The sequence below is a fragment of the Streptomyces sp. KL109B genome (assembly GCF_030766935.1).
In the GTDB taxonomy this organism is placed as follows: Bacteria; Actinomycetota; Actinomycetes; order Streptomycetales; family Streptomycetaceae; genus Streptomyces.
In genome coordinates this window covers 55,597-168,346 of sequence record NZ_JASERL010000013.1, presented here as the reverse complement: position 1 = coordinate 168,346, position 112,750 = coordinate 55,597, and the positions used below count along the sequence as shown (strand labels likewise).

Sequence of the window (112,750 nt, the reverse complement as noted above, 5' to 3'; positions counted from 1 at the left end):
AGGCTTGTTCATGGCCGACCACGCAACCCACGACGCCCAGGCACGGGCCAGCCTGCATCTCCTTGTGCGGGACATCGAGCGGGTCCGCCGTCAGGTGGACGCACTGCGCACCCTCACCGCGCAGTTGGGCAACGTCTACCGCCCGCGCCGCTCCGGTCCCTCCGCGGGCTTCGTCGTCTACGGGAGGGCGCCCGCCCCCACCGTCCGTCTCGCCCAGGAACTGCGCGACAGCGTCGAGACGTTGGTCACCGCAGCCGTGGACTTCGACCGTTCACTGGGGTTCTCGTGGGACGCGGTGGGCTCCGCGCTCGGCGTCACCAAGCAGGCGGTCCACCGCAGGTACGGGGCGCGCAGGGCCGCCACCCAGGCGGCGGCCGACGCCGAGCGCGGCACGGAGGCACCCGCGTCCGCCCTGCCGTCCCCCACGCAGGCCACGCGCCCCACGGTGCCGATGGGCGCGGGCCCGCTGTCCCCGTCGGTGCCGGCCGCCCGCGCGCTGCCGACCCAGCCGACCGCGGGCAGCTCCGGCTTGCGCGACGACACCCGCCCCGGCGTCTTCCCCGGCCCGCGCCACGGCTGAGCCACCCCGCCCCCCACTGCCTCCCCGTACATCAAGTCACGTACGGGGAGGCAGTGGTGTGTGGCGGTGTTGTGTGTAGCGGTGTGCGGCGGCGGGTGGCTTAGGCTGGGCGGCATGAGGCGATGGGCACGGCGTCGGGGCGCGACCGCGGTCGCTCCTGCGGTCGTGCTGCGCGGCGGCCTCGCCCTGCTGGTCGCCCTCGTCGGCGTCTTGTGCCTGTTCACGCGCGCGATGGAAGCGGCCGACCGGACGACGGCGGCCGAGCGGCCCGCGGTCACGGTCGCGGTCGCGGGCCCGCAGATGAGCGCGGCGTCCCACGCCTCCGCCGAGCCCACGGCTCCGTGCGGCAAGGAGAAGGCGGTGGCCGAGTCCGGCACGGTCCACACCCACAGCCAGGCCGACGCGCCCGCCCTCGCCGCCCCCGCCCAAACCCCGGACGTCGCACGGCAGTTCATCACGGACACCGTCCACTCCCGCACCTCCGGACCCGAGCCACCCCCACCCCCCGTCACCACCTCCGTCCTGCGGATCTAGGCCGACCCGTGTGGTCCCGCCTTCCCTCTCCCCGCAGTTGAACGGAGTCCTTCCTCATGCGCTCTTCCCGGCGCTCTGTCAGCCGGGCGGGCCGGTCGCTGCTCACGTGGCGGGCACGGCAGTGGTGGGTCGCGGGCGCCGGTGCGCTCGTCACCGCCGCCGTCGTCGGCATCCCCACGGATGTCGTGCCCAACCCGCTGTTCAGCCGTTCCGTCCCCGTCCAGTGGTGGAACTACCCCGCCCTCGCCCTGACCTCGGCCTTGGCAGGCCTCGTCCTGGGCACGTACGTCACGTCACCGCGCACTGAACGCGTGAGCCGCTTCGGCGCGGCCGGTGCGGTGCTGTCGTTCTTCGCGGTCGGCTGCCCGGTGTGCAACAAGCTCGTGCTGCTGCTGATCGGCACGTCCGGCGCGCTCAGCTACTGGGCGCCCTTGCAGCCCCTGCTCGCGGTGGCCTCGGTCGCCCTGCTCGCCGAGGCGGCACTGCGCCGCCTGAACAACGCGACGACCTGCACCCCCTGACATCTTCGTCACCTCTCCCCCTACGCGGAGTTCCCCCATGCCTGCAACACCTTCCTACCGCCTGCGCCTGTACCTCGCGGGTGGTGTACTCGTGGCCGCGGCGGCGACCGCCGTACTCGCCCTCACCGCGAACGGCGGCGACCACGACAGCACCGCGAACCGTGGCTCGGCCCGCGACAAGCCCTCGGCTGCCGCGTCCGTGTCCACCCCGTCCGCCGCCCCCGCCGACGAGGGGCTCCTCGCCCTCGCCCGGCGCAGCCCGTCCGACGCCATGGCCGTGGGCCGGGCCGACGCACCCGTCGTACTGATCGAGTACGCGGACTTCCAGTGCCCGTTCTGCGGCCAGTTCGCCCGCGAGACCGAGCCCGAACTCCTGCGCCGCTACGTCGACAAGGGCGTCCTGCGCATCGAGTGGCGCAACTTCCCCGTCTTCGGCAAGGAGTCCGACCAGGCCGCGCTGGCCGGCTGGGCCGCCGGAAAGCAGGACAAGTTCTGGGAGTTCTACGACACCGCCTTCGGCAAGCCGCGCGAACGCAACTCCGGCGAGTTCAGCGCCGAGAAGCTGGTGGCGATGGCACGCGAGGCGGGCGTGCCGGACCTCGACACGTTCCGTACGGACATGGCGAGCGCGGCGGCCCGCAAGGCGGTCGCACGCGACCAGGACGAGGGCTACCAACTGGGCGTGACGAGCACCCCCGCCTTCCTCGTCAACGACAAACCGATCCTGGGCGCACAGCCCCTGAAGACATTCGTATCGGCGATCGACGCGGCCACGAAGGAAACAGGTAAGGGGTCCGGAAAGGAAAACGAGAACGGGAACGAGAACAGGAACGGGAAGGGGTCCGGCGGACATGAATGACATCGGCCTCCTGGCGGCCTTCCTCGGCGGCCTCCTGGCCCTGCTCAGCCCCTGCAGCGCGCTCCTCCTCCCCGCGTTCTTCGCGTACTCCTTCACGAGCCGCACCCGCCTCCTCGCCCGCACCGCCGTGTTCTACGTGGGCCTGTGTCTGACGCTTGTGCCGCTCGGCGTGGCCGGCTCCTTCGCCAGCCGCCTCTTCTACGGGCAGCGCGACCTGCTGGTCACGGCGGGCGGCTGGCTGCTGATCGTGCTCGGCGTCGCGCAGATCGCCGGCTTCGGCTTCGGCTCGCGCCGCCTGGCGCGGGCCGCGGGACAACGACGTACGGGTACGGCCCTCTCCGTGTTCGCCCTGGGCGCGGTCTACGGCCTCGCGGGATTCTGCGCGGGCCCGATCCTCGGCGGCATCCTCACGGTCGCCGCGGTCGACGGGAGCCCGCTGCACGGCGGACTGCTGCTGGCGGTGTACGCCCTGGGCATGGCCGTCCCGATCTTCTTCCTCGCCCTGCTGTGGGACCGCTACGACCTGGGCCGCAAACGCTGGCTGCGCGGCCGGGAGGTGCGGGTGGGCGGCCGCATCCGCCTGCACACCACCTCAACGATCGGCGGCACCCTGTTCATCGCCCTCGGCATCCTCTTCCTCACCTTCGACGGCACGTCCGCGCTCCCGTCCCTGCTGAGCACGGACACCGAATTCGCCCTGGAGGAGAGGGTCTCCGACCTGGGCGCGACCGTCTCGGACACCACCCTGCTCCTGACGGCAGCCGCCATCGCCGCCCTCATCGCGACATACACCCTGATCCACACAATCCGCCAACTCCGCACCACCAAACACAAATAGCCCCACCCCGACCGAGGCGACACCACACCCCACCTCCCCACCCACGACGATCGGCGCCTCCCGCCTTGGGCAATCTGCCGCCAAGGGCGGCAGGGTGGGCAAGGCGGCCCCCGGTGCAGGCCGCACCCGCGGACGGCGTCAGCCACGGCACCAGGCAGAGGCGCACCCGCGGACGGCGTCGGCCACGGCACCGGTCAGGGGGGCGCACCCCACGCCCCCGCTCACCCAATATCCAGCGGATCCACCCGCACCCGCACCGGCTCCCCCACCCCCCTCGCCATCCTCGCCGCCTGCGCCTGCTTCAAGGCCCGCGCCAACACCGCCCCACTCCCCGGAGGGACCCGCACCAGCACCCGCTCCCACCGCTCCCCCACCGGCGCCCCGCCACCCCTCCGACCCGCCCCACCCGGTACCGCCTCCGGCACCGGAACCGGCCCCAACACCTCCGCGTCCCCCGGAAGTTCGACCGCCCCCATGAACCCGGCCACCGCCTCCGCCGTCCCCGTCACCGCCGCCATCCGCGACACCGGCGGAAACCCGAGCTCGGCCCGGTCCCCCAGCTCCCGCACCGCATGCCCCACGGGATCCCACCGCACAAGCGCCTGCACCGGCCGAAGCGTCGGCTCGGCCACCACGACCACCGCGCCCCCCGCCTCCTGCGACCGCACCAACGAAGCCGCCGCGACCCACCGCCTCAGCGCCTCCTCCCCGGCCCGCAGATCGGCCCGCCCCAACATCGCCCACCCGTCGAGCAGCAACGCCGCCGCGTACCCGCCCTCGGCCACCGGCTCCGCCCCCGGCGTGCTCACGACCAGCGCCGGCTCCCCGGACACCGTGTCCAACACCTGCTCCCGCCCCGACGTCCGCACCGGCACCGCGGCGAACGCCCGCCCCAACTCCTCAGCGGTACGCCGCGCCCCGACCACCTGCGCCCGCAACCGCGTCCCCCCGCACTCGGCACACTGCCAACGCTCCTCCTCACGCCCGCACCACCCGCACGCGAGCCCCCCGGTCGCCTCCCGCGCCTCCAACGGCCCGGCACACTGCCCGCACCGGGCGGGCTCGCGACACCGCTGACACGCGAGCCGCGGCACGTACCCCCGCCTGGGCACCTGCACAAGGACGGGCCCTTCACGCAGCGCGCCCCGCGCCACCTCCCACGCGAGACTCGGCAGCCGGGCGGCCCGCGCGGCCTCGTCCCGCGCCACTTCCCGGTCCCCCACGGTGCGTACGAGCGGAGCCACCCGCCGTACGACATCCCGCGACGCACTCACAGCAGCCGCCCACCCGCTACGTACAAGCTGGGCGGCCTCCACCGTGCAACTCCAACTCCCCAACAAGAAAGCGCACTTGTCGCGCGCGGCCCGCAGCTCCAACACCTCCCGCACATGCGGAAACGGCGCCCGGTCATCGCTGTGGTGCTGGTCCCCGTCCTCCCACACCACCACAAGCCCGAGGTCCCGCACCGGAGCGAACATGGCGGCCCTGGTCCCCACCACGGCCCGCACGGCGCCCCGCCGCACGGCAAGCCACTCGCTGTACCGCCGCTGCTGCCCGGCGTCGGCCGTCAGCAACGCGTGCTGCCCCTCCCCCAACTCCTCCCGCAGCGCCGCGTCGACCCGCGCCGCGAGCCGCACCGTCGGCACGACGACCAACGCCCCCCGCCCCGAGGCCAACGTGGCCCGCACGGCCCGCGCGATCTCCCCGGCCCACTCAGGACCGGGCAACGCCGTCCACACCGCCCGCGGCGACCCGCCCGCGGCCAGCGACCCGATCAGATCGGCCCCCCGCTCGTACCGCACCCACGACCCGGCCTCAGGAGCCGCGGGCGGCGCGGGCGGAGCGGGAAACTCCCGAGCCTCGGCCTTCCCGTGCCGCGGCGGAATCGCCAGCTGCAACACATCCGCGAGGCTCCCCGCGTACCGGTCGGCGACGGCCCTCGTCAGCCCCAGCAACTCCTCGTCCAGCACCCGCTCCGGCGACACCACCTGCGCCAACGCGGCAAGCGGCCCCTGATACTCAGCCTCGGCCACCCGCTCGATGAGAAACCCGTCGATCAACCCACCCCCCTCACGCCGCCCGCCTTGCACATTCCGGTTCCCCGCCCCGAACCGCACGCGCACCCGCACCCCGGGCTGCGCGACCTCGTCCAACTCCTTCGGCACCGCGTACTCGAAGTACCGGTCGAGATGCAGCACCCCCTTGTCCACGAGCACCCGCGCCACCGGCAACTCCTCGGCCAACGGCGCCCCCCGCCACGTCCGCGGCTTCGCCTTCGGCACCTTCGCCTTGCGCACACTCTCCCGAATCAACGCAAGCTGCTCCGGCCCGCCACCCCCGGCCTCTTCGCCCTTGTCGTTCTCGCTGCTCACACGTGCATTCCTACCAGAGGGCACCGACATCGGGCCGGGCCGCCGGATCGCCCGCCCCACCACGTGCCCGCTGTCCCCGCAACACCGCCCGTCCGGCCAAATCCGCCCGTGATCCGGACTGCGCACCGCACACGGGCGTCGCGTTCCGGCTCTGCCCGGTATCCCAACTGGAAACGGGAAACACCGGCCGTGGCCTTGCTCGTGTCGGCGCCGGAGGCCGACGCTGGCTGCCGACGACAGGCACCCCGGGCGAGTCACCGATGTCGGGCATGAGGGGGGAACATGCTGGAGCGGGCACCCGCGTTCGGCGCCGAACTGCGCCGCCTGCGCATGGCCGCGGAACTGACGCTGGCCGACCTGTCTTCCGCCGTGCATTACAGCAAGGGCCAGATCAGCAAGGTCGAGACGGGTCACAAGCGGGCGAGCGCCGAGTTCGCCCGGCTGTGCGACACGGCCCTCGGCGCCGGTGGCCGGCTGACCGCACTCGTACCGCCGGAACAACCACCTTCGCGGCGTGGAGTCATGACCGTGGGCGCGGCCTCCGTCCTGTCCCTGGCCTCGGCGCCGCGCGCGGCCGCCACGCCCTCCCACGACGAGCCGTCGGCCGCGGCATCGCTGCCGGAGATCACGCTGTCGCTCCTCGCGCACTACCGGCAGATGGGGCAGGTGACACCGCCCTCCGCCCTGCTGGCCCCGCTCACCGAGCAGACTCGGTCCGTCGCGGCGCTGGCCGCCGACGCGGGCGGCCGTACGAGCCGGGCGCTGTACCGGGCGGCCGCCCGTTTCGCCGAGTTCACCGGGTGGATGGCCCAGGAGGCGGGCGACGACGAGGCGGCGCTCCGCTGGACCGGCGACGCCGTGGAGCTCGCCGCGGCGGGGGAAGACCACGACCTCGCGTCCTACGCTCTCGTACGCCGCGCCCTCATCACGTACTACCGCGGTGCGGCCGGTGACACCGTCGCGCTCGTCGAGCCCGCGCGGGACGGCCGACTGCCGCCGCGGATCCGCGGCCTGGCCGCCCAACGCGCGGCGCAAGGCCACGCCTTGGCGGGCGACCACGACGCCTGCATGCGCGACCTCGACACCGCCCGCGCGCTGCTGACCGCCGACGTCCCGGCAGCGGCCGATCCCGCGCGTGCCACTCTCCTCGGCACCTCCCATCTCACCGACCCCGCGGCCATGGTCACCGGGTGGTGCCTCGTCGACCTGGGCCGCCCACAGGCCGCCGCCTCCGTTCTTGACCGCGAACTCGCGCGCGTCCCCGCCTCGGCGCTGCGCACGCTCGCCCGCTACGGCACCCGGCGCGCGCTGGCCCATGCCCTCAGCGGCGACATCGACACGGCGTGCGCGCACACGGCGGACCTGCTGCCCGCCCTCGGCACGGTCGCGTCGGCGACGGTGTCCCTGGACGTGCACCGCCTCACCCGGACCCTCGCCCGGTTCCACCGTCACCCCGCCTACCGGGCCATCGCGCCGCAGCTCGCCGCGGCGCAGCTCGTCGAGCCCACCTGAGCGGTCGCCGCACGAAGCCCGACCGGCTCCCATCCGCCCGACTCGCACCCGCCCGTCCCATCCGACCAGGAGGCGATTCCGCCATGCCCGACGTCTTCATCAACTACCGCACCGGCGACGGGGAACAGTTCTCCGCCACCCTCGAAAGCGCGCTGTCGGCCCGGTTCGGCGCCGACCGGGTGTTCCGCGCGAGCAAGGACATCCCGCCGGGGGCGCCCTTCGACCAAAGCCTGATCCACGGCGTCCGCCGCAGCGGCGCCCTTCTGGCGCTCATCGGTCCGGGCTGGGCGCAGCACCCCGGACTGCGGCGCCCCGAGGACTGGGTGCGCAAGGAAATCCTCGAGGCCTTCGCCAACGGGATCCGCGTCATCCCCATCCTGGTCGGCCGCCGGACGGAGCGCCCGAGCCGCGACCAACTTCCGGATCCCTTGGCCCACTTGGCGGACTGCCAGACGCTGCGTTACGACCACCAGTCCAACGCCCACGACCTCAAGCGCATCGGAGACGCCCTGGCCACACTGGTGCCCGAGCTCGCGGCCAGCGACAAGGACCGCGTGAAGCGGCGGCCCGATCCGGGGAGCACCACCAACACGTCGACAGGAGACAACCGCGGTTTCCTCGTCCAGTCGGACACGGTGGCAGGCGACATCAACAACAACAGCCCCCACCACAACGGCATCCACATCGGGCCAAGCCACCGGACGGTCAACCAGTCCGGCGACGGCGCAAGCTACGCCGAGGGCGACAACACCAACCACCACACCTTCGGCCGCAAGGACGATGAGCGTCGATGAGCGGCGACACGTACAACAACTACAACAACTACTTCAACGGCACCCAGCTCCTCGACCCGCCCACGGCCGCGCCTCGCCACGTGGCCGAAGACCAACTGGAGCGTCTGCAACGGCAGTTCGCACGCCCGGAGCGGATGAACGCCGCGTACGACACCTTGGAGTCGGAGCACACGGTGTTCCTGCACGGCGCCCAGGGCTGCGGCCGCAGCGCCGCCGCGCGTGTCCTGCTGTGCGAGCTTCCGTCGGATCGCGGGGCGTACCACGAACTCAATCCGGAGGTGCCGGACGGCGAAGGCTCCTGCCTGTCGGCCGACCTGATCGGCGCGGGGGACCGCATCCTGCTCGACCTGTCGACCGCGGACGTTCCTCTCTGGCAGGCCGTACGCCGGGAGCTGTCCGGTTTCCGCCATGAACTCCTGCGCAGGTCCGCGTTCCTGGCCGTCGTGCTCCCGCACCGCTTCGAGGACGATCTGCCCAGTGAGTTCGTCCGCACCTGGATCGGCCGCCCGGACACGAAGGAGGCCTTTGCCAGGCACCTGCGCAGTCACGGCATCGACGACGGCCTGTGGTCACCGCTGCCCGACGAGGCCCGCACCCACCTGGCCACGCGGCCCGCGATGGGAGAGCTGGCCCGGCTCGTCGGCCGGATCGCCGAGGCACGGGCCGCGGGACAGCCCACGGACACCTTCCACGACTGGCTGCGTACCGCGCTCGCGAGCCGGGCAGATCACAGCGCGACGCTCGACGCCCTGCTGCCGGACCTGCCGGAGGGCCGACAGCGGGCCCTCCTGCTGGCCTCGGCCCTGCTGGAGGACGCTCCCGCGGAAGCCGTCCACGCATCCGCGGCGCTACTGCTGCGCAGGGTGGGCTCCGCGGACGACGACCGTCCGATGCTGGAGCACCCGGGGCTGACCGAGCGCCTCGACCCGCTGAAGGCGCGCCTCACCGCCGACGGTCGCGTGCGGTTCGAGCGCCGTGGCTTCGCTGAGGCCACGCTGCGGTACTTCTGGGCCAACCTCCCGCACTTACGGGAGACGCTGCGCGAATGGTTCTGCGCCACCCTCAGGAAGACGCCAATGCCCGCCGAGCCGCGCGCCCGGATGGTCGGCCGCTTCACCGCGCTGTGCCTCTCCGTCGGCGAGACCACCCTGGTCACCCGCCTGATCGAGCAGTGGACCGCATCCCCGGCGCCCCGCGCGCCCGAGGTGACCGCGGCGGCCCAGGCCCTCAGACACGGCGTCCTCGACGAGGAACACGGCCGGGTCTTCCTGCGGCAGATGTACGACTGGAGCAGGTCCCCGGTGACGGACCCGCTGCGCGCCGTCCTCATCGAGGTCTGCGAGAAGGTCCTGTCGATCCACCGTCCCGACGCCGCGCTGGTCCGACTGCATCACCTCGCGAGGCGGGACCCGGAAACCCGCGGCGTCGCGGCGCTGGCCCTGCTGCGCTTCGCCGACCAGGACGCCAGGATCCTGCGCCGCCTGCTCTTCCGCCTCGCCACGACCCGGAACACCGATCACCACCGCGCCGACGCCCGCCTCTTCCTCCAACTCCCGGACCTGCCACCGGGGTTCCTGCTGCAACGCTCCCCGCGTGAGTGGGTGACCGCCTGCTGGGACCGGGCGTTCCTGCTGGAACCCGCCGAGTGGGGGCCCGCGGCACGCGCCTGGCTACTCCGGGCGGACGGCACCCAGGACGCCCGCCTCACCGACGCGGTGCTGCGGATCCTGACCGATGCGTCGCTCTCGAAGTACGCGATCGCCTCCCGCCTGTACGCGGACGCGCGGCGGACCACGTCACCGGCGCTCGCCGCGCGACTGCTGCACGCGATCAACCAGGCCCAGAGCACCGCATTCGCCGCTCGCGCCCACCGTCAGGAGGTGCCGGTCACATGAGTTCAGGCCAGAAGACCGTGTCCGTCTTCGTCAGCGTCATCGGCGCCCTACTCACGCTCATCCTCGGCCTCGGGCTGCACTGGCCGGTGTGGACATGGCTCGGCGCGATCGCGGTGCTGCTCGCGGCCGGTGCGACGGCGGTGACGCTCACCCGGCGTACCGCTCTGCGCGAGCGGTTCCCGGAGCACACGCTGCCGGAGCGGCCCGCGCCCCCGGTCGAGCGGCGCGAGGTGCGCGTCCACCGGGTGTCCCTCCCGAGCAACACCGAGGACTACGACTTCCGGTTCAGCGCCAATGTCCGGTGGTGCCCCACAGATCCCGGGGCGGGTTCGGTGGTCGTCGACCCGGGAGCCATCGCCGTGGAGTCGGTGCTCCAGCGGGCCTCCGCGGTCACCGCCACGATGGAGCCGGGCCGGGCGTCCCTGGTCCAGCACGAACTCAGCGGATTCCTCGCCTCGATGGAACCGGTCCGCGAGGGCCATGTGCTCGCCATGGCCCTCGACGTCGAACTCACGCTCTCCGAGGCCGACCGGACGCGCCTGGACCGGCTGGCAGCAATCCGCAAGGACGTGGCGCTCTGGGAACAGCAGCGCGCCTACGAGCAGAACAAGCGCGCCTACCTCGGTGACGACGTGCTGCAGAGCACGGGCAGCGCGGTCGTGTGGTGGCTCGCCAAGAACGACGACCACGTGGAGAAGACCGTCAAGGACCTCGGGCTGCTGGCGAAACTCGCCTCGGCGGCGAACGGCAAGGACGTCGACGAACACTTCCGCTATCTGGTGCCGGAGGCCTTCACACCGCTCTTCGCGCCCGACTCCGCAGCACCGCCCGAAGCCGGGCCCCAGCCACCGTCGCAGCCGCAGCCGCCTCCGCCCGCGCCTTCACCGGCGGACGTGTTCGGCGAACTCCTCCGCCGCATCGGCCTCGCCCCGGGCGACGATGCCGTGCCGCTGCTCGCCGAGCAGGTGTCCATGGCCGTGGCCCTCAAGGACGTGGTGGCCGCGGAGGAGATACGCCGCCGCTTCGCGGCCCCGTCCTTCGGAGCCCGCACGAACGGCGCCGCCCCGGCAGGAGAGCCCGAGAGCTTCTGAAAACGCGAAGGGCCCGGCCCTCCCAAAGGAGAGCCGGGCCCCACGAACCGTTCTTCGCAGCCCCAGGACCTACAGCCCCGCGGCCTTCCTCAGCGCATCCACCCGATCCGTCTTCTCCCACGTGAACTCGGGCAGCGCCCGCCCGAAGTGCCCGTACGCCGCCGTCAGCGAGTAGATCGGACGCAGCAGGTCGAGGTCGCGGATGATCGCGGCCGGGCGGAGGTCGAAGACCTCGGAGATGGCCGCCTCGATCTTGTCCGTGTCGACCGTGGCCGTACCGAAGGTCTCGACGAACAGACCGACCGGCTCGGCCTTGCCGATCGCGTACGCGACCTGGACCTCGCAGCGGGCCGCCAGGCCGGCCGCGACGACGTTCTTGGCGACCCAGCGCATCGCGTACGCGGCGGAGCGGTCGACCTTGGACGGGTCCTTGCCGGAGAAGGCGCCGCCACCGTGGCGGGCGTAGCCGCCGTACGTGTCGATGATGATCTTGCGCCCGGTGAGGCCGGCGTCGCCCATCGGGCCGCCGATCTCGAAGCGGCCGGTCGGGTTGACCAGGAGGCGGTAGTTCTCGGTCTCCAGCTTGATGCCGTCGTCGAGAAGCGCCTTCAGCTCGGGCTCGACCACGAACTCCCGGATGTCGGGCGCGAGCAGCGAATCGAGGTCGATGTCCGAGGCGTGCTGGGACGAGACGACAACCGTGTCGAGACGCACGGCCTTGTCACCGTCGTACTCGATGGTGACCTGGGTCTTACCGTCCGGGCGGAGGTAGGGGATCGTGCCGTTCTTGCGGACCTCGGACAGGCGGCGCGAGAGGCGGTGCGCGAGGTGGATCGGGAGCGGCATCAGCTCCGGCGTCTCGTCGCACGCGTAGCCGAACATCAGGCCCTGGTCGCCCGCGCCCTGCTTGTCGAGCTCGTCCTCGTCGCCCTCGACGCGCTTCTCGTACGCGGTGTCGACACCCTGCGCGATGTCGGGCGACTGCGAGCCGATGGAGACCGAGACGCCGCAGGACGCGCCGTCGAAGCCCTTCTTCGACGAGTCGTAGCCGATCTCGAGGATCTTCTCTCGCACGAGCGAGGCGATCGGCGCGTAGGCCTTCGTGGTCACCTCTCCGGCCACGTGCACGAGGCCGGTGGTGATCAGCGTCTCGACGGCGACGCGGGACGAGGGGTCCTCGCGCAGCAGCGCGTCGAGGATGGTGTCGCTGATCTGGTCAGCGATCTTGTCGGGGTGACCCTCGGTCACGGACTCCGAGGTGAACAGGCGACGGGACACAACGCTCCCTGTGGTTGCAGCGGCTGCTGGCTGATCATTTGGCGGACGGTACGGGGGCTGCGCCCGGCGCGTCCGGGAACAGTTTATCGGTCGTGCTCGGCCACCGGGCCACGTGTCTCGCCCACTGGGAGCTCTGTGACCTGCGACACCGCATTCTGCGATAGGACGATCGCTCTTTGGAAGACCGCGTCCCGCCCGAAATTGGCGTGTTTCCGGGGGTTCGATGCGACCGGAGCGGCGGAATGTGAAGTTAGTGCACCAGTGAGATTCCGCGCGTGTTCGGCAAGCGTTCAACCGGCCGACGACGGTGTGAGCCGACGGGCCACTTCGTCCCAGATGTGGTCGGCGAGCGTCTCCTTCGGGCCGTAAGGGACGGGCGTCTCGTCGCCGTCGGCGCCCAGGATCACGGCCTCGTTCTCCTCGGAGCCGAAGGTCTTGCGCTCCCCCACCTCGTTCACGACGAGCAGGTCGCAGCCCTTGCGGGCGAGCTTGGCGCGGCCGTTGGCGAGTACGTCGTCGGTCTCGGCGGCGAAGCCGACGACGACCTGTCCTGGGCGGGGCCGGTCGCCCGAGATCTCGGCGAGGATGTCCGGGTTGCGGACGAGCGCGACCGGCGCGGGCTCGGCGCCGTCCTTCTTCTTGATCTTTCCGGTGGCGTACGTCTCCGGGCGGAAGTCGGCGACGGCCGCCGCCATGACGACCGCGTCGGCGTCGGCTGCCGCCTTGAGCACCGCCTCGCGCAGCTGTACGGCCGTTCCTACGTGGACGACGTCGACGCCGGCCGGGTCGGGGAGCGCCGCGTTCGCGGAGAGCAGGGTGACCCTGGCGCCGCGCGCCGCCGCCGTGCGGGCCAGCGCGTAGCCCTGCTTGCCGGAGGAGCGGTTGCCGAGGAAGCGGACCGGGTCGAGGGGTTCGCGGGTACCGCCGGCCGATACGACGACGTGCCGGCCGATGAGGTCCTGCGGGGCGGCGCCGCGCGCGAGGACCCGGCGTACGTATTCGAAGATCTCGGCCGGGTCCGGGAAGCGGCCCTTGCCGGTGTCGACGCCAGTGAGGCGGCCGACGGCCGGTTCGATGACGAGGGCGCCGCGGCGGCGCAGCGTGGCGACGTTCTCCTGGGTGGCGGGGTGCTCCCACATCTCGGTGTGCATCGCGGGGGCGAAGACGACCGGACATCGGGCGGTGAGGAGCGTGTTCGTGAGGAGGTCGTCGGCGAGGCCGTGGGCCGCCTTGGCGAGCATGTCGGCGGTGGCCGGGGCGACGATCACGAGGTCCGCGTGCTGGCCGATGCGGACGTGCGGCACTTCGTGGACGGAGTCCCAGACCTCCGTGGAGACCGGGTTGCCGGAGAGCGCGGACCAGGTCGCGGCGCCGACGAAGTGCAGCGCGGAGTCGGTCGGCACGACGCGCACGTCATGCCCGGACTCGGTGAGGCGACGCAGCAGTTCGCACGCCTTGTAGGCGGCGATTCCGCCGCTGACCCCCAGAACGACCTTCGGCTTCGACGACACCGGTTCTCCCCTGACTCGATCACGTACGACTGGAAAACGAACGTACGACTCCATGACACACCACAGGCCCGACAGCTGCGCTGTCGGGCCTGAAGTACCGAAAAAACTACGAGGTGCTACTGAACCGGGCCCTCGATGGCCTCGGACGTCAGCAGCCCCGCGTTGATCTCACGAAGGGCGATCGAGAGCGGCTTCTCGTGGACGTGCGTGTCCACCAGCGGGCCGACGTACTCGAGCAGGCCCTCACCGAGCTGCGAGTAGTACGCGTTGATCTGACGCGCGCGCTTGGCGGCGTAGATGACCAGGCTGTACTTCGAGTCGGTGGCCTCGAGGAGCTCATCAATCGGCGGGTTGATGATGCCCTCGGGCGCGGTGATGGAAGAGGACACTCTCTGCCTTCCGATCGGGACGGGAAAAGACTGCTGGAGCTCAAAGAACAGCTCAAAGAACCTTCATCAAGGCTAGCAGCTCACCGGCCACGTCCTCGACGGAGGTATTGACAAGCGTGGTGTCGAACTCCTCCTCGGCGGCGAGCTCCACCTTGGCGGCCCCGAGGCGTCGCTCGATGACCTCCGGAGCCTCCGTACCGCGCCCGGTGAGCCGGCGGACCAGCTCCTCCCAGCTCGGCGGGGCCAGGAAGACCAGCTGCGCCTCGGGCATCGACTCCCGGACCAGGCGGGCGCCCTGGAGGTCGATCTCGAGCAGCACCGGTTCGCCCGCCTCCAGGCGGTCGAGCACGGCGCGACGCGGGGTGCCGTAGCGGTTCCCCGCGAACTCGGCCCACTCAAGGAGCTCGCCGTTGGCGATCAGCTTGTCCATCTCCTCGTCCGTGACGAAGAAGTACTGGACACCGTGCTGCTCGCCGGGGCGCGGCTTGCGGGTCGTCGCCGACACCGAGAGCCAGACCTCGGGGTGTTCCTTGCGCATATGGGCGACAACCGTGCTCTTGCCGACCCCCGAGGGGCCGGAGAGCACGGTCAGCCGCGGACGTTCACTCATGCAGCGATTATTCCAGTTGTTCCGGAGTGCCCCGGACCAGCCCCGGGGACTTCCCCGGGGCGGTCTCGGTCACTCAGGCGCCGGTGCTGCCGAACTCGCGCTCCAGGGAGGCGATCTGGTTGGAACCGAGACCGCGCACCCGGCGGGATTCGGAGATCCCCAGACGCTCCATGATCTGCTTGGCGCGGACCTTGCCCACGCCCGGCAGGGACTCGAGGAGGGCGGAGACCTTCATCTTGCCGATGACGTCGTTCTCCTGGCCCTGCTTGATGACCTCGTGCAGGGAGGCGCCGGAGTGCTTGAGTCGATTCTTGACCTCGGCCCGCTCCCGGCGAGCCGCGGCGGCCTTTTCGAGCGCGGCTGCGCGCTGTTCAGGGGTAAGGGGCGGAAGAGCCACGCCTACGTCACCTCGGATGTCGAACTGTCGGATACGGACCGGTGAGGAACCTAGTCGCCCCACACCTGGGGAGCAACGAACAACCCGCTGGCGTGCAGTTGACCGTTGACTCTCGACGGAGACTAGCGGCCATGGACGTCGGAGTCAGCGAGAACAGACGAAAAGTCCTGGTCAGCCTCTGTCGAGCCGTACATTTTGGACAAATCGACCAAGAATCTGGACAGGTTTCGGACGCAAAACCCGAGGTCGGCACGGAGTGCCACCCTTAAACCTCGCGCCGAACCGCCTCCGATCCCCCTCCTCAGGCCCCGGAAACCGCTTCCCGCACCTCGTCCGCGAACCGCACGGAGGCGTCCCGCAGGGCTGCGACCGAGGGCCCCGCCTTCAGGACTCCACGGCTCACGTTCGGTACGACATTGCGCACGGCGGAGCCGAACACCGACGGCAGATCGGCGGCCGTGGCACCCTGCGCCCCGATGCCGGGGGCGAGCAGCGGGCCGTTGATGTCGAGCTCGTACGAGGACAGGTCGCCCAGCGTCGCGCCGACCACGGCTCCGAAGGAGCCCATGGGCGTCTCACCCTTGTTCTCCTCTGCGAGGTGCCCGAGCATCGTCGCCCCTACGTTGCGCCCGTCGGCGCGCACCGCGTGCTGGACCTCGCCGCCCTCGGGGTTCGAGGTGAGCGCGAGGACGAAGAGGCCGGCGCCGGACTCGCGGGCGAGGTCGACGGCCGGCTTCAGGGAGCCGTAGCCGAGGTACGGCGAGACGGTCAGGGCGTCCGAGAACAGCGGGGAGTCCTTGCGCAGGTACGTCTCCGCGTACGCGGCCATGGTCGAGCCGATGTCGCCGCGCTTGGCGTCCATGACGACGAGGGTCCCGGCCTCCCGCAGGTCCGCGACCGCCCGCTCCAGGACGGCCACGCCGCGCGAGCCGAACCGCTCGAAGAACGCCATCTGCGGCTTCACCACGGCGACGGTGTCGGCCATCGCCTCGACGCACGCGCGCGTGAAGCTCTCCAGGCCCGCGATGTCGTCGTTGAGGCCCCAGGAGGAGAGCAGCGCGGCGTGCGGGTCGATGCCGACGCAGAGCGGGCCGCGCTCGTCCATGGCGCGGCGCAGGCGCGCGCCGAAGGGTTCGAGGACGGTCATGCGGCTTCAGCCTTCTTCCGGACATCGGCGCCGATCGCGTCGGCGAGCGTGGCGTGCGGGGAGTTGTGCAGGCGGGCGGCGAGGCCCTTGTGGATCGCGCGGGCGTAGCAGGGGCCTTCGTAGATGAAGGCCGAGTAGCCCTGGACGAGGGTGGCACCGGCGAGGATGCGCTGCCAGGCGTCCTCGGCGTTCTCGATGCCGCCGACGCCGACGAGGGTGATCCGGTCGCCCACGCGCGCGTAGAGGCGACGCAGGACCTCCAGGGAGCGCTCCTTGAGGGGGGCGCCCGACAGGCCGCCGGTCTCGTTCACGACGTCACCCGTCGTCTTCAAGCCCTCGCGGGTGATCGTCGTGTTGGTGGCGATGATGCCGTCGAGGCCGAGTTCGACCGCCAGGTCGGCGACCGCGTCGATGTCCTCGTCGGCGAGGTCGGGCGCGATCTTCACGAGGAGGGGGACGCGGCGCGAGGTGACGGTGCGGTCGGCGGCCTCGCGTACGGCGCTCAGGAGCGGCCGCAGCGACTCGGTGGCCTGGAGGTTGCGCAGGCCCGGGGTGTTCGGCGAGGAGACGTTCACGACGAGGTAGTCGGCGAACGCGGCGAGCCGCTCGGTCGACTTCACGTAATCGGCCGCGGCCTCGGCCTCCGGCACGACCTTGGTCTTGCCGATGTTCACGCCGACCGTGGTCTTGAAGACGGGGTTGCGGGAGGCCAGGCGGGCCGCCACGGCGAGCGAGCCCTCGTTGTTGAAGCCCATGCGGTTGATGAGCGCTCGGTCCGGCACGAGGCGGAAGAGGCGCTTCTTGGGGTTGCCGGGCTGCGCCTCCCCGGTCACGGTGCCGATCTCGACGTGGTCGAAGCCGAGCATCGACATGCCGTCGATCGCGACGGCGTTCTTGTCGAAGCCGGCGGCGAGGCCGAAGGGGCCGTGCATCCGGAGACCGAGGGCCTCGGTGCGCAACTCCTTGTAGCGCGGCGCGAGATACGCGGCTACGAAGGTGCGCAGAACGGGTGTGCGGGCCGCGAGGCGGATCCAGCGGAAGGCCAGGTAGTGGGCCTTCTCGGGGTCCATGCGCTTGAAGACGAGGTTGAAGAACAGCTTGTACATGCCTGAAGTCCTATAGGTCCTCACGAGGCGGTGGCCTCATGAAGAGGGGGACACCGTTTCGGTGTCCCCCTCTTGGGCTGCTAGTCGCGGGCCGCGGTCAGGTGTTCCGCGTGTTCCTGCAGTGAACGCACGCCCACGTCACCGTGGTTGAGCGCGTCGATGCCCTGCACGGCCGCCGCGAGCGCCTGGACCGTGGTCAGGCACGGCACGGAGCGGGAGACCGCCGCCGTACGGATGTCGTAGCCGTCGAGGCGGCCGCCGGTGCCGTACGGGGTGTTGACGATGAGGTCGACGTCGCCGGAGTGGATCAGCTGGACGATCGTCTTCTCGCCGTTCGGGCCCTCGCCCTCGGACTGCTTGCGCACGACGGTGGCGTTGATGCCGTTGCGCTTCAGGACCTCGGCCGTGCCCGAGGTGGCCAGCAGCTCGAAGCCGTGCTGGATCAGCTCGCGCGCCGGGAAGATCATCGAGCGCTTGTCGCGGTTGGCGACGGAGATGAACGCCCGGCCCTTCGTCGGCAGCGGACCGTACGCGCCCGCCTGCGACTTGGCGTACGCCGTGCCGAAGACGGAGTCGATGCCCATGACCTCGCCGGTGGAGCGCATCTCCGGGCCGAGAACCGTGTCGACGCCGCGGCCGTGGATGTCGCGGAAGCGCGACCACGGCATGACGGCCTCCTTGACGGAGATCGGCGCGTCCATGGGGAGCGTGCCGCCGTCGCCGGTCTTCGGGAGCAGGCCCTCGGCGCGCAGCTCGGCGATGGTGGCGCCCAGCGAGATGCGGGCGGCGGCCTTCGCGAGCGGCACGGCGGTCGCCTTGGAGGTGAAGGGCACCGTGCGCGAGGCGCGCGGGTTGGCCTCCAGGACGTAGAGGATGTCGCCCGCCATCGCGAACTGGATGTTGATCAGGCCGCGCACGCCGACGCCCTTGGCGATGCCCTCGGTCGAGATGCGCAGGCGCTTGATGTCGTAGCCGCCGAGCGTGATCGGGGGCAGGGCGCACGCCGAGTCGCCGGAGTGGATGCCGGCCTCCTCGATGTGCTCCATGACGCCGCCGAGGTAGAGCTCCTCGCCGTCGTAGAGCGCGTCGACGTCGATCTCGATGGCGTCGTCGAGGAAGCGGTCGACGAGGACCGGCCGCGAGGGGCTGATCTCGGTCGACTCCTCGATGTACGAGGACAGGCGCTCCTCGTCGTAGACGATCTCCATGCCGCGGCCGCCGAGCACGTACGACGGGCGGACGAGGACCGGGTAGCCGATCTCGTCGGCGATCGTCTTCGCCTCCGCGAACGTGGTGGCGGTGCCGTGCTTCGGGGCCGGGAGGCCGGCCTCGGCGAGCACGCGGCCGAACTCGCCGCGGTCCTCGGCGGCGTCGATCGCCTCCGGCGAGGTGCCGACGATCGGGACGCCGTTGTCCTTGAGCGCCTGCGCGAGGCCCAGCGGCGTCTGGCCGCCGAGCTGCACGACGACGCCCGCGACGGGGCCCGCCTGCTGCTCCGCGTGGACGATCTCCAGGACGTCCTCAAGGGTCAGCGGCTCGAAGTAGAGGCGGTCGGACGTGTCGTAGTCCGTGGAGACCGTCTCCGGGTTGCAGTTGACCATCACGGTCTCGTAGCCGGCCTCGCTGAGCGCGAAGGAGGCGTGGACGCAGGAGTAGTCGAACTCGATGCCCTGGCCGATGCGGTTCGGGCCCGAGCCGAGGATGATCACGGCGGGCTTCTCGCGCGGCGCGACCTCGCTCTCCTCGTCGTACGAGGAGTAGAAGTACGGCGTCTTGGCGGCGAACTCGGCGGCGCAGGTGTCGACCGTCTTGTAGACCGGGCGGACGCCGAGGGCGTGCCTGACCTCGCGGACGACGTCCTGGCGCAGGCCGCGGATCTCGGCGATCTGGCGGTCGGAGAAGCCGTGCCGCTTCGCTTCCGCGATCAGTTCGCGGGTCAGCTCGGGGGCCTCGGTGAGCTCGTCGGCGACCTCCTTGATGAGGAAGAGCTGGTCGACGAACCACGGGTCGATCTTCGTGTAGTCGAAGATCTCCTGGGGCGTGGCACCGGCGCGGATCGCGTCCATGACGGTGTTGATGCGCCCGTCGGTGGGCCGGACTGCCGCTTCGAGGAGCGCGGTCTTGTCGCCGATCTCGCCGACGAAGGAGAACTGCGAGCCCGCCTTCTCAAGCGAACGCAGCGCCTTCTGGAACGCCTCGGTGAAGTTCCGGCCGATGGCCATGGCCTCGCCGACCGACTTCATGGTCGTGGTCAGCGTGGAGTCGGCGCTGGGGAACTTCTCGAAGGCGAAGCGCGGGGCCTTCACGACCACGTAGTCGAGCGTCGGCTCGAAGGAGGCCGGCGTCTTCTCGGTGATGTCGTTCGGGATCTCGTCCAGCGTGTAGCCGACGGCCAGCTTGGCCGCGATCTTCGCGATCGGGAAGCCGGTGGCCTTGGAGGCGAGAGCCGAGGACCGGGAGACGCGCGGGTTCATCTCGATGACGATGATGCGGCCGTCTTCGGGGTTCACCGCGAACTGGATGTTGCAGCCACCGGTGTCGACACCGACCTCGCGGATGATCGCGATGCCGATGTCACGAAGGCGCTGGTACTCGCGGTCGGTGAGCGTCATCGAGGGCGCGACGGTGATCGAGTCGCCGGTGTGCACGCCCATCGGGTCGAAGTTCTCGATGGAGCAGACGACTACGACGTTGTCGTTCTTGTCGCGCATCAGCTCCAGCTCGTACTCCTTCCAGCCGAGGATGGACTCCTCAAGGAGCACCTCGGTGGTGGGAGACAGAGTCAGGCCCTGACCGGCGATGCGGCGCAGCTCCTCCTCGTCGTGCGCGAAGCCGGACCCTGCACCACCCATGGTGAAGGAGGGGCGGACGACGACGGGGTAGCCGCCGAGCTCCTCGACGCCCTTCATGACGTCGTCCATGGAGTGGCAGATGTACGAGCGGGCGGACTCGCCGTGGCCGATCTTCTTCTTGACCTCTTCCACGACCTCCTTGAACAGGTCGCGGTCCTCGCCCTTGTTGATCGCCTCGACGTTGGCGCCGATCAGCTCGACGCCGTACTTCTCGAGGACGCCCTGCTCGTGCATCGAGATGGCCGTGTTGAGGGCCGTCTGACCACCGAGGGTCGGCAGGAGCGCGTCGGGGCGCTCCTTGGCGATGATCTTCTCGACGAACTCGGGGGTGATCGGCTCGACGTACGTGGCGTCGGCGATCTCCGGGTCGGTCATGATCGTCGCCGGGTTGGAGTTGACGAGGATGACCCGCAGGCCCTCCTTCTTCAGCACCCGGCAGGCCTGGGTGCCGGAGTAGTCGAACTCCGCGGCCTGGCCGATGACGATCGGGCCCGAGCCGATGACGAGTACGGACTTGAGGTCGTTGCGCTTAGGCACGGGCGGACTCCATCAGGGACACGAAGCGGTCGAAGAGGTACGCGGCGTCGTGCGGTCCGGCCGCCGCTTCGGGGTGGTACTGGACGGAGAAGCCCGGCTGGTCGAGCAGCTGGAGCCCCTCCACGACGTTGTCGTTGAGGCACACGTGGGAGACCTCGGCGCGGCCGAACTTGGTGTCGCTCACCTTGTCCAGCGGCGCGTCCACGGCGAAGCCGTGGTTGTGGGCGGTGACCTCGACCTTGCCGGTGGTGCGGTCCTGCACCGGCTGGTTGATGCCGCGGTGGCCGTACTTCAGCTTGAAGGTGCCGAAGCCGAGGGCGCGGCCGAGGATCTGGTTGCCGAAGCAGATGCCGAACAACGGCGTCTTCTTCTCCAGGACGGCGGTCATCAGCGCGACCGGGCCCTCGGCGGTGGCCGGGTCGCCCGGACCGTTCGAGAAGAACACCCCGTCCGGATTTACGGCGTACACGTCCTCAGGGGACGCGGTGGCCGGCAGGACGTGCACCTCGATGCCGCGCTCGGCCATGCGGTGCGGGGTCATGCCCTTGATGCCGAGGTCGACGGCGGCGACGGTGAACTTCTTCTCGCCGATGGCCGGAACGACGTACGCGTCCTTTGTGGCGACCTCTTCGTAGAGGGAGGCGCCCTTCATGTAGGGCTGCGCCTGGACCTTCGCGACAAGCTCGGCCTCGGGGGCCAGCGTCTCGCCGGAGAAGATGCCGGACCGCATGGAGCCGCGCTCGCGCAGGTGGCGGGTGAGGGCGCGGGTGTCGATGCCGGAGATGCCGACGATGTTCTGCGCGACCAGCTCGTCGTCGAGGGAACGCTTGGCGCGCCAGTTGGAGGCCACGCGCGCGGGGTCGCGGACGACGTAGCCCGAGACCCAGATGCGCTTCGACTCGTCGTCCTCGTCGTTCCAGCCCGTGTTGCCGATCTGCGGGGCGGTCGCGACCACGATCTGGCGGTCGTACGACGGGTCGGTGAGGGTCTCCTGGTAGCCGGTCATGCCGGTGGAGAACACGGCCTCGCCGAAGGTCTCCCCCACGGCCCCGTAGGCGCGGCCGCGGAACACCCGGCCGTCCTCCAGGACGAGCACGGCGGGAGCGTGCGTGGCTCCCCTGGTGGAGGTGGTCATCGTGCGGTGCCTTCCGTCGTGACGTTCGAGACGTGCGTGGCGTTCGAGACGTGCGTGGTGTTCGAGACGTGCTTGGTGTTCGAGACGTGCTTGGTGTTCGTGTCGATCATGTTGTTGATGGCGGTGACCCAGTCGGCCTGCTCGGCGGCGTGGTCGGAGCGGAACCCGGAGTCGATCAGCTTCTCGCCGTGTGCCCACGTGACGATCAGCATCCCGCCCTCCGTGAGGACCTTGCCCGCGATGCCCTTGTCGAGCCTGGCCTCGCGCAGCGCGTCCGCCGGGACGAAGAAGTCGCTCGCTCCGGGGCGTACGACGTTCAGGCCCTCGTCGGTCAGGCTCAGCTCGACGCGGCTGCGGGTGCCGAGGCCGTGCGCCACGATGCGGTCGAGCCACTGCCCGGCGCTGGTGGAGCCGTGGTACCGGCCGCTCAGTTCCAGCTTGGCCGGGCCCTGCTCGGCGGGCATGTCGGCCAGCGGCGCCAGGTCTCCCTGGAGGGTGCCGCGCCACTTCCAGCCCTGACGCATCAGCCAGTAGACGAGCGCGATGAAGAGCAGCAGACCGACGATCCAGCCGATCCGGTTGGGCCAGTCCGTGACGTCCGCCGACTTCTGTTCGGCGGCCAGGACGTTGACGGCGAGTGGTTGCAGAGGAGTCACGCGAGCTTCCCGTCGGCGAGGGTGGCCTTGCCCCGCAGCCAGGTGTGGGTGACGCGCCCCGGCAGCTCACGGCCCTCGTAAGGGGTGTTGCGGCTGCGGGAGGCGAAGCCCGCGGGGTCCACGTCTCCACGGTAGTCGGCGTCGACGAGGACGAGGTTCGCGGGCTCACCAGCCGAGACGGGGCGTCCGTGGCCCTTGGCCTGCCCGATCTCGGCGGGCTTGACCGACATCCGGTCGGCGACGCCGGCCCAGTCGAGCAGGCCGGTCTCGACCATCGTCTGCTGGACGACGCTGAGCGCGGTTTCGAGCCCCACCATGCCCATGGCGGCGGCGGCCCACTCGCAGTCCTTGTCCTCGTGCGGGTGCGGGGCGTGGTCGGTGGCGACGATGTCGATCGTCCCGTCGGCGAGCGCCTCGCGCAGCGCCATGACGTCCTTCTCGGTACGCAGCGGCGGGTTGACCTTGTAGACCGGGTTGTACGAGCGCACCAGCTCGTCGGTGAGGAGCAGGTGGTGCGGGGTGACCTCGGCGGTGACGTCGATGCCGCGCGACTTGGCCCACCGCACGATCTCCACCGAGCCCGCCGTGGACAGGTGGCAGATGTGCACGCGGGAGCCGACGTGCTCGGCGAGCAGCACGTCACGCGCGATGATCGACTCCTCGGCGACGGCCGGCCAGCCGCCCAGGCCCAGCTCGGCGGAGACGGTGCCCTCGTTCATCTGGGCACCTTCGGTGAGGCGCGGCTCCTGCGCGTGCTGCGCGACGACGCCGCCGAAGGCCTTCACGTACTCCAGGGCGCGGCGCATGATCACGGCGTCGTGGACGCACTTGCCGTCGTCGGAGAAAACGGTGACGCCGGCGGCGGACTCGTGCATGGCGCCGAGCTCGGCGAGCTTGACGCCCTCCAGGCCGACGGTGACGGCGCCGATGGGCTGCACGTCGCAGTAGCCGTGCTCCTGGCCGAGCCGGTAGACCTGCTCGACGACGCCGGCGGTGTCGGCGACGGGGAACGTGTTGGCCATGGCGAACACGTTCGTGTAGCCACCGGAGGCGGCGGCGCGGGTGCCGGTGAGAACGGTCTCGGAGTCCTCGCGGCCGGGCTCGCGCAGGTGCGTGTGCAGGTCGACGAGACCGGGCAGCAGCACCTTCCCCTCGGCCTCGACGACACTCTCGACGCCGTCGCTCGAAATCCCGGTGCCGACCTCGGCGATCACGCCACCGTCGATGAGCACGTCCTGCGGCTCGCCGCCGAGCACCTTCGCACCACGGATAAGGGTCTTGCTCATGATTACTTCGTCTCCTCGGTACGAGAGTGGCTGACGGCGGGCTCGTTGCCGCCAAGAAGCAGGTACAGGACGGCCATGCGCGTGTGCACGCCGTTGGCGACCTGCTCGATGACCGTGCAGCGGTCGGAGTCGGCGACCTCGGCGGTGATCTCCATGCCACGGACCATCGGGCCGGGGTGCATCACGATGGAGTGCTCCGGCATCCGCGCCATGCGGTCGCCGTCGAGCCCGTAGCGGCGGCTGTACTCGCGCTCGGTCGGGAAGAACGCCGCGTTCATGCGCTCACGCTGCACGCGCAGCATCATCACGGCGTCGGACTTCGTGAGCGTCGAATCCAGGTCGTACGACACCTCACAGGGCCAGGTCTCGACGCCGACCGGCACCAGGGTGGGCGGCGCGACGACGGTGACCTCGGCGCCGAGCGTGTGCAGCAGGTCGACGTTCGAGCGGGCGACGCGGCTGTGCAGCACGTCGCCGACGATCGTGACGCGCTTGCCGTCGAGGCCCTGGCCGATCCCGGCGTCCGGGCCGACGAGGCGGCGGCGCATCGTGAAGGCGTCGAGCAGCGCCTGCGTGGGGTGCTGGTGGGTGCCGTCTCCGGCGTTGATCACCGGGGCGTCGATCCAGCCGGAGGTGGCGAGCCGGTACGGGGCGCCGGACGCGCCGTGCCGGATGACGACGGCGTCGACACCCATGGCTTCGAGCGTCTGGGCGGTGTCCTTCAGGGACTCCCCCTTCGAGACGCTCGACCCCTTGGCGGCGAAGTTGATGACGTCGGCGGAGAGCCTCTTCTCGGCGGCCTCGAACGAGATCCTCGTCCGGGTCGAGTCCTCGAAGAACAGATTGCAGATGGTCCGCCCGCGCAGCGCGGGCAGCTTCTTGATGGGCCGGTCGGCGACGCGGGCCATCTCCTCGGCGGTGTCGAGGATGAGCACGGCATCGTCGCGGGAGAGGTCGGCGGCCGAGATGAGGTGTCGCATCATCTGGGGTGCTCCGTAAGGCAGTTCAGGAGATTCGGGACATACGGGCGCGCGAGGGCACACCTTTCGAGCCGTACGCGCGCGTGCGCACGGCAGAAGGGGGTGCTACTGCTCGGCCGCCTGGGCGTCCGGCTTGGCGCCGAGCAGCACGGCGTCGCGGCCGTCCTCCTCGGCGAGCTGGACCTTGACCGTCTCCCGCAGCGACGTGGGGAGGTTCTTGCCGACGTAGTCGGCACGGATGGGGAGTTCGCGGTGGCCGCGGTCGACGAGGACCGCGAGCTGCACGGCACGCGGGCGCCCGATGTCGTTCAGCGCGTCGAGGGCGGCGCGGATGGTGCGGCCGGAGAAGAGCACGTCGTCGACGAGGACGACGAGGCGGCCGTCGATGCCGTCGCCGGGGATCTCGGTGCGGGCCAGCGCGCGCGGCGGGTGCATGCGCAGGTCGTCGCGGTACATCGTGATGTCGAGCGAGCCGACGGGGATGGCGCGGCCGGTGATCTCTTCGAGCTTCTCGGCGAGCCGGCGGGCGAGGAAGACACCTCGCGTGGGAATACCGAGAAGAACCACGTCCTCGGCGCCCTTGGCGCGCTCCACGATCTCGTGGGCGATACGGGTCAGTACCCGCGCGATGTCAGGGCCTTCGAGCACCGGCCGTGCATCGGAATGCTGCGTGTCCATACGAAACGGACCTCCTTCTCCGCCTCACGGGACGGACCTTAAAGGACGTCGGATTTGCGCCGTCAACACTACCAGCCCCGACAACGTCGCTGATCACCCGCCTGGAGGTGCGAGAACCCCGGATTCACGAGAAGGTCGGTACGGACCATTCGGCTTGACGCGGAAGAGTAACGCTGCGTAACCTCACAGTGAGTTACCAGCCACGCGGCGCAGCCGCTTAGTGATGCAGTGTCCGGGGAGCTATATGTCCAGCGAATACGCCAAACAGCTCGGGGCCAAGCTCCGCGCGATCCGTACCCAGCAGGGCCTTTCCCTCCACGGTGTCGAGGAGAAGTCCCAGGGACGCTGGAAGGCGGTCGTGGTGGGTTCGTACGAGCGCGGCGACCGTGCCGTGACCGTACAGCGCCTCGCCGAACTGGCGGACTTCTACGGCGTGCCGGTGCAGGAACTGCTGCCGGGCACCACCCCGGGTGGCGCCGCCGAGCCGCCGCCGAAGCTGCGCCTCGACCTGGAGCGCCTTGCCCACGTGCCGCCGGAGAAGGCGGGCCCGCTGCAGCGCTACGCCGCCACGATCCAGTCGCAGCGCGGTGACTACAACGGCAAGGTGCTGTCGATCCGCCAGGACGACCTGCGCACCCTCGCCGTCATCTACGACCAGTCGCCCTCGGTCCTGACCGAGCAGCTGATCAGCTGGGGCGTGCTGGACGCGGACGCGCGGCGTGCCGTGGCGCACGACGACGTCTGATACGGACGCGTACCGCAGAAACGTCACAGCCCTTGAGGGGCGGAGCCGCACGGCTCCGCCCCTCAAGGCGTTCCGGGCCCGGTGCTCGGATCGGGCCCGGCGCCGGGATCGGGCGATCGGTACCAGCACCCGGATCAGGCCCGGCGCTCAGATCCGGTACAGCCGCCCGATGACCTCGGGCAGCAGGCGTGCGCTCAGCTTCGGCGGCAGCGCCTGGAGCACCGCGAGCACGGGCGCCATCCGCTCCGGCAGCCGGCCGCCCTCTCCCACCCCGGCGAGCGCGAGCGCGATCTCGACCTCCTCCGAGGTCAGCGCGTCCGGGTCGAGGGTGGCCGCGGCCTCCACGACCTCCGGATCCACCCGAACGGGCCCCAGGTCACGAGCCCGTCCCACCGCCTTCTCCAGCTCGGCCAGCAGCAGCCGCACGGTCTCCTCGTCGGCCACGGCCGCGGTCACCGTCAGATGCAGCGTCGCCGGTGCGGCGCCGAAGGCCGGCTGCGGTTGCAGATACCAGCCGCTTCCCCCAAGCTCGTCCGCCACCACGAATACGTCGAGATCGCCGTCCGGGTCGTCGGATGCCACGGCGATCAGCGAGGCCTCGGGCCGCGCCGCGAGCCGCAGCCCGCCGATCCGTTCGATACCGTCCGCGAGCGCGACGGTGGTCCGGTGTACGCGCGTCGACAGCACCGCGTAACCCTCGGTCCCGACGCGCTCCGTCACGGCCCAGGCCGCCGCGAGGGGCCCGGCCGACTTGGTGCCCTGGAGCGTGGAGTTGACCACGGGGTAGCCGGGCCAGGCGGCGTGCGCGAACCAGCCGTGGCGGCGCAGGCCCGCGTCGCGGAAGAGGAGCAGCGAGGCACCCTTCGCCGTGTACGCGTACTTGTGGAGGTCGACGGAGAGGGAGGTCACGCCGGGCACGGTGAGGTCGAACTCCGGGACGTCCGGCGCGCCTTGGCCCTCTTTCGCGGCGAGGCGCAGGTGCCCGAGGTACCACCCGCCGATGCACGCGTCGACGTGGCACAGCACCCCGCGCCGCTCCGCCTCCTGCGCCACCTCGGCGACCGGGTCGACGACGCCGTGCGCGTACGAGGGTGCGGAGACGACGACCAGGGCGGTGCGCTCGGAGATCGCCGCGGCCACGTCGGCGGGGCGGACCTTGAAGGTGTCCGGGTCGACGGGGACGTTCACCACGCGCAGGCCGAAGAGTTCGGCGGCCTTGTGGAAGGCGGCGTGGGCGGTCTCGGGGAGGACGAGTTCGGGCTCGGTCACGCCGCGCTCCTTGCGGGCGTACTGACGCGCCGTCAGCACGGCGAGTAGGCAGCTCTCGGTGCCGCCGCTGGTGAACGTGCCCGCGCTGCCGCCGAGCAGCGCGGTGGCCCGCCGCACCAGGTCGTTCTCCAGCTCCACGACGCTCGGGAACGCCGTCATGTCGAGGCCGTTGACACCGGCGAAGGCCGCCTGCGCGGCGTTCGCGAGCTCATCGAGCCCTTCGAGCCCCGAGTCGTAGACGTACGCCATGGTGCGCCCGCCGTGTACCGGCAGGTCACCCGCGCGCAGGGCGGCCAGGCGCGCCAGGATCGGGTCGTCGGTCGTCATGCGGACTCCTCGTCTCGGTGGGTGGGCTGTTCGGACGCGTCCGGCACGACATCGTCGTCGAACTCGGCGCGCAGGCGGTTCAGTTCGGACTCGGTGAGGCGGTAGCGGGCCAGCAGCGGCAGGCTCAGCGCCAGCAGCAGGGCGGGCAGGGCGCCGAAGCCGACGACGATCGCGGTGAGCGCCGAGCCGGGCTGCGCGACGCGGTCGGCGGCATCGGACGAGACGAACCCGCCGAGCGCGAGCACGAGCCCGAACAGGCCGGGCCCCAGGGCGAGTCCGAGCGTCTCGCCCGCGGTCCACAGCCCGGTGAAGACCCCGGCCCTGCGCCGCCCGCTGACGTAGCCGTCGGCGACGATCGCGTCGCCCAGCATCGCGAGCGGCAGCATCTGCATGCCCGCGTACCCGACCCCGGCCAGGGCCACGGCTCCGTACACCAACCCCGGCGGCAGCTCCCGCCCCGCGGCGGCACCCACCGCCCCGACCAGGAAACACCAGGAGGCCCCAACCGCCGCGTTCCGCTTGCCGGTTCGGCGCCCGACGGCAAGCCACAGCGGCATCGCGAGCAGCGAAGGCACGATGAGGCAGGCGAACAGGAGCGTGGTGGCGCTCGGGCGGTCGAGGATGTACGTCGCGAAGTACTGGGTGCCCGCGAGCATCAGTCCGGTCGCGGCGGCCTGCACGACGTACGCGCCGAACAGCCACCAGAAGGGCGCGTTGCCGCGGGCGGCGCGCAGCTGCGCGAGGAGGGTCGACTCGGACGTTATACGTACGACGCTTTGCGTTGTACGTATAACGCCTGGTGGGGCAGGTGTGACGCCGCGCGTTGTACGTATAACGCCATCCGTTCCGCGCGCAACGCCATCCGTTGTACGTATGACTCCACGCCCTCCCGCCGTGGCGATCACCGCCGCCAGCATCCCCACGGCCAGCAGCCCGCCGACCGCCAGGCCCATCACCCGGTACCCGCCCGCGCTCCCCCGGTCGTCGCCGGTGGCGCCCGCGAGGATCGGGGCGAGGGAGCCGGAGAGCAGGATGGCCACGGCGAGGAAGGCGACGCGCCAGGCCATGACGCGGGCGCGCTCGTCCGGATCCCCGGTCAGTTCGGCGGGCAGCGCGACGTACGGAACCTGGAAGCAGGCGTACGCGGAGGCGCTGAGCAGGAACAGGGCCGCGACGTACGCGGCGGCGGGTGCGCCGTCGAGGCCTGCCGGGGCGGCGAACATGCCGGCGAAGCAGACCGGCAGGGTGAGCGCGCCGAGCAGCATCCAGGAGCGGCGCGGCCCGAACCGTGAGCGGATGCTGCGGTCGGAGCGGGCGCCGACCCACGGGTTGAACAGCACGTCCCACGCCTTGGGCAGGAAGACGAGCAGCCCGGCAAGGCCGGCCCCGACGCCGAGCACATCGGTGAGGTAGTACAGCAGCAACAGCCCGGGGACCGTGCCGAAGGTGCCGGTGGCGAAGGAGCCGAGGCCGTAGCCGACGCGTACCCGCGCCGGGAGCGCGCGCACCGGGCGAGGGTTCGGTCCTGTCGGTGACATGACCAGAACCTAATGAAGATCCCCTGGAACGCACCAGGCCCGGAGCAGAACATTGTTCATGTTCTGCTCCGGGCCCGCGGAACGGTGCCGCGCCGGGCGGTCGGGGCTCAGGCCTCGTCGCGGCGCAGGGTCGGCTTCAGGTCCTTGAAGCGACCGAGGAGCCCGTTGATAAACGCCGGGGACTCGTCGGTGGAGAACTCCTTGGCCAGTTGCACGGCCTCGTCGAGCACCACGGCGTCCGGGGTCCCGTCGACCCAGACCAGTTCGTAGGCGCCCAGCCGCACGATGTTGCGGTCGACCACCGGCATCCGGTCCAGGGTCCACCCGACGGCGTACTGCGAGATGAGCTCGTCGATCCGGGTCGCCTGCTCGGCGTACCCCTCGACCAGCTCCATCGTGTACTCGCTGACGGGCGGCTGCCGCGTGTCGCTGCGGGAGTGCCGGATCCAGTCCGCGAGGACCGTCAGGGTGTCGGCGCCGCGCTGGTCGGCCTCGAAGAGGATCTGAAAGGCGCGCTTGCGGGCCGTATTACGGGCAGCCACGGTTAGCTGTTCACCCGGCCGAGGTAGTCGCTGGAGCGGGTGTCGACCTTGATCTTCTCGCCCTGCGTGACGAAGAGCGGGACCTGGATCTGGTGGCCGGTCTCCAGGATGGCGGGCTTGGTGCCGCCGGTGGAGCGGTCGCCCTGGACGCCCGGCTCGGTCTCCTTGATGACCAGCTCGACGGCGGCCGGCAGCTCGACGAAGAGCACCTCGCCCTCGTACTGGGCGACCGTGGCCTCGAAGCCCTCGATCAGGAAGTTGGCGGCGTCGCCGACGGCCTTCTTGTCGACGTGCAGCTGGTCGTACGTCTCCATGTCCATGAAGACGAAGTACTCGCCGTCCATGTACGAGAACTGCATGTCGCGCTTGTCAATGGTGGCCGTGTCGACCTTGACGCCGGCGTTGAACGTCTTGTCGACGACCTTGCCGGAGAGCACGTTCTTGAGCTTGGTGCGCACGAAGGCAGGGCCCTTGCCGGGCTTGACGTGCTGGAACTCGACGACGGACCAGAGCTGGCCCCCGTCGAGCTTGAGCACCAGGCCGTTCTTGAGGTCGTTCGTGGAAGCCACGGTTGCGGAATCTCCTGGACTGACGTGGACGACCCAGGGGCACGCGAGCAGCCTTGCGGCTAGAGCGCGAGCAGCTCCTTGGTCGTGATGGTGAGTAGCTCGGGTCCGCCGTCCGCCTCGGGGCGGACGACGAGCGTGTCATCGATCCGGACGCCGCCCCGACCCGGGAGGTGGACCCCCGGCTCGACGGTGACCGGCACACAAGCGTCCAGTTTACCCATGGCAGCGGGGGCCAACTGCGGGTCCTCGTCGATTTCGAGTCCCACACCGTGTCCGGTGAGCGGCGCCAACCCGTCACCATACCCTGCCGCGTCCAGGACGTGCCGGGCGGCCCTGTCCACTTCCCGGCACTCGACGCCCGGCCGCAGGCTCTCGCGCCCGGCCCGCTGCGCGGCGAAGACGAGGTCGTACAGCTCGATCTGCCAGTCCGCTGGCGAGGTACCGATCACGAACGTACGCCCGATCTCGCAGCGGTATCCGCGGTACGTGGCGCCCAGGCACACGGAGAGGAAGTCGCCCTCCTCGACGCGGCGGTCGCTGGGTCGGTGGCCGGAGCGGCCGGAGTTCGGGCCGGTGCCCACGGAGGTGGGGAAGGCGGCGCCGTCGGCGCCGTGGTCGACGAGTCGACGTTCCAGTTCGAGGGCGAGATGCCGCTCGGTGCGTCCGACGAGGATCGATTCGAGCAGCTCACCGAGCGCCTGGTCGGCGATCTCGGCGGCGATCCGCAGACAGGAGATCTCCTCCTCGTTCTTGACGAGGCGGAGTTGTTCTACGCCGCTGTTGAGGTCGGCCAGGCGCAGTCGGGGCGCCACGGAGCCGAGTGCGCGGTGCCGGGCGACGGTGAGGTGGTGTTCCTCGACCGCGAGCGAGTCGGCGCCTCTGGACGCGGCCACGTCGGCGGCGGCCACGGCCGGGTCACCGGCGCGGGCCTCCAGTACCTGCACCCGCAGCGCCTCGTCGATGCGGCCGTCGGCGGGTTCCCCGCTGGGCGCTCGCGCGCAGAGCAGGAGGTCGTCGTCTCCGCCGGGGTCCCGGCCCAGCAGGAGGACGGCGCCGTGCGGTGCCGTTCCCGCCAGGTAGCGGACGTTGGCGGGCCGCGAGACGAGGGTGGCCGCGCTGCCGCCCGCCGTCGCGCGCTCTCTCAGCCGGTCCCGTCGGGCGGCGTACTCGTCTGACATGACGCGAGCGTACGAGCGGGAACGCGCCACGGCCGTCTCAGCGCGTCCCTCCGGGGGACGCCGGTCAAGCCCCTGCGGCGATGGAGCAGCGGGGTCCGGGGCAGAGCCCCGAGTCGTAGGAGGACGCTCCCGGAACCAACCACCCCGGTCTCACCACTGCGGCGGACTCGTGATCGCCCGCGCGAGCACCTCGTCGAGGACCTGCGCCGTACCCGGCACGTCCAGCTGGGAGTTGTCGATGATGGGGAGGCCGGAGCCGTACCAGCCCGCCATGCGCCCGTGGATACGGGCGACCTCCTCGTCGGTGAGGCGACGGTTCCCGCTGCGCCGGGAGTTGCGCTCCAGGACGATCTCCAGGCCGGGCAGCAGCACCACCGGGAGCAGCCCGGGCCCCACGTGCCGCTTCCAGCCACCGAGCCCCACCACCGGCCGGTCCGGGAACACGGCGTCGTCGAGGATGCAGGAGATTCCGTTCGCCAGGAAGTTCCGCGCGGCGAAACCGCAGGTGCGGCGGGCCAGGCGGTACTGCGCCTCGCTGTTGTCGTTCCACCCCGACTGCGGATCGGCGAAGCCGGAGCGGACCCATTCGCGTACGTCGTCGAGGCTGATGTGCGCCGTCGGTACGCGACGGGTCTCCGCCCAGTGCTTCGCGACGCTCGTCTTGCCCGCGCCCGCGGGGCCGATGAGCAGCACGGCGAGCGTCGTCGACGTCGGATCGGCGGGCGCCTGGGCAGGCGGCGGGCTCGGCACCGCGACCGGCCCGCCCGGCGGCAACTGCACGTGCCCCGTGGTCTCGCGGCGCGGCGGCTGCGACTGGGGCTGCGGGTGCGCCGCCTGCGGAGGCGGAGGCGGAGGCGGCGGAGGAGGAGGCGCGACGGGCGGCTGCGGCGCCTGGACGTGCGACGGCGGGGCGGCCGGAGGGTGCGGCGGCGCCCCGTTGAACCCGGGGACGCCTGGAGGCGGCGGCTGCTGCGCGTGGCTGGCCTGCGGCAAGGGGCCGACCTGTCCGTACGCCGCCCCGTGGGACGGCGGCAGCGGAGCTCCCCCTGCGTGCTGCATCCGGTGCCACTCCATCCCGTACGACGGTTACTTGGGCGCCGGCGAACGGGGCGCTACCGAACGGTACCGTCCCCGGCCGCCGTTGTGTGAACGGCCGGGGAGGTCCCGACGTGCCCGAACATGAACGGACCGGACTATTCCGCCACTTCGCCGTACGCGGCGAGCAGAACGGCCGGGTCCGGGCCCTCGAGAACGGTCGGCCGGCCGAGGCCGTCGAGGACGATGAAGCGCAGCAGGTCACCGCGCGACTTCTTGTCGACCTTCATCGTTTCGAGGAGCTTCGGCCACTGGTCGTAGCGGTAGCTCAGCGGCAGGCCGACCGACTCCAGGACCGTGCGGTGCCGGTCCGCCGTCGCGTCGTCCAAGCGGCCCGCCAGGCGGCCGAGTTCGGCGGCGAAGTGCATGCCGACGGAGACTGCCGCGCCGTGCCGCCACTTGTAGCGCTCGTTCTTCTCGATGGCGTGCGCGAGGGTGTGCCCGTAGTTGAGGATCTCGCGCAGGCCCGACTCCTTGAGGTCGGAGGAGACGACCTCGGCCTTGACCCGGATGGCGCGCTCGATCAGCTCGGAGGTGTGCTTCCCGGCCGGGGTGCGCGCCGCCTGAGGGTCCTCCTCGATGAGTTCGAGGATCTTCTCGTCGGCGATGAAGCCGGCCTTGATGACCTCGGCGAGCCCGGACACGAAGTCGTGCACCGGGAGCGAGTCAAGCGCCGCCAGGTCGCACAGGACCCCGGCCGGCGGGTGGAAGGCGCCCACCAGGTTCTTGCCCTCGGCGGTGTTGATGCCGGTCTTGCCGCCGACCGCCGCGTCCACCATGGCGAGCACGGTCGTCGGGACGGCGATCCAGCGCACGCCGCGCAGCCAGGTCGCGGCCACGAACCCGGCGAGGTCGGTGGTCGCGCCGCCGCCGACGCCGACGACGACGTCGGAGCGCGTGAAGTTGGACTGCCCGAGGGCCTTCCAGCAGTACGCGGCGACCTCGGCGGTCTTGGCCTCCTCGGCGTTCGGCACCTGGATGGCGACGGCCTCGTAGCCCTGGTCGGCGAGGTCGGCGCGCAGGGCCTCGCCGGTCTCGGCGAGCGCCTCGGGGTGGATCACGGCGACGCGCTTGGCCTGGTCGCCGATCAACGAGCCCAGCTCGCCCAGGAGTTGACGCCCCACCAGGACCTCGTACGGGTCCGTGCCGGCGGTGCCACCGACGTGGATCCGGGTGACCTGTTCCGGCTGCTCGCTCATGCCTGCTTCAACTCCAGTGCGTCGAGGACCGCTTCGGCGACCTCTTCGGGGGTGCGGCCGTCGGTGGCCACGACCACCCGGGCGACCTCGGTGTACAGATGCCGGCGCGCCTCCATCAACTCCCGCCACTGCTTACGGGGGTTGACGGCGAGCAGCGGCCGGGCCGCGTTCAGACCGGTGCGCTTGGCGGCCTCCTCGACGTCCATCGAGAGATAGACGACCGCGTGCCCGGACAGCAGTTCACGGGTGTCGGCGTCGAGGATCGCGCCGCCGCCGAGCGCGAGTACGCCCTCGTGCCCGGCGAGCGCGGTCGCCACGGACGCCTTCTCCAGGGCGCGGAAGTGCTCCTCGCCCTCGTCGACGAAGATGTCCGCGATGGCGCGGCCCTGTGCGGTCACGATGTCGTCGTCGGTGTCCCGGTAGGCGCAGCCGAGCCGCTCGGCGAGCAGCGCGCCCACCGTCGACTTGCCGACGCCCATCGGGCCGACGAGGACGACCTGGGGGCCGCTCACCGGATCTGGAGGTTGTCGAGGTACGACTCGACGTTGCGCCGGGTCTCCGGCACGCTGTCGCCGCCGAACTTCTCCGCCACCGCGTCCGCGAGGACGAGCGCGACCATGGCCTCGGCGACGATGCCGGCGGCCGGCACGGCGGAGACGTCGGAGCGCTGGTGGTGGGCCTGCGTGGCCTCGCCCGTGGCGACGTCCACGGTCTGCAGGGCGCGCGGCACCGTCGCGATCGGCTTCATCGCGGCGCGCACCCGCAGCAGCTCACCGGTGGTGAGGCCGCCCTCGGTGCCGCCCGAGCGGCCGGAGACGCGGCGGATGCCGTCGTCCGTCTTCACGATCTCGTCGTGCGCCTTGGAGCCGGGCACGCGCGCGAGGTCGAAGCCGTCGCCGACCTCGACGCCCTTGATGGCCTGGATGCCCATGAGCGCACCGGCGAGGCGGGCGTCGAGCTTGCGGTCCCAGTGGACGTGCGAGCCGAGGCCCACCGGCACGTCGTAGGCGAGGACCTCGACGACGCCGCCGAGGGTGTCGCCGTCCTTGTGGGCCTGGTCGACCTCGGCCACCATCTGCTTCGACGCGTCGGCGTCGAGGCAGCGCAGCGGGTCGGCGTCCAGCTTCTCGACGTCGGCCGGGGTCGGGTAGACGCCCTGCGGCGCCTTGACCGAGCACAGCTCGACGACGTGCGAGACGATCTCGATCCCGGCCGTCTCCTTGAGGTACGAGCGGGCGACCGCGCCGAGCGCGACCCGGGCGGCCGTCTCGCGGGCGGAGGCGCGCTCCAGGATCGGGCGTGCCTCGTCGAAGCCGTACTTCTGCATGCCGGCGAGGTCGGCGTGGCCGGGGCGGGGGCGGGTCAGCGGCGCGTTGCGCGCCATGTCCTTGAGGATCTCCGGGTCGACCGGGTCACCGGACATGACCTTTTCCCACTTGGGCCACTCGGTGTTGCCGACCATGACGGCGACCGGGGAGCCGAGGGTCAGGCCGTGCCGGACACCGCCCAGGAACGTGACCTCGTCGCGCTCGAATTTCATCCGCGCGCCGCGGCCATAGCCGAGGCGCCGCCGTGCCAGGTGGTCCGCCACCATCTCCGTGGTGATCGGAACGCCGGCGGGAAGTCCCTCCAGCGTCGCTACGAGTGCGGGGCCGTGCGACTCTCCCGCGGTCAGCCAGCGCAACCTGCTCAACGGTGCTCCTCATGCTCGCGCCATGTGTATGGGAACGATCCTCCCACGTCCACGGAGCCCGACGTTTCCGGTGTCCGGGGTGCGGACCACGCATGAGACACGAGCCACACGCCGAGGGTCAGCCGAGCGCCTTCACGCCCGCCTCGCGCATCGCGGCGAGCACCGGACGCGTCTCGCCGGTGAACTGCTCGAACTGGAAGACCGCCTGGTGAACGAGGAGGTCGAGCCCGCTGACCACCGCTCCGCCGCTGCGCTCCCAAGCGGCCGCCAGCGGCGTGGGCCACGGATCGTAGAGCACGTCGAAGAGCGTTCCGACACCCTCCGGCACCGCCTCCACCAGGTGGTCCGTGCCGCCCTTCGGCGTCGTGGCGACGACGAGGGGCGCCTCGAAGGCACCGGCCGCGTCCGCCCAGTCGGCGGCCCGCACCCGCACGCCAAGGCGCTCGCCCCAGCCGCGCATCTCTTCGGCGCGCTGTTCACTGCGTACGTACGTGACGACCTCGCCGGTGCAGATCCGGGACAGCGCGGCGAGCGCGGAGGACGCGGTGGCGCCCGCGCCGAGGATCGCCGCCGACTCGACCTTCTCCACGCCGCGTTCGTGCAGCGCGGCCACGATGCCCGGGATGTCGGTGTTGTCGCCGACCTTGCGGCCGTCGCCGGTGAGGACGACCGTGTTCACGGCCTCCACGGACCGCGCGGTCTCGGTGATCTCGTCCAGCAGCGGGATCACCGCCCGCTTCAGCGGCATCGTCAGCGAGAGGCCAGCCCACTCGGGCCCGAGTCCGGAGAGGAAGGCGGGCAGCGCCGCCTCGTCGGTCTCGAACCGGTCGTACCGCCAGTCGTCCAGGCCGAGCGCCTTGTACGCCGCGATGTGCAGCTGCGGCGAGAGCGAGTGGGCGATGGGCGACCCGAGAACTGCCGCCCTGCGTACGTCAGTTGCTTTGGCTGGCATTGAACTTGTCCTTCAACCTCTCGAACTCGGCGCCGGTCTTCGCGAACTCGGTCTTGTGCATGCCGTCCGTGGCCACGAAGTAGATCCAGCCGTCGTGCGTCGGGTCGAGCGTCGCGGCGAGGGCCACGTCGCCGGGGTTGCCGATCGGGCCCGGCGGCAGGCCCTTGCGCGTGTAGGTGTTGTACGGGTCCTTGTTGCTGTTGATCTCGGACTCGCCGATGTTGATGTTGCTCTGGCCCTTGAGGTAATTGAACGTCGAGTCGAACTGCAGGAGTTGGTTGGTCTCCGTGTTCGTCGACTTGAGGCGGTTGTAGACGACCTCGGCCATCTTCCGGAAGTCGTCGTGCGTCTTGCCCTCGGCCTGCACGAGGCTCGCGACGGTGAGCACCTGCCACGGGTTGTCGAGCTTGAGCTTCTTGGCCTCGCCCTCGAGGTCGAGCTTCTCGTACCTGTCGTTGGCCCGCGCCACCATGTCCTTCAGGACGTCCTCGGGCTTCATGCCCTTGGCGGCCGCGTAGCTCGACGGGTAGAGGAAGCCCTCCAGCGGGTCCTTCACACCACGCCGGTCGAGCGCCCAGTCGGGCAGACCGAGGTCCTTGTAGTCCTGCTTCGCGACCTTGGCCGTGGTGCCCTTGGCGACCTTCAGCTTCTTGTCGATCTTCGCGTAGACGGCCGCGTTGCGGGAGCCTTCGGGGATCGCGAGGTTGGCGCGGGCCGTCGGGCTGAGCAGCATGTCGACCGCGCTCGCGGCGGACATCTGCTTCTCCATGACGTACGCGCCGTCCTGGATCGACTTGCCCTTCGGGTCGGCCGACTGCGCGGCGACGAAGGCGTCGACGCTCTGCACGACGCCGGCGTCCTTGAGCTTCTGCCCGATGGTGTAGCCGCCGGACCCCTTCGGGATGATGACGGTGACCTGCTCGCCGTTGCCGTCGCCCGCGTAGTCCGGGGCCGCGCCGAAACGGTCCTGGTAGAACTGGTAGCCGAAGTAGCCGACGCCGCCGACACCGGCCGCGAAGATCACGGTCAGGACCAGGCAGGCACAGCCGCTGCGCCGCTTCTTCGGCTTCTTGCCGCCGCGTCCGCGGCGCCCGCCACGGCCCTCGTCGTAGTCGTCCTCGTCGTCACCGCCGCCGTTGAAGAACGCTTCCTCGCCCTGGTCGGGGCCCGCGTCCCAGCCGGTGTCGGGCTCGGGCGCGCTGCGCCGGCCCGGCGGCTGTGGCGGCGGGTAGGCGCCGGGGGTGTTGTAGTAGTCCGGCTCCTCGGCGTTGTACGCGGCGTGCTGACCGGTGCCGTACGGGTCGGCGGGGTCGGCGCCGTACGGGGACTGGCCGCTCGAACCGGCGTCCCAGTCCCAGCCGCCGCCCTGCCCCTGGCCGTGACCCTGGCCGCCGCCGTACGCCTGCTGTCCGTAGCCGGGGTCCTGGCCGTAACCGGACCCCTGGCCGTAGCCCTGCTGACCGGTGTCCCAGTCACCGCCGTATGCCTGCTGCGGGTCGTACTGCCCCTGGCCTCCGTAGGCGGCCTGGCCGTGTCCGGCCTGCTGCCCCCATCCCTGGTCCCCGTACAGCGGGTCCGCGGGATGCCACGGTTCGGAGCCTTGGCCCCGGCCATACTCAGTCATCGGTCCCCTACAAGCCGCGAGGCGGGGTGGGCCGCTCTCCGATCAGAAAGACCTGATCAGGTACTCCCGATCAGAAAGGGCAACCGTTCCGCCTCTTGATGCTGTGCGGCGGCTATTCGAACACCGCCGGTCGCGCGGAACGTTACCGTATCGCGATCAGATGACCACTTCGACGCCCTCGCCGGGAGCTTTACCTGACGCCCGTTCGGACTCCAGGGCCTGCTGAAGGATGATGACGGCGGCCGCCTGGTCGATGACAGAGCGGCCCTTTTTGGACTTAACGCCGCTGGCGCGCAGCCCCTGACTGGCCGTCACTGTGGTCATCCTCTCGTCCAGCAATCTCACTGGAACGGGTGCCACGCCCCGGGCGAGTTCGTGCGCGAAACCGCGCACCTTGGCGGCCGCGGGACCCTCGCCGCCCTTCAGGGAGCGAGGGAGTCCGACGACGATCTCGATCGGCTCGTACTCCTCGACGATCTGCTTCAGGCGCCGGTGGGCGGCCGGGACGTCGCGTCCCGGCACGGTCTCCACCGGAGTCGCGAGGATCCCGTCGGGGTCGCAGGACGCGACCCCGATCCGGGCGTCCCCCACGTCGATCGCCAACCGGCGGCCTCGGCGCATCAGTTCGCGGTCTCCGCGACGAGGCGCTCGACGGCGTCGATGGCGTCGCCGATCGCGGCCGGGTTCTGGCCGCCGCCCTGCGCGACGTCCGGCTTGCCGCCGCCACCGCCGCCGAGGGTCTTCGCGGCCGTACGGACCAGGTCGCCGGCCTTGAGGCCGCGGTCGCGGGCGGCGTCGTTGGTGGCGATGACCGTGAGCGGCTTGCCGTTGACCGTGGTGAAGAGGGAGACGACCGCGGCGCGGCCGCCCTGGATGCGGCCACGGACGTCGAGGACCAGCTTGCGCAGGTCGTCGGCGGAGGTGCCGTCCGGGACCTGTCCTGTGACGACGGCGACGCCACGTACGTCCTTGGCGCCTTCGGCGAGACCGGCGGCGGCCTGGAGGACCTTCTCCGCGCGGAACTTCTCGATCTCCTTCTCGGCGTCCTTGAGCTTGCCGAGCATCGCGGAGACCTTCTCCGGCAGCTCCTCGGAGCGGCCCTTGATCAGCTCCTGGAGCTGGGCGACGACCGTGTGCTCCTTGGCGAGGAAGCTGTACGCGTCGACGCCGACGAGGGCCTCGATGCGGCGCACGCCGGAGCCGATCGACGACTCGCCGAGCAGCTTCACCAGGCCGAGCTGGGCGGTGTTGTGCACGTGGGTGCCGCCGCACAGCTCCTTGGAGAAGTCGCCCATGGTCACGACGCGGACGCGCTCGCCGTACTTCTCGCCGAACTCGGCGATGGCGCCCTGCTTCTTGGCGTCGTCGATCGACATGACCTCGGCGTGCACGTCGAGTTCGCGCGCCAGGACCTCGTTGATCTTCTGCTCTACGTCGGTCATGACGGCCGTCGGAACGGCGGACGGGGAACCGAAGTCGAAGCGGAAGCGGCCCGGCTGGTTCTCGGAACCGGCCTGCGCCGCCGTCGGGCCGAGCGCGTCGCGCAGCGCCTGGTGCGTGAGGTGCGTGGCGGAGTGCGCGCGGGCGATGGCGCGGCGCCGGGTCACGTCGATGACGGCCTGCGCCGGGGCACCCACGGTGACCTCGCCGACCTGGACGACGCCCTTGTGCACGTAGACGCCCGGGACCGGCTTCTGGCAGTCGCGGATCTCGATGACCGCGCCGTTGTCCAGCTTGATGCGCCCGGTGTCGCCGATCTGGCCGCCGCCCTCGGCGTAGAACGGGGTGCGGTCGAGCACGACCTCGACCTCGTCGCCCTCGGTGGCGGCCGGGGAGGAGACGCCGTTGACGAGCAGGCCGACGACCTTCGACTCGCCCTCGGTCGACGAGTAGCCGATGAAGTCCGTGGCTCCGGCGGCGTCCGCGATCTCGCGGTACGCGCCGACGTTCGCGTGGCCCGTCTTCTTGGCCTGCGCGTCCGCCTTGGCGCGCTCGCGCTGCTCCTTCATCAGGCGCCGGAAGCCGTCCTCGTCCACGGACAGGCCCTGCTCGGCGGCCATCTCCAGGGTGAGGTCGATCGGGAAGCCCCACGTGTCGTGCAGCAGGAACGCCTTGTCGCCGGCGAGGACCGTCTTGCCGGCGGCCTTCGTCTCGGTGACGGCGGTGTCCAGGATGTTCGTGCCGCCCTTGAGGGCCTTGAGGAACGCGGCCTCCTCGGCGAGCGCGACCTGCTCGATGCGCTTGCGGTCGGTGATCAGCTCCGGGTACTGCTGCCCCATCGTGTCGATCACGACGTCGAGCAGCTCCTGCACGACCGGGCCCGTGGCACCGAGGATGCGCATGTTGCGGACGGCGCGGCGCATGATGCGGCGCAGCACGTAGCCGCGGCCCTCGTTGCCGGGCGTGACGCCGTCGCCGATGAGCATCGTCGACGTACGCATGTGGTCGGCGACGACGCGCAGCGAGACGTCCGAGTCGTGCTTGTCGCCGTACGCGACGCCGGTCAGCTCGGTGGCCTTGTCGATGACGACGCGCAGGGTGTCCGTCTCGTACATGTTCTGTACGCCCTGCAGGATCATCGCGAGGCGCTCGAGGCCGAGACCCGTGTCGATGTTCTGCGAGGGCAGGTCGCCGAGGATCTCGAAGTCGTCCTTGCCGGTGCCAGGACCGCGCTCGTACTGCATGAAGACCAGGTTCCAGATCTCCACGTAGCGCTCGTCGTTGACGGCAGGACCGCCCTCTTCGCCGAACTCGGGGCCGCGGTCGTAATTGATCTCGGAGCACGGGCCGCAGGGACCGGGCACGCCCATCGACCAGTAGTTGTCCGCCTTGCCGAGGCGCTGGATGCGCTCCTTCGGTACGCCGACGACCTCGTGCCAGATGCGCTCGGCCTCGTCGTCGTCGAGGTAGACGGTGACCCAGAGCTTCTCCGGCTCCAGGCCGTAACCACCCTTGTCCTGGGGCGTGGTGAGCAGCTCCCAGGCGTACTTGATGGCGCCTTCCTTGAAGTAGTCGCCGAAGGAGAAGTTGCCGCACATCTGGAAGAACGTGCCGTGCCGGGTCGTCTTGCCGACCTCTTCGATGTCCGGCGTGCGCACGCACTTCTGCACCGAGGTGGCGCGCGGCGCGGGCGGCTTGACCTCGCCGAGGAAGTACGGCTTGAACGGGACCATGCCTGCCGGGACGAGCAGCAGAGTCGGGTCGTCCGCGATGAGCGACGCCGAGGGCACGACCTTGTGGCCACGCTCCTCGAAGAAGCTCAGCCAGCGGCGACGGATTTCAGCCGACTCCATCAGTGGTCCTCATTCCGATTGTTGATCGAGTACCTGTTGTTCTCGAGGTACTTGGGTTGCTTGGTGTGTACGGCCTTCGTGGTGAAGGTGTTCTGGATGACCGCGAAGCGGCGCTGCGGCAGCTCCGCGGGATCCGGTTGCTCGTTGATGCCCAGGGCGTCGCCGAGTTCGGCCTCGCGCTCCGCCATGTTGTCGCGGACGTCCAGCGCGAAGTCCTTGAGCCTGTGGCCCGCCTCGACCGCCTTGTTGGCGGCCTGCGCGGCCAGCGACTCGGGAGTCAGCTGCTTGATCTTGCGGTTGACCTTGGTGGTGGCCCAGACGCCGGCGGCTGCGCCCGCGGTGAACCAGAACGTACGGCGGAACATGTCTGCGGTCAGTCCCTCTTGTTCCGGTTGGCCTTCTTGGCGCGCCGCGCCTCGGGGAGCGTGCGGCCCACGATCACGGTACGGCGCGACGGCTTGGCTGGCGCGTCCTTGCCCCGGCCGCCGATGGCACGGCGCACGCCGTAGCCGAACGCGGCGACCTTGACCAGCGGGCCGCCGAAGGTGGAGGCCACGGTGGAGGAGAGCGCCGACGCGTTCGACGTGACTTCCTGGACGTCCGAGGCGATCGAGTCGACGCGGTCGATCTGGGTCTGCGCGGAGCGCACCGCGGCGGAGGCGTCTGCGAGCAGTGGGACGGCCTGTTCGGTCACGTCCGCGACCAGCTTGGTGGTCGCCCTGAGCGTCTGGGCCAGCCTCACGAGCGCCACCGCGAGGAAGGAGACCAGAATCGCCCAGAAGACAGCCACCAGGATCCCGGCAACCTCTCCACCGGACACTTGGCACCGCTCCCTAGCTCTGCACGAAGCCTCTGTAGCCGTACGAACGCACAGCTGCCGAACATCGAAAAAGTCGTCCCCCGAGCCTATCGCGCCCGGCCCCACGCTCCGTACCGCATTCCGTTCCGCGACGGCGGACATTCCGGACAGTGATTGTACGGACCGCGTACGCCTGAGTACGCTCTGTGCCCCATGCGACGCACTTCGCGCCCCACAGATGTCCCCACCGGTCCCCCACAGCCCGGCAACCTCCCCCACGAACTGAACCGTTTCGTCGGCCGCGCCGCCGAACTCACCGACCTGGCCACGGCGCTGGAGGCCGGTCGTCTCGTCACCGTCACCGGTGTCGGCGGCGTCGGCAAGTCCCGCTTCGCCGCCCGCGCCGCCGCCGGCATCCCCGCTCCCCTGTGTCCCGACGGGGTGTGGCGGGTGGAGCTCGCGAGCGTGCGGCTGCCGGAACTCGTCGAGTACACGCTGGCCGAGGCGCTCGGTCTCACCGACCACACCACGCGCCCGCCCCGCCAGGTCCTGGTGGACCATCTCGCCGAGCGCAGGCTCGTCCTCGTACTCGACGGCTTCGAGCACCTCGTCGACGCGTGCGCCTCGCTCGTACGGGATCTGCTGCGCGCGGCGCCGGGGCTGCGGGTGATCGCGGTGGGCCGCAGGCCGCTCGCCGTCGAGGGCGAGCGGGTGTTCCCGCTGGCGCCGCTGACGCCGACGGACGCGGCGGAGCTGTTCGCGGACCGGGCGGCCGCGCTGCTGCCCGAGTTCCGTCTGGACGGGCACACGATGGTCGACGTGCTCGAGGTGTGTCGCCGCCTCGACTGTCTGCCGCTCGCGGTGGAGCTCGCGGCCGGGCGGCTGCGGGTGCTTTCGCCGGCGCAGCTGATGGAGCGGCTCGACGACCGGTTCCGGGTGCTGCGCGGCGGCGGGCGCGACGCGTTGCCGCGCCACCAGACGCTGCGCACCACGATCGGCTGGAGCCATGAACTGTGCACGCCGCAGGAGCGGTTGCTGTGGGCGCGCCTCTCGGTGTTCTCCGGCTCCTTCGACCTGGAGGCGGCGGAGTACGTGTGCGGGGGCGGGGGGCTGCACGCGGACGACGTCCTCGACGTGCTCGACGAGCTGCTCGGGCAGTCCGTGGTGGCCCGCGAGGAGACGCCGGGCAGGGTGCGCTACCGGATGCTCGACACGGTGCGCGCGTACGGCGCCGAGTGGCTGGACTCGATGGGCGACGGCGACCGGATGCGACGCAGGCACCGCGACTGGTACATGGGCCTGGCGACCTGGTGCGAGCTGGACTGGTTCTCGCCGCGGCAGGGCGAGGTGGCCGCGCGGATCGAGGCGGAGCTGCCGAATCTGCGGGTGGCCCTTGAGTTCTGCCTGACCGAGCCGGGCGAGACGCGTCTCGGCCAGTACCTGGCGGGCACGCTGTGGTTCTACTGGGCGGGCTGCGGGCGGCTCTCCGAGGGGCGGCACTGGCTGGACCGCAGCGTCGGCCTCGACGCCGCGTTCGACGACGACCTCGATCTCGGCCTGGTCGGCGACGACCTGGAGTTCGGGGCCGCGCGGCTCAAGGCGCTGTGGGTGCTCGGCTACGTCGCGATCCTTCAGGGCGACACCGTGCCCGCGCTCGCCGCGCTGCAGGAGTGCCGCGAGGAGGCGGACCGCACGGGGGACGCCACGGCCCTCGCGTACGCGGTGCACCGCACCGGCTGTCTGGCGCTGGTCACGGACGACATGCCGCGCGCCGAGAACCTGCTGCGCACGGCGCTGACCAGCTACCGGGAGATCGGCGAGCTGAACAGCAACGTGCTGATGGGCCAGGTCGAGCTGGCGATGACGCTCGCCTTCCAGGGCGAACTGGCCGAGGCCGTGGCGCTGTGCGAGGACGTACGGCAGGTGTGCGAGGACCACGGGGAGCGCTGGGCCCTCGCGTACGCGCTCTATGTGCTTGCGTACGCGCAGTGGACGGAGGGCTCCTTCGCACGGGCCCGCGCCATGCTCGACGAGTGCCTGGCCATCGGGCACGAGTTCCACGATCTGCTCGGTACGGTCCTGGCGATGGAGCTGCTCGCCCTGGTGACGGCCGAGGAGGGGGACGCCGCCGAGGCCGCGGTGCTTCAGGGTGCGGCCGCCCGGATGTGGCCGTCGGTGGGTCTTCCGCTGTTCGGCTCGGCGCACTACAACGCGCCGCACGAGCTGTGCGAGACGCGGGCCCGGCAGGCGCTCGGCGACGCCCGGTTCGCCGAACTCGCGCGCGCGGGCGAGCGGTTGGGGCACGACGAGGCGGTCTCGCGGGCGCTCGTGCGCGGGCGGCGGCAGCGCGCCGCGACGGCGGTGCCGCATCCCTCCCGCCCCGCGGAAGCGGTCCGGGAGAAACGTGAACCCGCCGCCTCGCACACCTGGAAAGGTGGCGAGACGGCGGGCTGAAACGCAGGGTGAGACTACGTCCGCTGGTCGGTCAGCGGGCGTAGTACTCGACGACGAGCTGCTCGTCGCAGATCACGGGGATCTCCTTGCGGTTCGGGTCACGGTCCAGGCGGAAGGCCAGGGCCTTCAGGTTCACCTGGAGGTAACGCGGGGTCTCGCCCTCGGGGGCGAAGCCACCCTCACGCGCGACCTGGAACAGCGGCTTGTTGCGGCTGCGCTCGCGGACCATCACGACGTCGTCCGGCTTCACGCGGAAGGACGGCTTGTCGACCTTCTGGCCGTTGACCTCGATGTGGCCGTGGACGACCATCTGACGGGCCTGGTAGATCGTCCGGGCGATGCCCGAGCGAAGGACCAGGGCGTCGAGACGACGCTCCAGCTCGATGACGAGCGCCTCGCCCGTCTTGCCCTCGACCTTCTTGGCGCGGTCGTAGGCGCGGGCGATCTGCTTCTCGCTCAGGTCGTACTGGGCGCGCAGACGCTGCTTCTCGAGCAGACGGACCTTGTAGTCCGAGTTCTGCTTGCGGCCGCGGCCGTGCTCGCCCGGCGGGTAGGGGCGGGCCTCGAAGTACTTGACGGCCTTCGGGGTCAGCGCGATGCCGAGGGCACGCGACTTCTTGACCTTGGGGCGGGACTGGTTCGCCATGAACCAAACACCTCATGTTTCTGATGCGAATACGGCTTCACCAGGGTTTGGGGAGGTCGCATCCGCAGCCCGGGAAACCCTCCTCACCGGGGTGAGACAGGGCAGCCGCTCCCAGAACTGGGCACATACGTGCAGCACGCGAGTGGCCCACCGACCGTCATCTCTGAGGTGGTGGGCTGCCCGCGACACCTTCGACGGTGCGCGACGCTCCTGGATCTCCTGTGCCGCGCGGTTTTGACGCCGTACGGTTCGGGGGATCCGGCTTGATGTCCCGCTCTGGTGGTGTCGGTCTCCCTTTCGGGATCCCGGACACGGGACACAGCACTTCGGAGAAGTCTACCGGATCAGCCGGAGCCCTCGCCGCCGGGGTCCTTCGCGGGCCCGCCGAGCCGCTCGCGGACCCGCTCCACCACGTCCGCGTACCGGGCCTCCGCCCCGTATCGCGTCGGCTGGTAGTAGCGGCTGCCGGCAATCGCGTCCGGCGCGTACTGCTGGGCGGCGATGCCGCCGGGGACGTCGTGCGGATACACGTACCCCTGCGCGTGGCCGAGCTTGGCGGCGCCCTTGTAGTGCCCGTCGCGCAGGTGCGGCGGCACGGGGCCGGCGAGGCCCTTGCGGACGTCTTCCATGGCGGCGCCGATGGCCGTCGTCGCCGCGTTCGACTTCGGGGCCAACGCCAGGGCGATCGTCGCGTGGCTGAGGGTGAGCGCCGCCTCCGGGAAGCCGATCATGGCGACGGCCTGGGCGGCGGCGACGGCGGTCGGCAGGGCCGTGGGGTCGGCGAGGCCGATGTCCTCGCTGGCGGAGATCATCAGGCGGCGGGCGATGAAGCGGGGGTCCTCGCCGGCCTCGATCATGCGGGCCAGGTAGTGCAGCGCCGCGTCCACGTCCGAGCCGCGGATGGACTTGATGAGGGCGCTCGCCACGTCGTAGTGCTGGTCGCCGTCCTTGTCGTACTTGACCGCCGCGCGGTTCACCGACTCCTCGACGCTTTCGAGGGTGACGGTCTCCTCGCCCTTGGCGATGGCCGCTCCGGCCGCCGCCTCCAGGGCGGTGAGCGCACGCCGGGCGTCTCCCCCGGCCACCCGCAGGATGTGCCCCTCGGCGTCCTCGGCGAGCGTCACGGCGCCGGCGAGGCCGCGCTCCTCCGTGAGCGCGCGGGCGAGGAGTCCGCGCAGGTCGTCGTCGGTCAAATGCTCCAGGGTGAGGAGCAGGGAGCGGGACAGGAGCGGGGAGATCACCGAGAAGTACGGGTTCTCGGTGGTCGCCGCGATCAGCGTCACCCAGCGGTTCTCGACGGCGGGCAGCAGCGAGTCCTGCTGGGCCTTGCTGAAGCGGTGGATCTCGTCGAGGAAGAGGACGGTCTCCTTGCCGTGCCCGCCCATAGCGCGGCGGGCGCCCTCGATGACGGCGCGGACCTCCTTGACGCCCGCGGTGATCGCGGACAGCTCCACGAACCGCTTGTTCGTCGCCTTGGAGACGACGTACGCGAGCGTGGTCTTGCCGATGCCGGGCGGGCCCCAGAGGATCACGGAGGAGGCGCCCGCGGGGCCGGAGCCGCCCTCGCCGACGAGTCGGCGCAGCGGCGAACCCTGCTTGAGCAGGTGCTGCTGGCCGACGACCTCGTCGAGGGTGCGCGGGCGCATCCGGACGGCCAGGGGGCTCGCGGTCGGGTCCTTCTCCTGGCGGTCTTCGGCTGCGGCGGTGAAGAGGTCGGGTTCCACGATCAGAACCCTAAGTCACGCCACTGACAACGCCCGAGGCGCGGCCGGTCGGGCCCACGCTCAGGCCCAGAGGCTGGCGCCCCAGCGCGTGAAGATCAGCACGATGATGATGCCGACGTGCAGCACCGGCAGGGCCCAGGTGAAGTCCTCGAAGAACGTCTTGAGGGGGCGCGGCGCCGGCAGGAAGCCGTTGCGGACGTTGAACGACGTGACGTACCAGAACATCAGGATCGTGGCGACCCAGGCCAGGCAGCACCACAGGCACAGGGCGTTGATCCGGTACAGGGACTGGAACTGCAGCCAGGTCACGAAGCCGACGCCGAACAGGCAGCCCGCGTTGAAGGTCAGCCAGTACCAGCGCGGGAACGTGGCGCGGGCCAGCAGGCTCATGCCGACGCAGATCACGATGCCGTACGCGACGAGGCCGAGCATCGGGTTCGGGAAGCCGAAGACCGAGGCCTGGTCGCTCTTCATGATGTTGCCGCAGGAGATGACCGGGTTCAGGGAGCAGCCCGGTGTGAAGTTCGGGTCCTCGAGCAGCTTGAACTTGTCGAGGGTGATGATCCACGAGGCGAGCACACCGGCCGCCCCTGTGATCACCAGGAGCAGCCCGAAGGCTCGGCTGCCCCCGACGGAGCGCGGGGCGGGCTCGGCACCGGTGTCACGGGAGACGGTGTCGCTTGCTGGGGTCGTCTTGCTCATCACGCCGATCCATAGGTGAGTGAGTACGCGAGAGGGGTCTTCTCCGGGCACGCTCATTGTGCCGCACCGGCCCCTTGCTCCACTGTCTGATGGTCGTAAGCATGTACGCCTGCGGAGGCCGAAACGTTCGAGGCCCCGGGGCGGAACCCCGGGGCCTCGAACGATGCGTGTGGAGCTACTTGAGCTTCGCGGTGAGGACGTTCACGATCTCGTCGACCGCGACGGCGTCCTGCTCGCCGGACTCCATGTCCTTGAGCTGGACGACGCCTTCGGCGAGGTCGCGCTCACCGGCGACGAGCGTGAACCGCGCGCCGGACCGGTTGGCGCTCTTCATGGCGCCCTTGAGGCCCTTGCCACCGAACGAGAAGTCCGCCGAGATCCCGGCCTTGCGCAGCTCGGTCACCTTGGCGAACAGCACGCGCCGCGCCTCGTCGCCGAGCGGCACCGCGAACACGCTGGTGGTGGCGGGCAGTTCGAGTTCGACGCCCTCCGCCTCCAGCGCGAGCACCGTACGGTCCACTCCGAGCGCCCAGCCGACCGAGGGCAGCGAGGGGCCGCCGATCATCTCGGAGAGGCCGTCGTAGCGGCCGCCGCCGCCCACCGCGGACTGCGAGCCGAGGCCGTCGTGGACGAACTCGAAGGTGGTGCGCGTGTAGTAGTCCAGGCCGCGCACGAGCTTCTCGTCGTCCTCGAAGGCGACGCCCTCGGCGGTGAGCAGCTCGCGCACCTGCTCGTGGTACGCCTTGCAGGCGTCGCACAGGTAGTCGCGCAGCATGGGCGCGCCCACGAGCTGCTTCTGGACGTCGGGCCGCTTGTCGTCGAGGACGCGCAGCGGGTTGATCTCGGCGCGGCGCAGGGTTTCCTCGTCGAGGTCGAGGCCGCGCAGGAACGTCTGCAGCGCCTCCCGGTAGACCGGGCGGCACTCCTTGTCGCCGAGGGAGTTGAGCAGGATGCGGAAGTTCCGCAGCCCGAGCGAGCGGTACGCCTGGTCCGCCAGGATGATCAACTCGGCGTCCAGGGCCGGGTCCTCGGCCCCGATCGCCTCGGCGCCGACCTGGGAGAAGTGGCGGTAGCGGCCCTTCTGGGGGCGCTCGTAGCGGTAGTACGAGCCCGAGTACCAGAGCTTGACGGGCAGGTTGCCGGCCTTGTGGAGGTTGGCCTCCAGGGCGGCGCGCAGCACGGACGCGGTGCCTTCGGGGCGCAGCGCGATCTTGTCGCCGCCCTTGGTCTCGAAGGCGTACATCTCCTTGGTGACGATGTCGGTGGACTCGCCGACACCGCGCGCGAACAGCTCGACGTTCTCGAAGCCGGGCGTCTCGATGTAGCCGTAGCCGGAGTTCCGCAGCGGTGCGGAGATCGCCTCGCGGACCGCGAGGTACGTCGCGGAGTCCGGCGGAAGCAGGTCGTAGGTGCCCTTGGGGGCCTGGAAGGTACTCACGGGAGGGTTCTCGTCACATTCCTCGTCGGGGAGCCCCGGTGGAGGGTCCCTGGCCGGCGGCCACCTGCCGCAGAAACGGGTTGGTGGCGCGCTCCTGGCCGATGGTCGTCTGGGAGCCGTGTCCGGACAGCACCACGGTCGAGTCGTCGAGCGGCAGGCACACGCGGGCCAGCGATTCGAGCATGTCGTCCATGGAGCCACCGGGCATGTCGGTGCGTCCGATGGAGCCGGCGAAGAGCAGATCGCCCGAGAAGAAGACGGACGGGATGTCCGCCGCCTCGGGCATCTGGAAGGTCACCGACCCCTTGGTATGGCCCGGCGCGTGCGCGACGGTGAAGTCGAGCCCGGCGAGCTTCAGGGCGGCGCCGTCGGACAGCTCCCGCACGTCGTCCGGCTCCCCCACGGTCAGCTCGCCCATGAGCGGCATGCCGATGGAGCGGCCGATGCCCTTCTCGGGGTCGCTCATCATGTAGCGGTCCGAGGGGTGGATCCAGGCCGGGACGTCGTGCGCCCCGCAGACCGGGACGACCGAGGCGACATGGTCGATGTGCCCGTGCGTGAGGACGACCGCCACCGGCTTGAGGCGGTGCTTCTCGAGCGCTTCCTCGACTCCTGGAGCGGCCTGGTGGCCGGGGTCGATGATCACGCACTCCTCACCCGCGGCGGAGGCAACCAGATAACAGTTGGTGCCCCAGGCCCCGGCGGGGAACCCGGCAATCAGCACAATCGTCCTTCGTGTGTCGTCGTAACGGAATGTCGTAACGGAATACGGCCGATCAGAGCCTACCGGCGCGGCCGATTCCACAGCGAACCCATATACGGTACGGGGCACTATCAGGGGCCCCAACAAGGTCACGAGACGTACGAGGAGAAGACCCGGTGGTCAGCAAGGATCAGCGGCAGCGTCAGCTCGCCCGGGAGAAGTTCCTGCGCCAGCAGCAGCGGCGCGAGTCCGCGCGGCGCAAGGCCCGCACGCGCAACACCGTGATCGCCTCCGTGCTCGCGGTGGCCGTCCTCGGCACGGGTGGCGCGTACGCCGCCGGGGCCTTCAGCGGCGACGACACGAAGGACACCTCCGGCGCGAAGGCGAGCCCGTCCGCTTCGCCTTCGCCGAGCAAGAAGGCGTCGGAGCCCAAGATGACGATCGACAAGAAGGCCAAGTACGACATGGTCTTCAAGACGAGCGCCGGCGACATCAATATCGCCATGGACGCGGCGAAGACCCCGCACACGGTGAACTCGTTCAAGCACCTCGCGGACAAGGGCTTCTTCGACGGTACGAAGTGCCACCGCCTCACCACCCAGGGCATCTACGTCCTTCAGTGCGGCGACCCGGAGGGCACCGGCGCGGGCGGCCCCGGCTACACGATCCCCGACGAGAACCTGAAGGGGCTCGGCAAGCCCGCCAAGGACGGCTCGGTGACGTACAAGGCGGGCACGGTGGCGATGGCCAACACCGGGCAGCCGAACTCCGGCGGCAGCCAGTTCTTCCTCGTCTACAAGGACAGCAAGCTGACGCCTACGTACACGCCCGTCGGCACGATGGACGCGAAGGGCCTGAAGGTCGTCAAGGACGTCGCCGCGAAGGGCGTCACGGGCGGCTCGGCCGACGGGGCGCCTAAGAAGGCCGTCAAGGTCGAGAAGGCCACCGTCGACAAGAAGTGAGGCCAGCGGCCGCCCCACGCGCGCGTAGGTGAGGAATTTGAGCCGCGCTGAGTGCGGACAGTGGGGCGGCCGTTCGCCTAGATTGGCTTCGTACAGCGCGGATTCGAGCCGCGTTGTGGAGGGCGGGCCGGGCCCGCCAGGAAACTGTGGACGATGCCCAGGGGCGAGGCGCCCCGCGCAGGCATCATGTGGAGGAGGCGCTGTGAGCAGCGACCCGTGGGGCCGCGTCGACGAGACGGGGACCGTGTACGTGCGTTCGGCCGACGGCAGCGAGCGTGAAGTCGGTTCGTGGAAGGCGGGGTCCCCGGAGGAGGCCCTTGCCTACTTCAAGCGCAAGTACGACGGCCTGGTCGTCGAGATCGGGCTCCTCGAACGCCGGGTGCAGACGACCGATCTGTCGGCCAAGGACGCCATGACGGCGATCGAGCACCTGCGGGAGCAGGTCACGGACGCGCACGCGATCGGTGACCTGGAGGCGCTCGGCAAGCGGCTCGACAAGCTGGTGGAGAGCGTCGAGACGCGGCGCGAGGAGCGCAAGGCCCAGAAGGCGAAGCAGTCCGACGAGGCCCGGCACGCCAAGGAGGCGCTGGTCGTCGAGGCGGAGGAGCTGGCCCAGTCCGAGCAGTGGCGGGCGGCCGGCGAGCGGCTGCGCGCGCTCGTGGACACCTGGAAGGGCCTGCCGCGGCTCGACCGGAAGTCGGACGACGAGCTGTGGCACCGCTTCTCGCACGCCCGGTCGGCCTTCTCCAAGCGGCGCAAGGCGCACTTCGCGTCGCTCGACGCGCAGCGCGAGGAGGCCCGTAAGACCAAGGAGAAGCTGGTCGCCGAGGCCGAGTCGCTGTCGAACTCGACGGACTGGGGTGCCACGGCGGCCCGGTACCGCGACCTGATGACGGACTGGAAGGCCGCGGGCCGCGCCCAGCGCGAGCACGAGGACGACCTGTGGAACCGCTTCCGGGACGCCCAGGACATCTTCTTCGCGGCCCGTAGCGCGGTGTTCGCCGAGCGCGACGCCGAGCAGGGCGAGAACCTCAAGCTCAAGGAGGCGCTCGCCGACGAGGCCGAGAAGATCCTGCCGGTCACGGACCTGAAGGCGGCGCGCGCCGCGTTCCGCTCGATCAACGAGCGCTGGGAGGCCATCGGCCACGTCCCGCGGGACGCGCGGCCGAAGGTCGAGGGCCGGATGCACGCCGTGGAGCGGGCCATCCAGGAGTCCGAGGAAGCGGAGTGGCGCCGGACGAACCCGGAGGCACGCGCGCGTGCCGAGGGCCTCACCGGTCAGCTGCAGGCCGCGGTCGACAAGCTCACGGGTCAGATCGAGCAGGCGCGTGCGCAGGGCAACAACGCGAAGGCCGACAAGCTGCAGCGTGAGCTCGATGGGCGGCAGGCGCTGCTGGACCAGGCGTTGAAGGGCTTGCACGAGTTCGGCGGGTGACGCTCCGCTGAGACCGGTACGTGGAACGGCCCCCGAGCACTGTGCTCGGGGGCCGTTCTCATGCCTCGGGGCGCTGCCCCGGACCCCGCTGCTCAATCGCCGCAGGGGCGAAAATCAGGGCCGTCGCGCCGACGTCACCCGGTACACGTCGTACACGCCCTCCACGCCGCGTACGGCCTTCAGGACATGGCCCAGGTGCTTCGGGTCGCCCATCTCGAACGTGAAGCGGGACGTGGCCACCCGGTCCCGCGAGGTCTGCACCGCCGCGGACAGGATGTTCACGTGCTGGTCCGACAGGACCCGGGTCACGTCCGACAACAGCCGCGAGCGGTCCAGGGCCTCGACCTGAATGGCGACCAGGAAGACCGAGGACTGGGTCGGCGCCCACTCCACCTCAAGGATGCGTTCCGGCTCGCGCGACAAGGAGTCCACGTTCACGCAGTCGCTGCGGTGAACCGATACGCCGCTGCCGCGCGTGACGAAGCCGATGATGGGGTCGCCCGGCACCGGCGTACAGCAGCGCGCCAGCTTCACCCAGACGTCGTCGACGCCCTTGACCACGACGCCCGGGTCCGCGTTCGAGCGGCGCTTGGAGCGGCCGCGTGAGGGCGGTGCGCTCTCCGCGATGTCCTCGTTGGCGGCCTCCTCGCCGCCGAGCGCCTGCACGAGCTTCTGGACCACGGACTGCGCCGTGACGTGGCCCTCTCCGATGGCCGCGTACAGGGACGAAATGTCGGGGTAGCGCATCTCGTGCGCGAGTGTGACGAGCGAGTCGCCGGTCAGGATCCGCTGGATCGGCAGGTTCTGCTTGCGCATGGCGCGCGCGATGGCGTCCTTGCCCTGCTCGATGGCCTCTTCGCGGCGCTCCTTGGAGAACCAGGCGCGGATCTTGTTGCGCGCCCGCGGCGACTTGACGAAGCCGAGCCAGTCGCGGGACGGGCCGGCGCCCTGTGCCTTGGAGGTGAAGACCTCCACCAAGTCGCCGTTGTCCAGGGTGGATTCGAGGGGCACGAGGCGTCCGTTGACGCGTGCTCCTATGGTCCGGTGGCCGACCTCCGTGTGGACCGCGTACGAGAAGTCCACCGGCGTCGCCCCGGCCGGAAGCGCTATGACGTCGCCCTTCGGCGTGAAGACGAAGACTTCGTTGCGCGACAGGTCGAAGCGCAGGGACTCCAGGAACTCGCCCGGGTCCTCCGTCTCCTTCTGCCAGTCGAGGAGTTGGCGCAGCCACGCCATGTCGTTGAGGTGGTCGTCCTTGCCGCCCTTGCCGGACGACTTGGGCGCGTCGGTGCGCACCTTGGAGGCGCCGGCGACGGCCTCCTGCTTGTACTTCCAGTGCGCGGCGATGCCGTACTCGGCGCGCCGGTGCATGTCGAACGTACGGATCTGGAGCTCAACGGGCTTGCCGTTGGGGCCGATCACCGTCGTGTGCAGCGACTGGTACATGTTGAACTTGGGCATCGCGATGTAGTCCTTGAACCGGCCCGGAACCGGGTTCCATCGCGCGTGGACCGTGCCGAGAGCGGCGTAACAGTCCCTCACCGTGTCGACGAGGACACGGATGCCCACCAGGTCGTAGATCTCCGCGAAGTCCCGGCCGCGGACGATCATCTTCTGGTAGACGCTGTAGTAGTGCTTCGGGCGTCCGGTGACGGTCGCCTTGATGCGGGCCGCGCGCAGGTCGGACTGCACCTCGTCGGTCACTATGGCCAGGTACTCGTCGCGCTTGGGCGCGCGTTCGGCCACGAGCCGCACGATCTCGTCGTACATCTTGGGGTAGAGGATCGCGAAGGCGAGGTCCTCCAGCTCCCACTTGATGGTGTTCATGCCCAGGCGGTGGGCGAGCGGCGCGTAGATCTCCAGGGTCTCGCGCGCCTTCTTCTCCTGCTTCTCGCGCTTGAGGTAGCGCATGGTGCGCATGTTGTGCAGGCGGTCGGCGAGCTTGATGACCAGGACGCGCGGGTCCTTGGCCATGGCGACGACCATCTTGCGCACGGTCTCGGCCTGCGCGGCCTCGCCGAACTTGACCTTGTCCAGCTTGGTCACGCCGTCGACGAGGAGCGCCACCTGGTCGCCGAAGTCGCGCTTGAGGGTGTCCAGGCCGTACTCGGTGTCCTCGACGGTGTCGTGAAGCAGGCCCGCCATGAGCGTCGCCGGGTCCATGCCCAGCTCGGCCAGGATCGTCGTCACCGCGAGCGGGTGCGTGATGTACGGGTCGCCGCTCTTGCGCTTCTGGCCGCGGTGCCAGCGCTCGGCGACCTGGTAGGCGCGCTCGACCTGGCGCAGCGTGGACGTCTCGATCTTCGGGTCGTTGCTGCGCACTATCCGCAGCAGCGGCTCCAGGACCGGGTTGTACGGGTTCGAGCGCTGTACGCCGAGGCGTGCCAGGCGGGCGCGGACGCGGTTGGAGGAGCCGGAGCGGGCGGCCGGCTGGTTCGCGGCGGCGCGGATCGCGGGCGGCGGCGTGGGGCGGGGCCGCTCGGCGGGGGGCTTGGGGCGTGACTGCTCGGCCGCTGCGCCGTTCCCGTTCGGCGGCGCGGGCTTCGGGGGCTTCGCGGGCGCGTCCGAAGACGCCGCGGCCTGTTGGTCCTGCGCGGCGGCGGTGAGTGGCTTGGCCTCGTCTGGCAACGGCGCTCCTCGTGCGCGACGGGTCCCCCGTTCAGGTCCCGGAGAGCCCATGGTATCGATCCGGAGTCCTCGGCTCGCCCTGGGCCGGTGGGACGGTTACGTATTCGTGGAACACCAGTGGCGGGCGCCGGATTCCTCCGGGCCCGCCAACAAGGCTATGACCTGCCGTTTTACGGATTCAACCGCTTCACCGCTTCACACGACCAGCAGGGCGTCGAGCGGGGCGCCCTGAAGCGCGGGTTCCAGGCGCTCGCGGCCGGAGAGGAAGCCGAGCTCCATGAGGACCGCGCAGCCCGCGACCTCGGCGCCCGCGCGGCGGATCAGACGCACGGCGGCCTCGGCGGTGCCGCCGGTGGCCAGCACGTCGTCGATCACCATGACACGGTCGTCGGCGCCGAGGTCCTCGGCGTGCACCTCGATCTCGGCGGAGCCGTACTCGAGGTCGTACGACTGCGAGAGCGTCGCGCCGGGGAGCTTGCCCGCCTTGCGTACGGGGATGAATCCGAGGCCCGCGCGGATCGCGACGGGGGCGCCCAGGATGAAGCCGCGCGCCTCCAGGCCGACGATCTTCGTGGCGCCGTGCCGGACGCACAGCTCAGCGAGGGTGTCGGTGAGGGCGGTGAAGGCCGGCGGGTCCGCGAGCAGCGGGGTGATGTCCTTGAAGAGGACGCCCGGCTCCGGATAGTCCTGCACATCGCGGATGCGGCTGAGGAGCAGCTCCTTGATATCGGTCATTTCTGCACCTCAGCGAGTGTGTCGGGCGATTTTCAACGCGCCAACCCTAGCAGTCGGCACTGTCGGGCGAACGGCAAGGGCGCCAGGGCCTCGACGGCTCCTGGCGCCCTTGTGGCGTCCGTGACGGATCGGGTGGATCCGGGTCAGCGGCGCTTGCCCGAGGGGCGACCGCGGCCCCTGTTGCGGACCGGCTGGTTGCGCGGGCCCGTGGCCGCGCCCGCGGGGGCGGCGTCCTCCGGCTCCGCGTCGTCCTCCGAGGCGTCGGCCTGGTGGCCGACCACGGCCGGCTCGGCCTTCGCCGCGGCGGCGGCCCGCTTGGCGAGGACCCGCTTCTTGAGCGCCTTCATCTTCGGGTCGCGCTCCTTGAGGTCGGCGACCAGCGGAGTGGCGATGAAGATCGAGGAGTACGCACCGGCGGCGAGGCCCACGAAGAGCGACAGCGAGATGTCGTTCAGCATGCCCGCGCCGAGGAAGCCGCCGCCGATGAACAGCAGGCCGCCGACCGGGAGGAGCGCCACGACCGTGGTGTTGATCGAGCGGACCAGGGTGGAGTTGATCGACCGGTTCGCGACCTCGCTGTAGGTCCAACGGGTCTGTTTCTCCAGGCCCTTGGTCTGTTCCTTGAGCGAGTCGAAGACGACGACCGTGTCGTAGAGCGAATAACCAAGAATGGTCAGCAGACCGATCACCGTGCCCTGCGTGACCTCGAAGCCCACGAGGGCGTAGATCCCGACGGTGATCGTGATGTCGTGGATGAGCGCGACGAGTGCCGCGAGCGCCATCCGCCACTCGAAGGCGATCGCCAGATAGATCACGACGAGGACCATGAAGATGGCCAGGCCCTGCCATGCCTTGTTGGCGATCGACGCGCCCCAACTGGGGCCCACCAGGTCGGCGTTGATGTCGTCGGCCTTGATGTCCATGTCCTTGGACAGCTCGGCCTTGATCTGGTCCGACTTGGCCGTGTCGACGCCCGCGACCTGGATGCGCAGACCGCCCGAGCCGAGCTCCTGGACGACCGCCGGGTGGCCCGAGGCGTCGGCGGCGTACTCCTCCGCCTTCTGGGCCGAGACGCTGGTCTTGGGCGTCGTGAAGATCGCGCCGCCCTCGAACTCGATGCCCATGTTCAGGCCGCGCACCGCCAGGCCGACGATGGCCGTGATGGTGATCAGGATCGAGACGCCGTACCAGATCTTGCGCTTCCCGATGAAGTCGTACCCGACCTCACCGCGATACAGCTTGGCGCCGAGATTGCCCAGCTTCGACATCTCACGCCTCCTTCGGGTCGACAGGGCGGGTGGCGCGGCGCGTGCGACGCAGCGGGGGCTGCACGCCGAGGCGCTTCGGGTCCAGGCCGGACCACTTGTGGCCGCTCGTGAAGAACTTGGTGCGGGCCAGGATCGTCATCAGCGGCTTCGTGAAGAGGAAGACCACGACGACGTCGAGCAGGGTGGTCAGGCCGAGCGTGAACGCGAAGCCCTGCACCTTGCCGACGGTCACGATGTACAGCACCGCGGCCGCGAGGAACGACACGAAGTCGGAGACCAGGATGGTGCGTCGGGCCCGGGGCCAGGCGCGCTCCACCGCGGGCCGCACGGTGCGCCCCTCTCTGACCTCGTCACGGATTCGCTCGAAGTACACGATGAACGAGTCCGCGGTGATACCGATGGCCACGATGGCACCACAGACGGCCGGCAGGTTCAGCGCGAAGCCGATGGCCGGGCCGAGCAGCGTCATCAGGGTGTACGTGAGGATGCCGGAGGTCAGCAGCGAGGCGAGCGCGATGAGCGACAGGCCGCGGTAGTAGACCACCAGGTAGATGATGACCAGCGCGAGGCCGATGGCGCCGGCGATCAGACCGGCGTGCAGCTGCTCACCGCCGAGCGCGGCGGTCACCGAGGTGACGCTCTGCTCGTGGAAGGTCAGCGGCAGGGCGCCGTAGGACAGCACGTTCGCGAGGTCCTGGGCGGACTCCTGGGTGAAGGAGCCGGAGATCTCGGCGTTCTGGCTGAGCGTGGAGCTGACGCTGGGGGCGGAGACGACGTCGCCGTCGAGGACGATGGCGAACTGGTTCATCGGCGACTGCTGGCTCTTGAGCTTGCTGGTCGTCGCGGCGAACTTCTTCGAACCGCCGCTCGTGAACTCCATGTTCACGACCCACTGGCCGTTCTGCTGGTTGATCGTCGCCTGGGCCTTCTTGACGTCCTTGCCGCCCACCTCGGACGGGCCGAGGATGTACTTGGCCCACTGCCCCTGGCTCTTACCGCAGGCAATGATCGGGTCCGTGGACTTCGCGCCCTCGTTGACCTTGGTGCGGGCGGCCCGGTCCGTGCAGTCGAGCTGCGTGAACTTCTTCTGCAGCGCGGCGGTCGCCGGGTCGGTGCTGGCGCTGGGGGTGGCGCCCGGGGTGGTCTTGGCGTCGTCGCCGCTCTTCGCGGAGGCGCTCGGCGTCGCGTCGGCCTTGAGGCTGTCCGTGACGGCGCGGCCCTGCGTGGTGGCGCTCGCGGACGGCGTGGCGGCCGACTTCTCGGTCGCCTTGTCCCCGCCGCTCGTCTTGTCCGAGCCGGTGGCCTTGTCGGTCGCCTTGCCGCCCGAGGTGGCGCTCGGGGACGGGGTGGCCGACTTGTCGCCCTTGCCGCCGGTGGGAGCGCCGGCGGCCATCGTCATGACCGGACGGAAGTAGAGCTGCGCGGTCGTGCCGACCTGCTCGCGGGCCTGCTTCTCGTTCGTCCCTCGCGGGATGTTGACGATGATGTTGCTCTTGCCCTGCGTCTGGACCTCGGCCTCGGAGACACCCATGCCGTTGACGCGACGGTTGATGATGTCCGTCGCGGTGTCCATGTTGGTCTTGTTGATCGCGTTGGGCTTGCCCGGCTCGTTCTTGGCTTCCAGCGTGATGCTGGTACCGCCCGCGAGGTCGATGCCGAGGCGCGGCGTGAACGTGCCGGAGGCGAACATCCCCCCGACGAGCGCGACCATGATGATCACGATCAGGCCCAGGGCACGGCCCGGCTTCGACTGGGCACCTGCCCCTCGGCTCTTCTTAGGTGTGGCCACCTTCTCGTACTCCCTCTCCATCCGTCCGGCATCGGGGTTGGGTGCCCGGACGGCCATGAAATGGTCGAGAGTCCGCGCGCGTCACGCACGAACGGGAACCGCGGGGCACATCGAGCGGTCGCCCCACGGTTCCGGTCGTACTACTTCGCGTCGGACTCGCCGTCGGTCTTCTTCGCCTCGGCGTCGTCGGCCTTGTCGGCCTTGTCGGCGTCCGCGGCCTCGGTCGGCTCGGCCGATTCGGCCGGCTCGTCCTTCTTGCCGAGGTCGATGCGCGAGTCGTCGGCGGCGGTCTCGTCGGTCTCGGTGAGGGAGGACGCGTCGTCCGGGACGACGGCGCTGTCGGTCAGTTCGTCATCGTCAACGACTTCCTCGCCGTGAACGATGCGGTTGTACTCGTCATCGGTGAGCACGGCGCCGATGGCGTTCTTCGCGAACATGAGGTGGACGCCGGGGCCGGCGTCGAGGAGAACCGCGTCGTCGTGGACCTCCTTGACCGTCGCGTACATGCCCCCGATCGTGCGGACGCCGGAACCGGGCTGCATCTCATTACGCATGTTCGCGGCCTGCTGCTGCTTCTTCTTCGCAGACCGGGTCATCAGGAACATGGCCCCGATGAGCACGATGAACGGGAGGAGGGTCACGAGACTCACGGGTAGGAACTTCCTTCATTCGGCCGCGTCGAAATGCAGCCGTGTCGATGATGGGGTATTACGCCGCCGTAAAGGCGACGTCGGCGGAGTCTAAGCGAGTCCGCACTGTGGGAACAACGCTCAGCATGGCACCGGGGTTCCAGCCCCGGCGAGTACCCGCGCCGTCAGGCCCCGAAGAGGCCCGGCTGGCCGCCTGCTCCAGGTCTCCCTTGGGGTGCGGTGAGTCCCAGGTGGGCCCACGCGGCGGGGGTCGCGACACGGCCCCTGGGGGTGCGCGCCAGGAGTCCTTCCCGTACGAGGAAGGGCTCGGCGACCTCCTCCACGGTCTCACGCTCCTCCCCCACGGCCACGGCAAGTGTCGAAAGTCCCACAGGCCCGCCGCCGAACAGCTTGAGCAGGGCTTCGAGCACGGCGCGGTCGAGCCGGTCGAGGCCGCGGCCGTCCACCTCGTAGACGCCGAGGGCGGCGGAGGCGATGTCCCTGGTGATGTCGCCGTCGGCCTTGACCTGCGCGTAGTCGCGTACGCGGCGCAGCAGGCGGTTGGCGATGCGGGGGGTGCCGCGGGAGCGTCCGGCGATCTCGGCGGCGCCTTCGGTGTCGATCGCCACATCGAGGAGGGACGCCGAGCGATGGATCACCCGCTCCAGCTCGGTGGGCCCGTAGAACTCCATGTGGGCGGTGAAGCCGAAGCGGTCGCGCAGCGGCGGCGGCAGCAGCCCCGCGCGCGTGGTGGCGCCGACGAGGGTGAAGGGCGGCAGTTCCAGCGGGATGGCGGTGGCGCCGGGGCCCTTGCCGACGATGACGTCGACGCGGAAGTCCTCCATCGCCATGTAGAGCATTTCCTCGGCGGGCCGGGACATCCGGTGGATCTCGTCGAGGAAGAGGACCTCACCTTCCTGGAGGGAGGAGAGGATCGCTGCGAGGTCTCCGGCGTGCTGGATCGCGGGGCCGCTGGTGATGCGGATCGGGGCACCCATCTCCGCCGCGATGATCATGGAGAGGGTGGTCTTGCCGAGGCCGGGGGCGCCGGAGAGCAGGACGTGGTCGGCGGTGGCCCCACGCGCGCGGGCGGCGCGCAGCACGAGGTCGAGCTGTTCCCTGACCTTCTCCTGGCCGATGAACTCGTCCAGGTCCTTGGGGCGCAGGGCCGCCTCGACGGCCTGGTCCTCCGTGTCGGCGACGGAGCCCACCAGCCGCTCCGCGGCGGGCCCGACGGGCCGGTCGGCCTGCGGCGTCGCGGCGTCGTCGGTGGTCTCGTCCCAGTTCATGTGGTGTGCCTCGCGTAACGGGTCTACGTGTACGTGTACGTGTACGTGTACGTGTACGTGTACGTGTACGTGTACGTGTCTACGGGATCAGGGGGCGGCGTCGGCCGACGGGCTAGCGGGTGCGGTTGAGGGTCTGGAGCGCCGCCTTCAGGAGCTGGCCCACCTGCGGGGTGCCCTCGGTGGCCTCGGCCTGCGGGGCGACAGCGTCGACCGCCTCGTCGGCCTCTCTCGTGGCGTAGCCGAGGCCGATCAGGGCGGCGTGCAGCTGCTCGCGCCAGCCGTTGGTGACGGCCGTGCCGATGGCGGGGCCGCCGGTGCCGAGGGGCTCGCCGAGGCGGTCCTTCAGCTCCAGGAGCAGCTTCTGGGCGCCCTTCTTGCCGATGCCGGGGACGGCGGTGAGCGCCTTCTCGTCGCCGGTGGAGACGGCTCTGCGCAGCGCGTCCGGGCTGTGCACGGCGAGCATCGCCTGGGCCAGGCGCGGTCCTACGCCGCTCGCGGTCTGCAGCAGCTCGAAGGTCTGCTTCTCGTCGTCGTCCGCGAAGCCGTACAGGGTGAGCGAGTCCTCCCGTACGACGAGGGAGGTGGCGAGCTTGGCCTGCTGGCCGATGCGGAGCGCGGACAGCGTGTTCGGCGTGCACTGGAGGGCCATGCCGACACCGCCCACCTCGACCACCGCGGCGTCGGGGGCGAGGGCGGCGACGGGGCCGCTGACGAAGGCGATCATGCGGTACGGCCTTTCACGGTGGCGGTTCGGGATGCCTTGGATGCCTGGGCCGCGTGCTGGGCGACGGCCTGCTGGAGTCTGTTCTGCGCGGGGGCGCGCCAGATGTGGCAGATGGCCAGGGCGAGCGCGTCCGCGGCGTCGGCCGGCTTGGGTGGTGCGTCGAGCCGCAGCAGTCGCGTCACCATGGCGCCCACCTGCGCCTTGTCGGCGCGGCCCGTGCCGGTGACGGCTGCCTTGACCTCGCTGGGCGTGTGCAGCGCCACGGGGAGACCGCGGCGCGCGGCGCACAGCATGGCGACGGCGCTTGCCTGGGCGGTGCCCATCACCGTGCTCACATTGTGCTGGCTGAACACCCGCTCCACGGCGAGGACTTCGGGGCGGTGCTCGTCGAGCCACTGCTCGATGCCCTGCTCGATGGCGACGAGGCGGTGGCCCAACTCGGCGTCGGCGGGCGTCCGTACGACGCCGACGCCGCGCATCGTCAGGGGCCTCCCCGCGACCCCCTCGACGACGCCGACACCGCAGCGGGTGAGCCCTGGGTCGACCCCCAGTACACGCATGCGCGCCCCCTCCCGACCGCGAGTGATCTTCGAATGGCCTCCAGGCTATCGGCTGCCACTGACAACGACGGCGGGCCGGGGAGACGTGTCTCCCCGGCCCGCCGCTGTGATGCCCGTGCGCGGCAGCGCCTACGCGTCGACCTTCTCCATGACCTCGTCGGAGACGTCGAAGTTGGCGAAGACGTTCTGCACGTCGTCGCTGTCCTCAAGCGCGTCGATCAGCTTGAAGATCTTGCGTGCGCCCTCCTCGTCCAGCTCGACCTGCATGGTCGGGACGAAGTTGGCGTCCGCCGAGTCGTAGTCGATGCCGGCGTCCACCAGGGCGGTGCGGACCGCGACGAGGTCGGTGGCCTCGGAGAGCACCTCGAAGGACTCGCCCAGGTCGTTGACCTCCTCGGCGCCCGCGTCGAGCACGGCGCCCAGGACGTCGTCCTCGGACAGCTCCGCCTTGGGGACGATCACGACGCCCTTGCGGTTGAACAGGTACGAGACCGAGCCCGGGTCGGCCATCGAGCCGCCGTTGCGCGTCATGGCGACGCGCACGTCGGACGCGGCGCGGTTGCGGTTGTCGGTGAGGCACTCGATGAGCACCGCGACACCGTTCGGACCGTAGCCCTCGTACATGATCGTCTCGTAGTCGGCGCCGCCGGCCTCGAGGCCGCCGCCGCGCTTGACCGCGGAGTCGATGTTCTTGTTGGGCACCGACTGCTTCTTCGCCTTCTGAATGGCGTCGAACAGCGTCGGGTTGCCCTCGATGTCGGTGCCGCCCATGCGCGCGGCGACCTCGATGTTCTTGATCAGCTTCGCGAAGAGCTTGCCGCGCTTGGCATCGATCACGGCCTTCTTGTGCTTCGTCGTAGCCCATTTAGAGTGGCCGGACATCTGCCTGTCTCCTTCGCGTAACCAATGAACGAACGCCAGAGATCCTACAAGGAACCCGCGGCGCTCTTTGCCCGCACCATGTCCACGAACAGCGCGTGGATCCGGTGGTCCCCGGTGAGCTCGGGGTGGAAGGACGTCGCCAGGGCATCGCCCTGCCGAACTGCGACGATGTGTCCCTCGTGCTCGGCGAGCACCTCCACCTCGGCGCCCACGGACTCCACCCAGGGGGCGCGGATGAAGACGCCCTCTACAGGATCGCCCTCGACTCCCTGTACGTCGACAGCCGCTTCGAAGGACTCGTTCTGCCGTCCGAAGGCGTTGCGCCGCACGATCATGTCGATTCCGCCGAAGGTCTCCTGGCCCGAGCGCGGGTCGAGGATCTTGTCGGCGAGCATGATCAGGCCCGCGCACGTCCCGTAGACGGGCATGCCTTCGCGTACGCGCGCGCGTAGAGGTTCCATCAGGCCGAAGAGGTGGGCCAGTTTCGAGATGGTGGTCGACTCGCCGCCGGGGATCACGAGCCCGTCGACCTCGGCCAGTTCTTCGGGGCGCCGCACCGCCCTGGCCACGGCATCGGCCGTGGCCAGGGCGACGAGGTGCTCCCGTACGTCGCCCTGGAGCGCCAGGACTCCGACAACGGGGGTGCTCATGGGCGCTTACCAGCCCCGGTTCGCGTAGCGCTCGCCCTCGGGGAGGGTGTCGCAGTTGATGCCGACCATGGCCTCGCCGAGGTTGCGGGAGGCCTCGGCGACGATCTTCGGGTCGTCGTAGAACGTGGTGGCCTTCACGATCGCGGCGGCGCGCTTGGCGGGGTCGCCGGACTTGAAGATGCCGGAGCCGACGAAGACGCCCTCGGCGCCGAGCTGGCGCATCAGCGCGGCGTCGGCGGGGGTGGCGACGCCACCGGCGGAGAACAGTACGACCGGCAGCTTGCCGAGCTCGGCGACCTCCTTGACCAGCTCGTACGGGGCGCGCAGGTCCTTGGCGGCGGCGTACAGCTCGTTGTTGTCGAAGCCGCGCAGGCGGGCGATCTCGTTCTTGATCTGGCGCATGTGGCGGACGGCCTCGACGACGTTGCCGGTGCCTGCCTCGCCCTTGGAGCGGATCATCGCGGCGCCCTCGGCTATGCGGCGCAGGGCCTCGCCCAGGTTGGTGGCGCCGCAGACGAACGGGGTCGTGAAGGCGAACTTGTCGCTGTGGTTGACCTCGTCGGCCGGGGTGAGCACCTCAGACTCGTCGATGTAGTCGACGCCGAGCGACTGCAGCACCTGGGCCTCGACGAAGTGGCCGATGCGGGACTTGGCCATCACCGGGATCGAGACGGCGCCGATGATGCCCTCGATCATGTCCGGGTCGGACATCCGGGCCACGCCGCCGTCCTTGCGGATGTCGGCCGGGACCCGCTCCAGGGCCATCACCGCGACGGCGCCCGCGTCCTCGGCGATCTTCGCCTGCTCGGGCGTGACGACGTCCATGATGACGCCGCCCTTGAGCTGCTCGGCCATGCCGCGCTTGACGCGGGCGGTACCGGTGGCGGGGGTTTCGGAAGTGGACACGGGTGACCTCACTCGGTGAAGAAGGCTTTTGCAGCACCGAGGAAACCTCTGGGGAACAGGCCACTACAAGGGCCAATGGGTAGCCGGTGGATCCTTTTGGCCTGGGATCCCATTGGCCTGGGATCTAGTTGGTGGCGCGGTCGGCCAGCGCCGTCGGCGGTTCGTCGTCCATCTCGAAGGCCAGCGGGAACGGGGCGTGCCCGGCGAGCCGGAACCAGCGGACCTTGCGGTGGCGGCGCAGCGCGCGGGCGGCGCGTACGGCGTCGTTGTGGAAGCGGCGGGCCATGGGGACGCGGCGGACCGCCTGCGCTAGCTCCTCCGACGCCTCGTCGCCGCCGGGGGCCTCGCGGACCACCTCGACCTGGTCGGGCTCGTTGAAGACCGCCCTGAGCGACTGGCTGAGCTCGCTCTCCGCGACCTCGCGCTGCTCCTCCTCGGCCTGCCGCGCGGCGTGCGCGGCCTCGTACAGGACGATCGACGCGGCGGGGTCGAGGACGCCGGACGTGGCCAGTTCCTGGGCGACCGAGGCGCGGCGCAGGAGTTGGGCGTCGAGGGCGGCGCGGGCAGCGTCGATACGGGCGTGCAGGCGGTCGAGCCGGCCCGCGGTCCAGCTCAGGTAGAGCCCGATCGCGAAGAGGGCTACGGCGATCCAGATGAGGGTGACGGTCACGGGCGGCAAGGCTACCGGGACGCTCCACGCCAGGACGCGAGGCCTCAGTCCCTCGCCAGGCCCCAGCGCGCCCGCAGCCCCGTGCGCTCGTCCGCCGCCACCGCCGCCGCGCCCTGGGCCACCGTCTCGTAGACCGAGAGGATGTCCGCGCCGACCGTGGACCAGTCGAAGCGGCGGACGTGCTTGCTGCCACGCGCGCGTAGTTCGGCGCGGCGCTCCGGGTCGCCCAGGAGGCGCAGGGCGGCGACGGCGAGGGTGTCGGCGTCCTCATTGGTGAAGAGTTCACCGGCCGCGCCCTGGTCGAGGACCTGGGCGAAGGCGTCCAGGTCGGAGGCGAGGACCGGGGCGCCCGCCGACATGGCCTCCACCAGGATGATGCCGAAACTCTCGCCTCCGGTGTTGGGCGCTACGTAGACATCGACGCTCGCCAGAAGGCGCGCCTTGTCCTCGTCGCTCACCATGCCGAGGAATTCGACGCGGTCGCGCATCTCCTTCGGGAGTGAGGCGACCGCCTCGTCCTCGTCGCCGCGCCCGGCGACCAGGAGACGCGTCTGCGGGCGCTCCGCGAGGATCTTCGGGAGCGCCTTCATGAGCACCGGCAGGCCCTTGCGGGGCTCGTCGATGCGGCCGATGAAGCCGATCGTGTCCCCCTGCCACTCGGCCTTGGGCTCGGCCCGCGCGAAGAAGTCGACGTCGACGCCGTTCGGGATGACGACCGCGTCGCCGCCCAAGTGCTCGACCAGCGTACGGCGCGCGTACTCGCTCACCGCGATGCGCGCGCTGATCTTCTCCAGGGCGGGCTGGAGGATCGGATACGCCGCGATCATGGCGCGCGAGCGGGGGTTCGACGTGTGGAAGGTCGCGACGATGGGGCCCTGCGCCGCCCAGCACGTCAGGAGGCCGAGCGAGGGCGAAGCCGGTTCGTGGATGTGGATCACGTCGAACGTGCCGTCGTGCAGCCATCGGCGTACCCGCGCCGCGCTCAGAAAGCCGAAGTTGAGGCGCGCCACCGAGCCGTTGTACGGCACGGGAACCGCGCGCCCCGCCGACACGACGTACGGCGGCAGCGGGGTCTCGTCGTCCGCGGGAGCGAGGACGGACACCTCGTGCCCCAGGGCGATGAGGTGCTCCGCCAGATCGCGGATGTGGAACTGGACGCCGCCCGGCACGTCCCAGGAGTACGGGCAGACGATTCCGATCCTCACGCCGGCCTCTCTTCGAAACTCTCGAGGTCGGCGAGCCACAAGCGCTGCAGCATGTGCCAGTCCTCCGGATGGTCCGCGATCCCCGTGGCGAAGGCATCGGCCAGCGCCTGCGTCATGACAGACGTCTTCTCGGCCCGAGTACCTGTCTCCGGCACATCGACGGGCGGATGGACGCGTCCGCGCATTATGGGTGAGTCGTCGTACCAGAGGGTCACCGGCAGAAGCAACGCGCCGGTCTGCTGCGCGAGCATCGCGGGCCCCGCGGGCATCCGCGTCGTCTCGCCGAAGAACTTGACCTCCACACCGGAGGACGACAGATCCCGGTCGGCGACCAGACAGACGAGCCCGCCGGAGCGCAGCCGCCGGGCGAGCGTCCCGAAGGCGGAACCGCCCGTGTGGGGCAGCACCTCCATGCCGAGGCCCTCCCTGTAGGCGACGAACCGGTCGTACAGGGTCTCCGGCTTGAGCCGCTCCGCGACGGTCGTGAACGGAGTGTCCAGCTTGGTGGTGACCCAGGCGCCCGCGAGGTCGTAATTGCCCATGTGGGGCAGCGCGAGGACGACGCCCCTGCCGGAGTCCAGGCCCTCGGTGAGGTAGTGGACGTCCTTGACCGAGAAGCCCTCCTTGATGCGCTCCTTGCTCCACGCGGGGAGCCGGAAGGACTCCATCCAGTAGCGCAGGTACGAGCGCATGCCCTTCTGGGAGAGCTCTTGCAGCCGCTGTGGCGTGGCGTCGGGCACCACGCGCGCGAGGTTGGCCTCGAGGCGCAGCACACCCTTGCCGCGCTTCTTCCAGACGGTGTCGGCGATCGTGCGGCCGAGGCGGTTCGCCACCGGCTCGGGAAGCTTCTTGACGGTCGCCCAGCCGAGCCCGTACAGCGCGTCCGTCACCCGCTCCTGTGCCCCGCTCACGAGCCGGCCCCCTCCTGGGCGGCCGCCGCCGCGTCGGCCTCGGCGGACTCCCGGCGCACCGTCACCACGCGCTGGATCAGCGTGACGAGGCTGCCCACGGCGACGATCCACAGGGCGACGGGCAGCAGGTACTGGATGCCGGGCACGCCGAACTTGTGCAGCCCGGCGAAGCCCGCGGCGACGAGCGAGATGACGAGCCGCTCGGCGCGCTCGACGAGCCCGTTCACGGCGACGGGCAGGCCGATCGCCTCGCCGCGCGCCTTCGTGTAGGACACGACCTGGCCGCTGGCGAGGCAGAAGATCGACACGGCGCACAGGACGCTGTCGTCGCCCCCGCCCGCGTACCAGAGCGCCAGGCCACCGAAGATCGCGCTGTCCGCGACCCGGTCGAGCGTGGAGTCCAGGAAGGCGCCCCAGCGGCTGGAGCGGCCGAGCTGGCGCGCCATGTTTCCGTCGACGAGGTCCGAGAAGACGAACAGCGTGATGACGACGGTTCCCCAGAAGAACTCGCCGCGCGGATAGAAGACCAGCGCACCGGCCACGACTCCGGCGGTGCCCAGGAGCGTGACCGCGTCGGGGCTGACTCCGCGGCGGATGAGAAACGCGGCGAACGGTGTGAGGACACGCGTAAAGAATGCACGCGCGTACTTGTTCAGCATGGCCTTCCCGAGGGGTCGGTGGCCGCGCGGCCCCTCTGGCCACCGGCTGGCCCATCGTAGCCACGCACACGTGCGAACCGTGGACGGGCCGCACGCGTGGGCGTGCGATCCCGTACGACGTATGGACGCACAGTGACCCGAGTGGAAAGCTCGAAGACACCGCGGGCGTCGCCGAAGCCGCCTCCGCACGCGGATTCGCGTGTCCGCGCCCACAGGCCTCATACGACCCCCACAAGGCCGATGACGACCTAGGACCTCACCGAGCAGCAAGCAACCGGGAGGCAAGGCATGGGCGACAAGACCAACGGACACCCCGGAGCCGCCGGCAGGGCAGCGACGGCCGACCATCCCGCGTCCGTACGGAATGTGGTGCTGGTCGGCCACAGCGGATCGGGCAAGACGACCCTGGTGGAGGCCCTCGCGCTGACCGCGGGGGCGGTGAACAGGGCGGGCCGGGTCGAGGACGGCACATCCGTCTCCGACTACGACGAGATCGAGCACCGCCAGCAGCGCTCGGTCCAGCTCTCGCTCGTCCCGCTGGAGTGGGACGGATTCAAGATCAATATTCTGGACACCCCCGGCTACGCGGATTTCGTCGGGGAGTTGAGGGCCGGTCTGCGAGCCGCGGACGCGGCCCTTTTCGTGGTCTCGGCGGCCGACGGCCCCGAGACGATGGCCGGCGCGACCCGCATGGTGTGGGAGGAGTGCGCGGCCGTCGGCATGCCGCGCGCCATCGTGATCACGCACCTGGAGGCGGCCCGCGCCGACTTCGAGGACATGACGCGGACCTGCGCGGAGATCTTCGGCGGCGACGACCCCGACGCCGTGCTCCCGCTGTACCTGCCGCTGCGCGGCGAGCCCGCCCCGGACGGGCACGCGCCCGTGACCGGCCTGATCGGACTGCTCTCGCAGCGCCTCTTCGACTACGCGTCGGGCGAACGCAAGGAGTCCGAACCGGGCGAGGAACAGGCCTCGCTGATCGAGGAGGCGCGGAATCGTCTCATCGAGGGGATCATCGCGGAGAGCGAGGACGAGACCCTCATGGACCGCTACCTGGGCGGCGCGGACATCGACGTCAAGACGCTCGTCGACGACCTGGAGCGGGCCGTCGCACGCGGCGTCTTCCACCCGGTCCTCGCGGCGGCCCCGGCCGCGGAGGGCGCCCGGCAGGGCATCGGCACCGTCGAACTCCTCGAACTCATCACAGGCGGCTTCCCCACTCCCCTGGAGCGCGCCACCCCCGGCGTGCACAAACGCGACGGCAAAGAGCTCGACATCCACGCCTGCGACCCCGAAGGGCCGCTGGTGGCGGAGGTCGTGAAGACCGCGTCCGACCCCTACGTAGGGCGGGTCTCGCTCGTCCGCGTCTTCTCCGGCACCCTGCGCCCCGACGAGACGGTGCACGTGTCGGGCCACGGGCTCACCGACCACGGGCACGAGACCCGCGCCCTCCATGAGGCGGACGAGCGGGTCGGCGCGCTCTCGGCACCCTTCGGCAAGCAGCAGCGCACGCTGACGCACTGCATCGCGGGCGACCTGGCCTGCGTCGCGAAACTGAGCCGCGCGGAGACCGGGGACACGCTCTCGGCGCGCGAAGAGCCGCTGATGATGTCGCCGTGGGAGATGCCCGACCCGCTGCTCCCGCTGGCCATCCAGGCGCACAGCAAGGCCGACGAGGACAAGCTGTCACAGGGCCTGTCACGCCTTGTCGCCGAGGACCCGACGATGCGCCTCGAACAGAACCAGGACACGCACCAGTTGGTGCTGTGGTGCCTGGGCGAGGCACACGCCGACGTCGCCCTGGAACGGCTGCGCAGCCGGTACGGGGTGCAGGTCGACGTCATCCCCCACAAGGTCTCCCTTCGGGAGACGTTCGCGAACAAGTCGGCGGGGCGCGGCCGGCACGTGAAGCAGTCCGGCGGCCACGGCCAGTACGCGATCTGCGAGATCGAGGTGGAGCCGCTGCCCGGCGGCTCGGGCATCGAGTTCGTGGACAAGGTCGTCGGCGGCGCGGTGCCCCGGCAGTTCATCCCGTCCGTGGAGAAGGGCGTGCGGGCCCAGGCGGCGAAGGGCGTCGCGGCCGGATATCCGCTGATCGACGTGCGGGTGACGCTCCTCGACGGCAAGGCGCACTCGGTGGACTCGTCCGACGCGGCGTTCCAGACGGCGGGCGCGCTCGCGCTGCGCGAGGCGGCGTCCGACGTACGGATCCATCTCCTGGAGCCGGTCGCCGAGGTCGAGGTCCTCGTCGGTGACGACTACGTCGGCACCGTGATGAGCGATCTGTCCGGGCGGCGCGGCCGCGTCGTCGGCACCGAACAGGCGCCGGGCGGACGGACCTTGGTGCGGGCCGAGGTGCCGGAGATCGAGATCGGCCGGTACGCGGTCGACCTGCGCTCCCTCTCGCACGGCACCGCGCGCTTCAGCCGCGGGTACGCCCGGCACGAGCCGATGCCGGCCCAGCTGAGCGAACGGATCCGCGAACAGGCCCAGGACGCCCCGTAGCCCGAACTCCGGCTCAGCGGACCGGAACCACGCGCCCGGCTCCCGCACCGACCACCGGCTTTCCGTTCCTCGGGGCCGGTGTCGGTGGTGGCCGCTACGCTGGTCGATGATCAGCCGGATCGGGCCGACAGCGCGTCCAACAGGTGTGCGGGGCCGGGAAGTCGGGAAAAGCCGCAGCGACGGCGTGCGGTGATGGGGGTGGCAGTGGCGGACACGATCAAGCCGGCTTCGGCCGACGGAATCTTCGACTTCCGGCCGGGCGCGCAGATCCCGCTGCAGGGATCGGCGGGCCAGACCGCCGCGACCTTCGCCATCGCCTCGGCCGCGTACCGGGACGATCCGGCCTCGAAGATCGAGGACGCCAACAACGAGTGGCACAAGTCCGAGGTGAAGAAGGGGAGATGGTCGCTGCTCGCCCCGAATCTGGGCGAGGCCTTCTCGCGGGCCGTGCAACTGCGCATGCTCGGCGGTGCCCGTAAACCGCTCATCCAGTCGTTCGGCACCGAACCGCAGGTCGTCGTGGAGCACTGCCTCGCGGCCAACCGGATCCGCCGCCAGCGCGACAGCCTGCTCACGCTCGTGACGGTGGTGTTCGGCTTCCTGTTCCTGCCCGGATTCCTGCTCTGGGTGACCGCCTTCGAGATCCGCCGCAGGGACACCCACCGGGTGGAGGCCGCCGAGAAGGAGACCAAGGAAGCCGCGAGCAAGGGCGCCAAGGAGAAGAACGAGGCCAAGAAGAAGGAGCGCGAGGCGCGCGGCCGGGCCGCCCTGACCATGGCGGTGATGGCCATCCTGTTCGTGGTCGTCGTGATCGCCCTCGTCCGGATGCCGCTCGCGGGCGGCTGGGCCTGGTACCTGCGGGCCGCGTTCGTGGCACCCGTGGTCGGCGGCTTCTGGGCGCGGCGGATCTGCGAGCGCACCGCGCACGACCTGCGGGACCGGTGGGGCGGGCTGCTCGCCGGCGGCGGGATCGGCGCGAAGATCCCGGAGGCCGTCCCCGGCAGCCCCGGGGAGACCGCCGCGGAGCAACTGCGCCAGAACCTCGCCAAGTTGTCGGCCGAGCAGCAGTCGAACTCCGTGTTCTACGCGGGCCCCAAGGGCATCCTCGGCATGGGCACACGCTGGGGCGGATGGCAGCTGGCCGAGGACCTGCTGCCGAAGGACCCCGACAAGGACATCCACCCGTTCCGCAGCTGGGACGTCATACGGGCGATCCACGACCAGCTGCGCCTCCTGGAGCGCAAGCCCATCCACACGGGCGGCTTCCCCACGCCTTCGGTCAAGCACTGGATCGTCTCGCCGATCGGTGAGAACGCGAAGAGCGTGACCCGCCCCTCGGGCGTGAACGTCGAAGCGTTCGAGACGAGGCCGCACGAGATAGAGCGGATCTGCAACGAGCAGCAGTTCGGCGGCGGCAGCCGCCACTACCTGGGCGTCCAGTTCACGCTCTGGGACGGCCAGTTGGTGATCACGATGCTGATCACGGTGACGGTGCTGCACCAGACGCTGCGCATAGAAGTGACCGGGCACGCGCTCGGCCCGGTGCACTCGCTGTTCACCTCGAAGCCGGAGCCGAAGAAGAAGGAGATCTCCAAGTCCATACGGTTCTGGGAGACCACCCAGAAGACGCTCCCTCTGGTCACCTCGGACGAGGCCGTCCGGATCGCGGTCCGCGCCCCCTTCACCTGGTACCCGCCGCTCCTCGACCACATGGGCGGCAAGCTGGTGCTGCCCGAGCCCTTCGGCCTGCGGCACGCCTGGGCCGACCAGCCCTGGCGGCACCGCTTCATGGCCGACGACGCGCTGCGCACGGCGACGCCGGTACTGCGCGTGGTGCACGCGGCGGCCATCAAGGTGCTCGACGAACACGACGTGAACACCGAGAAGTTCGGCGCCCGCTCGGGCTTCCTCAGCGGCGCGGTCCAGGACCCGACACCCGGCAAGGCGGACTCGTACGACGCGTAGCGGGCGCGTACGACGCGTAGGCGGGACCCAGGACCCGCACCGCGGCCCCCGTACCGCGGCCCCCGTGCCACGGCCCCCGTACCGCGCGGGCCCCGCTCCCCCGGCGACGCTCAGTCGGTCGGCCAGGCCTTCGCCACGGCGGTGCGCGTGTCGGCGAGCATCTGCGGCAGCACCTTGGTGTGGCCGACGACCGGCATGAAGTTCGTGTCGCCACCCCAGCGCGGAACGATGTGCTGGTGCAGATGGGCCGCGATGCCCGCACCGGCCACCGCGCCCTGGTTCATGCCGATGTTGAAGCCGTGCGCACCCGAGGCCGAGCGCAGCGCGGTCATGGCGCGCTTGGTGAAGTCGGCGAGCTCGGCCGTCTCGTTCAGGTCGAGATCGGTGTAGTCGGCGACGTGCCGGTAGGGCAGCACCATCATGTGCCCGCCGTTGTACGGGTACAGGTTGAGGATCGTGAAGACGTGCTCGCCGCGCGCCACGATCAGCGCGTCCTCGTCGGACTTGCCGGGAGCCGCGCAGAAGGGACAGCCGTCGTCGGCTCCGGGGCCGCTCGGTTTGCCCTCGCCCTGGATGTACGCGATGCGGTGCGGGGTCCACAGACGCCCGAACCCGTCCGGCTCACCCACTGGACCGACCTGCTGCTCCGGCTCACTCGTCATGCAATGCAGCATATGGCGTCACCTCAAGGAGGCGTGTCGCCGGGTACCGCCCCAGGTCGGCGCGGGCGATGCTGTCGGGATGACCGACACCCCACTCGCCCGCTGGGAGCGGCACAACGGCGTCGTCCTCGCGGTGGCGTCCCTCGTCTACCTCGCCGGGTACGCGGTCCGGGTCCTCGGCCACGGCCTGCCGGGCGCCGTACGGGACCTGTGCCTGGCGCTCACGCTCGCCGCGTGGGCGGTGTTCGGCGTGGACTACGTGGTGCGCCACCACCTGAGCGGACAGCGCTGGCCCCGCTTCGTCCGCAAGCACTGGCTGGACACGCTGGTGCTGCTCCTGCCGCTGCTGCGCCCCGTACGGATCGTGCAGGCCTACGAAGCGGTGCAGAAACGTCGAAACGAGCCGCGGCTCGCGCTGCACGCGCGCGTGATCGCGTACGCGGGCCTCTCGGTGACGCTGCTCGGCTTCGCGGGGTCGCTGGCGCTGTACCAGCAGGAGCACGGGGCGCCCGGCGCGGACATCCGCAGCTACGGCGACGCGGTGTGGTTCACCTGCACGACGCTGTCGACCGTGGGCTACGGCGACCTGGCCCCGGTGACCCCGCTGGGCCGGGTCGTGGCGGTGGGGGTGATGGCGTGCGGCCTGGCGCTGCTGGGCGCGGTCACGGGGTCGTTCTCGTCGTGGCTGTTGCAGGTGTTCGCGCGCGAAGGGGAGCGGGAAGGCGAGAGGCCCCCGGGGGACTCCCCGGAGGCCTCACACCGTACGGACTGAGCGGATCAGACCTGCGCCCGCTCCTCCACGACCTTCGCGATCTTCGCGATGGCCTCGTCGACCGGGATGCCGTTCTCCTGCGAGCCGTCGCGGTAACGGAAGGACACCGAACCGGCGTTCATGTCCTCGTCACCCGCGATGACCATGAAGGGCACCTTGGCCTTCTGCTGGTTGCGGATCTTCTTCTGCATCCGGTCCGAGGACTTGTCGACCTCGACCCGCAGCCCCTGGGCGCGCGCCTTCTCGGCGAACTCCTCCAGGTACGCCACGTGCCCGTCGCCGATCGGGATGCCGACGGCCTGCACCGGAGCGAGCCACGCCGGGAACGCACCCGCGTAGTGCTCAAGGAGCACACCGAAGAACCGCTCGATCGAGCCGAACAGGGCGCGGTGCAGCATGACCGGCTGCTGACGCGAGCCGTCCGCGGCCGTGTACTCCAGGCCGAACCGCTTCGGCTGGTTGAAGTCGACCTGAAGGGTCGACATCTGCCACGACCGCCCGATCGCGTCCTTGGCCTGCACGGAGATCTTCGGGCCGTAGTACGCGGCGCCGCCCGGGTCGGGCACGAGCGGCAGGCCCTGCTTCTCGGCGGCGGAGCGCAGCGCCTCGGTGGCCTCGGCCCAGTCCTCGTCCGTGCCGATGAACTTGTCGGAGTCGTCGCGGGTCGACAGCTCCAGCTCGAACTCGGTCAGGCCGTAGTCGCGCAGCAGGTCGAGGACGAAGGTGAGGAGCTTGTCGAGCTCCTCCGCCATCTGCTCCTTGGTGCAGTAGATGTGCGAGTCGTCCTGCGTGAAGCCCCTGGACCGGGTAAGGCCGTGCACCACGCCCGACTTCTCGTACCGGTACACCGTGCCGAACTCGAAGAGCCGCAGCGGCAGTTCACGGTAGGAACGGCCCCGGGACTTGAAGATCAGGTTGTGCATCGGGCAGTTCATCGCCTTGAGGCGATAGTTCTGCTCGTCGAACTGGATGGGCGGGAACATGCCCTCCGCGTAGTGCGGCAGGTGACCCGAGGTCTCGAAGAGGTGCTCCTTCGAGATGTGCGGGGTGTTCACGAACTCGTAGCCGGATGCCTCGTGGCGGCGCCGCGAGTAGTCCTCCATGACCTTGCGGATCACGCCACCCTTCGGGTGGAAGACCGCGAGGCCCGGGCCCAGCTCGTCCGGGAAGGAGAACAGGTCCAGCTCGGCGCCGAGCTTCCTGTGGTCGCGCTTCTCTGCCTCGGCGAGGAACTCCAGGTACGCCTTCAGCTCGTCCTTCGACGGCCACGCGGTGCCGTAGATGCGCTGGAGCTGCGGGTTCTTCTCGCTGCCGCGCCAGTAGGCGGCGGCCGAGCGCATCAGCTTGAACGCGGGGATGACGCGGGTGGTCGGCAGGTGCGGGCCTCGGCAGAGGTCCTTCCAGCACAGCTCGCCGGTCTTGGCGTCGAGGTTGTCGTAGATGGTCAGCTCGCCGCTGCCCACCTCGGCGTCCGCGCCGTCGGCGGCCTGCGCGGCGCTGCCCTTCAGGCCGATGAGCTCCAGCTTGTACGGCTCGTCGGCGAGCTCCACGCGCGCGTCGTCGTCCGTGGTGACACGGCGCGAGAAGCGCTGCCCCCGCTTCTGGATCTCCTGCATCTTCTTCTCGATGCGCTTGATGTCCTCGGGGGTGAACGGCTCCTTGACGTCGAAGTCGTAGTAGAAGCCGTCCTTGATGGGCGGGCCGATGCCGAGCTTGGCCTCCGGGAACAGCTCCTGCACGGCCTGCGCCATGACGTGCGCGGTCGAGTGCCGCAGGATGTTCAGTCCGTCCTCGGAGGAGATCTCGACGGGCTCGACGGTCTCGCCGTCGGCGAGCTCGTACGCGAGGTCCTTCAGCTCACCGGCCACACGCGCGGCCACGATGGTGCGCTCGCCGGGGAAGAGCTCGGCGGCCGTAGTGCCCGTCGTCACCACGCGCTCTTCCCGCTCGGAATCGCGTTGGATGGTCACACGGACGTCAGACACCGGTCTTCTCCTACCTGAAGATGGAACGCCGCGCCATTACCTGTGACGCGCGCAGCAACGATCGTACCGAGTCACCGAGGCCGCTCGCGAAACGGTTAACCGGGGCGGCGGCCCGGCGGCCGGGCGACTGTCAGTGCCGGGCTCTAGCGTGAGACGTATGACACTCGACTGGAACACGCTCCTCGCCGACCAGCTCGACTGGCACTGGCGCAATCAGCTCCGCGACCGCCTCGCGGGGCTGACCGACGACGAGTACTTCTGGGAGCCCGTGGCGGACTGCTGGACCCTGCACCCGCGCGGCACCGGGACCGCCCCCGTCCAGGGCGGCTCCGGCGATTTCACGATCGACTTCGCGTTCCCGGAGCCGGTCCCGGCCCCGGTCACGACGATCGCGTGGCGCCTCGGCCACATCCTGGTGGGCGTGCTCGGCATGCGGAACGCGTCGCACTTCGGGGCGGAGCCGGTGGACTACATGACGTACGACTATCCCGGCACGGCCGCCGAGGCCCTGGACCGTCTGGACGCCGCGTACGCGCGGTGGATCGCGGGGGTCCGCGGCATGGACGAGGAGGCGCTCGCGCGTCCGTGCGGCCCGGCCGAGGGCCCGTACGAGAAGGAACGGATGGCGACGCTCGTGCTGCACATCAACCGCGAGACGATCCACCACTGCGCGGAGATCGCCCTGCTCAGAGACCTGTACGCGCACCGCCCCCTGAAGGGCTAGTCCTCCTCGAAGCTAGTCGTCCCCCGCGCACGCCTCCTCGAAGAAGTCCAGGTTCTCCTGCAGCGACTTCATGAGCCGGTCCCGCTCCGCCTCCTCCACCTGCACGGGTACGACGCCGGTCGCGCCGGTGAGGCGACGGAATCCGCCCCGGCTCTCCAGGCGCCCGTGCACGCGGATCGGCAGGCCCACCAGGTGCGCGTGCCCGGCGATCCGGTACGCCTCCTCGTCGAGCGTCATCCGTACGTGCGGCACCTCGACGCCCGCGATCACGCGCAGCCGCACCGTGCCCGCGCCGCGCGGCCCGGCCCTGCGCATCCGCACGACGGTGCCGGTGACGCGGACGGAGACGGCGGGTTCGGCGTACTGGTAGCGGGCCCCGGCCTCGCGCAGCACGTCGAGGTCGCCGGGTGAGAACTCGACGGGGGCGTCGCCGTCCGTGCACTCCCCCGGCACTCCGGCGGCGGGCGCCCAGGCCACGCCGACGCGGGCGCCCTCGGTGCCGCGCACCAACGCGACGAGCGCCTCGGTCAGTTCATGGCTGACGCCCGCCTCGATCGCGCCGTCGAAGGCGTCCATGCCGCCGGTGGCCCGCCGGTAGTCGACGGCCTCGCGTGCCGCGTACAACGCCTGGTGCAGCCGCACGGCGAGCGAGCGCCCCGTGGCGACGGGCACGAACGCGGTGAGACGGCGCCCGCCGGACGCCGTCTGCACCAGTACGTTCTCCAGGGCCGCGGTAGCGGGCCGCCGGTGCCTGGCCCCGTAGTACCCGGCGCGGCCACGCGCGGCGAGGGCGCCCGCGAGCAGCATCTGCCGCGCCGCGCCCCGCAGTTGTTCCTCGGCGGTCCAGGACGAGGCGCCCGCGGGCCCGGCCGGCACGTCGCGCGTCCAGCGGATCTCGTCGCTGGGCACGGCGAGCGAGACCAGCACCTCGCGCGCGGACGGTGTGCCGCTGCGCTCCAGCGCGACGAGCGCCTCCCCGAGCAGCTCCTCGCTGTCCGGGAAGGCCCGGCTCTCCGGCACGAGCAGGCTGGTCCGCGCCCCGGCGCCCGGCGGCGTCCAGCGCGCGTACCGCCCGGCGGCCCCGCCGCGCCGCCGCCAGCCGTGCCGGTCGAGGAGGGCGTTGAGTACGGCGGGGTCGACCTGCCCCGGCTCGGGCCCGACGACATCCACGGGGTGACCGCGGCCGACTCCGAGAGGACGCAGGGGCTCGTCGATCGGACGGTGCTGCTGCATCACGTAACTCCCTTCCGCCCCGGCCCTGTTGAACGGTCAGGGCCGTCCACCCGCGCCCACCCTGGTCATGATTTCGCAGAGCGCGCGGTCGTCGAAGATCCGCGCCGTGGGGACGCGCACGGTGGTCCTGCGCCGGCCCGTGACCTGCTGCCCGGCGAGGTTGGTCCAGTAGCAGCAGTGCCTCAGGTCGAGGCGATCATGGCTGGCGCGCAGCCAGTCGTCCTGGGAGCGCGGCACGAGCATCACGACGAGGATCTTGTGCACCGAGACCGGGGTGCGGGCCAGCTTCTCCAGGTGCGCGTTGTCGAGCGTGAACGCGAAGGACGGCCCCGGAGGGTTCGGCGCGACCTGGTACGTGGCCTTGAGCTGCACTTTGATGGTGACCTCGTCGTCGACCGCGTGCCCCGGCGAGCTGTGGCTGACATGCCAGTCGATGCCGTTGTCGGGGAAGGGCTGCGAGAGCGAGCATCCCGCGGCGGCGGCCACCGCGTGCAGATAGCCGACCTGCAAGGTCTCCATGCAGGCGGTGGTGGCGAGAGTGCCGCGCGGCGGTGCGATCCGCTCGGGCAGCAGCCCGCCTCGTTCGGGCCGCGCGAGCGCCATGGTCCAACTGGCCTTCCGGGAATGCGGGTTCGCGCCGATGGCACCCCCGCTGAACTGCCATGACTCGTACCTCTGTTGTGACCCCTTTGGGTACGACGCAAACAGCGCGGGTATCACCGCTTGGGGCAGGGACAGCATGTCGACGGGATGTCATCTGCCGCGCGGGACGCAGGAGTTGAGAAATCATGACGTGCTGGTACGAGGGGCCTTTGGCTGCCTTCGACACGGAGACCACGGGCGTGGACGTGGAGAGCGATCGCATCGTGTCCGCCGCGATCGTGGTGCAGGACGCCGCGGGGACGCGGCCGCGGGTGTCGCGCTGGCTGGTGAATCCCGGGGTGCCGGTGCCGCCCGGCGCGACCGAGGTGCACGGCCTGACCGACGAGCATCTGCAGTGCAACGGACGCTGGCCGGCGCCGGTGATGGAGGAGGTCGGCCGGGCGCTCGCCGAGCAGGCCGCGGCGGGCCGCCCGCTCGTCGTCATGAACGCGCCGTTCGATCTGACGCTCCTGGACCGGGAGTTGAAGCGGCACCGGGCCTCCTCGCTCAGCCGCTACCTGGAGACGTCGTCCCTGTGCGTGGTCGACCCGCGCGTCCTGGACAAGCACCTGGACCGCTACCGCAAGGGCCGCCGCACGCTGACGGATCTGTGCGAGCAGTACGAGGTGGAGCTGGCGGGCGCGCACGACGCGGCGGCGGACGCGCAGGCGTCGCTGGACCTGGTGCGGGCGCTGGGCCGCCGTTTCGCGTCCCGCCTGGAGCGCCTCTCCCCCGCCGAGCTGCACACGCTGCAGGCGGTCTGGCACGCGGCGCAGGCCCGCGGTCTGCAGGCCTGGTTCGCCCGCACCGGCAACCCGGAGACGGTGGACCCGGCGTGGCCGCTGCGCCCGGAACTCCCGGCGGCAGCCTGATCGTTCCCCCGTCGGGGCCCCGAAGGCAGAAACGAAAAACCGGCCCGCCTGCACGGCGGACCGGTCATTCTCCGGGTGGGCGATACTGGGTTCGAACCAGTGACCTCTTCGGTGTGAACGAAGCGCTCTCCCACTGAGCTAATCGCCCGGGAACGCGTTGAACAATACAGGTCGCGGCGCCCACTGTTCAAACCGGTCGCGTGCGGTCGCCACCGGTCGCCCTCAGGCCGGCCGCAGGCGCGCGGTCAACCCCCGCCGCCCGCCGCGCATCATCCACGCGTGGTTGGCGAGGAACACCGGCCGGCCCGGCACCGCGAAGCGCCGCATCAGCGGCTTGCTCACCTCGACCTCCTGGTCGTACACGGCCCGCGTCCCGCCGCCCACGCGCGCGTGCAGCGTCCATCGCGCCCAGCCCTCCAGGTCCCCGGTCATCGCGACCTCCAGCACCCCGGCGGCCGGGTCGCGCCGCCGTTCGCGCGCCGTGACGTGCAGCTCGTACGGGAGGAAGGACCGGAAGACGGCGACGCCGCTGGAGTCGCTTCCGTCCAGCGGCGTCACCGAGCGCACCTGGGGCCACCACCGCGGGTACTCCTCGGCCCGCTCGAGCACCGCGTACACGGCGCCCGGCGGGGCGGGCAGTTGCCACACACTGCGAAAGCGGTAACGGTTCCAGTCCATGCCCGAAGTCTGCCGGGGTCAGGGCATCTTGTCCCCGACCAGCGCGAGGTTCTCGATGGCGGCGAGTCCGTACAGGGCGGTGTCGTTGGTGTAGACCCAGTTGGCCTCGGTGCCCGCGACGAGCGTCACGGGCCCTTCGACCTTCTCGGTCTTCCAGGGCGCGGACTCCTTGTAGCCGTCGGAGCCGTAGAACTTCTCCCAGGCCCGCTTCGCCAGCTTCTCGTCACCGGTGCGTACGGCGGCGTAGGCGTCGAGCCTGGAGTGGCCCTGGAAGAGGATGAGCGAGCCGAAGTCGGCGCCGTAGCGCGCCTTCTGCTCCGCCTTGGTGGCGTTGAAGTAGCGGCAGTAGTCGTAGTAAGCCTCCTCGAACTTCGGCATGTCGACCTGGTCGATCAGCTCGGCGCACAGCTCGTTGAGGCCGAAGACCGCCGACAGGTGGGAGACGCCGACGACGGGCTTGTCGGCGACGGCGAACCTGCCGGTGTCGAGGTCGTAGAGCCCGCTCCCCTGCACGAACCCGTTGGGCTGCGCGGCGATGGTCTCCATGGTGGAGAGGACGCGCGCCTTGGCCTTCTCCCACTTCGGCCCGCGCCGCTCCCACTCGGTGAGCCAGGCGGAGACGAGGCCGCTCCAGTCGGTGCCGAAGCCGATGGACAGGGCGTGCGGGTCGGGCTTGTAGTCGGTGTCGGTGCGGACCTTGCGGTTGGGGTCGAGCACGAGGAACGTCTCGTCGGAGTCGACGTTGGCGTGCATGAGGTCACCGACGCGTTCGTCGCCGGTGAGGAAGTAGTAGTAGCGGCGGTACGTGGTGTTGGCGATGCGCTGCTGTTTGGCGCTGTCGGCGTAGTGCTGGACGCCGTGCCGGGTGCCGAGTCCGGCCCATTTGCCGAGGTGGTAGACGTCGACCTCGCCGGTGTGCCGGGTCATGGCCTCGGCGAAGCGGAAGATGTCGGCGCGCCCGGAGCGCAGATAGGCGAGCCACAGCCAGATGTCCGGCGACAGCTCCGAGTTGTCCCACGCGTAACCGCCCACGTCGTAACGCCACTGGTGGCGTGCCGGGTCGTAGGAGTGCATCACATCGCCGTAGTCCCAGAAGCCGTACCAACGGCGCATCTCCACCTGGTCCTTGTAGTAGGTGAAGAGGAAGTCGAGGTGGTCCTCGATCTTCGCCTTGGCGGGGGTGGAGCGGTCGGGCTCGGAGTAGAGGCCGGGGCCGAGTACGCGCGCCCCGATGAGCTGCTTCGGCGGCGCGGCGAGCTGCGGCAGCACGCGCACGGCGGCGACCTGCCGCGCGAGCTCCTCGGGCTTCGGTGTCGCGTCATTCGCCCAGAACATCAGCTCGCTGGTCCGGGCGATGCCGTACGGGGTGCCGAATTCGGGCTCGTAGTCCTCGTATGTGATGTTGAGGCCTTCGAGCTGCTCCGCGTACGTGTCCTGGCCCATGCCGTCGTGGTAGAAGCGCAGGTCCATGGGCTGGGCTTCCGGGGACCAGAGCCACAGGGTGACCTCGGCCTCGTCGGTGTGGGCGTTCCGGATGTCGAGGCCCGCCGGGTGCTTCTCCCAGAAGTCGCGGAGGCCGAAGGAGAGTCCGCCGCTCGGCCCGCCGACGTACCCGAACCCGCTGGCCCGGCGGCCACCTCCGGCCCCGATCCAGCCGTAACCGCCGTTCTTCGTACGCTTCTTGAGCGTGAAGCCGTCCGCCGACAGCTGGGAGAGGGTGTAGTCGCCCCACTCGGGGATGTACTTCAGGCGGGTGGTGACGCGCTGGTCCCAGGTGGCCGGGTCGGGCAGCTTCTCGCCCGCGAACTGGGCGGCCTGCACGGCGGCTCCCGGGTCCCTGCGCAGACCGGTGATGCCCTGGACGGCTTCGCGCAGCATGCCGGTGCCCTCGCCGCCGATGCGGATGTGCCGGTCGTACGCCTTGTCGCGCATCGGCACGGTGAAGCGGACGCCGAGCCCGCGGATGAAGTCGCCGGACGCCTTGCCGGGCTCCTGGGTGCCGTCGTACGTGATGGTGTGCACCATGCGGAAGGACTCGGCGCCCGCGTAGAAGTAGAACCGTATGGAGAAGGGCAGCCAACTCCTGTTCCCCTTGCGGTGTTTGCCGTCGACGCGGACGACGGCGCGGACCGGCCCCTCCTGCTCGACCTTCGTCTCCTCGATGACGGATTCGAAGCGTTCGTACTTCGCGGCCCTCTGGTCGCCGTCCTCGATCTCGCCCTGGCGCAGGAGGACGAGCCGGCCGTCCTTGGCGATCTCGGTGGAGCCGCGGGTGACGGTCTTGACCAGGCTCGATCCGCTCTTGCCGAGCTTGGCGACGACGACGCCGGTGTCGACGGTGACGGCTCCGCCGCTCGTCGTCACGCTCACCTTCTTGTCGGGCGCGGTGGCGGTTCCGGCGGCGAGTGTCAGCTTGCCCGCGCCGACGCCGGGGCCGACGGCGTGCGCGGTCCACTTCAGGGAGCCGTCGGGCCACTGGGCGAGCGGCCAGGTCTGGACGGGGACCCGCTTGCCGTCCTCGGTGGTGAGGGCGAACTCCTGGCCCTTCTCGTACGCGCCCTTGGGCCACGGCACGCCGACGGTGGAGCCGGGGGCGGCGCCGAGCCCGCCGTCCTCGAGCCAGCCGAGCGTGACGGGCCCGGTCGCCGCGGGTGCGGCGGCCTGGCCCGCTGCCTGCGCCGCTTGCGCGTCCTTGCCGCCGAGCGCCCAGCTGAACTGCGCGGCGGCACCGGCGACCGCGGCGGCCTTGAGGAGGGACCTGCGGGGAATGGGGGACATCGTCGTTCCTTTCCGTGCATGTCAAACGAGCGGTACGAGAAGGGGGTTGGGGGTACGCGAAGGGGGTGGGGGGAGGTCCGAATCAGCGGGCCCGGCCGCGCTCCTCCACGGCGACCGCCGCCCCGGCGAGGACGCCGAGGACCGGGATCGCGAGCGGCGTGAGGAACTCGGCGCTGAGGACGACGAGCGCGATCCCGCACACGAGGAGCAGGGATCCGCCGGGGGTCCGTGCCGTACGCCGGGCGGCGTCGCCGAGCAGCGCCCGCCAGGAGCGGCCCGGCTCCCAGACGGCGGCGGCCCGCAGTACGACCACGGCGCCGCCGATGAGCGCGAACACACCGACTGCGGCGGCGAGTCGGCCACCCGGGAGCCCGGACCGCGCGACCCGCAGATCGACCCAGACGGCCGCCACGGCGCCCACTCCGGCCAGCCCGACGAGCCACCCCCGCCGCGCCGCGAGGCGGACATCGGCCACGACCTCCCGCCAGCCGCCCGTCTGTTCACCGATCCGGCGGCGCAGGTGCCGGGCCCCGGCGGCGAAGGCGGCCGGAGCGGTGACGACCGGCACGGACGCGAGCGCGATCCACACCCCGGTGAGCAGGCACTCGGCGAACACGGCGAACCCGACCCGCCGCCGCGACTCGGCCACCGGCGCCGCACGCCGCGCCCCGCCTCGCACCGCGCCGCCCCTCACTTGAGCCCCGACGTGGCCATGCCGTCGATGAGATAGCGCTGGAAGGCCATGAAGAAGGCGATGACCGGGATGAGCGCCATCATCGCCATGGCGATCTGACCGCCGTAGTCGGAGATGCCCTGCTGGTCGCGGAACATCATCAGGCCGAGCGAGACGGTGTATTTGGAGGGCTCGTTGAGGTAGATCAGCGGGCCCATGAAGTCGTTCCAGGCGTTGATGAACGTGAAGATCGCGCTGGTGATGAGGGCGGGCCGGCACAGCGGCAGCACGATCGACCAGTAGATCCGCAGGTGTCCGCAGCCGTCCAGCCGGGCGGCCTCGTCCAGTTCGCGCGGCAGCCCGCGCATGAACTGCACCATGAGGAAGACGAAGAACGCCTCCGTGGCGAGGAACTTGCCCGCGAGCAGCGGCACGTACGTATTGATGAGTTCGAGCTTCTGGAACATCACGTACTGCGGGATGAGCAGCACGTGGTACGGCAGCAGCAGGGTGCCGATCATCAGCGTGAAGAGCAGGTTCCGGCCCCGGAACTGGATCTTCGCGAAGGCGTACGCGGTGAGCGAGCTGGAGATGACGACGCCGACGACCGCCATGCCCGCGTAGAACAGCGAGTTGGTGAAGAAGGTGCTGATGGAGATGCCGGCGATGCCGTCGGCGAGGCCCTTGACGTTGTCGAGGATGGGGTCGGCCGGGAAGAGGTCGAGCGAGCCGACGATCTTCTTGCCCGGCTTGAAGGCGGCGCCGATCACCCAGACGACGGGGTAGAGGACGACACACAGCACGGCGAGCGCGAAGACGTGCCAGACGACGGACCCGGTGCGCCCCCGCGGATTGGCACTCCGCACCGACTCCTGCGTAACGGTGGTCACTTGACGTCCTCCTCGTAGTGCACCCACTTCTTCTGGGACCAGAACAGGACGGCGGTGACGAGCGCGACGGCGAGCAGCAGCATCCAGGCCATCGCGGCGGCGAAGCCCATCTGGGACTGCTGGAAGCCCTTTTGGTACAGGTAGCAGGTGTAGACGAGGGTGGCGTCGGACGGTCCGCAGAAGGTGTTGGAGACGACGTACGCGGATCCGAAGATCTGGAACGAGTGGATCGACTCCAGCAGGACGTTGAAGAAGAGCACCGGGGAAATCATCGGCAGGGTGATGCTCCAGAACCTGCGCAGCGGCCCGGCCCCGTCCACGGCGGCGGCCTCGTACAGCTCGCGCGGCACCTGCTTGAGCCCGGCCAGGAAGATGACCATGGGAGCGCCGAACTGCCAGACGGTGAGCGCGACGAGCGAGTAGAGGATGAGGTCGGGGTCCCCGATCCAGCCTCCGAGGTTCAGGCCCAGCGAGCCGAGCCCTTTGTCGACGACGGCGTTGTCGGAGAAGATCGCCCGCCATACGAAGCCGACCGAGACGCTGGCCCCGATCAGCGACGGGGCGTAGAACGCGGCCCGGTACAGGCCCTGGCCGCGGCGGCTCTGGTTGAGCAGCAGGGCCACGCCGAGGGCGAGCAGCAGCTTCAACGGGGTGCCGATGACCACGTACTTGAGGGTGACCTGCACGGACTTCTGCCAGCGCGGGTCGTCGAACATGGTCGTGAAGTTGTGCAGGCCGACCCACTTGGGCGCCGCGAACAGGTTGTAGTCCGTGAACGCGTAGTAGAGCGAGGCGATCATCGGCCCCGCCGTGAGCAGCAGGAACCCCGCGAGCCACGGCGACATGAACAGATAGCCGGCGAGGTTGTCGCGCCGTCCCCGTCGCTTCTGTGCGACGGGTCGGACAACGTTCACCTCGTCGGTCAGGACTGTGGCGTCCTTGACGAGCGACATGGTGCTGTTTTCCCCTCGGGAACCTTCGGGAACGTAGGGGTTCTTGTCAGGCCTGGAAGGCCGCTTCGGCCTCGCTGAAGAACTGCTGCACCGCAGCCGGAACCTTCTGCTTGCCGTTGGCCACGTCTCCGGCGATACGCAGGAAGGCGGCCTCGACGACATCCGCGCCCGACGGGTGCGGCGTGATCTTGCCGAGCACCCCGGCCTTGTCGACCTCGGTCTCGTACGCGGCGATGCCCTTGTTGGCCTCGGCGACCGCCTTGTCGGACTCTGCGCCCGGCTTGTACGCGTCGAACTGCTCCTGCGTCGCGAGCACACCCATGTCGTAGCCGAGGATCTCGCCGACTTCCGGGTCGTGGACCATGAAGTCGATGAACTTGGCGGCCTGCGCCTGGGCCTTGCACTTGGTGGAGATCGACAGCATCAGCGAGCCGAGGTACTGGCCGGTGCCCTTGCCGTCGGAGGTCGGGATCGGCGCGAGCCCGTAGTCGGAGTCGCCCTCGCCCTCGTAGCGCACCGAGAAGTTGTCCCAGACGAACTCACTCGCCGCGAGCCCGGCGGAGAGCCCGGACTTGGGCTTGACCTGCTCGATCTTCTTGGGGTCGGCGACGATCCCGGACTTCACGCGCTTGTAGTAGTCGGTCCACCACTGCGTCAGATCGTCCTCGGTGAAGCCGAGTTTGCCGTCCTTGAAGAAGGCCTTTCCGTTCTGCCTCAGGTACGGGTCGTAGAGGTACATGACGCCGGCGTAGCCGGTGTCGCCCGCGATCTTCAGCTTGTCCTGGATGGTCTGGAGCGCCTTGAAGTACTCGTCCCAGGTCCAGCCGAACTTCGGCTCCACGCCCGCCTTGGCCCACGCCTTCTTGTCGATGACGAGCGACATGGTGTTGGCGCCGACCGGAACCGCGACCTGCTTGCCGCCCTCGACCTGACCCGCCGCCTCGACGCCGCCCCGGAAGTTCTTCAGGCTCAGATTTCCCGCGTCCACCTGGGACTTGAGGTCGAGCAGAACTCCGCGCTTGTCGTACTTGGCGAGGAAGGCAACGGAGTTGAGGAATACATCCGGAGGATTTCCGCCCGAGGCCTGCGTCTGGAACTTCTCCCAGAATGCCTGGTAATCGGTGAATTCGGGCTTGATCTTGATCTTCGGATTCTTCTTCTCGAAGAGCGCGATCGCCTTCTTCATTTTCACGGCGCGCGGTTCGCCGCCCCACCAGGCGAACCTCAGGGTCGCCGGACCGTCCGCGTTCCCGGCGTCTCCTGACCCACCGTCACCACCGCACCCGGCCGCCGTCAGACCGAGCGCGGCGACCGACGCCCCCGTCGCCTTCAGCAGCCCTCTTCGACCAAGATCCCTGTTCATCGGCACAGCCAGCCCCTCCACCTGCGCATTGAATCGTTTTAGGTAAGCGCTTGCCGAGCAAAAGTAGAGACGGGTGGGGGGTGCGTCAACAGTTCGGACAAAGATTGACGTCGAAGCGGTTCGAAGGCGCAGGTCGGCCACGAAAAACGCCGAGAGCCCCGGAGACTCGATGTCTCCGGGGCTCTCGGTCCGGGTGGGCGATACTGGGTTCGAACCAGTGACCTCTTCGGTGTGAACGAAGCGCTCTCCCACTGAGCTAATCGCCCGGGCGCAGGAAGAACATTACCCCATGTCAGGGGGTGCCTGGGACCACTCTGCGCCGCCCTCGGTCACTGCTTGATGTTCCACGGCATCTCGAGCCCGAACTTCCAGACGTAGACCCCGCCGAGCACGGCGATGATCACCACTCCGATCGTGGTCAGGATGATGTTCCGCCGTCGCACCTTCGGGTCCAGCGCGCGCTGCGTGGCCTCCGTGACCTTCCGCTTCGTCCAGCGCAGCACCAGCTGCGCCCAGACGAACTCGGTCGCCCAGATCGCCATGCCGCCGAAGATCACCAGCCAGCCGGGCCCCGGCAGCGGCAGCATGATCACGCCGCCCACCACGACCGCGAGCCCGACGATGAAGACCCCGACCTGCCAGCTCAGGTGCAGCGTCCTGCGGGCCTGGATGAACCCCGGAGCCCGCGAGCCCAGCGGCTTCGCCTCGGCGTCCGCACCCTCGGAACCCGCCCCGGCGGTGCTCGGTTCGGTCGTCTCCGGCGCCTCGGGCCCCTTGGCCCCCTTGTCACTCCCCGTATTCATGGACTCAAACCTACCGGACCGTTTCGCGTCACCGGAATGGGCGTTCCTCCATAAGAAAGACTCGGCCACACGAGCTACCTAAAGACGCTCAAAACACTCAGAGGGGTTTACAACGGCACCGTAGGTGGCATGTCGATTTCGCCGACGTGCGAATCCCCGAGCGCACACTGAGCGAAAGGCCCTGGCGCTTATGAACACCACGGTCAGCTGCGAGCTGCACCTGCGCCTCGTTGTGTCGAGCGAGTCCTCCCTGCCCGTTCCCGCAGGACTGCGGTATGACACGGCCGATCCCTATGCCGTGCACGCCACCTTCCACACCGGAGCCGAGGAAACAGTCGAATGGGTGTTTGCCCGCGACCTCCTCGCCGAAGGCCTCCATCGGCCGACCGGCACCGGAGACGTCCGAGTCTGGCCGTCCCGCAGCCACGGTCAGGGCGTTGTCTGCATCGCCCTGAGCTCACCCGAGGGAGAGGCTCTGCTCGAAGCCCCGGCGCGGGCCCTGGAGTCGTTCCTCAAGCGGACGGACGCCGCCGTGCCACCCGGCACGGAGCACCGCCATTTCGACCTCGACCAGGAGCTCTCGCACATCCTCGCGGAAAGCTAGCGCCGCGGATCCAGGAGGCCCTCGCCGGCACCCAGTCGGCGTGAGCAGCGCGAGAGCGTGCCGTGCCGTCCACTCGGGGAGACGGCACGGCATCACGGTCGGGACAACCGCATACGGCATACACCGGCGCCGTCGCCGTGGGAGTTTCCACGGTGGCGGCGCAGGTGCGTTCCGGGAGGCCCGCAGGGACTAGGCTCGTGCGGCATCGGCGGGCAGCAGCCCTACCCCAGGCCAGGGAGCGAATCGTGCTGATCACCCACGACACCCGGTGCGCGCTGGACACCGTGGTCGATCTGGTGAACACGACACCGGACGGCGAGACGACGGCGGACGGGCTCGCCAGTCTGACGGCGCTGACGGATTTCGTACGAAGGAACGATGTCAGCGAAGTCGGCGTGCTCACGGAAGACGATCTTCGTGCGGTGCGCACGGTGCGTGAGCGGTTCGCGGCGGTGTTCGCGGCCAGTGATCTGCGCGTCGCGGCGGCGGTGATCAACGAGCTGGTCGCAGAGGCGGGCACCACGCCGCGTCTCACGGACCACGACGGCTACGACTGGCACATGCACTACTTCGCGCCCGGCGCCTCCGTCGCCGCCCATCTGGCGGCCGACTGCGGGATGGCGCTGGCGTTCTTCGTGGTCGCCGGGGAGCAGGAGCGGCTGCGGCGCTGCGAGGCGCCGGACTGCCGGCACGCGTTCGTGGATCTGTCCCGCAACCGCTCGCGCCGCTACTGCGACAGCCGTACCTGCGGGAACCGGCTGCATGTCGCGGCCTATCGGGCGCGGCGCAAGGAAGCCGCGGGCTGAAACCGTTCAGGACGGCGGGCCCGCGGCGGCCCTTTCACAGGAGGAGCAGGTTCACAGGAGGAGCAGGTCGTGCAGCGCGGCCATGAGGAGCAGGCTGCCGATCACCCCCAGGAAGATCATCAGCGGGGGTTGGGAGAGCGCGAAGAGGCAGCCGCGCTGCCTGTCCGCCTGCTTCTCGGTCGGTACGGGTGTGGGCGGCGCGGGCTCGCTGGGGAGCTGGGGCGCCTGCCCCTGGTCGGCGTCCAGCTGGTCGGGCAGCTGCGGTGTGTCCAGCATCTCGCCGCGATGATGACCTACTTCACGGCTGACGGGCGCTCAATACGCCACTTTTGAGGGGTAGTTGGCCGAGACCCGTGACAGCACGCGTCCCGCGTGCGTTGACGTCAGATTCCGTGCTTCTTGAGGATCGCCTCGATGTCGCTGAAGTCCTCGGCGGGCTCGGCCTTCGGCTGCTTCGGCTGGGCCGCCGGTGCGGGTCGCCGGCTCTCGCCGAGCGAGGGCGCCGACGCCGCGGGGGCGACCGCCTCTGGCTCCTTGCGCCTGCCGCCCACGCCGCGGCGCCGCTCGACGGCCCGCGTGCCCATGAACAGCAGCCACGCCCCGCCGAGCACGCCGAAGCCGGCCCAGGCGGTCGGGCTGAACGCCGTGTCCACCGCCCACTCGACCGCGCCCGTCATCACCAGGCCCAGCGGGACCAGGGCGTACGCGGCGGTACGGGCGGCCTTGAGGAACCGCTTGCGGAAGGCGAGAACCCCGGCGATGCCCAGGCCCGCCACGGCTACGGCGGAACACACGGTCTCGGCAATCATCCGGTCCTCCCGAGTTCGGACAGCGTGGGGCGCTTCGCCCCCTTACATCCTGCACCGGCCGGGGGTCCGCGGGCCACGCCCGGGGCCGGGCTCGGCCACATCTGGGGGACATCTCGGGGTCGCGGCTCCTCCGGAGGTCCAGGTTGGAGGCGCAGGTCCGTGTTGGGGCGCGGCGTGCGGTCCTGGGAGACTTGCTCCCATGAACGCCCCGAACCCGATCCTTGACGTGTGGTGCGAGCTGCAGTGCCCCGACTGCCGCTCGGCCCTGGACGACCTCCGCGCGCTGCGGGAGCGCTACGGCGACCGCATCGAGCTGCGCCTGCGGCACTTCCCGCTGGAGAAGCACAAGCACTCCTTCGCCGGTGCGCAGGCCGCCGAGGAGGCGTTCGCGCAGGGCAAGGGGTGGCCGTACGTGGAGGCCGTACTCGGGCGCGTCGAGGAGTTCGACCGCAGGGGCGAGAAGTTCCTCGTCGAGGTGGCGGGCGAACTCGGCCTGGACGCCGAGGAGTTCGACACCGCGCTGATCGACGGCCGGCACATCCTGATCGTCGACGCCGACCAGGCCGAGGGCAAGGTGATCGGCGTGACGGGTACGCCGACGTACGAGATCGGCGGCGAGATCCTGCACGGCGGCAAGAGCCAGGAGGGGCTGCGCGAGCGGATCGAGGAGATCGCGGACCGGCTGCTCGCCGAGCAGGGCTGACCTACAGCAGCTGTTTGTAGAGGAAGTAGCGGGTCGGCTCGTAGCCGAGCGAGTCGTAGAGGCACTGGGCGGTCGCGTTGTACGCGAAGACGTTGAGGCCGATGCGGGTGGCGCCCGCGGCGATCGAGTCGGTCTCGGCGAGCAGCATCAGCGAGCGCCCGTGGCCGCGCCCCCGGTGGTCGTTCGACACCTCGACGTCGTAGACGAACGCGCCGTCGGGCCGCTGCGCCACCCAGAGCGTGCCGACGCTCTCGCCCGCGTGCTCCAGCACGCTGAGCAGTACGTCCGGGGTGGCGACGCCCTCCGGGAGCAGTGCGGCGTGGTCGTGGTCCGCCTTCTGGCGGGCCTCTTCCTCCGTGGCGCCGCGCTCGACCCAGGTGCGCGCGTATCCCGCCTTGGTGTGCGCGAGCCAGGGCTCGTACTCGGTCTCCGTCATGCGCCGCCCGACGCTGCCCTCGGGCAGGGCGGGCGGCGATTTCGGCAGGTCCTTCGCCATGTTCCGATTGCGTTCCACGTAGCCGAGCGCGCCCGCGAGGCGGAGCAGGCCCTGCTCGTCGGCGGGGACGGCCGTCTCGATCCGGCGGCAGTTCCAGGACCGGGCGACCTCCTCGGCGGCGAGCGCGGCGACGGTGCCGCGCCCGCGCCCCCGGTCCTTCTCGTCGATGCGCAGATCCTGGATCTGGGCGACGGACGAGCCGAAGACCGGGTGCGTGGCGAGGTGCAGGGTGCCGACGGGGCGGCTGTTCACGCACACCGCGTAGTGGCGGGAGCGTGTGCCGTCGGGGGTGCGCTGGAGCGGCTCGGTCGGCCGCAGGGTCGTCGTCATCACGGCTGTTGTACCCACCCGTACCACCGACGGTACAAGGGTTTTACGGGGCCGGGCGGTCCGTCTTTTCGGCTGGGGGTTCGGGGGTTATCCCCCGAGACAAATCAGCACGGGTCAAGGCGGTCTGCCGCCCGCTCGTCCCACACCCGCATCGCCTTCGCCGTGACCGGGCCGGGCGCGTCCGTCAGGTCGCGGTCGTCGACGCGGTGCACGGCCTGGATGTCGCGCAGCGTCGACGTCAGGAACACCTCGTCGGCCTCCGAGAGCACGGAGAGCGGCAGGTCCGTCTCCTTGGCGCCGGTCCACTCGATGGCGAGGGCGCGTGTGACGCCGGCCAGCGGGCCCGCGGTGAGCGGCGGGGTGTGGATCTCGCCGTCGAGGACGACGAAGACGTTCGACCCCGTGCCCTCGCACAGCTGCCCCACAGTGTTCGCGAACAGGGCCTCGGTGGCTCCGAGTTCGCGGGCACGGGCCAGGGCGACGACGTTCTCCGCGTACGAGGTGCTCTTCAGGCCCGCGAGGGCGCCGCGCTCGTTGCGGGTCCACGGGACGGTGACCACGGCGGTGGTGTCGGGGCGCCGCGTGGTCTCGCCGAGGGCGACGACGAGCGTGGCGCCGTGCTCGCCGCGGTCGGAGCCGAGGGGCGAGAGGCCGCCGGTGTAGGTGATGCGGAGGCGGCCGAGGGCCATCGGGTTCGCGTCGAGGACGGCGGCGCAGGCGCGGCGCACCTCGTCGAGGTCGGGCTCGGGCAGGCCGAGTCCGCGGGCCGAGCGGGCGAGCCGGTCGAGGTGCCGGGTGAGCGCGAACGGCTTGCCGTCGACGGCCTTGACCGTCTCGAAGATGCCGTCGCCCACGGTGAGCCCGTGGTCGAAGACGGAAACGCGCGCCGTCTCGGTGTCCTGCAGCCGGCCGTCGAGCCAGATCTTCACGGGTTCCCGCCTCCTACGAATCTGTGTACGTTCCCGACGCTACCGCCAGCAGCCGCGACGCCTTAAGCTCGGTCTCCCGCCACTCGCGCTCCGGGTCGGAGCCCCAGGTGATCCCGGCGCCGGTGCCGAAGCGAAGGAAGTCGCCGTCCGCGCCGCGGTCGATCCAGAAGGTGCGGATCCCGACGGCCAGTTCGCCGGTCCCCCGGTCCGCGTCGACCCAGCCGATGCCTCCGCAGTAGGGGCCGCGCGGCGCCGTCTCCAGCTCGTCGATGATCCGCAGGGCGCTGGACTTCGGGGCGCCGGTGACGGAGCCGGGCGGGAAGGCGGCGTCGAGCAGCTCGGGCCAGCCGGCCGCCTCGGGCAGCTCGCCGCGCACGGTCGAGACGAGGTGCACGAGCCCCGGGTGCTTCTCGACCACGCACAGGTCGGGGACGGTCACGCTGCCGGTGGCGCAGACGACGCCGAGGTCGTTGCGGACCAGGTCGACGATCATCACGTTCTCGGCGTGGTCCTTGTCGAGGAGGTCGTCCTCGGTGCGCCCGGTGCCCTTGATCGGCCCCGACTCGACGATCCGGCCGTCCCTGCGCAGGAACAGCTCGGGCGAGGCCGTCGCGACCTCCACGCCATGACCGGGGATCCGGACGGTGCCCGCGTACGGCGCCGGGTTCCCGCGCGCGAGGAGGGCGGTGAGGGCGTCCACATCCGCGTACGGGGATATGGGTGCGGAGAGCACGCGGCAGAGGTTGGCCTGGTAGACCCCGCCGGTCGCGATCTGGGCGCGTATGCGGCGCACACCCTCCGTGTACGCGGCGTGGTCGAGGGACGACGTCCAGTGCGTCGGCGCCGGTCCTGGCCAGCCACCGGGGCGCGGGGCGGGCACCGGTGCGCTGCGGACGTCGCCGAAGCGGGCGCAGGTCAGGCGCCCCTCGAAGTCGGCGCAGACCGCCCAGAAGCCGGTGGAGTCGAGGGCGGCGGGATCACTGGTGACGTCACGCAGGTCGGTCGCGACGAGCTCGCCGAAGCGGGCGAGAGCAGGGAGAGTGTGCACGTCGCCGAGTCTAGGTCGGGTGCCGGGAGGCCCACCTGAGCAGGACCTTCGCCGGTGGCACCGCAGCACGCTGCGCAAACGCGTTTTTGTGCTGGCCCAGGAATCCGCTAGAGTTCAACACGTCGCCGGGACGCGGAAGCGAAACGGAAAGACACGCGAACGTAGCTCAGTTGGTAGAGCGCAACCTTGCCAAGGTTGAGGTCGCCGGTTCGAACCCGGTCGTTCGCTCAGGATGTGGGGGATCTTCCCGAACCCCCACGCTCCTGGTGGAGTGGCCGAGAGGCGAGGCAACGGCCTGCAAAGCCGTCTACACGGGTTCAAATCCCGTCTCCACCTCCAAGCGCGATTAGCTCAGCGGGAGAGCGCTTCCCTGACACGGAAGAGGTCACTGGTTCAATCCCAGTATCGCGCACTGGAGCCGCAAGGCTTCCATCCCGGACGATTAGCTCAGCGGGAGAGCGCTTCCCTGACACGGAAGAGGTCACTGGTTCAATCCCAGTATCGTCCACTGCCCCTTGAGGGTTCCCGCGCGATTAGCTCAGCGGGAGAGCGCTTCCCTGACACGGAAGAGGTCACTGGTTCAATCCCAGTATCGCGCACCAGCAAGAAGCCCCCGGTCCTTCCGACCGGGGGCTTCTTCGTGCTGTGCGGCCGTTCAGGAGGAGAACAGCATCCGGCCGAAGCCACGGTTGTGGTGACCGTGGTGGCCATGGTGACCGTGGTGGCCGCCGTGGTGCGGGGCTCCCCAGGCCGGGGCGGCGGGGGCCGGTGCCGGGTAGGCCTGCGGGGCGGGCGGGGGCGGCGGGGCCTGCTGGCTCCACTGCGCCTCCATGCGGGTCAGCGACTCCAGCTCGCCGTAGTCCAGGAATATCCCGCGGCAACCGCTGCACTGCTCGATCTGGACGCCATTGCGGTTGTACGTGTGCATCGGTGCGTGACACTTGGGACACTGCATGCTCGGCTCAACTCCCTGCCGTTCGGTGTCGCTTCGCCGGAACACTTCCCGGCTTCCTTCCACGGCACCCTACTTGGCCAGTTCGTTCTCCAACCGCGGCGGGACGGATGCCATTCGGGCGCAGGCGTCGACGACCGCCTCCTCCACCTCGTCGAGCGCGCGGCCCGCGTCGGTGGCCTTCGCCACGGCGAGCGCGGCGGTCTGCACGGTGAGGGCGCGGGCGGGGACGTCGAGGGCGGGCCAGGGGTCGGGGAGGGTCAGTTCCTTTGCGCCGCCTGTGCGTTGGTAGGCGGTGAGGAAGCGGGCCCAGTCCTCGGGGGCGAGGAGGCCGCAGGCGAACCAGGCGGCGGGGCGGGCCAAGTCCCAGGCGGGGTCGCCGATTCCGAGGTCGTCGACGTCGATCAGCGTCCAGGCGCCGGAGTCGGCGGGGTGCCGGACGAGCTGGCCGAGGTGCAGATCACCGTGGCAGAGGGCGCTCGCGTGCGCGTACGGGGCCTCGGCGCGGGCCCAGGGCGGCAGGGCGCGCCAGGCGGCTTCGATGGGGCGTGCGGCGGGGTGGGCGGGGGCCGAGGCATGGAGGCGGGCCACGGCGCGGGCCGCCTTGGCCGGGCCGCGCATCGGCGGGAGCGCGGGCGGCAGTTGGTGGGCCGGGGTGGTGTGGAGGCGGGCGAGGAGGGTGGCGGCCTCCTCCCAGGGGGCGAGTTCCGGGTGGTCCGGGTCGACGGGGGTGCCGTGCGGCCAGAACGTGACGAGGCGGTCGTCCAGGGCGGCGGCCGTCGGGCGCAGGGGGCGCAGCAGTACGCCGCCGAGGTCGGGGTGGGCGGCCACGGCGAGGCGCAGGTCCAGCTCGGCCCGCTCGGTGCCGGGGGCGTGGGCCTTGGCGACGGTGTCGCCGTGCCGGACCACCGTGGCGTCGGGGCGGTCGGCGAGGGTGGTGGCGCCGCAGACGCAGGAGATGCCCGGCGGGTGGGCCGCGCCTCGGGCCTCGGCCCTCAGCGCGGGAAGGATGTGCGTGCTCACGGGCCGCAGCCTACGGGTGGCGCTCCCCCGCCGTGCGGCCGGGAAATGGCAAAAAATAATGCTGCGCGCAGCTCCCCAGCTGCGCGCAGCATTTGTGCCGTCCGCCGCACCCCCGTCCCCACGGGGTTTCATGGCCGGATGTCCCCGCCCGGACCGCTCTTCCGGGCCTGGGAGCGCCGCTCAGCGCCCCAGCATCACGCCCACGGACGACGCCTGTGTGACCATCGCGTCCCAGCCGCCGAACACGACGACGAGCAGGGCCGCGAGAGGGAGAACCATGGCCGTGGCCACCAGCGGGTGCCGGCGGTCGGCCCGGTGGGGCCGTGTGCGCAGTGCTGTGGTGCGCGGTGCCGTGTCCGCCATGGCCCTCTCCCGGTCGAAATCTTGAGTTCTTGCGTCCTTGTGACTTCTTGCTTGTGACTTCTTGAGTTTGGCAAGCGGCGAGTGCCTGACCTCGGGGGACGAGTGCTGCACCCGCCGCTTGACCTCAAATCTATGAGTGCGGGGCGGCCGAGGCGTCATGCCCTCGTACCGATTGCCGGGCCTCCCGGAGGATGACCGTGCGCACCCCACGTACTCCCCTGGGTGGAGACCAGGGCCTAGGACTCGGGGATGACCCCGAGGGGGCGGCCGACGCGGGCCTCCCGTTCGGCGGGATCCTCGCGTGGGACGGGGTGTTCTACCAGGGCGAGGACCCGGGTCGCCATGAAGCGCGCGGTGCGCACCACGGATCCGGAGCGGGTGACTTCGCTCACTTCCACCACCCCCCTGCGCACCGCCGTCTCGACCCTTCGGCCCGCCCTGCCGGCCACCACCTCGTACGTGCGCGTCGTGTCCCCGGCGTCCACGACTATCTCGACCCGGTCACCCTTCATGGGTCCAATCCCCCTTTGGCGCCGCCTTGTTGAGAACGGGACGATTGCCAAGGCGCCCCGCTCCCGCGCTCCCTGACCACCTCTCAAGTTTCCCACCGGGCACTGACAATCGAATCCGGCGTGAGGGCGCGGCCTCTGCGCGCCGCCGTGCGCGAAAACGTAAGCTGTGGCTCGTCAGACGGACCGGGCAGCAGCGGGGATGGACATGGCGATGATGCGCCTGAGGCGCGAGGACCCGCGCGTCGTCGGCTCGTTCAGGCTTCACAGACGCCTGGGAGCCGGCGGGATGGGTGTCGTCTATCTCGGCTCCGACCGGCGCGGACAGCGGGTCGCGCTGAAGGTGATCAGGCCGGATCTGGCGGAGGATCAGGAGTTCAGGTCGCGGTTCGCGCGCGAGGTGTCCGCCGCGCGGCGGATCCGCGGCGGCTGCACGGCCCGGCTCGTCGCCGCCGATCTGGAGGCCGAGCGGCCGTGGTTCGCGACGCAGTACGTGCCGGGTCCCTCGCTGCACGACAAGGTGGCGGAGGAGGGTCCGCTCGCGGCTTCCGATGTGGCGGCCGTCGGCGCCGCCCTGTCGGAGGGGCTCGTCGCCGTTCATGAGGCGGGGGTCGTGCACCGGGACCTCAAGCCGTCGAACATTCTGCTGTCCCCGAAGGGGCCGCGGATCATCGACTTCGGTATCGCGTGGGCGACGGGCGCTTCGACGCTGACGCACGTGGGGACCGCCGTCGGCTCCCCCGGGTTCCTCGCGCCCGAGCAGGTGCGGGGCGCCGCCGTGACCCCGGCGACGGATGTGTTCGCCCTCGGGGCCACGCTCGCGTACACGGCGATGGGCGACTCGCCCTTCGGGCACGGCAGTTCCGAGGTCATGCTCTACCGCGTCGTACACGAGGAGGCGCAGCTGGCCGGGGTGCCGGACGCGCTCGCGCCGCTGCTGCGGGCCTGCCTCGCGAAGGATCCGGAGGAGCGGCCCAGCACGCTGCAACTGTCGCTGCGGCTCAAGGAGATCGCGGCCCGCGAGGCGCAGGGCGTCGTCACGGAGCCGCGCCCGCCCACGCCGCGCACGGCCGAGCAGGACCGGCCGACGGGGCGGATCGCCGACCAGCACGCGACGTACGAGGGTCAGCGCACCCAGCGGCGTACGCAGCCGGGGACGCCCGCGCCGCGCCCCAGCAACGGCAGGAGCAACGGTTCGGGGCCCGCCCGGAACACCAACAGCCGCCCCGGCAGCAACGGCAGGTCGGGGCCGCGCAGCGGCGCGGGCCGTCCCGCGCCGCGGACGAACGGCACGGGCGGCGGGAAGAAGCTGCGGCCCGCGAACCCGCGGCTGCTGCGGCAGCGGCTGTTCGTGTTCGTGGTGGTGACGCTGCTGGTGGCGCTGGCGATCGCGGCGGCGCAGGGCTGCCAGGGGCCGACGCGCGGCCTGGGCGGCGACAGCGACGTACAGAGGACGACAAGTTCCGCGCGGGCGCTGCCGCTTCCTGAAAGCTAGCCGCTCAGAGTTCGGGGCGGCCCGTCGCGACGGCGTAGAAGGCGACGGCTGCCGCCGCGCCCACGTTGAGCGAGTCGACTCCGTGGGCCATCGGGATGCGGACCCATTCGTCCGCCGCCATCAGGGCCTTGGTCGACAGGCCCTCGCCCTCCGCGCCGAGCATCAGCGCGACCCGGTCCATGCGGTGCGGTGCCACCTCGTCCAGGGACTTGGCCTGTTCGGCGGGGGTGAGCGCGAGGAGTTCGAAGCCCGCGTCGCGGACGGTCTCCAGGGACTTCGGCCAGGCGTCCAGACGCGCGTACGGGACGGAGAAGACCGCGCCCATGGAGACCTTCACGGAGCGGCGGTACAGCGGGTCCGCGCAGTCGGGGGACAGGAGTACCGCGTCCATGCCGAGGGCGGCGGCCGATCGGAAGATGGCGCCGATGTTGGTGTGGTCGTTGACCGACTCCATGACGACCACGCGGCGGGCGGTGGTGAGGAGTTCGTCGGCGGTGGGGAGCGGTTTGCGCTGCATGGAGGCGAGGGCGCCGCGGTGCACGTGGTAGCCCGTGACCTGTTCGGCCAGGTCGGGGGCGACCGCGTAGACCGGGGCGGGGACCTCGTCGATGACGTCGCGCATGACGTCGACCCACTTCGCGGAGAGCAGCATCGAGCGCATCTCGTACCCGGCGAGCTTGGCGCGCCGGATGACCTTCTCGCCTTCGGCGATGAAGAGGCCCTCGGCCGGTTCGCGTTTGCGACGCAGTTCTACGTCGGTCAGGCCCGTGTAGTCGGACAGGCGCGGGTCGTCGGGGTCGTCGATGGTGATGAGACCTTGGGGTTCAGCCACGGGTCGATACTGCCTTGTTCTGGGTGTGGTGCCAACGGTTGGGGGGCCTTGTTGTTACCGCTGGTTACTTCTGTGGCTTGCCCGGGTTCTCGTGCACCACGTCGCCGATCACGATGACGGCCGGGGGCTTGACGCCCTCGGAGACGGCCCGTTCGCCGACGGTCGCGAGGGTGGCGTCGACGCGGCGCTGGGCGGCCGTGGTGCCCTCCTGGACGAGGGCGACGGGGGTGTCGGGCGACTTTCCGTACGAGACGAGGGCCGCGGCGATCTTTGCGATCTTGTCGACGCCCATGAGGATCACGAGCGTGCCCTTCAGCTTCGCGAGGGACTCCCAGTCGACGAGCGAGCGCTCGTCGTCCGGTGCCACGTGGCCGCTGACCACGGTGAACTCGTGGGCGACGCCGCGGTGGGTGACCGGGATGCCGGCCGCGCCGGGGACGGAGATCGACGACGAGATGCCGGGGACGACCGTGACCTCGATGCCCTCGGCCGCCAGCGCCTGGGCCTCTTCCATGCCGCGGCCGAAGACGAAGGGGTCGCCGCCCTTGAGGCGGACCACGGCCTTGCCCTGCTTGGCGTGCTCGATCAGGGCGTCGTTGATGGCCTCCTGGACCATCTGGCGGCCGTACGGGATCTTCGCGGCGTCGATCACCTCGACGTGCGGCGGGAGTTCGTCGAGGAGGTCGCGCGGGCCGAGCCGGTCGGCGATGACGACGTCGGCCTCGGCGAGGAGGCGGCGGCCGCGCACGGTGATCAGGTCCGGGTCGCCGGGGCCGCCGCCGACGAGCGCGACACCGGGCCTGTGGGTGCGCTGGACGGTGACCGTGCCGTCGTGGAGGGACTCGACGATCGCGTCGCGGACGGCGGCGGTGCGGCGGGGGTCGCGGTCCGCGGCCGAGGTCGTGAGGACGGCGACGGTGACGCCGTCGGCGCGGCCGGTGGCCGGGGTCCAGGCGGTGGCCTCGTCGGCGTCGTCGGAGCGGACGCACCAGGTGCGGCCCGCCTCGGCCTCGGCGGAGGCGGCGTCGTTCGTCTGCCGGTCGCTGGTGGCCACCAGGGCGTACCAGGTGTCGGCGAGGTCGCCCTCCTCGTAGCGGCGCTTGACCCAGGTCAGTTCGCCTGCCGTGGCCATGGCCTCCACGGAGGGCGTGGCCGAGGGGGAGATCAGGGTGATGTCCGCGCCCGCGGCGATCAGGGCGGGGAGCCTGCGCTGGGCTACCTGGCCGCCGCCGAGGACGACGACCTTGCGGCCGGTCAGGCGGAGACCCACGGGGTAGGCGGGGTGGTCGGCGGCGGGCATGCGGTGTCCTCTGGCGTGCGGGTGTTTGTGGGTGAGCGTACGTCGTGGGCGTGACGTGGAGGTTTCGAAGGCCGGGGGCTGCGCCCCCGGACCCCCAAAAGATTGCGCAGTTCCCCGCGCCCCTGATCGGCCTACTTCTCCGTGACGCCCGCCGAGTCGAACGTCGCGACCTCGTGCATCGCGCGCGCCGCGCTCTGCACGATCGGGAGCGCGAGGAGCGCGCCCGTGCCCTCGCCGAGGCGGAGGTCGAGGTCGACCAGGGGGCGCAGGCCCAGCTTGTTGAGGGCGGCGACGTGGCCGGGCTCGGCGCTGCGGTGGCCCGCGATGCAGGCCGCGAGGACCTCGGGGGCGATGGCACGGGCCACCAGGGCGGCCGCGCCCGCGCTGACGCCGTCAAGGACGACCGGGGTGCGCAGCGACGCGCCGCCGAGGAGGAGGCCCACCATCGCCGCGTGCTCCAGGCCGCCGACCGCGGAGAGGACGCCGATCGGGTCCGCCGGGTCCGGCTTGTGCACGTCGAGGGCGCGGCGGACGACCTCGACCTTGCGGGCGTGCGTCTCGTCGTTGATGCCGGTGCCGCGTCCTGTGACCTCGGCCGGGTCGACCTCGGTGTAGACCGAGATGAGGGCCGCGGACGCCGTCGTGTTCGCGATGCCCATCTCGCCGGTGAGCAGCGCCTTGTTGCCCGCCGCGACGAGGTCGCGGGCCGTCTCGATGCCGACCTCGATGGCCTCCTTGACCTCCTCGCGGGTCAGCGCGGGGCCGGTCGTCATGTCGGCCGTACCGGCGCGCACCTTGCGGGGCAACAGGCCGGGCGTGGCCGGGAGTTCGGACGCGACGCCGACGTCGACGACGCAGACCTCGGCGCCGACCTGGCTCGCGAACGCGTTGCAGACCGCGCCGCCGCCGAGGAAGTTCGCCACCATCTGGCCGGTGACCTCCTGGGGCCACGGCGTGACGCCCTGCGCGTGTACGCCGTGGTCGCCCGCGAAGATCGCGACGGCGGCCGGCTCCGGGACCGGGGGCGGGCACACGCGGGAAAGGCCGGACAGCTGGGCCGAGATGATCTCCAGCATGCCGAGCGCCCCTGCGGGCTTCGTCATCCGCTTCTGCCGCTCCCACGCCTCGCCGAGCGCCTTCGCGTCCAGGGGGCGGATGTTGGAGACGGTCTCCGCGAGCAGGTCGTGCGGGTCCTCGCCGGGCAGCGCGCGGCGGCCGTACGTCTCCTCGTGCACGACCCACGACAGCGGGCGGCGCTTGGACCAGCCGGCCTGCATCAGCTCCGGCTCCTCCGGGAACTCGTCGACGTAGCCGACGCAGAGGTACGCCACGACTTCGAGGTGCTCGGGCAGGCCCAGGGAGCGGACCATTTCGCGCTCGTCGAAGAAGCTGACCCAGCCGACGCCGAGGCCCTCGGCGCGGGCCGCCAGCCACAGGTTCTCGACCGCGAGCGCGGAGGAGTACGGGGCCATCTGCGGCTGCGTGTGGCGGCCCAGCGTGTGGCGGCCGCCGCGGGTCGGGTCGGCGGTGACGACGATGTTCACCGGGGTGTCGAGGATCGCCTCGATCTTCAGTTCCTTGAACTGCTTGGCCCGGCCCTTGGGGAGCGACTTCGCGTACGCGTCCTTCTGGCGCATCGCCAGTTCGTGCATGGCACGGCGGGTGTCCGCGGAGCGGATCACCACGAAGTCCCAGGGCTGCGAGTGGCCCACGGACGGCGCCGTGTGGGCCGCCTCCAGGACGCGCAGCAGCACCTCGTGCGGGATCGGGTCGCCGCGGAAGCCGTTGCGGATGTCGCGGCGCTCGCGCATCACGCGCAGCACCGCCTCGCGCTCGGTGTCGTCGTAGGCGGGGGCGGGGGCGCCGGTGGGGGCCGGCGTCCCGTCGGCGGGCGTCGTGTCCGCGTCAGCGGGGTGTGCGTCGGCGACGGGCTCGGGCTGCGGCGCCAGGTGCTCGGGTTCGCCGGTCAGCTCGGCGGGGGCGAGGGTCTGCTCCGCGGGGTCGGCCGGGCCGGTCGGGTCGGTCGGGTCGGCGGGGTCGTCGGTTCCGGTGGCTTCGGCGGTTCCGGTGGCCTCGGCCGGGGCGGCCTCGGGCATCGGGATCGCGCCGGAGTCGCCTTCGCGGGGGGCCGGGACGGAGGCGGTCGGCTCCGTCGACTCCGCCGGTTCCACCGGGGCCGCCGACTCCACCGGTGCCGTCGGTTCCGACGGTTCCGTCAGGTCCACCGGCTCCGCCGGTTCCGTCGGCTCCGTCGGCTCCGTCGGCTCTGCCGGTTCCGCCTGGGCAGTGGCGGGCTGCGGGGCCTCGTGCTGTGCGGGCTGCTCGTGCTCGTCCGTCGCGGGTACGGCCTCGGGGGCGGCCTGGGCCGGGATGTCCGCGGGGGCGGGGTGGGCCGTGAGCGGCTCCGTCATGGGTTCGGCGGCGGGCGGCTCGGTGTCCGTGGGGGCCGGTGCCGCGGCGTTCTGGTCCGGTGCGGCGGGGGTGTCGTGCTGGTCGGGCGCGGGCTGCGGGTGGGCTGCCGCGTTCTGCTGGCCGTGGCCGTGGCCGTGGTCGATGCCCGCCTGCTGCGCCGGGGCGCCGTTCTCTTCCGTCACGCTCTGCTGCCCAACGACGTCTTGCTGATCTGTTGCCGCACCCTGCTGACCGGCAACGGGCTGCCCGTCGGCCGTCGCGTCCTGTTCCGCGACGCCCTGCGGGTCGTCCGTGCCCGGCTGCTCGGCCACGGCCTGCCGCTGTTCGACGGCCTCCTGGCCGACAGCGCCCTCCACGTAGCCCACGTCCTGCTGGCCGGGAACCGCCGGGGACCGCTCCTCGGGAGACTCCGTCGCCTGCTCCTCCGGGAGCGGCGGGACCGTCATCGCCTGGGGCGGGGTCGGCGCCAGGTGCGGGGTCGTGGGGACGACGCCGTCCACCGGCACGAACTGGCCGAGGGTCTGGTCCGCGGCGGGCTGCTGGGCGTAGCCCTGCGGCGCGTAGTCCGCCTGGAGCGGCTGCTGCGGGTGGTCGGTGGCGCCCTGGCCCTGCTCGGCGTGGGCGGCGTACGGGGCCTGGCCCGCGTACGCGCCGACCGGCATCGGTTCGGCGGCGACCTGGGCGAACTCCTGGGCGGGCGCGGGCGTTTGAGCCTGCGCGTAGGGCTGGTGGTGGGCCCCCTGGTCCGCGTACTGATCCCCGTACTGGTCTGCGTACTGCTCGGCGTACTGCGCCAGGTCGGGCTGTGGAGCGACCGTTTCTGCGGGCGCCGACGGCGGCACGTCGTGGCCCGGCTGCTGCGCCTGCGCGGGCTCCCACGGTGCGGCGCCCTGCGGCGGGATGTCCAGGTACTCCGGGCCGGTGGTGGGCGGGCCCGACGATGGGGCCTCCCCTGCTCGAGCGAAGCCGGGAGCTTGGGGATGGGCCGGCATCGGGTGCGGCGGGGTCTGCTGCGCGGGGCCGCGGTCGGCGAGCGAGCGGACCGGGCTGCCGTTGCTGTCCGGGACCGCCGGGCCCATGTGCAGCGGGCGGCGCGGCTGGGCCTGCGCCTGGGCTGCGGCCTGCGCCTGGGCTGCGGCCTGTGCCTGTGCCGGGGCTTGGGCCGGTGCCTGGGCCGGTGCCTGGGCGTACTGCTGGCCCTGGCCCTGGCTGTGGCTCTGCTCGGCGCCGTAGTCGTGGTTCTGGTCCGTGGGCTGCTGCTGGGCGTGGGGTGCCTGCGGCTGGCCCCACGCGCCCTGCGAGCCGGGCATCAGGAGGAGCTCGTCCTCCTCCGCCGTGGCGTCGGCGGGGTCGAGGAAGGTGTACGCGCCGGGGGCGGGAGCGCCCGGCTGGTCCACCGCGCCTGCGTTCTCCGGCAGCCCTTCGCCGCCCGGAACCTGACCGGTGTCGGTCATGCCTACCCCTCGCCCATCGAATGAGAACTTCCTGGCCGCCCCCGGCCGTCCGCCGGGACTGCGAGCGCCTTTCCGAAACTGCCGCGCTGCCCGGAGCGGCGCGTCGACCGCCCGTCAACAACAACGAGCACGCGCGCCGCGCGGCACGAACCGCCCCGGACAACAGGCATTGTCCCGGTCGGAGCGTGGCCACGGAACGTAGTTCGACCATGGCCTTCTGTGGACTGCGCCACGTTGCGCGTCCTCCGGTCACTGCCGTACCACACGCACCTCAAGAGTGGTGCGTTTTCGGGACATTGGCGTACGAAGGGCCGAACGTCCCGGTGCGGTACAACGATCGGCCAGCCTACCGCGCGCGGCGCGCCGCCAGGGTCACGGGTGGCGTACGGGCAGGCGCCCGGAGAGCAGGAAGCCGACGGTCCGCTCCTTCTCCGTCCAGGCGCGAGTGTCCAGTTCGACGGATTGCAGGAGGGCGCACTCGACGTCGTATCCGTGCTCCGTCAGGTCCCTGCCGATGAGTTCGGCGGCATCGCGTGTCGCGGCGTGCGTGACGATGCGCGCGGGGCGCCGGTCGGCGACGGCCGAGACGACGGCCGCTCCCCCGCCCCCGACGCGTACGACATCGGGCTCCGGGAGGTCTTCGAGGACGTGCGGCGCCGTGCCGTGCACGATCTGGACCTGGACGCCGAAGCGGCGGGCGACGGCGAGGGTGCGGGCGCAGGCGTCGGCGTCCAGGTCGACGGCGATGACGGCGGCGCCGAACCGCCCGGCCTCCGCCGTGAACGCGCCGCTGCCGCAGCCGATGTCCCACACGAGGTCGCCCATGCGCGGGCCGAGGCGGGCGAGTTGGGCGGAGCGCAGTTGCCGCGTCTCGCCCTCGCCGAAGGGGCCCGCGTACTCCTGCGTCGGCAGTGCCCAGCCGCGCGGGCCGACGTCGGGGTCGCCGCCGGCCCGCCAGTTGCCGTTCTCCGGGGCGCCGGTGACGGGGCCTCCGATGACGATGACGACGTTGGGGTCGCGCCACGCGTGGTCGGCGGCCTTGTCTGAGGTGACGACGGTGACCTGTTCGCGGTCGGTGCCGAGTTCCTCGCAGATGACGAAGGTGCGGTGGACGCCCTCCAGGAGCAGGCCGAGTTCGGCGGGCCCGGCGCCCGGTGACGTAAGAACGGCGACCTTGGTGTGGGCGCGGCACACATTCACCGCGCGTCGCAGGGTGCGGCGGTGTGCGACGACCACCTGCGCGTCGTCCCACGGCATGCCCGCGCGGGCGAAGGCCTGGGCGACGGAGGAGACGGCGGGGACGACCTCGACCTCAAGGCCGTACTGGGGTGCGCGCAGGACGCGTACGACGCCGAAGAAGCCGGGGTCGCCGTCCGCGAGGACCACGGCGGTGCCGCGGTGGCCCGTGATGCGGCGGGCGGCGAGGGCGACGCTGCCGAGCCGGATGCGCTCGGCGCGCTCGGGCACCTCGGGGAGCGCCAGGTGGTGCGCGGCGCCCGCCACGAGGGTGGCCGCGCCGAGTGCTGAGCGGGCCGCGTCCGTCAGCGGCGAACCGTCCCAGCCGATCACCGTGACCCGGTCGGCCATCGTCGTCAGTCTCCTGGGTGTGCTCGGGTACGTACGTGCCCATGCGGCTCGGAGGTCGGGGGCGCCGCCCGGGTCGGGGCACCGTGAGCGTACCTGCCCGGAGGGTCGACCGCCCGTGAGGTCAGTTCCAGTCCGAGAACGCCGTGAAACCCCCGGCCTCCGCCAGCTGCTCGGTGACGCCCTCCAGGTCCTCGGGCAGCAGGCTCCACACGATGAAGTCGGTGCGGGCCTCGGCGAGGCCGCCGTCCTCGGTGCGGGTGCGTGCTATGCACGCGTTGCGCAGGACGCCCTCGCTGATGCAGCCGATCTTCTGGGCGACCTGCTGGGCCGCGGTGTTGTCGGCGGCCGTGCGCAGTTCGATGCGCTCCACGCGCTGGTCGCGGAAGAGCCACTGGGCGGTGGCGAGCGCGGCCTCCGACGCGTAGCCCTCGCCGCGCGCCCAGGGGGCGACGATGTACGAGAGCTCGGTGGACCGCACGTGCCAGTTGGTCTTGCCGAGCTGGATGACGCCGACGAGCCGCTGGGTGAGGAACTCGGCGACGGCGAGGGTGAGTCCGGTGCCTGCCTCCCGCTCCCGCGGCGCGTCCTCGAAGATCCAGGTGCGGGCGCCCTCCTCCGTGAACGGCTGCGGCACCGAGGTCCAGGCGGTGACCAGCTCGTCGTTCATCATCTCCGCGAGCGCCGGTACGTCGTCCTCGTCGAGCGGACGCAGCACCAGGCGCTCCGTGCTGATGGAGACCTCGGGGAAGGTGTTCGTCATGCGCCGCTCTCCATAACCTTCGGTGACCTTCGTTGGCCTTCTACCTTCGCGTCGGGCCTCGTGAACTGCCCAGCATGCAGCATGAAGACACGTAACTGCACATGGGGGCCGCCCCTGTTGCCGGGAGCGGCCCCCATGAAAGGGCACGGATCGGACCCGTCGGAGACGGATCGGACGCGTCTCCTGACGCGTCTTCTGGCGCGTCAGAAGGAGGGCAGCACCGAGCCCTTGTACTTGTCCTCGATGAACTTCTTGACCTCGGGCGAGGTGAGGAGCTTGGCGAGCTTCTTCACGCGCGGGTCGTCCTGGTTGCCGTCCTTGACCGCGAGCAGGTTGTTGTACTCGTTGTTCTTCGTGGACTCCAGGGCGAGGGCGTCCTTGGAGGGGTTGAGGTCGGCACCGATGGCGTAGTTGCCGTTGATCACCGCGGCGTCGACGTCCTTGAGGGAGCGCGGGGTCTGGGCCGCCTCGACCTCCTTGAACTGGAGGTCCTTCGGGTTCTTCGCGATGTCCTGCGGGGTCGCGGCGGCCGCCGAGCCCTTCTTCAGGGTGATCAGGTCGTTCGCGGCGAGGAAGCGCAGGGCGCGGGACTCGTTGTCGGCGTCGTTCGGGAGGGCGACGGTGCCGCCCTTCTTGAGGCCGTCGAGCTTCTTGGCCTTCTGCGAGTAGAGGCCGAGCGGCTCCAGGTGGACGGTGGCGACCGACTTGAGGTGCGTGCCGTTCTTCTTGTTGAAGTCTTCCAGGTAGGGCGTGGTCTGGAAGTAGTTGGCGTCGACCGAACCGTCCTCGGTGGCGTTGTTCGGCGTGACGTAGTCGGTGAACTCCTTGACCTCGAGCTTGAGGCCTTCCTTCTTCGCGAGGTTCTTCTTTATGTAGTTGAGAATCTCGGCGTGCGGGACGGGAGTCGCGGCGACGACCAGCGGGTCGGAGGCCTTGTCCTTGGTGTCGGCCGTGTCGGAGCCGCAGGCCGTCAGGCCCAGGGTGAGGGCGCCGGTGGCGAGGACAGCTGCGGTGATCTTGGTGGTGTTACGCACGAAAAGTGCCTTTCTCCATCGGTGGTGCAACCCGCCGGGTAGGACGGGGAGAGCGGGATTCAGCCGGTCTTGGTGGCGGTGGCAGCCGTACGGCCGGCGAAGAGGTTGAAGCGGATCGGGTCGCCGCCCTTGCCCGCGCGGCGGTGCAGGACGCGCGCGCCGCTGTCGCCTGCGAACTGGATGAGCGAGATGACGACGGCGAGGATCGCCACCGTGATCCACATCAGGTTGGCCTCGAAGCGCTGGTAGCCGTAGCGGATCGCGATGTCGCCGAGGCCGCCGGCGCCGACCGTGCCGGCCATCGCGGAGTAACCGATGAGCGCGACGATCGTGGTGGTGGTCGCCGAGATCAGCGAGGGCAGCGACTCGGGCACGAGGACCTTGCGTACGACGGTCCAGGTGTTGCCGCCCATCGACTGCACGGCCTCGATCAGACCGCTGTCCACCTCGCGTACGGACGTCTCGACGAGCCGCGCGAAGAACGGGATGGCGCCGATGGCGAGCGGCACGATGGCGGCCTCGCGGCCGATGGTGGTGCCGACGATCACGCGCGTGAAGCCCATGAGGGCGACCATCAGGATGATGAAGGGCATCGAGCGGACGATGTTCACGATCTGCCCGATGACCTTGTTCACGAACGCGTTCTGCAGCAGTCCGCCGCGGTCCGTGAGGACGAGGAGGACGCCGAGAGGCAGCCCGAAGACGATCGCGATCAGCGTGGACCAGCCGACCATGTAGAGGGTGTCCCAACACGCCTGGGACAGCAGCGGCTGCATCTCCGACCAGGTCACTTGGCGACACCTTCCTTCAGCTGTACGGGCGTCGGCGCGCCCTGGACGTCGACCTGGAGGCCCTGTTCGCGCAGGAAGCCGATCGGGACGACGTTCTCGTCGTAGCCGCCGGGCAGTTCGATGCGCATGCGGCCGACCTGCTTGCCCGCGACGGTGTCCATCGCGGCGCCGAGGATCGAGATGTCGACGTTGTAGGTGCGGGAGAGCTGCGAGATGACCGGCTGGGTCGTCGACTCGCCGTGGAAGGTGACGTCGATGACGGTGCGGTCGGGGCCGCCTGCCTCGCCGCCGACGGGGAAGAGCGCGGAGGCGAGCTGGGAGCCGGGCGTCGCGAGGAGTTCGCCGACGGTGCCGGACTCGACGATCCGCCCGTGCTCCATGAGCGCGGCGGAGTCGCAGACGGTCTTGACGACGTCCATCTCGTGCGTGATGAGCAGCACGGTCAGGCCGAGCTGCCGGTTGAGGTCGCGAAGGAGCTGGAGGATCGAGCGGGTGGTCTCCGGGTCGAGGGCGGACGTCGCCTCGTCGGAGAGCAGCACCTTCGGGTCGCCGGCCAGCGCGCGGGCGATGCCGACGCGCTGCTTCTGGCCGCCGGAGAGCTGCGCCGGGTAGGACTTGGCCTTGTCGGCGAGGCCGACGAGGTCGAGGAGTTCGAGCGCCTTGGCGGAGCGCTCCTTCCCCGACTTGCCGAGGATTTCCAGCGGCAGCTCGATGTTGTCCTGCACGGTGCGCGAGGACAGCAGGTTGAAGTGCTGGAAGACCATGCCGATCCGGCTGCGCGCCTCGCGCAGCTCCTTGCCCGCGCGCGAACCGCGGCCCGCGAGGGCGGTGAGGTCCTGTCCTGCGACGGTCACGGTGCCGGAGGTCGGACGCTCGAGGAGGTTCACGCAGCGGATGAGCGAGGACTTGCCGGCGCCTGACTGGCCGATGACGCCGTACACCTCGCCTTCGCGCACGTGCAGATCGACGCCGTCGAGGGCGGTGACCTCGCGGCCGCGCGAGCGGTAGACCTTGGTGAGGCCCTTGGTGGTGATCACGTGGGTTTCCGTAGCTGTCGAGTGCGCGGCACGCGGGGCGCCGGGCACGGGGCATTCGGGGCGCGACAGACTCTCGCTCCGGGCGTGGAGCGGTACCGGTGTCAGTACGGAGAAGCTGTGCGCGGGGCAGACCCTGTCACACGAACGTGGACGGGACAGGGCGCGCGGATCTCGCTTCGGGGCACGAGAAAGGCGGGGTGGGGGCCCTCAGAAGGCGCACATTCGACACATACAAGCAGTACCGGGCGTCATCGTCGCCTCGGTCGCAAGGGTGCGGCTGCTCGTCGTGTTCATGCGGCAAGTAAAACAGATGTGAGGACGCGAGAGGCCCCTGCCGTCCGTATAGCGGACAGCAGGGGCCAATGCTCTACGTGGGGTCAGAGCGCGGCGGAGATCTCCACGCCCGCGTCCGTGACCTGCGCGGACACGGCCGAGAGGTCCTTCACCACGAGGTCGGCGGAGAGCTCGTCCGCCTCGTGCGTTGTGGTCAACGCCACGGTCTTCATGCCGCCCGCGCGGCCTGCGGCGAGACCGGCGGGGGCGTCCTCGAAGACGACGCAGCGCTCCGGGTCGACGCCGAGCTTCCCGGCGGCGAGCAGGAACGGCTCGGGGTTCGGCTTGCCGTGCGTGATGTCGTCGGCGGCGATCAGCAGCGGCGTCTTGATGCCGACCGCGGCGAGCCGGGCCTCGGCGAGGCGGCGGGTGGCGGAGGTGACGACGGCCCAGTTCTCGTCGGGCAGCGAGGTCAGCAGGTCGAGCGTGCCGGGCAGGACGTGGGTGCCGCCGTTGGGCACGTCCTCGACCTCCAGCTCCTCGATGCGCTTGACCGCGCCCGCGACCTTCTCGGCGGGCAGCAGGTCGGCGGCGATTTCGGCGGCGGGGCGGCCGTGCAGTTCGACGGCGGCGAAGGCCTCGGCGGTGATCCCGTACTCCTCGGCCCAGCGGGTCCAGCAGCGGTACACCGACTCCATCGACGAGAGCAGGGTTCCGTCGTTGTCGAACAGCAGGGCGTCAGCGGTGATCTTCATATGTCCCGAGGGTACGGGGCACCCCGGGGCCGAGCGCATCGGGTCTTTTGGCCCGTAATAGGCTCACGGCCATGCTTGATGTCCTGACCCTGGTGACGGGTCTCGCCGCGCTCGCGCTCGCGGCATGGTGCGGTTACGCCGCGTATCGCGACCAGCCGACCAAGGACTGGCACTTCATCGGCATGGCGGTGGTGTCGGTGCTCGCGCTGGCGCAGCTGGTGGTCGGGATCGTGCAGCTGGCGCGGGGCGAGAAGCCGGAGCAGGGCACGACGATCTTCGTCGCGTATCTGATCGGGGCGTTCGCGTGCGTGCCGGCGGCGGGCTTCATGTCGCTCGCCGAGCGCACCCGCTGGGGTTCGGTGACGGTCGCCGCGGGCGGCGTCGTCCTGGCCGTGCTCGAAGTGCGGCTCTTTGACATCTGGGGAGGATGAGGTGGCTGTGACCTCTTCGGAGAAGCCCTCCGGCTCGGGGCAGTCCGGTACGGAGAAGCCCGGCAAGCGCCAGCGGCTGATCGGCGGGCCCGGCATGCTGCTCGTGTGGCTGTACGGCGTGATGGTCGTCGGAGCCGTGTCGCGGTCGGCCGTGCAGATCTCCACCGAGTTCGACAAGGCCCCGCTCGCCTACTCGCTGTCGGCGGTGGCGGGTCTCGTGTACGCCTTCATCACGTACTCGCTCGTGCGCGGCGGGGACACGGCGCGGCGGGCCGCGTTCGTGTGCTGCGCGCTGGAGCTGCTGGGCGTGCTGGTGGTCGGGGCGTGGACGCTGGTGGAGCCGTCCGCGTTCCCGGACGCGACCGTGTGGTCGGACTTCGGGATGGGCTATCTGTTCATCCCGGTGCTGCTGCCGCTCACCGCCATGTACTGGCTGCGCAAGGGCGTGCTGCGGCAGCAGCGGCCGGAAGCGTCGAACTGAGCGTCAGGCGCTCGCGGCGAAGGCCTTGGCCTCGACCGGCTTGACCAGCGTCACCACGGTGAGCCGGTCGTCGACCCGCTCCGTGGACACCGCCTCGTAGCCGTGCTGGCGGTACAGGCGCAGGTTGTGGTCGCTGCGGTGCCCGCTGAACAGCTGGAAGCGCTTGGCGGCGCCCGCCGCGCCCAACCGGGCCTCCACCGCGCTCAGCAGTCGGCCGCCCAGGCCGTGGCGCTGCATCCGCGGGTGCACGATCAGCTTGTCGATGTGCGCCGTTCCGTCGGCGTCGACCGTGCCGCGCACGGAGGCCACCACCTCGTCGCCGAGTCGGGCCACGAGCACGGTGCCGCTGGTGAGTTCGGCCCTCACGGAGTCCAGGGACTGCGTGAGCGGTTCGATCGAGTAGTCCCCGTAGAGCTGCGCCTCGCTCTGGTAGCAGAGGTACTGGAGCTTCAGAATCTGCTCGGCATCCGCTTCGGTCGCCGCAGAGATGGTCACGCTCATGCCCATGTGTGCATGCCTCCCGCTCACCTGTTCGCCGGTTGTCCTTCACCCTTTTCCCCGGCGGGCCGTGAGCGCAACCTCGGAGGGCAGGATTCTGCGCAGGCATCCCAGACATCTGGAACGTTCCGGCCCAAGGCTGCCCTGTGAGATACCCAACTCGCCTGCGATTTCCCGGTAAGTGAGGTCTTGCGGGGACAGCAGCGCCTCCATGAGGCGCGGGCAGCGTCCCGGCAGCCGCCGCACCGCCCGGTACAGCGCCCGGTCGCGTTCGCGGGCGAGCGCGCGGTGTTCGGGGTCGGTGGTGGCCGGGTCGGCGGGGTCGGCCGGGCCGGCGGCGGGATCGACCCCGTACGGCCGTTCGTGCAGGGCCGTACGCCGTTGGAGGCGGGCTTCGACGCGGACCGCTTCGCGGAGCCAGGCGGCGGGGTCGGTGGGCGGGCCCTGGCCGCGGAGGTGTTCCAGGAGGCGGACCCATACGGCCTGTTCGAGGTCGCCGGGTTCGACGGTCGTCGCGCCCGGGAGTTCCGCGCGGACCTCGGCGGCGAGGAGGGGGCGCAGCGGATCGATCACGGAGTCGTACGTCGTATATGAGATGTCGTACGCGGTGTGCGGGGTGTTGTCGTACGTCATATACGACGGGACGGGCCGCCCCGGCGGCTGGTTGCCGGGGCGGCCGGGTCTCACTCCAACCGGCGTGCGGCGGTCAGCCGTTGACGAAGTCCTCGCGGGCGAGGAGCGCCGTGTCGCAGTTGTCCGAGAAGATGCCGTCGATGCCGGTGTCGTAGTACGCCTTGAAGGCACCGAAGGCGTCGCCGTACGCGTTCGGGTCGGTGCCCTTCTTGAAGTCGGCCGGCAGGAAGGTGTTCTCGTTGCGCATCGTGTACGGGTGCAGGACGAGGCCCGCCGCGTGCGCGTCCTTGACGAGGGTCGTGGGCTGGGTCAGCTTGCCGTTCGCGTCCTTCGGGATGATCAGGTCGAGGGTCGGCCCGATGCCGTTCGCGTACGTCGCGATCTCGGCGAGCCCCTTGGGGGTGATCAGGTCGGCGACGGTGCGCGGGTCGCCGGTGTCCACGAAGTCGTACGGGCGGGACTTGGCCGTGGAGAGCAGGACGGCGAGCGGGTTGCCGACCAGCTTGTTCATGCGCTGGATGCTGGTGGGCTCGAAGGACTGGATGATGACGGGCGAGTTCTTCCGGTGGAGCCCGTGCGCCCGCAGGATCTTGGCCAGCCGCTCCTCCAGGCCGAGGTTCTGCTTGCGGAAGTAGGTGGGGTGCTTGAGCTCCGGGTAGATCCAGACCTCGCGCCCGAGCTTCTTGCTCTGCTCGGCGCGCCAGCGCAGGACCTCCTCGAAGGTGGGGATCTCCCAGCGGCCGTCGTAGATCGTGTTGCGCTGGCGGGTGGCGGGGATGCGCTCCTTGGCGCGCAGCGTCTTCAGCTCGGCGAGCGTGAAGTCCTCGGTGAACCAGCCGGTGGTGGCGACCCCGTCGAGGCTCTTCGTCGTCTTGCGGTCCGCGAACTCGGGGTGCTCGGAGACGTTCGTCGTGCCGCCGATTTCCGGTTCGTGACGGCATACGAGATGGCCGTCCT

General features: G+C 70.7%; 105 protein-coding genes and 7 tRNA genes (1 of these 112 cut by a window edge). 29 read left to right on the top strand and 83 right to left on the bottom strand.

What is annotated here, in order from left to right; all coding sequences use genetic code 11:
- Window positions 1-10: 10 nt before the first annotated feature.
- The 5 genes from RBJ65_RS34350 to RBJ65_RS34330 all read left to right on the top strand — a co-directional run bounded on the left by RBJ65_RS34350 (window position 11) and on the right by RBJ65_RS34330 (window position 3,332).
- Window positions 11-580, top strand: a complete 570-nt coding sequence (locus RBJ65_RS34350) for a hypothetical protein (protein ID WP_306320664.1) — start codon at window positions 11-13, stop codon at window positions 578-580.
- A gap of 114 nt (window positions 581-694) precedes the next feature.
- Window positions 695-1,114, top strand: coding sequence for a hypothetical protein (locus RBJ65_RS34345; protein ID WP_306320663.1), 420 nt, complete (start codon window positions 695-697; stop codon window positions 1,112-1,114).
- A gap of 56 nt (window positions 1,115-1,170) precedes the next feature.
- Entirely contained in the window at window positions 1,171-1,635 is a 465-nt protein-coding gene (locus tag RBJ65_RS34340) for a hypothetical protein (RefSeq protein WP_306320662.1), read from the top strand.
- Window positions 1,636-1,672: 37 nt separating this feature from the next.
- Complete coding sequence (locus RBJ65_RS34335; RefSeq protein WP_306320661.1) at window positions 1,673-2,494, top strand: thioredoxin domain-containing protein; 822 nt, start codon at window positions 1,673-1,675, stop codon at window positions 2,492-2,494.
- Window positions 2,487-3,332, top strand: coding sequence for a cytochrome c biogenesis CcdA family protein (locus RBJ65_RS34330; RefSeq protein ID WP_306320660.1), 846 nt, complete (start codon window positions 2,487-2,489; stop codon window positions 3,330-3,332). Before RBJ65_RS34335 ends, RBJ65_RS34330 begins: the two co-directional genes overlap by 8 nt.
- A 221-nt stretch (window positions 3,333-3,553) precedes the next feature.
- On the opposite strand, the gene RBJ65_RS34325 is transcribed toward RBJ65_RS34330, so the two are convergent.
- Window positions 3,554-5,704: a primosomal protein N' gene (locus RBJ65_RS34325; protein WP_306320659.1), complete on the bottom strand. Its 2,151-nt coding sequence runs from the start codon at window positions 5,702-5,704 to the stop codon at window positions 3,554-3,556.
- 282 nt (window positions 5,705-5,986) lie between these two features.
- On the opposite strand from RBJ65_RS34325, the gene RBJ65_RS34320 reads away from it, so the two are divergent.
- From RBJ65_RS34320 to RBJ65_RS34305, 4 genes are all read left to right on the top strand, one after another.
- Window positions 5,987-7,216: a helix-turn-helix domain-containing protein gene (locus RBJ65_RS34320; protein WP_306320658.1), complete on the top strand. Its 1,230-nt coding sequence runs from the start codon at window positions 5,987-5,989 to the stop codon at window positions 7,214-7,216.
- An 83-nt stretch (window positions 7,217-7,299) separates the two neighbouring features.
- Window positions 7,300-8,010, top strand: a complete 711-nt coding sequence (locus tag RBJ65_RS34315) for a toll/interleukin-1 receptor domain-containing protein (RefSeq protein ID WP_306320657.1) — start codon at window positions 7,300-7,302, stop codon at window positions 8,008-8,010.
- Entirely contained in the window at window positions 8,007-9,905 is a 1,899-nt protein-coding gene (locus RBJ65_RS34310; RefSeq protein WP_306320656.1) for a hypothetical protein, read from the top strand. The genes RBJ65_RS34315 and RBJ65_RS34310 overlap by 4 nt, the downstream gene beginning before the upstream one ends.
- Window positions 9,902-10,996: a hypothetical protein gene (locus RBJ65_RS34305; protein WP_306320655.1), complete on the top strand. Its 1,095-nt coding sequence runs from the start codon at window positions 9,902-9,904 to the stop codon at window positions 10,994-10,996. Before RBJ65_RS34310 ends, RBJ65_RS34305 begins: the two co-directional genes overlap by 4 nt.
- A gap of 69 nt (window positions 10,997-11,065) precedes the next feature.
- On the opposite strand, the gene metK is transcribed toward RBJ65_RS34305, so the two are convergent.
- The 13 genes from metK to pyrR form a co-directional block, all read right to left on the bottom strand.
- Window positions 11,066-12,274: a methionine adenosyltransferase gene (gene metK / locus RBJ65_RS34300; RefSeq protein WP_306320654.1), complete on the bottom strand. Its 1,209-nt coding sequence runs from the start codon at window positions 12,272-12,274 to the stop codon at window positions 11,066-11,068.
- 290 nt (window positions 12,275-12,564) lie between these two features.
- A complete protein-coding gene (gene coaBC / locus RBJ65_RS34295) occupies window positions 12,565-13,839 on the bottom strand; it encodes a bifunctional phosphopantothenoylcysteine decarboxylase/phosphopantothenate--cysteine ligase CoaBC (protein WP_306320653.1) in 1,275 nt (424 codons plus the stop codon).
- A gap of 62 nt (window positions 13,840-13,901) precedes the next feature.
- Complete coding sequence (gene rpoZ, locus RBJ65_RS34290) at window positions 13,902-14,174, bottom strand: DNA-directed RNA polymerase subunit omega (RefSeq protein ID WP_030810584.1); 273 nt, start codon at window positions 14,172-14,174, stop codon at window positions 13,902-13,904.
- Window positions 14,175-14,226: 52 nt separating this feature from the next.
- The gene (gmk, locus tag RBJ65_RS34285) at window positions 14,227-14,784 is read right to left on the bottom strand and encodes a guanylate kinase (RefSeq protein WP_306320652.1); all 558 of its coding nucleotides are present in this window, start codon (window positions 14,782-14,784) and stop codon (window positions 14,227-14,229) included.
- A gap of 73 nt (window positions 14,785-14,857) precedes the next feature.
- Window positions 14,858-15,181, bottom strand: coding sequence for an integration host factor (locus tag RBJ65_RS34280; protein ID WP_026246651.1), 324 nt, complete (start codon window positions 15,179-15,181; stop codon window positions 14,858-14,860).
- A 301-nt stretch (window positions 15,182-15,482) separates the two neighbouring features.
- Complete coding sequence (gene pyrF / locus RBJ65_RS34275; protein WP_306320651.1) at window positions 15,483-16,328, bottom strand: orotidine-5'-phosphate decarboxylase; 846 nt, start codon at window positions 16,326-16,328, stop codon at window positions 15,483-15,485.
- A complete protein-coding gene (locus RBJ65_RS34270) occupies window positions 16,325-17,434 on the bottom strand; it encodes a quinone-dependent dihydroorotate dehydrogenase (RefSeq protein ID WP_306320650.1) in 1,110 nt (369 codons plus the stop codon). The genes pyrF and RBJ65_RS34270 overlap by 4 nt, the downstream gene beginning before the upstream one ends.
- An 80-nt stretch (window positions 17,435-17,514) precedes the next feature.
- Window positions 17,515-20,823: a carbamoyl-phosphate synthase large subunit gene (carB, locus tag RBJ65_RS34265; protein WP_306320649.1), complete on the bottom strand. Its 3,309-nt coding sequence runs from the start codon at window positions 20,821-20,823 to the stop codon at window positions 17,515-17,517.
- Window positions 20,816-21,958: a glutamine-hydrolyzing carbamoyl-phosphate synthase small subunit gene (gene carA / locus RBJ65_RS34260; protein ID WP_306320648.1), complete on the bottom strand. Its 1,143-nt coding sequence runs from the start codon at window positions 21,956-21,958 to the stop codon at window positions 20,816-20,818. Before carA ends, carB begins: the two co-directional genes overlap by 8 nt.
- Window positions 21,955-22,614, bottom strand: coding sequence for a hypothetical protein (locus RBJ65_RS34255; RefSeq protein ID WP_306320647.1), 660 nt, complete (start codon window positions 22,612-22,614; stop codon window positions 21,955-21,957). The genes carA and RBJ65_RS34255 overlap by 4 nt, the downstream gene beginning before the upstream one ends.
- Window positions 22,611-23,900 (bottom strand): dihydroorotase, encoded by a 1,290-nt coding sequence (locus RBJ65_RS34250; RefSeq protein WP_306320646.1) that lies wholly within the window; start codon window positions 23,898-23,900, stop codon window positions 22,611-22,613. The genes RBJ65_RS34255 and RBJ65_RS34250 overlap by 4 nt, the downstream gene beginning before the upstream one ends.
- 2 nt (window positions 23,901-23,902) lie before the next feature.
- Complete coding sequence (locus tag RBJ65_RS34245; RefSeq protein WP_306320645.1) at window positions 23,903-24,883, bottom strand: aspartate carbamoyltransferase catalytic subunit; 981 nt, start codon at window positions 24,881-24,883, stop codon at window positions 23,903-23,905.
- 102 nt (window positions 24,884-24,985) lie between these two features.
- Window positions 24,986-25,558: a bifunctional pyr operon transcriptional regulator/uracil phosphoribosyltransferase PyrR gene (gene pyrR / locus RBJ65_RS34240; RefSeq protein ID WP_306320644.1), complete on the bottom strand. Its 573-nt coding sequence runs from the start codon at window positions 25,556-25,558 to the stop codon at window positions 24,986-24,988.
- 244 nt (window positions 25,559-25,802) lie between these two features.
- Between pyrR and bldD the strand changes: the two genes are divergently transcribed.
- On the top strand, window positions 25,803-26,303 hold the full coding sequence (gene bldD, locus RBJ65_RS34235) for a transcriptional regulator BldD (protein WP_266721805.1): 501 nt from the start codon (window positions 25,803-25,805) through the stop codon (window positions 26,301-26,303).
- 147 nt (window positions 26,304-26,450) lie between these two features.
- On the opposite strand, the gene RBJ65_RS34230 is transcribed toward bldD, so the two are convergent.
- The 15 genes from RBJ65_RS34230 to RBJ65_RS34160 form a co-directional block, all read right to left on the bottom strand.
- Window positions 26,451-27,899, bottom strand: coding sequence for an aminotransferase class V-fold PLP-dependent enzyme (locus tag RBJ65_RS34230; protein ID WP_306320643.1), 1,449 nt, complete (start codon window positions 27,897-27,899; stop codon window positions 26,451-26,453).
- Window positions 27,896-29,437 (bottom strand): MFS transporter, encoded by a 1,542-nt coding sequence (locus RBJ65_RS34225; RefSeq protein WP_306320642.1) that lies wholly within the window; start codon window positions 29,435-29,437, stop codon window positions 27,896-27,898. The genes RBJ65_RS34230 and RBJ65_RS34225 overlap by 4 nt, the downstream gene beginning before the upstream one ends.
- Before the next feature lie 107 nt (window positions 29,438-29,544).
- Window positions 29,545-29,979, bottom strand: coding sequence for a transcription antitermination factor NusB (nusB, locus tag RBJ65_RS34220; protein WP_306320641.1), 435 nt, complete (start codon window positions 29,977-29,979; stop codon window positions 29,545-29,547).
- Window positions 29,980-29,981: 2 nt separating this feature from the next.
- The gene (efp, locus tag RBJ65_RS34215) at window positions 29,982-30,548 is read right to left on the bottom strand and encodes an elongation factor P (protein WP_306320640.1); all 567 of its coding nucleotides are present in this window, start codon (window positions 30,546-30,548) and stop codon (window positions 29,982-29,984) included.
- A gap of 59 nt (window positions 30,549-30,607) precedes the next feature.
- Window positions 30,608-31,726, bottom strand: coding sequence for an aminopeptidase P family protein (locus RBJ65_RS34210; RefSeq protein ID WP_306320639.1), 1,119 nt, complete (start codon window positions 31,724-31,726; stop codon window positions 30,608-30,610).
- A 150-nt stretch (window positions 31,727-31,876) separates the two neighbouring features.
- The gene (locus RBJ65_RS34205; protein ID WP_306320638.1) at window positions 31,877-32,785 is read right to left on the bottom strand and encodes a Pro-rich N-terminal domain-containing protein; all 909 of its coding nucleotides are present in this window, start codon (window positions 32,783-32,785) and stop codon (window positions 31,877-31,879) included.
- Between the two features lie 134 nt (window positions 32,786-32,919).
- Complete coding sequence (gene aroB / locus RBJ65_RS34200; protein ID WP_306320637.1) at window positions 32,920-34,020, bottom strand: 3-dehydroquinate synthase; 1,101 nt, start codon at window positions 34,018-34,020, stop codon at window positions 32,920-32,922.
- Entirely contained in the window at window positions 34,017-34,532 is a 516-nt protein-coding gene (locus RBJ65_RS34195; RefSeq protein ID WP_306320636.1) for a shikimate kinase, read from the bottom strand. The genes aroB and RBJ65_RS34195 overlap by 4 nt, the downstream gene beginning before the upstream one ends.
- Window positions 34,529-35,713, bottom strand: a complete 1,185-nt coding sequence (gene aroC, locus RBJ65_RS34190; RefSeq protein WP_306320635.1) for a chorismate synthase — start codon at window positions 35,711-35,713, stop codon at window positions 34,529-34,531. The genes RBJ65_RS34195 and aroC overlap by 4 nt, the downstream gene beginning before the upstream one ends.
- Before the next feature lie 118 nt (window positions 35,714-35,831).
- Window positions 35,832-36,665, bottom strand: a complete 834-nt coding sequence (locus tag RBJ65_RS34185) for a shikimate dehydrogenase (protein ID WP_306320634.1) — start codon at window positions 36,663-36,665, stop codon at window positions 35,832-35,834.
- Window positions 36,646-38,289: an endolytic transglycosylase MltG gene (gene mltG / locus RBJ65_RS34180; RefSeq protein ID WP_306320633.1), complete on the bottom strand. Its 1,644-nt coding sequence runs from the start codon at window positions 38,287-38,289 to the stop codon at window positions 36,646-36,648. The genes RBJ65_RS34185 and mltG overlap by 20 nt, the downstream gene beginning before the upstream one ends.
- A 156-nt stretch (window positions 38,290-38,445) precedes the next feature.
- Window positions 38,446-38,910 (bottom strand): Holliday junction resolvase RuvX, encoded by a 465-nt coding sequence (ruvX, locus tag RBJ65_RS34175; RefSeq protein ID WP_306320632.1) that lies wholly within the window; start codon window positions 38,908-38,910, stop codon window positions 38,446-38,448.
- Entirely contained in the window at window positions 38,910-41,582 is a 2,673-nt protein-coding gene (gene alaS, locus RBJ65_RS34170; protein WP_306320631.1) for an alanine--tRNA ligase, read from the bottom strand. Before alaS ends, ruvX begins: the two co-directional genes overlap by 1 nt.
- A complete protein-coding gene (locus tag RBJ65_RS34165) occupies window positions 41,582-41,947 on the bottom strand; it encodes a DUF6167 family protein (protein ID WP_306320630.1) in 366 nt (121 codons plus the stop codon). Before RBJ65_RS34165 ends, alaS begins: the two co-directional genes overlap by 1 nt.
- 8 nt (window positions 41,948-41,955) lie before the next feature.
- On the bottom strand, window positions 41,956-42,402 hold the full coding sequence (locus tag RBJ65_RS34160; protein ID WP_306320629.1) for a DUF948 domain-containing protein: 447 nt from the start codon (window positions 42,400-42,402) through the stop codon (window positions 41,956-41,958).
- Between the two features lie 192 nt (window positions 42,403-42,594).
- Between RBJ65_RS34160 and RBJ65_RS34155 the strand changes: the two genes are divergently transcribed.
- Complete coding sequence (locus tag RBJ65_RS34155) at window positions 42,595-44,835, top strand: AAA family ATPase (RefSeq protein WP_306320628.1); 2,241 nt, start codon at window positions 42,595-42,597, stop codon at window positions 44,833-44,835.
- A gap of 31 nt (window positions 44,836-44,866) precedes the next feature.
- Here the strand turns inward: RBJ65_RS34155 and rpsD are convergent, their stop codons facing one another.
- The 5 genes from rpsD to RBJ65_RS34130 all read right to left on the bottom strand — a co-directional run bounded on the left by rpsD (window position 44,867) and on the right by RBJ65_RS34130 (window position 50,069).
- Window positions 44,867-45,481, bottom strand: coding sequence for a 30S ribosomal protein S4 (rpsD, locus tag RBJ65_RS34150; RefSeq protein WP_306320627.1), 615 nt, complete (start codon window positions 45,479-45,481; stop codon window positions 44,867-44,869).
- A gap of 344 nt (window positions 45,482-45,825) precedes the next feature.
- Complete coding sequence (locus tag RBJ65_RS34145) at window positions 45,826-47,205, bottom strand: replication-associated recombination protein A (RefSeq protein ID WP_306320626.1); 1,380 nt, start codon at window positions 47,203-47,205, stop codon at window positions 45,826-45,828.
- 60 nt (window positions 47,206-47,265) lie between these two features.
- Window positions 47,266-47,907: a vitamin K epoxide reductase family protein gene (locus RBJ65_RS34140; RefSeq protein WP_306320625.1), complete on the bottom strand. Its 642-nt coding sequence runs from the start codon at window positions 47,905-47,907 to the stop codon at window positions 47,266-47,268.
- A 175-nt stretch (window positions 47,908-48,082) separates the two neighbouring features.
- A complete protein-coding gene (gene hisS / locus RBJ65_RS34135) occupies window positions 48,083-49,345 on the bottom strand; it encodes a histidine--tRNA ligase (protein ID WP_306320624.1) in 1,263 nt (420 codons plus the stop codon).
- A 13-nt stretch (window positions 49,346-49,358) separates the two neighbouring features.
- Entirely contained in the window at window positions 49,359-50,069 is a 711-nt protein-coding gene (locus tag RBJ65_RS34130; RefSeq protein ID WP_306320623.1) for an MBL fold metallo-hydrolase, read from the bottom strand.
- Window positions 50,070-50,224: 155 nt separating this feature from the next.
- On the opposite strand from RBJ65_RS34130, the gene RBJ65_RS34125 reads away from it, so the two are divergent.
- Window positions 50,225-51,010 carry a peptidylprolyl isomerase gene (locus RBJ65_RS34125; RefSeq protein WP_306320622.1) on the top strand — a complete coding sequence of 262 codons (786 nt, stop codon included), beginning with the start codon at window positions 50,225-50,227 and terminating at the stop codon, window positions 51,008-51,010.
- Window positions 51,011-51,212: 202 nt separating this feature from the next.
- Window positions 51,213-52,445: a DUF349 domain-containing protein gene (locus tag RBJ65_RS34120; protein WP_306320621.1), complete on the top strand. Its 1,233-nt coding sequence runs from the start codon at window positions 51,213-51,215 to the stop codon at window positions 52,443-52,445.
- 114 nt (window positions 52,446-52,559) lie between these two features.
- Here RBJ65_RS34120 and RBJ65_RS34115 read toward each other — a convergent pair whose 3' ends face one another.
- From RBJ65_RS34115 to pgsA, 15 genes are all read right to left on the bottom strand, one after another.
- Window positions 52,560-55,073 (bottom strand): bifunctional (p)ppGpp synthetase/guanosine-3',5'-bis(diphosphate) 3'-pyrophosphohydrolase, encoded by a 2,514-nt coding sequence (locus RBJ65_RS34115; RefSeq protein ID WP_306320620.1) that lies wholly within the window; start codon window positions 55,071-55,073, stop codon window positions 52,560-52,562.
- Window positions 55,074-55,268: 195 nt separating this feature from the next.
- A complete protein-coding gene (locus RBJ65_RS34110; protein WP_306320619.1) occupies window positions 55,269-55,808 on the bottom strand; it encodes an adenine phosphoribosyltransferase in 540 nt (179 codons plus the stop codon).
- A 143-nt stretch (window positions 55,809-55,951) separates the two neighbouring features.
- Window positions 55,952-57,076 (bottom strand): protein translocase subunit SecF, encoded by a 1,125-nt coding sequence (gene secF, locus RBJ65_RS34105; RefSeq protein WP_306320618.1) that lies wholly within the window; start codon window positions 57,074-57,076, stop codon window positions 55,952-55,954.
- A gap of 1 nt (window position 57,077) precedes the next feature.
- Window positions 57,078-58,865 carry a protein translocase subunit SecD gene (secD, locus tag RBJ65_RS34100; RefSeq protein ID WP_306320617.1) on the bottom strand — a complete coding sequence of 596 codons (1,788 nt, stop codon included), beginning with the start codon at window positions 58,863-58,865 and terminating at the stop codon, window positions 57,078-57,080.
- A gap of 140 nt (window positions 58,866-59,005) precedes the next feature.
- A complete protein-coding gene (yajC, locus tag RBJ65_RS34095; protein WP_306320616.1) occupies window positions 59,006-59,515 on the bottom strand; it encodes a preprotein translocase subunit YajC in 510 nt (169 codons plus the stop codon).
- Between the two features lie 164 nt (window positions 59,516-59,679).
- Window positions 59,680-60,783 carry a Holliday junction branch migration DNA helicase RuvB gene (gene ruvB, locus RBJ65_RS34090; protein ID WP_306320615.1) on the bottom strand — a complete coding sequence of 368 codons (1,104 nt, stop codon included), beginning with the start codon at window positions 60,781-60,783 and terminating at the stop codon, window positions 59,680-59,682.
- Window positions 60,784-60,895: 112 nt separating this feature from the next.
- Window positions 60,896-61,507: a Holliday junction branch migration protein RuvA gene (gene ruvA, locus RBJ65_RS34085; RefSeq protein ID WP_306320614.1), complete on the bottom strand. Its 612-nt coding sequence runs from the start codon at window positions 61,505-61,507 to the stop codon at window positions 60,896-60,898.
- Window positions 61,504-62,067 (bottom strand): crossover junction endodeoxyribonuclease RuvC, encoded by a 564-nt coding sequence (ruvC, locus tag RBJ65_RS34080; RefSeq protein ID WP_306320613.1) that lies wholly within the window; start codon window positions 62,065-62,067, stop codon window positions 61,504-61,506. The genes ruvA and ruvC overlap by 4 nt, the downstream gene beginning before the upstream one ends.
- A gap of 129 nt (window positions 62,068-62,196) precedes the next feature.
- Window positions 62,197-62,949, bottom strand: coding sequence for a YebC/PmpR family DNA-binding transcriptional regulator (locus RBJ65_RS34075; RefSeq protein ID WP_306320612.1), 753 nt, complete (start codon window positions 62,947-62,949; stop codon window positions 62,197-62,199).
- 44 nt (window positions 62,950-62,993) lie between these two features.
- Window positions 62,994-63,599: a pyridoxal 5'-phosphate synthase glutaminase subunit PdxT gene (gene pdxT, locus RBJ65_RS34070; RefSeq protein WP_306320611.1), complete on the bottom strand. Its 606-nt coding sequence runs from the start codon at window positions 63,597-63,599 to the stop codon at window positions 62,994-62,996.
- Between the two features lie 6 nt (window positions 63,600-63,605).
- Window positions 63,606-64,505 carry a pyridoxal 5'-phosphate synthase lyase subunit PdxS gene (pdxS, locus tag RBJ65_RS34065; RefSeq protein WP_306320610.1) on the bottom strand — a complete coding sequence of 300 codons (900 nt, stop codon included), beginning with the start codon at window positions 64,503-64,505 and terminating at the stop codon, window positions 63,606-63,608.
- Between the two features lie 124 nt (window positions 64,506-64,629).
- Window positions 64,630-65,175, bottom strand: a complete 546-nt coding sequence (locus tag RBJ65_RS34060; protein WP_306320609.1) for a hypothetical protein — start codon at window positions 65,173-65,175, stop codon at window positions 64,630-64,632.
- Window positions 65,176-65,219: 44 nt separating this feature from the next.
- Complete coding sequence (locus RBJ65_RS34055; RefSeq protein WP_306320608.1) at window positions 65,220-66,380, bottom strand: glycosyltransferase family 4 protein; 1,161 nt, start codon at window positions 66,378-66,380, stop codon at window positions 65,220-65,222.
- A complete protein-coding gene (locus tag RBJ65_RS34050; protein ID WP_306320607.1) occupies window positions 66,377-67,291 on the bottom strand; it encodes a phosphatidylinositol mannoside acyltransferase in 915 nt (304 codons plus the stop codon). The genes RBJ65_RS34055 and RBJ65_RS34050 overlap by 4 nt, the downstream gene beginning before the upstream one ends.
- Window positions 67,288-67,950 (bottom strand): phosphatidylinositol phosphate synthase, encoded by a 663-nt coding sequence (pgsA, locus tag RBJ65_RS34045; protein ID WP_306320606.1) that lies wholly within the window; start codon window positions 67,948-67,950, stop codon window positions 67,288-67,290. Before pgsA ends, RBJ65_RS34050 begins: the two co-directional genes overlap by 4 nt.
- A gap of 288 nt (window positions 67,951-68,238) precedes the next feature.
- Between pgsA and RBJ65_RS34040 the strand changes: the two genes are divergently transcribed.
- Together RBJ65_RS34040 and RBJ65_RS34035 are read left to right on the top strand one after the other, a co-directional pair.
- Window positions 68,239-70,455, top strand: a complete 2,217-nt coding sequence (locus RBJ65_RS34040) for an elongation factor G-like protein EF-G2 (RefSeq protein WP_306320605.1) — start codon at window positions 68,239-68,241, stop codon at window positions 70,453-70,455.
- A gap of 192 nt (window positions 70,456-70,647) precedes the next feature.
- A complete protein-coding gene (locus RBJ65_RS34035) occupies window positions 70,648-72,420 on the top strand; it encodes a hypothetical protein (RefSeq protein WP_306320604.1) in 1,773 nt (590 codons plus the stop codon).
- A gap of 110 nt (window positions 72,421-72,530) precedes the next feature.
- Here the strand turns inward: RBJ65_RS34035 and RBJ65_RS34030 are convergent, their stop codons facing one another.
- Window positions 72,531-73,094: an HIT domain-containing protein gene (locus tag RBJ65_RS34030; RefSeq protein ID WP_306320603.1), complete on the bottom strand. Its 564-nt coding sequence runs from the start codon at window positions 73,092-73,094 to the stop codon at window positions 72,531-72,533.
- Window positions 73,095-73,161: 67 nt separating this feature from the next.
- Between RBJ65_RS34030 and RBJ65_RS34025 the strand changes: the two genes are divergently transcribed.
- Entirely contained in the window at window positions 73,162-73,854 is a 693-nt protein-coding gene (locus RBJ65_RS34025; RefSeq protein WP_306320602.1) for a potassium channel family protein, read from the top strand.
- Between the two features lie 5 nt (window positions 73,855-73,859).
- On the opposite strand, the gene thrS is transcribed toward RBJ65_RS34025, so the two are convergent.
- Window positions 73,860-75,839 (bottom strand): threonine--tRNA ligase, encoded by a 1,980-nt coding sequence (gene thrS, locus RBJ65_RS34020; RefSeq protein ID WP_306320601.1) that lies wholly within the window; start codon window positions 75,837-75,839, stop codon window positions 73,860-73,862.
- Window positions 75,840-75,996: 157 nt separating this feature from the next.
- On the opposite strand from thrS, the gene RBJ65_RS34015 reads away from it, so the two are divergent.
- Window positions 75,997-76,563 carry a DinB family protein gene (locus RBJ65_RS34015; protein WP_306320600.1) on the top strand — a complete coding sequence of 189 codons (567 nt, stop codon included), beginning with the start codon at window positions 75,997-75,999 and terminating at the stop codon, window positions 76,561-76,563.
- A gap of 12 nt (window positions 76,564-76,575) precedes the next feature.
- Here the strand turns inward: RBJ65_RS34015 and RBJ65_RS34010 are convergent, their stop codons facing one another.
- On the bottom strand, window positions 76,576-77,796 hold the full coding sequence (locus RBJ65_RS34010) for a hypothetical protein (RefSeq protein WP_306320599.1): 1,221 nt from the start codon (window positions 77,794-77,796) through the stop codon (window positions 76,576-76,578).
- Between the two features lie 36 nt (window positions 77,797-77,832).
- The gene (locus tag RBJ65_RS34005) at window positions 77,833-78,399 is read right to left on the bottom strand and encodes a DUF4365 domain-containing protein (protein ID WP_306320598.1); all 567 of its coding nucleotides are present in this window, start codon (window positions 78,397-78,399) and stop codon (window positions 77,833-77,835) included.
- A gap of 185 nt (window positions 78,400-78,584) precedes the next feature.
- Between RBJ65_RS34005 and RBJ65_RS34000 the strand changes: the two genes are divergently transcribed.
- Window positions 78,585-79,310, top strand: coding sequence for a 3'-5' exonuclease (locus RBJ65_RS34000; protein ID WP_306320597.1), 726 nt, complete (start codon window positions 78,585-78,587; stop codon window positions 79,308-79,310).
- A 76-nt stretch (window positions 79,311-79,386) separates the two neighbouring features.
- On the opposite strand, the gene RBJ65_RS33995 is transcribed toward RBJ65_RS34000, so the two are convergent.
- The 9 genes from RBJ65_RS33995 to RBJ65_RS33955 form a co-directional block, all read right to left on the bottom strand.
- Window positions 79,387-79,458 (bottom strand) — tRNA-Val (locus RBJ65_RS33995).
- 74 nt (window positions 79,459-79,532) lie between these two features.
- Entirely contained in the window at window positions 79,533-79,988 is a 456-nt protein-coding gene (locus RBJ65_RS33990; RefSeq protein ID WP_306320596.1) for an SRPBCC family protein, read from the bottom strand.
- Between the two features lie 18 nt (window positions 79,989-80,006).
- Entirely contained in the window at window positions 80,007-82,766 is a 2,760-nt protein-coding gene (locus tag RBJ65_RS33985) for a Tat pathway signal sequence domain protein (protein ID WP_306320595.1), read from the bottom strand.
- Window positions 82,767-82,848: 82 nt separating this feature from the next.
- The gene (locus tag RBJ65_RS33980) at window positions 82,849-83,445 is read right to left on the bottom strand and encodes a hypothetical protein (protein ID WP_306320594.1); all 597 of its coding nucleotides are present in this window, start codon (window positions 83,443-83,445) and stop codon (window positions 82,849-82,851) included.
- Between the two features lie 11 nt (window positions 83,446-83,456).
- On the bottom strand, window positions 83,457-84,329 hold the full coding sequence (locus tag RBJ65_RS33975) for a carbohydrate ABC transporter permease (protein ID WP_306320593.1): 873 nt from the start codon (window positions 84,327-84,329) through the stop codon (window positions 83,457-83,459).
- Window positions 84,326-85,282, bottom strand: coding sequence for a carbohydrate ABC transporter permease (locus tag RBJ65_RS33970; RefSeq protein WP_306320592.1), 957 nt, complete (start codon window positions 85,280-85,282; stop codon window positions 84,326-84,328). The genes RBJ65_RS33975 and RBJ65_RS33970 overlap by 4 nt, the downstream gene beginning before the upstream one ends.
- A gap of 46 nt (window positions 85,283-85,328) precedes the next feature.
- Window positions 85,329-86,645: an ABC transporter substrate-binding protein gene (locus tag RBJ65_RS33965; RefSeq protein WP_306320591.1), complete on the bottom strand. Its 1,317-nt coding sequence runs from the start codon at window positions 86,643-86,645 to the stop codon at window positions 85,329-85,331.
- Between the two features lie 194 nt (window positions 86,646-86,839).
- Window positions 86,840-86,911, bottom strand: a tRNA-Val gene (locus tag RBJ65_RS33960).
- A gap of 63 nt (window positions 86,912-86,974) precedes the next feature.
- Window positions 86,975-87,448, bottom strand: a complete 474-nt coding sequence (locus RBJ65_RS33955; RefSeq protein WP_306320590.1) for a TIGR02611 family protein — start codon at window positions 87,446-87,448, stop codon at window positions 86,975-86,977.
- A 190-nt stretch (window positions 87,449-87,638) separates the two neighbouring features.
- On the opposite strand from RBJ65_RS33955, the gene RBJ65_RS33950 reads away from it, so the two are divergent.
- Together RBJ65_RS33950 and RBJ65_RS33945 are read left to right on the top strand one after the other, a co-directional pair.
- On the top strand, window positions 87,639-88,052 hold the full coding sequence (locus RBJ65_RS33950; RefSeq protein ID WP_004002642.1) for an SsgA family sporulation/cell division regulator: 414 nt from the start codon (window positions 87,639-87,641) through the stop codon (window positions 88,050-88,052).
- Between the two features lie 245 nt (window positions 88,053-88,297).
- Window positions 88,298-88,858 carry a CGNR zinc finger domain-containing protein gene (locus RBJ65_RS33945; protein ID WP_306320589.1) on the top strand — a complete coding sequence of 187 codons (561 nt, stop codon included), beginning with the start codon at window positions 88,298-88,300 and terminating at the stop codon, window positions 88,856-88,858.
- A gap of 51 nt (window positions 88,859-88,909) precedes the next feature.
- Here the strand turns inward: RBJ65_RS33945 and RBJ65_RS33940 are convergent, their stop codons facing one another.
- Window positions 88,910-89,134: a hypothetical protein gene (locus tag RBJ65_RS33940; RefSeq protein WP_306320588.1), complete on the bottom strand. Its 225-nt coding sequence runs from the start codon at window positions 89,132-89,134 to the stop codon at window positions 88,910-88,912.
- Between the two features lie 107 nt (window positions 89,135-89,241).
- Window positions 89,242-89,667, bottom strand: coding sequence for a hypothetical protein (locus RBJ65_RS33935; protein WP_306320587.1), 426 nt, complete (start codon window positions 89,665-89,667; stop codon window positions 89,242-89,244).
- A gap of 199 nt (window positions 89,668-89,866) precedes the next feature.
- Between RBJ65_RS33935 and RBJ65_RS33930 the strand changes: the two genes are divergently transcribed.
- Window positions 89,867-90,370, top strand: a complete 504-nt coding sequence (locus RBJ65_RS33930; RefSeq protein ID WP_306320586.1) for a DsbA family protein — start codon at window positions 89,867-89,869, stop codon at window positions 90,368-90,370.
- Between the two features lies 1 nt (window position 90,371).
- Here the strand turns inward: RBJ65_RS33930 and RBJ65_RS33925 are convergent, their stop codons facing one another.
- From RBJ65_RS33925 to RBJ65_RS33915, 3 genes are all read right to left on the bottom strand, one after another.
- A complete protein-coding gene (locus RBJ65_RS33925; protein ID WP_306320585.1) occupies window positions 90,372-91,196 on the bottom strand; it encodes a GNAT family N-acetyltransferase in 825 nt (274 codons plus the stop codon).
- A gap of 104 nt (window positions 91,197-91,300) precedes the next feature.
- Window positions 91,301-92,125, bottom strand: coding sequence for an aminotransferase class IV (locus RBJ65_RS33920; RefSeq protein ID WP_306320584.1), 825 nt, complete (start codon window positions 92,123-92,125; stop codon window positions 91,301-91,303).
- A gap of 13 nt (window positions 92,126-92,138) precedes the next feature.
- Window positions 92,139-93,173, bottom strand: coding sequence for a chorismate-binding protein (locus RBJ65_RS33915; protein ID WP_306320583.1), 1,035 nt, complete (start codon window positions 93,171-93,173; stop codon window positions 92,139-92,141).
- A gap of 155 nt (window positions 93,174-93,328) precedes the next feature.
- On the opposite strand from RBJ65_RS33915, the gene RBJ65_RS33910 reads away from it, so the two are divergent.
- The 5 genes from RBJ65_RS33910 to RBJ65_RS33890 all read left to right on the top strand — a co-directional run bounded on the left by RBJ65_RS33910 (window position 93,329) and on the right by RBJ65_RS33890 (window position 93,775).
- Window positions 93,329-93,401 (top strand) — tRNA-Gly (locus RBJ65_RS33910).
- Between the two features lie 37 nt (window positions 93,402-93,438).
- Window positions 93,439-93,512, top strand: a tRNA-Cys gene (locus RBJ65_RS33905).
- A 1-nt stretch (window position 93,513) separates the two neighbouring features.
- Window positions 93,514-93,585: transfer RNA gene (locus tag RBJ65_RS33900), tRNA-Val, on the top strand.
- Window positions 93,586-93,609: 24 nt separating this feature from the next.
- Window positions 93,610-93,681: transfer RNA gene (locus tag RBJ65_RS33895), tRNA-Val, on the top strand.
- Between the two features lie 19 nt (window positions 93,682-93,700).
- Window positions 93,701-93,775, top strand: a tRNA-Val gene (locus tag RBJ65_RS33890).
- A gap of 53 nt (window positions 93,776-93,828) precedes the next feature.
- Here RBJ65_RS33890 and RBJ65_RS33885 read toward each other — a convergent pair.
- The 4 genes from RBJ65_RS33885 to RBJ65_RS33870 all read right to left on the bottom strand — a co-directional run bounded on the left by RBJ65_RS33885 (window position 93,829) and on the right by RBJ65_RS33870 (window position 96,023).
- Window positions 93,829-94,128 (bottom strand): zf-TFIIB domain-containing protein, encoded by a 300-nt coding sequence (locus tag RBJ65_RS33885; RefSeq protein WP_306320582.1) that lies wholly within the window; start codon window positions 94,126-94,128, stop codon window positions 93,829-93,831.
- A gap of 69 nt (window positions 94,129-94,197) precedes the next feature.
- Complete coding sequence (locus RBJ65_RS33880) at window positions 94,198-95,148, bottom strand: phosphotransferase family protein (RefSeq protein WP_306320581.1); 951 nt, start codon at window positions 95,146-95,148, stop codon at window positions 94,198-94,200.
- A 180-nt stretch (window positions 95,149-95,328) separates the two neighbouring features.
- Window positions 95,329-95,511, bottom strand: coding sequence for a hypothetical protein (locus RBJ65_RS33875; RefSeq protein WP_306320580.1), 183 nt, complete (start codon window positions 95,509-95,511; stop codon window positions 95,329-95,331).
- 236 nt (window positions 95,512-95,747) lie between these two features.
- Window positions 95,748-96,023 (bottom strand): hypothetical protein, encoded by a 276-nt coding sequence (locus RBJ65_RS33870; protein ID WP_306320579.1) that lies wholly within the window; start codon window positions 96,021-96,023, stop codon window positions 95,748-95,750.
- Between the two features lie 199 nt (window positions 96,024-96,222).
- Between RBJ65_RS33870 and RBJ65_RS33865 the strand changes: the two genes are divergently transcribed.
- Window positions 96,223-97,515 (top strand): serine/threonine-protein kinase, encoded by a 1,293-nt coding sequence (locus tag RBJ65_RS33865; protein WP_306320734.1) that lies wholly within the window; start codon window positions 96,223-96,225, stop codon window positions 97,513-97,515.
- Between the two features lie 4 nt (window positions 97,516-97,519).
- Here RBJ65_RS33865 and RBJ65_RS33860 read toward each other — a convergent pair whose 3' ends face one another.
- The 9 genes from RBJ65_RS33860 to RBJ65_RS33820 all read right to left on the bottom strand — a co-directional run bounded on the left by RBJ65_RS33860 (window position 97,520) and on the right by RBJ65_RS33820 (window position 109,750).
- Window positions 97,520-98,347, bottom strand: a complete 828-nt coding sequence (locus tag RBJ65_RS33860) for an RNA methyltransferase (protein WP_306320578.1) — start codon at window positions 98,345-98,347, stop codon at window positions 97,520-97,522.
- A 64-nt stretch (window positions 98,348-98,411) separates the two neighbouring features.
- Window positions 98,412-99,647, bottom strand: a complete 1,236-nt coding sequence (cobA, locus tag RBJ65_RS33855; RefSeq protein WP_306320577.1) for a uroporphyrinogen-III C-methyltransferase — start codon at window positions 99,645-99,647, stop codon at window positions 98,412-98,414.
- A 131-nt stretch (window positions 99,648-99,778) separates the two neighbouring features.
- Complete coding sequence (gene cobT, locus RBJ65_RS33850) at window positions 99,779-103,513, bottom strand: nicotinate-nucleotide--dimethylbenzimidazole phosphoribosyltransferase (protein ID WP_306320576.1); 3,735 nt, start codon at window positions 103,511-103,513, stop codon at window positions 99,779-99,781.
- Window positions 103,514-103,885: 372 nt separating this feature from the next.
- Window positions 103,886-105,100: a precorrin-6y C5,15-methyltransferase (decarboxylating) subunit CbiE gene (gene cbiE, locus RBJ65_RS33845; RefSeq protein WP_306320575.1), complete on the bottom strand. Its 1,215-nt coding sequence runs from the start codon at window positions 105,098-105,100 to the stop codon at window positions 103,886-103,888.
- A 121-nt stretch (window positions 105,101-105,221) separates the two neighbouring features.
- Window positions 105,222-105,860: a GNAT family N-acetyltransferase gene (locus RBJ65_RS33840; protein WP_306320574.1), complete on the bottom strand. Its 639-nt coding sequence runs from the start codon at window positions 105,858-105,860 to the stop codon at window positions 105,222-105,224.
- Window positions 105,861-106,063: 203 nt separating this feature from the next.
- Entirely contained in the window at window positions 106,064-106,894 is an 831-nt protein-coding gene (locus tag RBJ65_RS33835; RefSeq protein WP_306320573.1) for a MetQ/NlpA family ABC transporter substrate-binding protein, read from the bottom strand.
- Between the two features lie 59 nt (window positions 106,895-106,953).
- Entirely contained in the window at window positions 106,954-107,685 is a 732-nt protein-coding gene (locus tag RBJ65_RS33830) for a methionine ABC transporter permease (RefSeq protein ID WP_306320572.1), read from the bottom strand.
- A complete protein-coding gene (locus tag RBJ65_RS33825; protein WP_306320571.1) occupies window positions 107,682-108,722 on the bottom strand; it encodes a methionine ABC transporter ATP-binding protein in 1,041 nt (346 codons plus the stop codon). The genes RBJ65_RS33830 and RBJ65_RS33825 overlap by 4 nt, the downstream gene beginning before the upstream one ends.
- 377 nt (window positions 108,723-109,099) lie before the next feature.
- On the bottom strand, window positions 109,100-109,750 hold the full coding sequence (locus RBJ65_RS33820; RefSeq protein WP_306320570.1) for an HAD-IA family hydrolase: 651 nt from the start codon (window positions 109,748-109,750) through the stop codon (window positions 109,100-109,102).
- Between the two features lie 71 nt (window positions 109,751-109,821).
- Between RBJ65_RS33820 and RBJ65_RS33815 the strand changes: the two genes are divergently transcribed.
- Together RBJ65_RS33815 and RBJ65_RS33810 are read left to right on the top strand one after the other, a co-directional pair.
- Window positions 109,822-110,181 carry a hypothetical protein gene (locus tag RBJ65_RS33815; RefSeq protein ID WP_306320569.1) on the top strand — a complete coding sequence of 120 codons (360 nt, stop codon included), beginning with the start codon at window positions 109,822-109,824 and terminating at the stop codon, window positions 110,179-110,181.
- Between the two features lie 94 nt (window positions 110,182-110,275).
- Complete coding sequence (locus RBJ65_RS33810; RefSeq protein ID WP_306320733.1) at window positions 110,276-110,662, top strand: hypothetical protein; 387 nt, start codon at window positions 110,276-110,278, stop codon at window positions 110,660-110,662.
- 3 nt (window positions 110,663-110,665) lie between these two features.
- Here the strand turns inward: RBJ65_RS33810 and RBJ65_RS33805 are convergent, their stop codons facing one another.
- The 3 genes from RBJ65_RS33805 to RBJ65_RS33795 all read right to left on the bottom strand — a co-directional run.
- On the bottom strand, window positions 110,666-111,169 hold the full coding sequence (locus tag RBJ65_RS33805) for a GNAT family N-acetyltransferase (protein WP_306320568.1): 504 nt from the start codon (window positions 111,167-111,169) through the stop codon (window positions 110,666-110,668).
- 39 nt (window positions 111,170-111,208) lie between these two features.
- Complete coding sequence (locus tag RBJ65_RS33800; RefSeq protein ID WP_306320567.1) at window positions 111,209-111,793, bottom strand: RNA polymerase sigma factor; 585 nt, start codon at window positions 111,791-111,793, stop codon at window positions 111,209-111,211.
- A 73-nt stretch (window positions 111,794-111,866) separates the two neighbouring features.
- Window positions 111,867-112,750, bottom strand: partial view of a glycerophosphodiester phosphodiesterase gene (locus RBJ65_RS33795; RefSeq protein WP_306332193.1) — the 3' portion only. 328 nt of this gene lie beyond the right edge of the window; only the last 884 of its 1,212 coding nucleotides appear in the window; the start codon falls outside the window, past its right edge; its stop codon occupies window positions 111,867-111,869.

Excerpts from the sequence above, each read along its gene's own strand:
- RBJ65_RS34330 (WP_306320660.1), top strand. The coding sequence starts at position 2,487 with ATGAATGACATCGGCCTCCTGGCGGCCTTCCTCGGCGGCCTCCTGGCC.
- RBJ65_RS33935 (WP_306320587.1), bottom strand. The coding sequence starts at position 89,667 with ATGATTGCCGAGACCGTGTGTTCCGCCGTAGCCGTGGCGGGCCTGGGC.
- RBJ65_RS33955 (WP_306320590.1), bottom strand. The coding sequence starts at position 87,448 with ATGAATACGGGGAGTGACAAGGGGGCCAAGGGGCCCGAGGCGCCGGAG.
- RBJ65_RS34075 (WP_306320612.1), bottom strand. The coding sequence starts at position 62,949 with ATGTCCGGCCACTCTAAATGGGCTACGACGAAGCACAAGAAGGCCGTG.
- RBJ65_RS34210 (WP_306320639.1), bottom strand. The coding sequence starts at position 31,726 with ATGTCAGACGAGTACGCCGCCCGACGGGACCGGCTGAGAGAGCGCGCG.
- RBJ65_RS33810 (WP_306320733.1), top strand. The coding sequence starts at position 110,276 with ATGCTGCTCGTGTGGCTGTACGGCGTGATGGTCGTCGGAGCCGTGTCG.
- RBJ65_RS34245 (WP_306320645.1), bottom strand. The coding sequence starts at position 24,883 with ATGATGCGACACCTCATCTCGGCCGCCGACCTCTCCCGCGACGATGCC.
- coaBC (WP_306320653.1), bottom strand. The coding sequence starts at position 13,839 with ATGGAGTCGTACGTTCGTTTTCCAGTCGTACGTGATCGAGTCAGGGGA.
- RBJ65_RS34185 (WP_306320634.1), bottom strand. The coding sequence starts at position 36,665 with ATGCCAGCCAAAGCAACTGACGTACGCAGGGCGGCAGTTCTCGGGTCG.
- aroB (WP_306320637.1), bottom strand. The coding sequence starts at position 34,020 with ATGAGCGAGCAGCCGGAACAGGTCACCCGGATCCACGTCGGTGGCACC.
- RBJ65_RS33800 (WP_306320567.1), bottom strand. The coding sequence starts at position 111,793 with ATGACGTACGACAACACCCCGCACACCGCGTACGACATCTCATATACG.
- RBJ65_RS34165 (WP_306320630.1), bottom strand. The coding sequence starts at position 41,947 with ATGTTCCGCCGTACGTTCTGGTTCACCGCGGGCGCAGCCGCCGGCGTC.
- cobA (WP_306320577.1), bottom strand. The coding sequence starts at position 99,647 with ATGCCCGCCGCCGACCACCCCGCCTACCCCGTGGGTCTCCGCCTGACC.
- RBJ65_RS34225 (WP_306320642.1), bottom strand. The coding sequence starts at position 29,437 with ATGTCACCGACAGGACCGAACCCTCGCCCGGTGCGCGCGCTCCCGGCG.
- bldD (WP_266721805.1), top strand. The coding sequence starts at position 25,803 with ATGTCCAGCGAATACGCCAAACAGCTCGGGGCCAAGCTCCGCGCGATC.
- RBJ65_RS33885 (WP_306320582.1), bottom strand. The coding sequence starts at position 94,128 with ATGCAGTGTCCCAAGTGTCACGCACCGATGCACACGTACAACCGCAAT.
- RBJ65_RS33840 (WP_306320574.1), bottom strand. The coding sequence starts at position 105,860 with ATGACGAACACCTTCCCCGAGGTCTCCATCAGCACGGAGCGCCTGGTG.
- RBJ65_RS33990 (WP_306320596.1), bottom strand. The coding sequence starts at position 79,988 with ATGGACTGGAACCGTTACCGCTTTCGCAGTGTGTGGCAACTGCCCGCC.
- RBJ65_RS34345 (WP_306320663.1), top strand. The coding sequence starts at position 695 with ATGAGGCGATGGGCACGGCGTCGGGGCGCGACCGCGGTCGCTCCTGCG.
- RBJ65_RS33805 (WP_306320568.1), bottom strand. The coding sequence starts at position 111,169 with ATGGGCATGAGCGTGACCATCTCTGCGGCGACCGAAGCGGATGCCGAG.
- pgsA (WP_306320606.1), bottom strand. The coding sequence starts at position 67,950 with ATGCTGAACAAGTACGCGCGTGCATTCTTTACGCGTGTCCTCACACCG.
- RBJ65_RS34035 (WP_306320604.1), top strand. The coding sequence starts at position 70,648 with ATGGGGGTGGCAGTGGCGGACACGATCAAGCCGGCTTCGGCCGACGGA.
- RBJ65_RS33950 (WP_004002642.1), top strand. The coding sequence starts at position 87,639 with ATGAACACCACGGTCAGCTGCGAGCTGCACCTGCGCCTCGTTGTGTCG.
- RBJ65_RS33925 (WP_306320585.1), bottom strand. The coding sequence starts at position 91,196 with ATGACGACGACCCTGCGGCCGACCGAGCCGCTCCAGCGCACCCCCGAC.
- RBJ65_RS34005 (WP_306320598.1), bottom strand. The coding sequence starts at position 78,399 with ATGGCGCTCGCGCGGCCCGAACGAGGCGGGCTGCTGCCCGAGCGGATC.
- RBJ65_RS34310 (WP_306320656.1), top strand. The coding sequence starts at position 8,007 with ATGAGCGGCGACACGTACAACAACTACAACAACTACTTCAACGGCACC.
- ruvB (WP_306320615.1), bottom strand. The coding sequence starts at position 60,783 with ATGAACTGGGACGAGACCACCGACGACGCCGCGACGCCGCAGGCCGAC.
- RBJ65_RS33985 (WP_306320595.1), bottom strand. The coding sequence starts at position 82,766 with ATGTCCCCCATTCCCCGCAGGTCCCTCCTCAAGGCCGCCGCGGTCGCC.
- RBJ65_RS34315 (WP_306320657.1), top strand. The coding sequence starts at position 7,300 with ATGCCCGACGTCTTCATCAACTACCGCACCGGCGACGGGGAACAGTTC.
- RBJ65_RS34155 (WP_306320628.1), top strand. The coding sequence starts at position 42,595 with ATGCGACGCACTTCGCGCCCCACAGATGTCCCCACCGGTCCCCCACAG.
- RBJ65_RS34270 (WP_306320650.1), bottom strand. The coding sequence starts at position 17,434 with ATGTACAAGCTGTTCTTCAACCTCGTCTTCAAGCGCATGGACCCCGAG.
- rpsD (WP_306320627.1), bottom strand. The coding sequence starts at position 45,481 with ATGGCGAACCAGTCCCGCCCCAAGGTCAAGAAGTCGCGTGCCCTCGGC.
- RBJ65_RS34040 (WP_306320605.1), top strand. The coding sequence starts at position 68,239 with ATGGGCGACAAGACCAACGGACACCCCGGAGCCGCCGGCAGGGCAGCG.
- RBJ65_RS33875 (WP_306320580.1), bottom strand. The coding sequence starts at position 95,511 with ATGGCGGACACGGCACCGCGCACCACAGCACTGCGCACACGGCCCCAC.
- RBJ65_RS34010 (WP_306320599.1), bottom strand. The coding sequence starts at position 77,796 with ATGCAGCAGCACCGTCCGATCGACGAGCCCCTGCGTCCTCTCGGAGTC.
- RBJ65_RS34350 (WP_306320664.1), top strand. The coding sequence starts at position 11 with ATGGCCGACCACGCAACCCACGACGCCCAGGCACGGGCCAGCCTGCAT.
- RBJ65_RS34205 (WP_306320638.1), bottom strand. The coding sequence starts at position 32,785 with ATGCAGCACGCAGGGGGAGCTCCGCTGCCGCCGTCCCACGGGGCGGCG.
- secF (WP_306320618.1), bottom strand. The coding sequence starts at position 57,076 with ATGTCGAAGCTGGGCAATCTCGGCGCCAAGCTGTATCGCGGTGAGGTC.
- pdxT (WP_306320611.1), bottom strand. The coding sequence starts at position 63,599 with ATGAGCACCCCCGTTGTCGGAGTCCTGGCGCTCCAGGGCGACGTACGG.
- RBJ65_RS33930 (WP_306320586.1), top strand. The coding sequence starts at position 89,867 with ATGAACGCCCCGAACCCGATCCTTGACGTGTGGTGCGAGCTGCAGTGC.
- ruvA (WP_306320614.1), bottom strand. The coding sequence starts at position 61,507 with ATGATCGCCTTCGTCAGCGGCCCCGTCGCCGCCCTCGCCCCCGACGCC.
- RBJ65_RS33865 (WP_306320734.1), top strand. The coding sequence starts at position 96,223 with ATGGACATGGCGATGATGCGCCTGAGGCGCGAGGACCCGCGCGTCGTC.
- pyrF (WP_306320651.1), bottom strand. The coding sequence starts at position 16,328 with ATGACCGTCCTCGAACCCTTCGGCGCGCGCCTGCGCCGCGCCATGGAC.
- RBJ65_RS34230 (WP_306320643.1), bottom strand. The coding sequence starts at position 27,899 with ATGACGACCGACGACCCGATCCTGGCGCGCCTGGCCGCCCTGCGCGCG.
- RBJ65_RS33815 (WP_306320569.1), top strand. The coding sequence starts at position 109,822 with ATGCTTGATGTCCTGACCCTGGTGACGGGTCTCGCCGCGCTCGCGCTC.
- RBJ65_RS34320 (WP_306320658.1), top strand. The coding sequence starts at position 5,987 with ATGCTGGAGCGGGCACCCGCGTTCGGCGCCGAACTGCGCCGCCTGCGC.
- RBJ65_RS34305 (WP_306320655.1), top strand. The coding sequence starts at position 9,902 with ATGAGTTCAGGCCAGAAGACCGTGTCCGTCTTCGTCAGCGTCATCGGC.
- RBJ65_RS34140 (WP_306320625.1), bottom strand. The coding sequence starts at position 47,907 with ATGAGCAAGACGACCCCAGCAAGCGACACCGTCTCCCGTGACACCGGT.
- RBJ65_RS33965 (WP_306320591.1), bottom strand. The coding sequence starts at position 86,645 with ATGAACAGGGATCTTGGTCGAAGAGGGCTGCTGAAGGCGACGGGGGCG.
- ruvC (WP_306320613.1), bottom strand. The coding sequence starts at position 62,067 with ATGCGTGTACTGGGGGTCGACCCAGGGCTCACCCGCTGCGGTGTCGGC.
- RBJ65_RS34335 (WP_306320661.1), top strand. The coding sequence starts at position 1,673 with ATGCCTGCAACACCTTCCTACCGCCTGCGCCTGTACCTCGCGGGTGGT.
- RBJ65_RS34030 (WP_306320603.1), bottom strand. The coding sequence starts at position 73,094 with ATGCTGCATTGCATGACGAGTGAGCCGGAGCAGCAGGTCGGTCCAGTG.
- carA (WP_306320648.1), bottom strand. The coding sequence starts at position 21,958 with ATGACCACCTCCACCAGGGGAGCCACGCACGCTCCCGCCGTGCTCGTC.
- cobT (WP_306320576.1), bottom strand. The coding sequence starts at position 103,513 with ATGACCGACACCGGTCAGGTTCCGGGCGGCGAAGGGCTGCCGGAGAAC.
- gmk (WP_306320652.1), bottom strand. The coding sequence starts at position 14,784 with ATGAGTGAACGTCCGCGGCTGACCGTGCTCTCCGGCCCCTCGGGGGTC.
- ruvX (WP_306320632.1), bottom strand. The coding sequence starts at position 38,910 with ATGCGCCGAGGCCGCCGGTTGGCGATCGACGTGGGGGACGCCCGGATC.
- RBJ65_RS34000 (WP_306320597.1), top strand. The coding sequence starts at position 78,585 with ATGACGTGCTGGTACGAGGGGCCTTTGGCTGCCTTCGACACGGAGACC.
- RBJ65_RS33870 (WP_306320579.1), bottom strand. The coding sequence starts at position 96,023 with ATGAAGGGTGACCGGGTCGAGATAGTCGTGGACGCCGGGGACACGACG.
- RBJ65_RS34250 (WP_306320646.1), bottom strand. The coding sequence starts at position 23,900 with ATGAGCAAGACCCTTATCCGTGGTGCGAAGGTGCTCGGCGGCGAGCCG.
- pyrR (WP_306320644.1), bottom strand. The coding sequence starts at position 25,558 with ATGGACACGCAGCATTCCGATGCACGGCCGGTGCTCGAAGGCCCTGAC.
- RBJ65_RS34025 (WP_306320602.1), top strand. The coding sequence starts at position 73,162 with ATGACCGACACCCCACTCGCCCGCTGGGAGCGGCACAACGGCGTCGTC.
- RBJ65_RS34015 (WP_306320600.1), top strand. The coding sequence starts at position 75,997 with ATGACACTCGACTGGAACACGCTCCTCGCCGACCAGCTCGACTGGCAC.
- RBJ65_RS34340 (WP_306320662.1), top strand. The coding sequence starts at position 1,171 with ATGCGCTCTTCCCGGCGCTCTGTCAGCCGGGCGGGCCGGTCGCTGCTC.
- RBJ65_RS34110 (WP_306320619.1), bottom strand. The coding sequence starts at position 55,808 with ATGACCGATATCAAGGAGCTGCTCCTCAGCCGCATCCGCGATGTGCAG.
- RBJ65_RS33940 (WP_306320588.1), bottom strand. The coding sequence starts at position 89,134 with ATGCTGGACACACCGCAGCTGCCCGACCAGCTGGACGCCGACCAGGGG.
- alaS (WP_306320631.1), bottom strand. The coding sequence starts at position 41,582 with ATGGAGTCGGCTGAAATCCGTCGCCGCTGGCTGAGCTTCTTCGAGGAG.
- mltG (WP_306320633.1), bottom strand. The coding sequence starts at position 38,289 with ATGACTGAGTATGGCCGGGGCCAAGGCTCCGAACCGTGGCATCCCGCG.
- cbiE (WP_306320575.1), bottom strand. The coding sequence starts at position 105,100 with ATGGCCGACCGGGTCACGGTGATCGGCTGGGACGGTTCGCCGCTGACG.
- RBJ65_RS33970 (WP_306320592.1), bottom strand. The coding sequence starts at position 85,282 with ATGTCGCTCGTCAAGGACGCCACAGTCCTGACCGACGAGGTGAACGTT.
- RBJ65_RS33820 (WP_306320570.1), bottom strand. The coding sequence starts at position 109,750 with ATGAAGATCACCGCTGACGCCCTGCTGTTCGACAACGACGGAACCCTG.